Here is a 112,536-nt window from a genome sequence, read left to right as displayed (position 1 = left end):
TTCTATATCGAAAGGCATGTTCTTGTAGATGAACTTAACCATAAGTGCGCATAGCAGAGTGAAAACTATTGGTCCGATGATGCAAGAAAAGAGAAACCACAGAGGCAACCCCCAGTATAGATTAGGCAGTGTCTCATGCGGTTGGTTTGGGAAAATAACATAAGCAAATACATACCACCAAACAAAGTAGGCTAGAGCGAGGAACACCGCCCATTTAGCCTCTTTATTCGCTTGTTGATAGCGTTCAGGCAAGGTTTTCATTATTTAATCAAGTTGTGATAATTATTGAGTGGAGAGAAAGAATATAAAATACTCTAAAACCAAAGGCAGGCATTGTGGCAAAACTGAGACTAGAGTTCTATAGCCTAGTTAGAAAATAACAATAGGCAGCGGACGCTGCCTATTGGAAAGATAATAAGCTAGTTAGCTTATTGTAGGCCGAGTTTCTTCTCGAGGTAATGAATATTAGCACCTCCGTGTTGGAAGTTCTCATCGTTCATTATGCTTTCTTGAAGAGGAACATTAGTCTTAATGCCTTCGACAATCATCTCACCAAGCGCATTTTTCATACGGGCAATGGCAACGTCACGATTCTCACCAAAGGTGATAAGCTTACCAATCATCGAATCATAGTGAGGCGGCACAGTGTAGCCTGTGTATATGTGTGATTCCCAACGAACTCCCATGCCTCCCGGTGCATGGAAGCGTTCAATCTTACCTGGTGAAGGAAGGAAGCGTTCAGGATCTTCAGCATTAATACGGCACTCCACAGCATGGCCGCGGATTTTAATGTCATCTTGAGTAAATGACAGTGGTTGGCCTGCCGCAACACGCAGTTGTTCTTTGATAAGGTCAACACCAGTTACCATCTCGGTAACAGGGTGCTCTACCTGAATACGTGTGTTCATTTCAATGAAGTAGAACTCACCATTTTCATACAAGAACTCAAATGTACCCGCTCCGCGATAGCCGATTTCAAGACAAGCACGAGTACAACGTTCACCAATGTATTTACGCATTTCTGCAGTAATACCAGGCGCTGGCGCTTCTTCAACAACTTTTTGGTGGCGACGCTGCATAGAGCAATCACGTTCACCTAAGTGGATAGCGCCGCCTTGACCGTCCGCAATGACCTGAACTTCAACATGGCGAGGATTTTCAAGGAATTTCTCCATGTAAACCATATCATTGTTAAAAGCTGCTTTGGCTTCAGCGCGAGTCATGGCAATAGCTTCAACCAGTTCGCCTTCTGAGCGAACTACACGCATGCCGCGACCACCACCGCCACCAGAGGCTTTGATGATCACTGGATAACCAATGCGTTTTGCGTGTGCTTTGTTGGCTGATTCATCGTCATTTAGTGGACCATCAGAGCCAGGAACGCATGGAACGCCTGCTTTCTTCATTGCGTTAATAGCGGAAACCTTATCGCCCATGATGCGAATGGTTTCCGCTTTAGGACCAACGAAAATGAAGCCACTGCGTTCTACTTGCTCTGCAAAGTCTGCATTTTCAGATAGGAAGCCGTAACCTGGATGAATAGCGATGGCACCTGTGACTTCAGCTGCTGAAATAATACGTGGAATATTCAGGTAGCTGTCGATACCACGAGCTGGGCCTATACAAATTGCTTCATCTGCAAGAAGAACGTGTTTTAAGTCGCGATCAGCTGTCGAGTGTACGGCAACGGTTTTGATGCCGAGCTCTTTACATGCGCGAAGTATACGAAGGGCTATTTCGCCTCGATTCGCGATGACTAATTTATCTAACATAAGAGACAGCCTCTATTATTCGATAACAACAAGTGGTTGGTCGAATTCAACGGGTTGACCGTCTTCAACTAGGATAGCAGTGACAACACCTGACTTATCAGCTTCGATTTGGTTCATCATCTTCATTGCTTCGACGATACAAAGCGTTTCACCTGCTGATACAGATTGACCGACTTCAATAAACGATTTCGCATCAGGACTTGGAGCTCGGTAGAAAGTTCCGACCATTGGAGAAAGTACTTTGTGTCCCGCTGGTATTGAGTTGGTTTCAGCTGGTGCTGAAACTTCTGCAGGTGCAGCTACTGGAGCGGCTGCTGGAGCAGCAACAGGTGCAGGTGCTGCGTATTGTACAGGTGCAGGTGCCACACCGTTACGACTAATGCGTACCGACTCTTCACCTTCAGAGATTTCCAGCTCAGCAATGCCAGATTCTTCAACTAATTCGATAAGTTTTTTGATTTTACGGATATCCATCTTTTCTTTCTCTTTTATCTTGTGAGTAAGACAGCTCGGAAGAACTGCAGAGTATGTTCATGTGAGTTACTTGGTTTGCAGCGCGCTTATCGCGGCAGACAAAGCAAACTCATAGCCCTGTGCACCCAAGCCACAAATGACGCCTTGTGCTTTATCTGATAGATAAGAATGGTGGCGAAATGGCTCTCTCGCGTGCACATTGGACAAATGTACTTCAATGTATGGGATCGAAACGCCAAGTAGGGCATCCCTTAGTGCGACACTAGTATGTGTAAAAGCAGCAGGATTGATTATAATGAAATCCACTCTATCAGCAGACTCATGGATTTTCTCAATCAACTCGTATTCGCGGTTTGATTGTAGGTGATCTAGCTCGATGCCAGCGCTTTGAGCTTGCTTGGCTAATCTGTCGGTAATTTGTGCTAGAGTTTGAGAGCCATAGTGGTTTGGCTCGCGCAACCCCAATAGGTTCAAATTCGGACCATTTAAGACAAGTATGCATGATTTGGCTGTCATTGTGCTGCTATCTTCCTACTTCATGAGACAAACTGGAATTTTCCCATATTATTGTCGACTCAGCATGAGAAAATTGTAAAATTTTATACTTAGTCGCCAAAATAGACACAGATTATAGCTAATTCATTACATTTAGCAGCAAATTACTGGTCTAATCTCCTATTTCTCGTTTCCAAAACTGTTATTAAGCTAACATTTTTGACTATTTTGATTGAGATTATGATGGAATAGGTGGAATCGAAAGAACAAAAAGCCGCCACATTTGTGACGGCATTATCTTATTTAAATGTATTTTGATACAAATAGTTAAGCTATGTCTGTAGGGCGCTATAACCGGCGCTTTACTGACATATAACTAGCATGTTTATGAAAGTTTCGCCTTTTCGGCAATCAGTTTATCAACAACACTAGGGTCTGCTAGTGTCGACGTGTCACCTAAGTTACTTGTATCACCAGTGGCGATTTTTCTTAGGATGCGCCGCATAATTTTACCTGAGCGAGTCTTAGGTAAAGAATCGGTCCAGTGCAGCACATCTGGAGTGGCAATAGGTCCTATTTCTTTTCGTACCCAGTCTTTGACTTCTTTATGTAGTTCTGCGCTTGGAAACTCACCATCATTTAAAGTGATATAAGCGTATATAGCTTGGCCCTTGATGTCATGAGGAATACCTACAATAGCGGCTTCCGCAATTTTATCGAATGCGACAAGCGCTGATTCGATTTCTGCTGTTCCCATCCTATGACCAGACACGTTGAGGACATCATCCACACGGCCCGTAATCCAGTAGTACCCATCTTCATCGCGTCGAGCACCATCGCCGGTAAAATACATGCCTTTGAAAGTTGAGAAGTAGGTTTGTTCAAAGCGTTCATGATCTCCATAGACGGTACGCATTTGACCTGGCCATGAGTCAAGGATGACGAGATTTCCTTCTGCTGTGCCATCGACTAGATTACCCATATTATCGACTAGGGCTGGTTGTACGCCAAAGAATGGCCGAGTTGCGGAACCAGGTTTGAGTTCAGTCGCTCCAGGTAATGGTGTAATCAGAATGCCGCCAGTTTCGGTTTGCCACCAAGTGTCGACAATGGGAGACTGAGTATTACCAATAGTGCGGTAGTACCATTCCCATGCTTCAGGGTTTATCGGCTCACCGACTGATCCCATAATTCTCAGGCTAGTACGTGACGTATCTTTTATCGCTTCGTCGCCTTTAGCCATTAGTGCTCGTATTGCTGTTGGAGCTGTGTAAAGAATATTAACTTGATGCTTGTCGACGACTTGGCTCATTCGATTGGTATCTGGATAATTTGGGACCCCTTCAAATAAAATTGTTTTGGCCCCGTTGGCGAGTGGTCCGTATATAAGGTAGGTGTGGCCAGTGATCCAACCCACATCAGCGGTACACCAGAAGGTTTCTCCTGGCTGGTAATCAAATACATATTTAAATGTCATCGTGGCATAAACCAAATATCCCCCTGTTGTATGCAGTACACCTTTAGGTTTTCCTGTTGAACCTGAGGTGTAAAGAATAAACAAAGGATCTTCGGCGCTCATTTCTTCTGGCGGGCAATGATCAGACACAGATGCAATTGCTTCATGCCACCAAACATCACGTTGTGGATGCCAATCCACGTCTCCACCAGTTCTGTTTAGCACCAATACTTTTTCGATGGTTTTTACTTTCGGGTTGGCTAATGCTTGATCAACATTTTTCTTAAGTGGTACAGGTCTTCCACCACGTATACCCTCGTCAGCGGTAACTATGACCTTAGCGTCTGAATCAATGATCCGCCCAGACAATGCCTCTGGTGAGAAACCACCAAATACAACCGTATGAACTGCGCCAATTCGAGTACAAGCCAGCATAGCAATAGCAGCCTCAGGTACCATTGGCATATATAGGCAGACGACGTCCCCTTTCTTTACTCCTTGTGCTTTTAGAGCGTTAGAGAATCGGCATACTTGCTGGTGGAGTTGTTTGAATGTGAGGGATTGATCTTCAGCAGGGTTATCTCCTTCCCAAATAATAGCAACATCGTCACCTCGTTTAGTTAAATGTCGATCAATACAGTTGGCTGATACATTAAGAGTTCCATCCTCGAACCAGCGAATATCTACGTGGCCTGTATCAAAAGAAGTGCTTTTTACTTGGCTAAATGGTTTTATCCAATCAATGATTTTGCCATGCTCTGACCAAAAAGCTTCTGGGTTCGAGACGGACTGCTGATACATAGAAAGGTAAGTTTTGTTATCCGCATGGGTATTGTTTTTAATATTTTCTTTAACCGGATAAATGTGGGCTTCACTCATGATTTGTCTCCTTGTACTCATTTCGCTGAGAAGTGAGTCAATATCCTTTAAAATACTGCTACTTTATTTGCCAATCACTTTATCTATCACTTTCTAGCACTTGCGCTGATTCGACAATTAGACTTTAGGATGAGAAATTAAGACTCGTTTTTATAAGTTGAAGTCTTGTATTGTTATTTTGAATCTGAGTGGAGAAATTATCACCAGTATATGGTTTAGGTGCGCTGGGAGTGATTTTCCCCTCTGCTCGGAACGCTCAAGCTGGGTAAGCTGCCCCTTTTAAGTCGCACAAATACAATTGCTGCACATATCGCATCTTGCAGAGCATCATGTTTGTTGTCGGTGGGGATGTCTAGATGGTTACATATTGCTTCCAAGCTCAGGTCAAAATAGGCGTTAGGTAGATGTTTAACCAGCATATCGTAATAGAGCTCACTCACTTCAATGATGGGGTTAGGTATAGGGAAACCTAAGTGACGCTTGCAGGCTATATCGAGTATCTTTTTGTCATATCGAATGTGATAGCCCACTAGAGGCTTGTTACCAACAAACTCGAGTAACTGGGTAATGGCTTGTTTTTCATTAAGACCGTCTTCAAGATCTGAGTGGCGTATCTGGTGTATTTTTACTGAGTTTGCGTCTAATGATTTTGGCGCCTTGAGCTTAATATGAAATGATTGACTGGTGAGAATTTGGTTATCGATAATTTCAGCCGCAGCTATGGTGATAATCTCAGCGGTGTTTGGATTTAAGCCTGTAGTCTCACAATCTATTGCAACGTAACTTCCTTTATGTACATAAGAGAATAACGGCCGATAGGGTGAGCCTTTTAGTTTGTAGTACCAATAGCAACGTTGTAGCCAGTTCATATTCACTCTCTAATCTGATAATGTAAAACCAGAAACTGCTTAAATTTTTTAACTACATGGAGACTATGGCGCAGTAAATCACGTTCAGCTCTATCTAGGCCTTCACATGTTATGTGGTTATGAGTGTGCTGTTGGTCTAACTGTTGGTGCAAGCGCAGCTTGAACATCAATTTTAATGCTTCGGTTAAATTCTCAGCCGTATCAGGCTCTAAAATCTTTGTGTCGCTCAGTTGCCTAATACGTGCAAAGGTATTGTTTGAAGTCAGTCCATATTCGAGTGTCAGAGCTCTGATGCCATGAATGATAGGAAAAATGCCTCCCGCTTTTATGTCGATGCCTTGTTTGCCATACTTGACCTTGCCTAACAAAGTCAAAGGCAGAGAAAATTGTACAGCAGGTTGAGTAAAGCTCTGTAAAGAGAGCATGTTATTTTTCATTATCTGTTTTAGGTGGCTGCGAACTGGACTGAGGAGCTTAAGATTTCCAGCAATCGCATGAGCATCGGTAAATATGGCTAGGTTCATGATGTCATTGCCTGATCTTGCCAATGCCCAATTACTGAGGGTCTCTTGCCATTCGGCTTGGCTCTTAACCCAGTCAGAGTTATTCACCATTACCTTACCTGGACATAATGGGTAACCCAGTTGATGCAATGTATGTGTGAGTTTTTCCATAATTTGGCAGCATTCGGGCCAAATAACTCTGTCTCGAATAATCAGCGCATTATCTTGATCTGTTTTGAGTATTTGTTCCCCACGGCCCTCTGAACCTAGCACAACTAGGCAGCATCGTTTGTGCATTTTGGGTGGCACAACTAACTCAAAAGCTTTTTCAATAATTTGTTCATTGACCGCTGACATCAGTTCCATGATGAAGCGAATATGGATGCCGTGTGTGAACAGCCCATCGACTAATTGCCGCTGACGCAGTGAAGTGGCGGCCAGTTCGTCAATACTTGTAGCTCTTGCAATACCTAAGGTTAAGACGTGGGAATGGGTTGAAAATGCGCTGAGAATTTGAGTCATATCAAGCATGCCGATAGGCTCTTTTCCATCGACCACCATAATCCGTTTAAAGCGGTGTCTTGTCATCTTTATCATGGCATTAAACAAGAACTCCCCTTGATGTATTTGCAATACAGGATAGCTTGCTATGGAGGTAATTGGGGTTTTGTCGGAGAGCCCTTCTAGTATAACGGCGTGCAGCATGTCGGTTCTGGTTATAATGGCAAACGGCAGTGAATGCTCTTCACTTTCTAATCGGTGGTCATCGTCATTTAATCTTACCAATGCAGCATCACAGCCAGAGTCTTTGAGGATCAGGGTGGCCTCCTGAATCGAGCTGTCACAGCTAAGTATTAAAGGAGGGTGACATAAATTAGCATCGACCTTGTTGAGGATGAATTCAGCTAAGTTTTGTTGCTTGTGGGCTGTGTCTACCAGTTCTTGGCGTTTGGCTAAATTATTGTTGAAATAGGCAGCGAATTGACCATTCTGATCATACAGATCAATAAATACAGAGCGTGGTAGAAGGTAGACTAGGGTGTCTTCTAAAGAAACATAATCGTGGCGAACCTTTTGTTCGAATAATGCGCGCACATCAAAAAGGTCATCATGGGTATAATGAGCGAAAACTTCCTTGCCATCTTCATCTCTTTCTTCAACTATGCCCTTGATAATAATATGTAAGTATTGGCTGTCTTGGTTAGTTTTGAGTACATGTTGATTATGACGAAAGTAGGCGATATCTATACTGCTTAGTAATGTGTTTTTCTGACTTTCTTCCAGACAATCAAAGGGTGGCAATTTGAGATTGAAGTGAGCAGGCATAAAAACCCCAACTCAGAAAAGAAGACATGAATACAGTTTGACAAATTTGTTGTGTGTCGCCAGACGACTTTGGTCGAATACAACTGAATGGGCTTTAGGGTAAAAAACTTTCCTTTTATTGATTTGATAAATAAGGATAATATAGCATCAGTTTTCATATGCATTCGAGTTGGACATGTTAACCACTTCTCCCTTTCATTGGACATCTCAGTACTTCATTGGTTTTTTCTTTGCCTATGGTGTGTATTTGCCTTTTTGGGCATTGTGGTTTGAAGATCAAGGAATTTCAGCCACTGATATTGGTTTGTTAGTTGGCATTGGCTTTGCTACCCGCTGCGTCGCTAACATGGTCATTACGCCGAGGATTCACAAGGTGGAGCAGCTCATGCCTGCTTTGCGCTGGTTAAGTATTGCCGCGCTTCTATTTGTGATGTTTCATTTTCTCGCGACAACGAGCTTTTGGTTGATGGCCCTTGCGACTGTGCTATTCAATCTCTGTTTTGGCCCCATAGTGCCACTTTCCGATGCAATGGCGAATTACTACGCGCGGATAAAAATGATTGATTATGGCCGAACGCGTCTTTGGGGATCGGTGTCCTTTATTATTGGTTCGACAGTGGTGGGGTATCTGGCTGCTGAATTTGGCAGTGAGATGATTTTGTATACCGCTGCTGCAGGTATGTTATGCGCTATTTTGTTTTCTATGCGTCGTATCCAACCTATGCCGAAAACAGTAGAAAAAGAAGCAACCCATCGCCCTAAACTAGGAGACATGCTCAAAGATGTCTCAGTGATTAAATTTTTGACCTTAGTTGCTCTTATTCAAGGAAGTCATGCTGCTTATTATGGTTTTAGTGCTATTTACTGGAAAGAAGTGGGACATGCTGAAGATACAATAGGGTATCTTTGGAGCTTAGGTGTGATTGCTGAAGTTGCCGTATTTGCTTTTAGTAAGAGGTTGTTTACTGGTTGGTCACTGAGAACCCTCTTTGTATTAGCTTCAGTTGGTGTCACTGTTAGATGGGGGCTAACCGCTTCAACGACGGTGCTCTCAGCGCTTATTTTAATTCAGTTACTGCATGGGGTGACTTTTGGTGTTGCCCATATTGCTGCCATTCAATACATTCAACATTCTGATGTTAATAGAATTGTTGCCTTGCAAGCGCTCTATAATGCTATTCCTTTAGGAGCAGTTATTGCTTTGTTGACAGCCTTGTGTGGTTGGGGGTATGAGTCTTGGGGGGCGAATGTGTTTTGGATTATGGCGCTGATGGGGATTGCCGCGTTATTTATCCATGTAGAGCCTATTCGTAGTCAGCCCTCTATTATCGATACCGAAACGCAGAATTGAAAACAATAATTTGAGTTAAGTTGTGACTCGGCGTTAAATAAAACCTCTCTTTACCGGAGAGGTTTTTTAATTTGGCGATGAAATGAGTGGAATTGAATAGGGAGACTAGATGCAAGATTGGCAAGTGATTACAGTATCATTAATGTATTTGGTGTTGCTCTTTGTTATTGCTTGGTACGGTGATAGGGCTCCCAATTGGCTATCTCGCTGGCGTTCTGTGATTTACAGTATGTCGATCACTGTATATTGCACTTCTTGGATTTTTTATGGCACTGTCGGTCAAGCGAGCATAAATCCATGGTCATTTATACCTCTGTACCTTGCTCCAATTATTGTTTTTACCTTGTGTTGGCGAATATTAGCTCGACTTTTGGTTACTGCTAAGCGAGAAAATATTACCTCAATTGCCGATTTTATTGCCGCACGTTATGGCAAATCACAAGGACTCGCAGTGGCGGTGACATTAATCGCTGTTCTGGGCGTTTTACCTTATATCGCTTTACAGCTACGAGCCATCACCATGGGGCTAGAACTGGTATCGCCTGAGTTGTTTAGCGCTGTCACAACACAAGGGATTGATATCTCGTGGTTTGTCATGACAGCTTTAGCGGTCTTTACGATTTTGTTTGGCACTCGTTACGTTGATAGTACTGAGCATCATAGAGGGATGATGAAAGCGATTGCCTTTGAATCGGTGATAAAGTTATTTTCCTTCCTCATTGTGGGTGGCTTCATTGTCTACCTTACTCTTCAACGTGCAGATATTGAGTTGTTATCAATTGCACAGAGCACTTATCGCTCTCCCAATATTGCGACCCTTGTCATCCATACCTTGTTGACCATGCTCGCGATATTATGCCTACCGCGCCAGTTTCACACATTAGTGGTCGAAAATGAACATGCCAAAGATTTAAGAACTGTGCGCTGGATTTTTCCAATCTATTTACTTCTGATGGCGATGTTTGTCTTACCTATTGCTTGGGTCGGTCAGGAACTTTTAAGCGGTGTTAGCCCAGATACTTATATGATCAGTTTACCTATGGCACTAGGCGCTGAACAGATAGCTTTAATTGCTTTCTTGGGAGGGACTTCAGCCGCTTGTGGAATGGTGATTGTCTCAACCATTGCCCTGGCTATAATGATGTCGAATGATCTCGTTATGCCAATGTTATTGCGAGGGACTAAGCTGGCGCAACGCAAACACCGCCACTTTTCTAAGTTACTGTTGAGAATCCGCCGTTGCCTGATAGTGGTTCTTCTGATTGGTGCATGGGGCTTTTATCATGTACTCGGCAATGTTCACTCGCTGGCGACGATTGGTTTTTTGTCATTTGCTGCTGTCGCTCAGTTCGCCCCCGCAATATTAGGTGGCATGTACTGGAGAAAAGGGAATCGCAAGGGCGTATATAGTGGCCTTGGGGTGGGATTTTCCATTTGGTTTGTTACGCTTTTAAACCAGATGTTTCAACATGAGACCAATCAGTTTTTTGCATGGGTAATGACACCTCCTGAACTTCTTAAACCTTTAAATATCGAGAATGTTGATTGGGGCATGACATTGAGTTTGCTGCTAAATGCAGTTTGTTATTTGCTTGTGTCTTTATCTACCCGAACTAGTATCAGTGAGCGACTTCAATCTGGTTCTTTTATTGGTCTTCCAGCGACGGAAAGTGACAACTTAAGCCTTTATCAAAGTAGAGTGACGGTTGGTGAACTTGAAATGTTGGCGGCTCGTTTTGTAGGAATTGGGCGTGTTCGTGCCGCCTATGAACAATTTGCGCAAACCCACAACCAACATCTTATCTCTGGGCATCAGGCGTCACCCAGTATGATACGTCATACGGAGAGAGTTCTAGCTGGCGTGTTTGGTGCCGCCTCAGCTAAATTGGTGCTGACTTCTGCGTTGCAAGGTCGCAATATGCAGCTGGAAGAAGTGGCAACGATAGTCGATGAAGCATCGGAGCTTTATGATTTTAGTCGTGGTCTTCTCCAAGGCGCAATTGAACATATAGGTCAAGGTATTGCAGTGGTTGATAAGCAACTAAGGCTAGTTGCATGGAATAGACGTTATCTGGAACTTTTTAGTTTTCCTAAAGGTTTTATCCAAGTTGGTAGGCCAATCGCAGATGTCATTCGTCATAATGCCGAACAAGGCTTATGTGGCCCAGGTGATCCAGCAGATCATGTTCGTCGCCGTCTACATCATCTACATAGAGGAACCCAGCATACTTCCTCAAGAGTTCGACCTGATGGAAAAGTCATTCAGGTTCAAGGAAACCCAATGCCAGGTGGTGGGTTTGTGATGAGCTTTTCTGACATCACGGTTTTTCGTGATGCAGAACGATCGCTTAAGGAAGTAAATGAAAGCCTCGAAGAGCGTGTTTTGCATAGAACTCAAGAACTAGAACAATTAAATAAATGCTTGGTTACAGCAACAAAGCGTTCTGAACTTGAGTCTCAGTCTAAATCACGATTTCTTGCTGCCGTAAGTCATGATTTGATGCAACCACTTAATGCTGCACGCTTGTTTGCATCTTCGTTATCTGAAACAGCCCAAGAAAAGGAAACTCAGCGTTTATCTCAGCATATAGAAACCGCCTTAGAAGCTGCTGAAGATCTGATTGGTGATTTGCTTGATATCTCACGCTTGGAGTCTGGTAAGCTTGAAGTCTATCCTCATACGTTTGCAGTGAGTGATGTGTTGTCTAATCTCAATGCTGAATTTAGCGCCTTGGCCGGGCGTCAAGGCATCGATTTTCAAATGGTGCATAGTAAACTCGTGGTATTATCTGATCCAAAATTACTTCGTCGAGTCGTACAGAATTTCTTAACTAATGCTTTTCGATATAACCCCAAAGGTAAGGTCGTTTTGGGTGTTAGACGCGTTGGAGAAAAAGCCAGAATAGAAGTGTGGGACAATGGCGTTGGTATTGAACCAGAGAAACAGCAGGAGATATTCGAGGAATTCAATCGAGGCGACCAAGCACGCACAGATCATGGCCTTGGGCTTGGTTTAGCAATATCTAAAGGGATTGCACACGTTTTGGGGCATCAAATTTCTATGCGCTCTTGGCCTGGCAGAGGAAGTGTTTTCTCTATCACTCTTGAGCGTGGAAAACAAGCTGCCAAGTTGACGCCCTCAACTCAGACAGGGCTTGATGTTACCTTGGGTCGAATTAAAGTGCTTTGCGTTGATAATGAGCCAGATATTGTGCTAGGTATGGAGAGCTTGTTAGAGCGTTGGGGGTGTGATGTGCGCACGGCGACGGATATCTTCTCGAGCCTAAATTGTCTTGAGCAAGGCTGGACACCTGATGTGATCCTCTCCGATTATCGGCTTGATAATGATCGAACTGGGTTAGAGTTGTTGCAGCAATTCAGATTAAGATTAGGTCAGCGATTTGAGGGGATCATTATTAGTGCAGATAGAGCGGATGACATGATGGAAGGCGTTCGTTCTAATGGCTTTCACTTTATTCCCAAACCGGTTAAGCCGCTGAAACTCAGAAGTTTGTTAAATCGGATAGGTAAAAAAGAACAAGACATGGCTTGAGTATCGCGTTTTAATCGGTGAACAGCGTTTCGTATGTTACGAAAGCGGTTTGAGTTTCTCCGTAGTATAGGGAGCCACCAAATTGCACTACCACTCTTAACCAGCTCTGAGAAGAATTTGGTTTAGGCAAGCTGATGTGCCAGCTTTTCCCTGCTTGATCTAACGGTTTCATGTCTGTGGGAGGCGTATTTTGTGTTTGGCTATCTGCAATGGATAACTTTACGCCATTAATTGCATATTCAGTGCGTAATGAAAGTTCGAGCTGTTCATCTCCTATCTTCTCTGAGCGTATTTTAATTTTAAAATCACCATTTTCCATACTGCAAAGCCCGCTTGTATATCGGCAGTTAGACTGACTGACCATTTTGTAACTCTGTCCTTTAATCGCAGGGTGTGGTTTTTCACTCACTGCAATATCAGTAGCAAGGTAAGCAATAATAGACAAAATCGGCGCAATAAGTAGAGCAGCAATGAAATGCTTGTTTGTTAACATCTTAGTACCCAATTGATGCAGATAAACTCACAGTAACTGAAATTTTTGTAGGGGGAAAGCCTCTCTACAGTAGATGGTAGAGAGGCAAGTTACCGACTAATGATCGACAGCTTGTCCTGCGCCAGTTGGTACACGGACGTGTTCCACCAAGTCTTTTACTTCTTGTGGTGTTTCAGCCGTGACTTTGGAGACAATGAAAGCAACGACAAAATTAAACACAGCACCTATCGCACCAAAAGCGTTAGGTTCGATACCTAAGAACCAGTTGCTGCCCCAACTTTGCAAGTATTTCCAGTCAGCAATGAATAGAATGCCTTTGTGTTGGAAAACATAAAATAGGGTTATGGTTATACCCGCAATCATGCCTGCTATTGCACCCTCTTTATTAATATTTTTGCTGAAAATGCCCATCATGAGTGCCGGGAATATCGAAGAAGCGGCCAAACCAAAGGCCAGCGCTACGGTCCCTGCGGCAAAACCAGGTGGGTTGAGCCCCAAATACCCTGCAACTGCAATGGCGACAGCCATGGAAATCCGACTTGCCAATAGCTCTGTCTTTTCGGATATATTTGGGTTGATAACACCCTTGATTAAATCATGGGAAATGGCTGATGAGATTGCGAGCAGTAATCCTGCGGCAGTGGAGAGAGCAGCAGCAAGCCCGCCAGCTGCGACAAGTGCAATGACCCAATTAGGCAGCTTGGCGATTTCTGGGTTGGCGAGAACCATGATATCGCGATCTACTTTCAGTTCATTGGTTTCTGCACTCGGGGTATATTGTATTTTTCCATCCCCATTCTTGTCTTCAAAACCCAATAGTCCGGTTTTTTCCCAGTTTTTAAACCAATCCGGCCGCTCATCATAGGCAAGATTTTGTCCAGGTGCTGGGTTGACTGTATCCATTAAGTTTAGTCTTGCCATCGCTGATACTGCAGGGGCTGTGGTATATAAAATGGCGATAAATACTAATGCCCAGCCAGCCGATGAGCGGGCGTCTCTTACTTTAGGTACCGTAAAGAAGCGAATAATAACGTGCGGTAAACCAGCTGTCCCTATCATCAAAGACATGGTGTAGACGAACATATTCAAAGTGTCGCCTCTAACTTGGGTCGTGTACTCACTAAATCCCAATTCAGTCACCACTTGGTCAAGTCGATCAAGCAGGTACACATCACTACCAGCCATCGTACTGCCGAGCCCTATCTGAGGGATAGGGTTACCTGTCAATTGAAGTGAAATGAATATTGCTGGTATTGTATATGCAAGAATCAAAACGCAATATTGGGCAATTTGTGTGTAGGTGATACCTTTCATTCCACCCATAACAGCATAGATAAATACGATACACATACCAACGAACAATCCCGTTGAATAGTCCACCTCGAGAAATCGTCCGAAGGCAACACCTACCCCCTTCATCTGCCCAATAACATAAGTTACGGACGCTATGATGAGACAGATAACAGCAACAATACGTGCAGTATTTGAATAGAAGCGCTCACCTACAAACTCAGGGACGGTAAATTTACCAAATTTGCGTAAATAGGGTGCGAGTAAAAGTGCAAGTAAGACATAACCCCCTGTCCACCCCATTAAAAATACTGACCCGCCGTAACCCATAAATGCTATCAAGCCAGCCATTGAAATAAAGGAAGCTGCCGACATCCAGTCCGCTGCTGTTGCCATGCCGTTTGCGATTGGGTTGACACCGCCACCTGCGACATAGAACTCTTTTGTTGATCCTGCGCGTGCCCATATGGCTATTCCGATATAAAGAATAAAAGTGGCGCCAACGATCAAATAAGTCGTAGTTTTCAGATCCATTTCCGTCGCTCCCTACTCGTCGACATTAAATTCGCGATCGATTTGTCGCATTTTCCATGCATAGAAAAAGATAATAGCGAGGAACGAATAGATGGAGCCCTGTTGAGCAAACCAGAATCCCAACTTATACCCACCGATCTGAAATTGATTGAGTTGGTCGACAAATAAAATCCCGCAACCAAATGAAACAGAAAACCAGATAACCATTAAGGTAATCATGAGTTTTACGTTCTTATTCCAATAGGCTTTGGCTCTTTCCTGACTTTCAAATGCCATTGACGCCTCCTTAAGATTGGTTGTAAATAAAATGTTTCATTAATTACCTTACCAAGCGTCAGTTAGATAGAAGCGCTTTTCAACTTTAGTATTGTTGAGACATACAAAAAGCGCCTGTAAAACAGGCGCTTGTTCAGCGTTTGACTTAAATTCAAGCGTTTTTAACTAAAAAATTAGACTAAAGTCTAATGGCTGGTTAAAAACATTTTTGATAGCTAGCCAAGGTAAAAATCTTTTATTCCTAACAGCAAGTTGTTAAGTGCAACTGCTGCAAGGATTAATCCCATGACTCGGCTGATGATCGCCGCTCCAACATTTCCTATCCACTTTTGGATATGAGTTGCTCCTAGTAAGAGGATTAAAGTTATCAGTAATACGCCAATCATGACAGCGGCAGTGACTAACTGATCGGCTGCTGAGTATCTATGGTTATCGGTCAGCATCACTATGGCCATCATAGCGCCAGGGGATGCAATCGAGGGTATGGCTAGTGGGTAAACAGCGAGATCTGCCAGGTCTGAGTGACTGACTTCCTCTGATATTTTCGTTTCTTGTTCCGGTTTAGACTCGCCGAATATCATAGTCAACGCAAATAGCAGTAAAACGAGTCCTCCGGCAGCTTGGAAAGCTGGTAAAGGAATCTGCATTGCGTCGAGAAGCAGCTGTCCAACAAGCAAGAAAAAGAGTAGAACTCCAGCCGAAATACCTACCGCCTTCAATGCGACTAATCGACGTTGTTTTGCTGAAAGGTGCTGGGTTTGAGATAGATAAACAGGTACAGAGCCTACAGGGTCTATAACAGCCCAGAGCACAACAAATTGAGTGAATAATACGCTAAGCAATATTTTGACTCCCAGAGTTGGTTAAACAGAGGGATGAACACACCGATTCGTTAATCGATGAAAGTATCTTAGCAGATAAATCATATCAATAGTGAAAAAACGTTAAGAATATTCATATTCTCGTTGTTGGAGCAGAATAACGGCTTGAGTTCTATTTTTTACATCTAACTTTCGAAATATAGCCGTCATATGGGCTTTTATCGTTGCTTCAGAGACATTAAGCTCATAGGCTATTTGTTTGTTTAGAAGTCCGTCAGATAACATTGTAAGGACTCTATACTGTTGTGGAGTCAAAGCTGCTATTTTTTCAGTTAACTCGTCATTTGTCTGGTATGTGGTTACGTATTCAGGGAAAAAAGGCTCTCCGTTTAGTACTTGGGTTAAAGCCTTGATGAGTTCACGCATATCGCTCGATTTGGGGATGAAACCGAACGCGCCATGGCTTCTGACTTGTGTGACAACGGAAGGCTCTTCACTGGCAGAAATGACCACGATTGGCAAATCTGGGTATTCTGCGCGCAGTTGTATTAATCCTGATAGACCATTGGTGCCGGGCATCTTGAGATCTAATAGCAGTAAATCAGGCTCTTGTTCTTTGCTCAAAACTGTGAGTAAGCCGTTAAGCGAGTCAGCTTCGATCAAATTAGCACCACTTATTGCCATGTGTACTGACTGAAACAGTGCATTACGAAATAGCGGGTGATCGTCAGCGATAATAATGGTGTAAGTTGAATCCATGGTATTGAATCGTATCAATTAAAGGTTGGCTTAATAAGATTATTGTCGGCTTTAAGGACGTGAACAATCTCCATGCATAAAAACTCTGAACTATATCGGGTTTTCTGCTCAATCAAGAAGATACGTGGCTATGGCCGCCAGCTTAAGAACTGGCGGTGACTTTACTTTGGTCTAAAGGCGGTGTGTATTAAGATGTTGTAAAAAAGGCTCAGCTGCCATAAATCCAGTGATTCTTGCACTGGGGATATGCTGTCCGCTTGCATCCCAAAACTCTATGGTAGGTAGCCCGAGAACCTTCATTTTTTCCAGAAGCTCAATGTCTTGCGGCAAGCTTTTTGTCACATCAGCTTGGAGTAACACAAAGCCTTTCAGTTTGTTTTCCACATCGGCTTGATGGAACGTGTATTTCTCAAATTCCTTACAAGCCACGCACCAATCGGCATAAAAGTCGAGCATTACAGGTTTGCCAGCCAGTTTGGCGTTGGCAAGTTGTTGGTTAAGGTCTGCCACTGTCGTTATACGAGTAAATTTGATACTTGGTTGCGACTGTTCAATATGTCCACCACGCCAATAGGTTAAAACTGGCTGCGCCGACACGAATAACCCGAGTATGGCAATGACGCCGATAGTACTTTGTTTCCATCCAACTATTGGTAAGGAATTCTTGATGTGATACAGCCACGCAAATGCTGCTAGCCCGAGTAATGACCACAATCCTGTTGCCCAAACTTCAGGCAGGATACGTTCTAGTAGGAATATGGGCGCGGCTAGGAGAATAAACCCAAACAGTGTTTTGACTCTATCCATCCAGTTACCCGCTTTAGGCAGCAGTTTATTACCAAATACAGCAACCAGCATCAATGGGATCCCCATGCCTAAGGCCAGTGCATAGAGGGCGACGCCACCTGCGATCAGATCGCCACTTTGAGCCACATAAAGTAAGGCGCCGGAGAGCGGTGCAGTGGTGCATGGGGAACAAACAAGCCCTGATATGGCACCCATTGCAAATACACCGAATGAATTTCCACCTTTTTGCTTGTTGCTTAAGTTATTGAGCCAAGTTTGAACACTGCTAGGTAGCTGAATGGTATAGACACCAAACATCGATAAGGCTAAAGCGATAAACAGGGCGCTCAAACCAATTAGTACATACGGGTGCTGCATCGCTGCTTGAAATTGTAGTCCAGCAGAGGCGACGACCAAACCAAGTAGGGTATAGGTGAGGGCCATGCCTTGCACATAGATGAAGGCCAGTCCAAGTGCTCTGCTGTGATTAAGCTTACCGCTACCAAGCACAATACTAGTCAGAATGGGATACATGGGCAAAACGCATGGAGTAAAGGCAAGCCCTACCCCAAGCGCCAAGAAAAGTAGTGGCGTCCACCAGTTATCGCTTAGGCTGGTGGCTAGATTAGACTCCTGTGATGTTAATGGGGATGGGGCAGCATTCGTTTTCGCTAGCTTGGCTTGACTTGTTGGTTCTTGGTTGTTGTTACTTGTAGAGTTAAAAGGTGTTAAATCCACTATGCGAGTTTCTGGTGGGTAACAGAAACCAGCTTCAGCACAGCCCTGATACTGCACAATCAGCTTGGCTCCATTTTGGTAATCCGTTATTGGAACTTCAATAAATAAAGGTTCAGTATAAATATTAACTTCGCCAAAAAATTCGTCTTGATGTGGTGTGCCATCTTTTATGTCGACTGCATTTAGCGTAACGTTTTCACCATTAATGGATAACTTCTGTTGGTAGAGGTAATAGCCCTTTTTGACCTGCCAATCGAGAAAGACACGATCGTTTTGTTGAAACGCATTGAATGGGAAGGCTTCATCGACAGGGACAAAGGTATTAGCTTGGTTACCGAAACTGGGTGTCGATTTAGATTGCCCAAAAAGCGCCATACTAGGCGCTGAAAAAACGGTCAGAGAGAGCAAAAAAAGCGATAAAATGGCACGCATACAGAAGTCACTTAAGTCAAATTTTGTTCATTTTAACTCAATCAGACAGAGAAAAGTGGTATTAAGTTTCAACCTTAGTGAAATATATATTTTATCAGATAGTTAGGCTATTCCTAATCTAGCTCTAACTACCCTTTCTGTTTCATCAATTTGTCGTATGTCTTTGGGGATCACTAAGACAGTATCGTTTCCTCCAACCGTACCAAGAATATCAATATGTGGGTCAATATCGACCAGTCGAGCGACCAGTTGAGCACTGCCTGGGTGGGTTTTCACTACGACCATTGACTGGTTATGAGTAATAAGTTCAATTTGAGAGGAAATAGATGATTCAATACGTACAGGAGCCGTTTCTACAGTGATGCAGTAGACCTTTTTACCACAAGCGTTTTGGACTTTGACCACGCCAAGCTGTGATAATAAACGCGAGACAGTGGATTGACTAATACCAACAAAACCGACATCAACCAGTGCCTCTCTAAGATCATGCTGAGTAGCAAAGCTTTGTTGCTGGAGAAGCCTTTTACAGGCAGTAACTAGGGTTTTGTCTTCATTTTCTTCAACTGAGTGTGGGCTTAGAGTTTCACTCATGAGAACTCCTCAAAAAGAATGATGTAAAGTATTTTTCCCTATGGTTTATAGTGCTTCAGTCCTTTGAAGTACCTTAATTTTTCTATTGCCACTTCTATGGTGGCTTTGATATCTGCTCATAGTACCACCAAATATAGTGTGTCTTTTTGAAAGGGATCACCAAACAAACAACGGAATTTTATGATAGGTTTATTGGTAGCTGAGGGGATGCTTGAGGTGTAGCCAGTATCAATGGTTGAGCCGGGTTCTGGTAAAAAAGAGGCATGGCTCTAGCAGGACAATCCATACCTCTCATTGGGTTACAATCGTTAGATTAATCTCCTAAGGTTGCGACCATCACAGCTTTTATGGTGTGCATGCGGTTTTCTGCCTGATCAAAAACAATCGAGTAGTCCGATTCAATCACTTCGTCAGTGACTTCACAGCCTTGTTTTAATTCAGAGTATTCATCTGCCAGTTGTTTACCAATTTTGGTATCTTCGCCATGAAACGCCGGTAGGCAGTGCATAAATTTCACATTCTGGTTTTGAGTGGCTTTGAGGGTTTGTATATTAACTTGATAAGGCAGCATTAGAGCAATACGTTCTGCCCATGCCTCCTTCGCTTCCCCCATTGACACCCATACATCGGTATAAAGGAAGTCGCAACCAAGCACGCCTTCATTAATGTCTTCGGTTAAGGTTATTTTTGCGCCAGTTGATTGGGCTATTTCACGGCACTGCGCAACTAAACTCTCATGTGGCCAAAATTGTTTCGGCGCTACAAGACGGATGTCCATCCCCATTTTGGCTGCGCCGACCATGAGAGAGTTGCCCATATTGTTACGTGCATCTCCCAAATAGGCAAATGTCATTTGGTGAAGTTGCTTACCACGCCCATGTTCCATCATGGTTAAAAAGTCTGCCAGTATTTGGGTTGGGTGAAACTCATTCGTCAGTCCATTCCAGACAGGTACACCAGCATATGAGCCTAACTCTTCGACGATCTCTTGACCAAAACCTCTATATTCAATCCCGTCATACATGCGTCCTAGCACTCTGGCGGTGTCTTTCATCGACTCTTTGTGGCCAATCTGCGATCCTGTGGGGCCTAAATAAGAGACTTGTGCACCTTGGTCAAAAGCGGCAACTTCAAAAGCACATCGAGTGCGAGTTGAGGTTTTCTCAAAAATTAAGGCGATATTCTTTCCTTTCAATCTGGGCTGTTCATAGCCATTATATTTGGCCTTTTTCAGCTCTATCGAGAGATCGAGAAGGTGTTGTATCTCTCTCGGAGTGAAGTCGAGAAGCTTTAGGAAGTTGCGGTTACGAAGATTGAAAGCCATAGTGTATTCCTTATTGTTCGACGAGCGCTCTGTTAATAATCAGGCGCAGTGATTAACTTATTTGTTTACGACGATAGTGATACAACTTGAATTAATCTTGAGTGATAGAAGTCCCTGCGAGGCCCTGAAGAATACGTAAACCGTCTTCTAGAGCGCCAATACCCACCACTTTTCCTCCCTGTTTAATAAATTCGCATGATGCTTGAATTTTTGGTGCCATAGACCCTGATTCAAATTGATATTGGCTTAACTCGCTTGGTGTTGTGTTACGTATTGCTCGCTGGCTACTTTTACCCCAATCATGATAGACGGCATCTGCATCCGTTAAGATGAGCAAGGCATCAGCGTGCAACTGTTTTGCGAGCAAAGCCGCTGACATATCTTTATCAATTACCGCTTCGATGCCGACTAACTGCCCATTATCATATTGGACTGGAATTCCCCCGCCGCCAGTACATATCACCAGGTGGCCATGCTCAATCAGAGTGGTAATCGCTTGATGTTCGATGATCCCTGTTGGTTCTGGGCTTGGTACTACGCGGCGAAAGTGCTTACCGTCAGGTTTGATGGTCCAGTTATATCTCTCAGCCAGTTCTCGCGCCTCATCCTGAGTATAAATCGGCCCAATGGGTTTGGTGGGATTAAGAAAAGCAGGATCGTTTGGATCCACCGTCATTTGCGTTAGCATGCAGGTTGCATTGATGTCTGGCATCTGGTTCTTAAATTCTTGCATCAGCATATAGCCGATCATGCCTTGGGTTTCGCTCCCTAGTACATCAAGCGGATAAGGGGCAACTTGCTTATATTCTAAGCCTTGCAGCGCCAATAAACCTACTTGAGGGCCGTTTCCATGTACGAGCACAACTTTATAGTTTTGAGCGACTTCGCAGATCGCCTTAACAGCAATTTGTATGTTGTGACGCTGAACCCCTGCTTCTAAAGGTTCGCCGCGACGAAGAAGTGCGTTGCCACCAAGTGCAATGACGACAGTTTGTTTGTTCATGATGTAATCTCCCAATCTAGACATTAATAGGTGTTAGGACTTAAATGCCGTCACGCTCAATAGGACAACTCATACAACGAGCGCCACCACGGCCTCGTCCAAGCTCGTCACCAGGGATAGGTAATACGGTAATACCTGCTTTGTCGTATTTTTCATTGGTGTAGGTGTTGCTTTGGTAGCCAATCACAACCCCAGGTTTGACAGTCAGAACATTATTGGCGTCATTCCACTGCTCTCGTTCTGCATTGAAGTTGTCTCCCCCTGTTGTGATGAGGTTAATCTGACCAATACCAAGAGCCTTTTCTATTGCAAGGACAAAGTTGTTTTCTTGTCTGACATTGACCTTGCCTGACTCATCGCCGGTTAATTGCCAGCATTTTATATCGCTGCGCATCACTTCTGGATAGATTGAAAAAGTATCTTCGCGCATATGGGTCATGACAGTATCAAGGTGCATGCAAGAGCGATGTTTGGGTAACTCCATCGCAATGATTTGTTTGGCTTGATTATGTCTAAAAAGCTGTGAAGCTAAATGCTCGACGCCTTGAGGCGTTGTACGTTCAGACATTCCGATCAAAACCGCGCCTTTACCAATCACTAAAACATCCCCACCTTCTATGGTCGAATTGTCATATTGGATTTCTTTATCGCCGAGGTATTTGATGAAATCTTGCTGAGCGAATATCGGATGCCAGCGGTATATTGCTCTAAGATGGTTCGTTTCTCGTTGGCGTGCGGTTTTGGCCATTGGGTTTATCGATACGCCGCCATATACCCAGCAGGAGGTATCTCGGGTAAATAAGTGATTGGGTAGTGGCTCAATGATAAAGTCTATCGGTTGGTGGAGGCCTTGCATCATGGAAGAAGACTGAATGGGCATTTCAGCATAAGACAAGCCACCAGTGAGTATCTTAGCCAGTTCTATGTTGGGTAAGTCTCTTAGGTAACAGCGAACGTCGCCAGCAAATGTCTGTCCTAGTCGGTAATCGGATACCTGACGCGAGAGTAGCCAATCTTTTGCTTCTGGAACTTGAAGTGTTTCAGAGAGTAAATCGGTTAGAAACAGTACTTCAACATTTTGCTTAGATAAAGTCGTGGTAAACACATCGTGTTCTTCGCCAGCCCGCTCAACCGCAAGCACGTCATCAAACAGTAAATCATGACAGTTGGAAGGGGTCAGGTGGGTTAAAGCGCGTTTGGGGCGGTGAACGAGAACGCGACGCAACTGACCAATTTCGGAACCTACGTACAAGTTATTCATGCTCAAGTCTCTCTGGTTAAGTTCTGGCGTGTTGTGTGCTCAGAATGGAGAAATATTTGTTTGGTTGAAATTCATAATACGCCTGTTACTGGGGGCTTCTTAGAAGGGAATCACAGTTTATGTTTTATACATTATTGTCTTTAAGAAGAGAGCTTTAACAATATCTATGCATGTGTTTAATAGTTGTTAATGCTCTGAATATACATAGAGATGGGAAATTTATGCATCGATTTAAATATGATGATAATGGGAGGTGATTATTTGGGAATAATATTCAAGCGAATAAAAATTGAAAAGAAAAGTTTAAATTTAATCTATTCATAAGAATCTAATAGATAATTAATCATATGGACTTATTTAACTTTTATTAACATGAGTTTTTTCGATAAATATGACTTGGGTCACGTTCAAAAATAATGATTGAAGTGATGGTGATATTTGTAAATCTACCGGCTATTTATACTAAAAAAGCCGCTTGATTAAGCGGCTTGGTTGAGTGAGAGCTTTTTAGATCATGGCACCGATACTTATCATGATAACGCAGAAGATGGTAAGTATGCCCAGCAGTGGTGCGACCCACTTTATCCAGCGAATATATGGGATACGTGCAATTGCTAGTCCTCCCATAACAACAGCAGAAGTGGGTGTGATTAAGTTGACAAGTCCAGAGGCCGATTGGTATGCGGTAATGACAAGATCTCGTCCTACTCCTGCAAAGTCGGCCAGAGGCGCCATGATTGGCATGGTTAGCACTGCAAGTCCTGAGGTTGAGGGAACAAGGAAAGAAAGTAAAATTTCCAAAAAGAACATTACGTTGATGAACACAACAGAAGACAAACCTGTTACTGTCTGTTCAGCAGAGTTTAGAATCGTGTCTGTGATCATCCCGTTATCCATCACAACCACGATGCCACGAGCAATGCCAATAATAAGCGCTACGCCCAGTAAGTCACGCGCACCATCAATAAAGTTATGGATAAAATCTTCTTCGCTCATGCGGCCAACCAAGCCAACTAACATAGCAGCAGCAAGGAACATGGCTGATATTTCGGCCATCCACCACCCAGCGACTGAAACACCATAGATCATGACCGCAAAGGAAGCGCCAAATATGCATAGAATGGCCTTACGGCGGCTTGTAAACTCAAGAGACTCTTCACTGCGCTGAGCAAGAAACCTCTGTTTATTTTCCTCATATTTGTCATAGACAATGGACTTGCTTTGATCGCTACGTACTTGACGGGCATAACGCATGACATAGGCAACGCAGATACACCAGCCAATGACTAATATGGCTGCGCGCAGCAGTATGCCATCAGTGAACGGTATGCCTGATGCGTTAGCCGCTATGACAGTGGCAAAAGGGTTAATGGTTGAGCCAAGCACACCAATGCCTGCTCCGAGTAATATGGTAGCGGCAGCCACAACAGGATCAAAGCGTGCGGCCATCATTACCGGAACTAGCAGAGAATAGAAAGGCAATGACTCTTCGGCCATACCATAAACTGTGCCACCTGCAGCGAATAACGCCATCAATATAGGGATCATCATCTCTTCTCGGCCGTGCAAGGCATGAGTGACTCGCTCTATCCCAGCATCAATGGCACCGGTTGCTGTGACGAGACCAAGAAATCCACCCATGACAAGAATAAATAGAGAAACATCGATGGCAGCGGCCTGGTAACTTTGGTGATCGTAAAAGCCATCTATAGGTGCAAGAAAGACATCCACTATGCCTTGCGGATTGGCTTCGACGGTTTGGTATGTCCCAGTTATGGGTACCTCACGGCCTAAATCTTGGTTCATCTCGCGCTGATATTGACCTGCTGGGATCACCCATGTAAGCAGTGCGACGAAGGCAATTAATATAAAAAGTATGCTGTAGGCGGATGGAAACTTGAGTCTGGCAAAGAAGCCCGTTTTTTTGCCACTTGGATCAGTTTGTGCTGTCATGATGACCTCCTAACTTCTATTTGGTAAGCAGTAAATAGAAGCCAATTAAGAGTGGTATATTTTATATAGGTATAAAAATCTTATCCATTCTAATAATTATGACCGATATTAGTTTTGTTGTTCTTCACAAAAATATTATGTGATAAATTCAGCTAATAATATCTGATGATTAAAATTTTATTTTAATCGAATGACTATGCTCTAAAAATAGTTTTTATATTGAATATAATAGGTTCGATGATTTAAATAGAGAAAACTATTCATTATTTAGGCACTTTTGAGAGCAGTGATATATATGATCTAAGTCAAGAGGTTACTTGTCTAAAAAGAGGCATTTGTCATGGAGGCATTATAGTACCTCCATGTTTGACTTAAGCTAAATAAGGATTCCTCCCAAGGTGAAGCCCAGTGCAACAGCAGAAGTAATGGTCACAACGCCTGGGATAAAAAAGGGATGGTTAAAGACATAACTGCCGATCCGAGTGGAACCTGTATCATCCATTTCTACCGCAGCGAGCAAAGTTGGGTAGGTAGGTAGGACGAATAAAGCACTGACGGCAGCAAACGAAGCCACTGTAGTAAGTGGCGCAACACCTATTGCTAGTGCTGCTGGCATTAAAGCGACCGTTGTTGCCCCTTGAGAGTAAAGCAGCATGGAAGCAAAAAATAATACAATTGCTAGCATCCATGGATAGTCATTCAATAATACCCCGGCCACCTCTTTAATGCCTTCCACATGAGCGTTGACAAAAGTGGAGCCCAGCCATGCCACGCCAAGAACGCAAACACATGCGGTCATTCCTGATCGAAATGTCGACGCGCTGGGGATTTTTGAAGCATCAATCTTAGTGAAGAGCACAATTGCTGCTGCTGCGGTTAACATCACTGCCATAATGGCTTCGTTGCGCCCAAGAGCTGGGTCGGTAATCAGGCCTACTGACGTTGAGATTGCAGCTGCGTAGCACACAACAAATGCAATCGCGATGAGGAATATATACGTCGCCGTTTTAGCGGTTGGTAAAATGTCACGCTGCTTTTGTGACGCTAGCTTAACTAATCCTTGCTCTAAACGCTGCTGGTAGATGGGGTCATCTTTTAACTCGCAGCCCATGAAGTTGGCAACAAATGCACCTATCATACAAGCGATGAAAGTGGTTGGGATACACACAGCAAGTAAGGTTAGATAATCAACCCCTTTTGGCGCGAGCATGGATGAGAATGCAACCACAGCGGCAGATATGGGTGAAGCAGTAATTGCGATTTGTGATGCGACAACGGCAATTGACAATGGCCTAGATGGGCGAACGCCTTGACCTTTGGCCACTTCGGCTATAACCGGTAGGGTAGAGAATGCAGTGTGACCTGTACCTGCCATCAAGGTCATTAAAAAGGTTACAATGGGCGCATAAAAAGTTATCCGCTCTGGGTGCTTACGAAGAAAATTTTCCGCTAATTGAACCAGCCAATCCATACCACCTGCAACTTGCATTGCCGCTATGGCGGTAATGACTGACATTATGATCAAGATGACATCAACGGGTATGTAAGTCTGACTGGTAGGCACACCCAAAATAAATGACAGGGCTATAACGCCAGCGCCGCCAGCAAAACCAATTCCAATACCGCCAATGCGCGCTCCGAGGAAAATGAAGAGCAGGACGACAAATAGCTCAAGCATAATCATGGTAGATACCTCTTATATTTTTTAGCTTTCATATTTGTTTGTTAAAGGCCATTATTTCGAACTTTAGAAAGCGATTGATTTAATCCGCTAAACAATGTGGGATTGAATTTTCTGTGCAAAAAAGGGCCTGCTCCGGCCCTAGTCACGTTTTGTTATTGATAGCGCTTTGCTTTGTATTTGGGATGCATGAAGTTTTCGGCGTTTAGGATATCATCGAGTTCTTCTTCGCTGAGTAGGCCTCGCTCAAGCACGACTTCTCTCACGCTCTTGCCTGTTTCTGCACAGATTTTACCGACAATATCGCCTTCATGGTGGCCAATGTATGGATTAAGGTAAGTGACTATGCCAATGGAGTTGTAAACGTATCCCTCGCACACTTCTTTATTGACTGTGATGCCATCGATACACTTGTCGCGCAGATTAATACACGCATTGGCGAGTAAAGAAATGGACTCAAACATGCTCTGAGCAATCACAGGCTCCATGACATTAAGCTGCAATTGGCCACCTTCTGCTGCAAACGAAATCGTGTTGTCATTACCCAGCACTTTAAAACACACTTGGTTGACCACTTCAGGAACCACAGGGTTAACTTTAGCAGGCATAATTGACGAGCCAGCTTGCAGCTCTGGTAAGTTGAGCTCATTAATACCAGCGCGAGGTCCGGAAGATAGAAGGCGCAAGTCGTTACAGATTTTAGACAATTTAACTGCAAGGCGTTTTAGGGCGCCATGAGTCATTACATAAGCGCCGCAGTCTGAGGTCGCTTCAATAAGATCTTCTGCCGGTACCACATCCAACCCAGTAACCTGTGCTAAATGCTTCACTGCCAATTGCTGGTAGCCTTGCGCGGCATTGAGACCAGTACCAATTGCCGTCGCGCCTAAGTTAATTTCAAGCAAGAGTTTGGATGTATATTCAAGAGCACGGATCTCTTCATTTAACGTCACAGACCAGGCATGAAACTCTTGTCCAACTGTCATAGGCACAGCATCTTGAAGCTGAGTACGGCCCATTTTTAATACGCCTTTGAACTCTTTGCTCTTTAATGCAAATGCGCCTTTTAAGTATTCTATTGCTTCGATAAGCTTCTGGACACTGTTATAAACTGCGATGCGAAAACCCGTTGGGTAGGCGCAGTTGGTCGACTGGCTCTTGTTAACATGATCATTAGGATTAATAAACTGATATTGCCCTTTTTCTTTGCCCATGATCTCCAATGCAACATTGGCAATCACTTCATTGGTATTCATATTGACCGAGGTTCCAGCCCCACCTTGGAACACATCCGATGGGAACTGATCCATACATTTACCTGTGTCTAGGATCAAATCACACGCTTCAACTATGTATTGGGCGATTTCTTTTGGCAGAACACCAAGCTCGCTATTAGCAAGGGCGGCCGCTTTTTTGGTCATTACCATGCCACGAACAAATTCAGGCACATCGGAAATGGTCACGTTAGAAATATTGAAGTTCTCAATTGCGCGCAAGGTATGGATGCCGTAGTAAGCATCAGCGGGAACGTGTCGCTCACCGAGAAGGTCTTCTTCAATACGGGTTGCATTCGCTGGGTGTAGGGTATCATTTAGGCTAGCCATGATAGGATCCTTAGATAATTATTCTGATGTAAATGAAAATGCTCGCCATTCTGCAACTTAAGAATCCATTCGTCAGAGTTTTTTGGCTGTAAAATACGTCCTGACTTATGGGGCTCATGATACTTCACTCAGCGGATAAAAACGCTATCTTGATCACTTTTTTTATTTTTGCTTTGTTGAATGTTTTTAAACGCTAAACTGGGTTTAAATTGCCATAGCGCTGTGAATTTTTGTCGCTTTCGTTTGAGGTTTGGCAGGCTTTGATCTTACACTAGTGCCAACAAAGGAGGGCATGTGTTTGCTATCGTATTCTTAATATTTGTATTGGTTCCTGTTATCGAGATAAGTTTGTTTATCTCAGTAGGCGATTATCTTGGCTTATGGCCAACTATCGCTATGGTCTTTTTGACCGCATTTCTCGGTGCCTCTTTAGTGCGTAGTCAAGGATTACAAACATTACTCTCAGTGCAAAGCAGGCTCAAGCAAGGAGAACTGCCTGCACAGCAAATTCTAGAAGGTGTATTGCTCGCCGTCGCCGGGGTGCTGCTTTTTATTCCAGGCTTTTTAACTGATACGCTGGGTATGATAGTTCTATTGCCTGCGCCGCGCCGCGCTTTAGCTAAATATCTGATGACCAAAATGGTGGTAAAAGCCTCCGCAGGGTTTGGCTCTCATCAGTTCCGGCAAGATGGCTTTGGCCCCAACCAAGATAATGATGGCCATACGTTTGAAGGTGAATACGAGCGCAAAGAGGACGACAGCAATAACCACCTTAATAAGCCCTAACCTTGAGATGGACGCTATTGATTAGCGTCCGTTCCACCCTTGAGCCTTTATTCTAGTTGTGCTCGAAACTCTCTTCTTTCTTGATAGCTAGCTCGCAAATTTGTAACAAGTCTTTCAATTCAGTTTAAAGTTTGACGCTTATCCAAATATTCATTTTACCTATGGGATCGAAATCTCAATGTCATGGAATGTTGTTTTTAGTTTCATAAAAAACATCAACACTGGTCGAGCTTTATAAGTCTTTTCTCAACAGGAAAAGGGAATTGAAACGCGCTTCTATACCCTACATAACAAAGGAAGCGACGCAAGGTGGACAGAATGAAACAAAAACTCACTCCAACTTTACTTGCAGCAGTGGTCGCAAGTGTTCTCTCTACGCCAGCAATTTCTGAGATCATTATTTCTCAATACGTCGAAGGTAGCAGTAATAATAAAGCCATTGAAATTGCCAATACTGGCGAAGCTTCGGTCGAGCTTGATGGTTACAGTTTGGCTAAATCAGTTAATGGTGGTGGCAATTGGGATAGCAAGCTGTCATTAGATGGTAAAGTCATACAGGCAAAAAGCGTCTTAGTGATTGGCCATTCGCAGTCAAACGAGGACATTCAAAGCCTCAGTGATTTTCTAAACAATGATGTACTTGGCTTTAACGGTAATGATCCGATTGCTTTGCTTAAAGGTAATGATGTACATGATGTAATCGGTGATATGGGCGGAAATAATTTTGCCAAAGATGTCACCTTAACGCGCAGCCAAGATGATTTTTCTCCTTCTTCTCATTACCAAGCTTCAAATTGGCTAGAGTCAGATAAAAATGATATTCAAGGTTTGGGTGAGCTTAATGGTGGTCAAGCGCCAGAGCCGTTTGCATGCGAGCAAGACGGTCATGAGCCAGTCTTTACTTCAATTCAAGATATTCAAGGTGAGGGTAGTCGCTCTCCACTACTCAACAATGGTGACTTCATTTCAGATGATGAGGTGTATGTAAAAGGCATAGTGAGCGCGGTCACCAGCAGTTTGACCAAAGGCTTTTACCTGCAAGCGCTTAACGATGATGGCAACCCGAAAACATCGGAAGGTCTATTTGTTGAAACCAACCAATCTCAGTCTGAGCTTAAACCAGGCGATCTCGTATGTGTCAAAGGTAAAGTTCAGGAAAACTACCAGCAGACCCAGCTAAAAGCGGGCAAAAACACTTGGGTTAAGCAGGGAGAGCACACACAGCCAGTTGCAACAGAGATTGATATTTTGGCCGATGATGCCAGCTTTGAACAAACCCTTGAGCGCTATGAAGGTATGTTGATTAAAACAAGTGCCAATCTTGATATGCGAGTCACGCGCACTTTTGGCTACGATTATGCGGCGAGTCGTAACAACATGGTACTGGCGCAAGGGGGCATCAATATGCATCCTAACCAAGCTTTTGCCGCCGGTTCAGATAAGGCTAAGCAGCAAAGCAAGGACAATAGCGAGCGGCGTTTATTTATTGAATCTGACCAGAAAGCGCCCAATGGTGTTATTCCTTATTACCCAGAATTTGGGGTAACCGACGCTGACCAAGATGGCTCGACCGAAGATTATATTCGCATTGGCGATACTATCCTTGGGCTTGAAGGGGTGCTGAGTTACAGCTATGGCGACTATCGCTTAATTGCCACTAATACCTTAAGCAAAGACAATTTTATTCGCCGCTCCCCACGCACTCAGGAACCAGAAGTTGAACAAAAGGGCGATTTAAGAATCGCGACCTTTAATGTGCTCAATTATTTCAATTCTCCTTTTGGCGGAGATGAGAACCCCAATGGCGGCAATCGAGGCGCTAAGACCTATGCAGAATTTGAAATTCAGCAAGCCAAAATTGTTAATGCCATTTTGCGCCTGGATGCCGATATCATAGGTTTAATGGAAATTGAAAATAATGGCTTGGGTGAAAATGGCGCCATTGGTCAGCTTGTTGAGCAGTTAAACCAGCATATTAATAATAAAAAAGAACGTTATAAGTTTGTCGCCCTCGATACCAATGGTGACGGTATTAAGGATAAAAATGATTATATCGGCACGGATGCGATTACCACAGGGGTGCTGTATCGACCCAAAGTGGTCAAGCTCAAAACACCGCGTGTAATTGAGATGCCAAACCAACAAGCCCCAGAAGTACTCGATGACGATGGCAAGGTGATTGAAGATGGTAAGAATTACCAGCGCAATACACTCGCCCCTACTTTTAAAATCAAAGGCAAAAACAAACAAGGCCTACTTACGGTTGCGGTTAACCACTTTAAGTCCAAAGGCTCCAAATGTTGGGAAGACGCTGCGCCAATCGATGAGGGTGGTCAGGGTGGACAAGACGTTGATCAGCAAGGCTCGTGTGAGAACTTTCGCGTTGCCGCCGCAGTGGCACTAGGAGAGGCGCTTGAAGATATTCCTGGCCATAAAGTGATTTTGGGCGATTTAAATGCTTACGGTAAAGAAGATCCCATGCTGGTTTTAACCGATTACAGCCAAAAGCAATATGGCAAAGTGATTAAAGCGGCGCGCAATACCTATATTGGCGGCGTTGAGCAATTTGGTGATGAAGGCGAGGTTATTCATCACAGCTATGGTTACATTAATGCGGTCGCCGCTAAGCATCCAAATAATTGGAGCTTTTCATACAATGATGAAGTGGGCGCGCTAGACCACATCTTGATAAGCCCAAGTTTGAAGGAGTATATGGTCGATGCCACTGAGTGGCATATTAATGGCGGTGAATCGACTCTGTTTGAATACAGTGATAGATACACAGGAGACTTGCCAAAATATACCGATCACTTTCGCTCGTCAGATCACGACCCCGCAGTACTTGAGTTAAAAATGGCCGGCTCATTTGGCCTTGGCGCAATCGTATCTTTATTTGGTCTAGCCCTATGGCGCAGACGTAAATAAAGCTCGCTGTAAAATAAGCCCCGCCACTGGCGGTAGTGGCGGGGCTTATGAAAGGCATTTTATTTTTGTTAGCGGCGAAGACGGATAAAGTCGCCGGCTTTACTATCAAAAATCCTTCCATCACTAACGCCACATTTTTCAAATAGAGGGTGCCAACCTATATTGGCTTTTACGTGTATGGGAGAGCCCTGAGAGTAGGCCATATAAATCATAGAGGTAGATAGATTGTTTTCGTAGTCATTTGCCCCCCCATAGTAATCAGCCCAAATGCCAAACCATTGTCCATCAACTTTAAACTGTAATGACCGAAACCAGCTATTATTTGTTGTTTCACCAGTAGCGCAAATCTGGATTTCCTCAATCACCCCCTTGGCTTCTTGAGCAAAAGAAATAGGGGAAGTGAGAAGTAATAAAGTAAATAGAAGTTTTTTCATAACAGTTTTCTCAAAAATGTGTAGTAAGAGCTAGGGTTAAGTTATGCTACGCCACTGAAAGCAGTGGCGGTTGGTGTTAGGAATCGTAAAGATTGGTTGGCGTTTCGGTTTTGCAGCGCTCTAAATCGTAGTCATAGGTGACCGCACCTTTGCCTCTAAGTGCTGTTCTTGCAACCATGCCACGCTCTAGATACCAACGTAAGTCTTCACAGGATATGCGGTAACTGATTTCTTTTGAGCGAACGGGATCCCAGCGAAAGTTGCCTGAGAGATACTTAGTGTAATAAATCACACCATTATCTAGAACTTTATAGTTTTTCGCATTTTTGAAATTCTTTTTCGCTTCATCAATGGTTGCTTGTGAGGCTGTAGTTTGAATATTTTCAACTGAGGTAGTTTGACAGGCACTTAATGCAAATACAGTAAGGCCAGCCACTGCAATATTTTTTAATGTCATTTATAGTTCTCGTTTATTTACCACTTTTTGCTAAGTGGCAAATTATAGAGATAAGCATTATCAATGGGTAGTAATTATTCTATAAACGATCGAGTAATCATCGCCAAATTGGCGATGATTGTGCAGAGTCTCAAATCTAGAACCATTTCGCACCGGGATCTTGAGCGCTAAAGGAGCCCGGAAGTGCAAAGCCTAATCCCTTGCCTTTATAGTCCGGAAACAAACGAAATATTTCTGCGACCACTTGGGTAACATTGGTGGCTTTTTTACCATTAGGAAGCGGCTGCTTACCTTTTATTAGTGCCTGAGCAATAGACAAATAATGAATATTTTGATCAGCGAGAGCTTGGATATTATCGCTATAGCCATTGTGCCCAACAAATACATAGTCGTACTCGCTGTACTTGAGCTTTAGCTCTTGAAGGGTTTCTATCCAATTGGTCAGTTCATCTGTATCATCAAGCGGAGTGTACTCGCGAATATAGTTATAAGCGTCGACATAGAGTAAGTCACCCACGAAAAGCCCTTTCGCGCTTTCAATCGCAAAATAGCTATTATGATCGGTTTCAGTATTGTCTATGGTGTGAAAATCATAGATCAAACCATATAAGCTGGTTTTTCCTTTTAGAGCTGTAACAGGCATTTTGGCAATGGCCTGAAATTTTTTACTTTGGTTTAGATCTGCAGCCACATAGGCTTCGGCATAAATAACTTCAATCTTCTCAATTTTATCTAGGTTGCCGTAGTGATCCGAATGCTCATGAGTAATAATGGCGCTTACGGGCTTACCAATCAGTGTTAGGTAGGTGTTGATGTCTTCGCCAAACTGCGGATTTTTTAGTGTGCCCGTATCAACCAGCATGCTGCCAAGTGCGCTCTCAATGATGCTTGCCGTATAGCCACCTTTATCCTTCAATACATGAAACCTATAGTGATCACCAGTAATCACTTTGACCTCTCCCGAGTTTAAGGTCGCCTGATTGGGTGGCGGTGAAAAAAGTTGCCACTTTTGCGCTGCATGGCTCAGCGTTGGTATTGCTAAAGCGATAACCATTAAGATGACTTTCAACATTGGCATAAGACTGTTCCTCTGATTGTTTAATTTGTTAATACGGGAACAAAGCTAAAGGCTAAATGTGCACGCAGTGAGGAGCAAATGTGCAAGTAATGTGAAAGTTATCATTTGGTCCATATTCAATACTGGTGTTGATGTTTATATCGGGGTTAAGATAAGGGCATGAGTCAAGTAACCCAGAAAAAAGTCACCTTGGGCAAGTCTGCCAGTATCCGTTGGAAGCTGTATTGGTTTGTTGTGCTTATCGCAACGTCTGTTGCTCTGTCTATGTACGGTGTGATGCAGTGGAGTGTTGACCGAGGCTTTTTAAGCTATGTTAACCAGCGTGATATCAGCAAAATAGATAAGCTCATTCCTGAGTTAGCAGGTTTTTATCGCCATCATAGAAGCTGGCAGGACTTTGTGGATAAGCCCCAATTGTGGCAAAAGGTGCTTGATGACTTTCTGTCTGAATCCTCTGATGAGAAAGAAACCTCTAACTACTATAGTCACAGCGGTGAAATAACTCATCGCACCTTGTTATTTGATGCGCAAAAGCAGCAAATAGCGGGTATTGCCTATGATGAGCACGAGCCCTGTTTTAAACCAATTCAACTCGATAACAAAACAGTGGGTTATGTCGGTCTTTTACCAAGAGAGTCATTAACAGAATACAATGATGTGGCTTTTCTTCAGTCGCAGCAACATGGGTTATTTATTGTTACAGGCCTAGTAATTTTGGGCTTTGCTTCTTTGGTGTTACCCCTTGCGAGCTCTTTTGTTCGACCGATTGAAAAGTTGCGATTTGCGATGGAGAAACTGGCTAAAAACCAGTCGCAACTACCATTGGTGATCAAGCAAAAAGATGAACTTGGCCTTTTAGCACAGGACTTTAACCGTTTAAAAAACCTACTTGAACAGCAAGAGGAGCTGCGCAAGCAATGGCTAGCCGATATTGCCCATGAGCTGCGCACCCCAATTAGTGTCCTTCAAGCTGAACTTGAAGCGATGGAAGATGGTATCCGAGACTTTAACCAAGAGAGTATTCACTCGCTAAAATTAGATTTGCAGCGTTTGACCCATGTAGTGAAAGATCTTCACTATCTTGCTCTTGAAGATCTTGCGGCGCAGGAATACCAACTGTCGCCGCTTTGTTTGGCTTCAATTGTTGAGCAAGCCATCGCTCGCTATCAGCAGCCCTTCGGCGATAAAGGCATTCAAATATCACTCGATAATGGGCTCGGTGAAAACGATCTTATCTTGCTCGATTTAGAGCGTATCTATCAACTGATAAACAATCTTCTGTCAAATTCACTCAAATATACCCATAGCCCAGGCAAATTAAGGGTGAGATTAGAAGCTGTGGAAGATGTAGTAGAAATGATATGGCAGGACTCGGCGCCAGCAGTGCCTGATGAATCTTTACCCTTGCTCTTTGAGCGTCTGTATCGAGTTGATAGCTCAAGAGACAGAAGCAGCGGCGGCTCTGGACTTGGCTTATCGATTGTTAAAGCCATTGTTGAGCGTCATGGCGGTGTAATCAGTGCCAGTTACAGTGAATTAGGCGGACTAAAATTGGTGGTAAGGCTTCCTAAGGGAAAAGCATGAAGCAACAGGTTTTAATTGTTGAAGATGAAGTGAAACTTGCCGATCTGCTGGCAGATTATATTGAACATGCAGGCTATTGTCCGACCACTATGTACAGCGGCGATCAGGTAGTCACTTGGGTGCAAGACAACCAACCCGCTATGGTGCTATTGGACTTAATGCTGCCGGGTATAGATGGGCTTGAAATCTGCAAAGCCATACGTCAGTTTTCCAATGTGCCGATTATTATGTTAACCGCAAGAGTGGAAGAAATTGATCGCTTACTTGGCCTAGAGCTGGGCGCCGATGATTATATGTGTAAGCCCTACAGCCCAAGGGAGGTAGTGGCTCGGGTTAAAGCTGTGCTCAGACGCTCACAAGGATTGGAATCGCCCGCTACAGATGCCGCTTTGCTGCATTTGCAGCCCGATGCGTTCAAAGCCACATTTTGTGGCCAAGAAATCGCGCTGACGGCGATAGAGTTTAAGCTTGTTCATGCCATGGTGACCCAACCTGAACGAGTGTTTAATCGCCAGCAATTAATGGCTGAGATTTATGATGATCACCGCATCGTCAGCGATAGAACTGTGGACAGCCATATTAAGAAAATCCGCAAGAAGTTTGAGATTATTAATCAAGACTACCAGCCTATTCAGTCCATTTATGGGGTCGGATACTGCTACCGAGCATAAAATTGGCAGGCAAGTCATCCAAGTCGAGCTCGCTACGTGGTTAAATAAAAGAATCTAGTTTCAGTTAATCCTTGCCTTTCGGCTTTGGTAATGCACAATACCGCCTCATATATGCGATTTATCAAAACCATTTAAGAGCTATGCTGCTGATCATCGATAACTACGACTCTTTTACCTACAACTTGTATCAGTACTTTTGTGAGTTGGGCGCAGAGGTAAAGGTGGTGCGTAACGATCAAATTAGCCTTGAAGAGATTGAAGCGCTCAATCCCACTCATTTGGTGATATCACCAGGCCCATGCACGCCGAACGAAGCAGGTATCTCACTTAGCGCGATAGAGCATTTTGCAGGTAAATTGCCTATTTTGGGCGTGTGCCTAGGCCATCAAGCTATAGCGCAAGTGTTTGGCGGGCAAGTGGTGCGCGCACGTCAGGTGATGCACGGTAAAACATCCGCTATTCGCCATAATAACCGCAGCGTATTTACCCGACTCAATAACCCACTCACTGTCACTCGCTACCACTCGCTGGTGGTGAAAAATGACAGCTTACCTGATTGCTTCGAGCTGACCGCATGGACAACGCGAGAAGATGGTTCAATGGATGAAATCATGGGTTTTCAACACAGAACTCTGCCGATTGAAGCAGTTCAGTTTCACCCTGAATCAATCAAAACCGAGCAAGGCCACGAGCTATTGGCTAACTTTCTCGATTGCTCAGCCACTTTCTCTTCTCGCAAAATCTGATATCGATCACTTTTTTTAACATTTATTTCATATTTTATGCTGCGAATATGTTGTGAAAAACTATTCGTTGCCCCTTTGGGCTTTGATGCCTCAAGCCTGTAATCACCATGTTTAACGACAGCTTATGTTAGCTATAAGAATATATTGCTTCATAAAAGCAGTGACTTAGTGCATAAATACTCAATGAAAGTGAGGAGTTGCCTTTTCATGGTTGGATAAAAAGAATAATTCACTATTGAAATGGTTAATTAAATGTAAATACAATGCCGTAATTGCTCATATGCAAAACAAAATGTGCTTTCATTAATAAGAAGGCAAGGATGCAAAAATTGCCTGGCATGCGGTATTGAGAGGGAATGTGCAATGACAGTTGAAAGTAAAGTAGAACGCGGTTTGTTTGATGAGGTCATGGTACCTTGTTATAACCCGATGGAAATGGTGCCTGTTAAAGGTGAAGGTGCACGCGTTTGGGATCAGCAAGGCAAAGAGTACATCGACTTTGCAGGTGGTATTGCGGTGAGCTGTCTTGGACATTGTCATCCAGCTATGGTGAATGCGCTAACAGAGCAAGGTCAAAAGCTTTGGCATTTAAGTAATGTTATGACCAACGAACCAGCGCTGCGTTTGGCAAAAAAACTCACCCAAGTGAGCTTTGCCGACAAAGTGTTTTATGCCAACTCAGGCGCAGAAGCCAACGAAGCCGCTCTTAAGCTTGCGCGTCGCTATGCAGCAGATAAGTTTGGCCCGGAGAAATCTGAAATTATCGCCTTTAAACAAGGCTTTCATGGGCGAACTTTCTTTACCGTTACTGTCGGTGGACAAGCAGCATACTCTGATGGTTTTGGTCCCAAGCCCGGTGATGTGACTCATTTGCCGTACAACGATATCGAGACTTTACGGGCGCATATTTCAGATCGCACTTGCGCGATTATGATGGAGCCTCTTCAAGGAGAGGGGGGTATCATCGCGCCAACCGATGAGTTTGTACAAACGGTTCGTGAACTCTGTGATAAGCACAATGCGCTACTTATTTTTGATGAGGTACAAACGGGTAATGGCCGTACAGGGCACTTTTATGCCTACCAAGGCCTTGGTGTCACTCCAGATATTTTGAGTACAGCAAAATCACTTGGTGGCGGTTTCCCAATTGGCGCTATGCTCACCACTGCAGAGCTTGCTGAACATCTTAAAATCGGTACACACGGCTCAACCTATGGGGGTAACCCACTTGCTTGTGCAGTCGCTGAAGCTGTGGTCGATATTGTCAGCGACCCAGAAACACTCAAAGGTGTTGCAGAGCGCGAAACATGGTTTAGAGAAGGGTTAAACAAACTCAACGAAAAGTATCAAATGTTTGCTGAAGTTCGTGGTAAAGGTTTGTTACTCGGTGCCGCGCTCAATGACGAGTGGCAAGGTCGAGCGCGAGATGTGTTGGTTGCCGCTGGTAAAGAAGGCTTGATGGTGCTGGTCGCGGGTACTAATGTTGTTCGCTTTACACCATCCTTGGTCATCACTAAGCAGGAAGTTGAAGAGGGTTTATCAAGGCTTGATAAAGCTCTAGCAACACTCAGTAAATAATTAAGAAACACGGAAGATCGTCCTAGCGGGGCGATCTTCTTTTTTCAGTTCCACGCATTAGGTATTCCCAACACTAAGACGATCCTCGGCTCTTAAATCCTATAACCTGTTGTGAATGCTATTTGGCTAGATATGAGCCAAATCTTGATGAATGTGGCACTGACCTATGCATCAGGAGGGAATATCGATGCTAGTTGTTCGCCCGATAACAATGTCGGACTACGATGCTTTGCATACTTGCGCCGTCGAATCCGGACATGGATTTACATCACTTCCGGTCAACGAAGAGTTATTGACCAACCGTATTACACACTCTGAATACAGTTTTTCTAAACCCAATGTCAATGAGCCTGGTGATGAAGGCTATTTAATGGTTGGGTTTGATAGCAAGAGTGGTGAGGTAGCAGGGTGTACGGGTATCGAAGCTTCCATCGGTTGGGATGTGCCATTTTATTCTTATCATATCAGCACCATAGTTCACTCATCGCCAAAACTTGGGGTCAATAATGTTGTAAAGCTGCTGACTTTTGGTAACAACTACACAGGTTGCAGTGAGATTTGTACTTTATTCCTAAGACCTAGCTTTCGCGGCGGATTGAATGGTCGATTAATGTCAAAGTGTCGGTTTTTGATGATGGCCGAGCACCCACATCGTTTTTCTAAAACCGTATTTGCCGAAATGCGCGGGGTGTCTGACGATGAAGGTAACTCACCATTTTGGCAATGGTTACAAGAGCACTTTTTCTCCATCGACTTTACTATGGCAGATTACTTAACCGGTATTGGCAAAAAAGGCTTCATTGCCGATCTCATGCCTAAGCTGCCGATTTACATTAACTTGCTCAGTAAAGAGGCCCAAGAGGTCATAGGTCAAGTGCACGAAAATACCAAACCTGCTCTTCGCTTACTTGAAAAGGAAGGTTTCACTTGCCGCAACTATGTCGATATTTTCGATGGTGGCCCATCGGTTGAGTGTGATGTGCGCAATATCGAATCTGTACGCCACTCATTCCGAGCAAAAGTGTCTATTGCGCAGCACTCTAGCTCACAGGATTACCTAATCTCAAATACTTCTTTTGAGCATTTTAGAGCGGTAGCGACTAAGGCTGCATATGATCAGGCCTCTGAGTCTGTCATTTTATCCCCAGAAGCGGCTGAGGCTTTGCAAGTCAAGCAAGGTGACTATGTTCGCATGTTGGCCCAGTAATTGAGAGGAATAATCATATGACACATTGGATTGCAGGTGAGTGGCTAGATGGGCATGGTGCAGCAATAAATTCCATAAGCCCTTACAACAACGAAGTAATTTGGCAAGGACAGAGTGCTTCTCCCGAGCAGGTTGAGTCAGCGGTCAGTGCTGCTCGAAATGCTTTTGTGAGCTGGAAAAAATGCAGCTATACAGAGCGTGAATCAATCGTGCTTGCTTTTGCTGAGAAAGTGAAAGAAAACAGCGAGCAAATCGCAGAGATTATCGCTAAAGAAACCGGTAAGCCTTTGTGGGAGACCCGAACGGAAGCGGCCGCGATGGCGGGTAAAATCGCTATTTCAATTCGTGCTTATCATGACCGCACAGGTGAAGCGCAACGTGAAGCGGCAGGTAACCAGATTGTTTTGCGTCATCGTCCTTTGGGAGTCATGGCGGTATTTGGTCCTTATAACTTCCCTGGTCATTTGCCAAATGGCCATATAGTCCCAGCCCTACTTGCTGGTAACACTGTGGTATTTAAACCATCTGAGCAAACGCCACTAACAGGCGAGTTCGCAATGAAGTTATGGCAACAAGCTGGTCTACCTGCCGGCGTGATTAACTTGGTTCAAGGTGCTAAAGAAACAGGCGTTGCATTGGCTGAATCCAAAGGTATTGATGGTGTATTGTTTACGGGTAGTGCCAATACCGGTCATATCCTGCATCGTCAGTTTGCTGGTCAACCAGACAAAATGCTGGCTTTAGAAATGGGCGGCAACAACCCTATGGTGATTTCTGAGCAATATGGCGACTTAGATGCAACCGTATACACCATTATTCAGTCGGCATTTATTAGCGCAGGCCAGCGCTGTACTTGTGCACGTCGCCTTTATGTTCCTATGGGGGAAAAAGGGGATGCCTTAGTTGCTAAGTTGATTGAATCAACGCAAAAGATTCATGTTGATCAACCTTTTGCGCAGCCTGCACCCTTTATGGGGCCACAAATTTCAAAAGCGGCAGCCGACTTTATTATTCAGGCTCAATCGAATCTGATTAAGCTTGGAGGTCAAAGTTTGTTAGAGGCTAAAGCAGGCGAGGCTGCTTTTGTTACTCCAGGTATCATAGACGTCACGCCAATTGCGCAGCTGCCAGATGAAGAGTATTTTGGTCCTTTACTGCAAGTCGTTCGATACCAAGGTCTAGAGAAAGCGGTCGAGCTGGCTAATGATACTCGCTTTGGTTTATCCGCAGGGCTTGTTTCCACCGATGATAGTGAGTGGGAATATTTTGTCGACCATATCCGCGCAGGTATCGTTAATCGTAACCGCCAGTTAACAGGGGCTAGTGGTGATGCGCCATTTGGCGGCCCTGGCGCTTCAGGTAACCTTCGTCCAAGTGCGTATTATGCGGCTGATTATTGTGCCTATCCAATGGCTTCGATGGAAGGCGATCAAACCGTGTTACCTGAAACACTGAGTCCTGGTGTGGAGTTATAACTAGCACATATAGCACCTTTAGCGAAAAGGGGAGGCTCGCTGAGCCAGCGAGCTGACTCTCAACCCAATAAACTAGACAAGGAGGCGTTATGACGCCAGATGTTTTATTTCAGTCGTTATGGAATGACTATATTCAGCGCTTGTGCCCCTCAGCAGATAAAATTCATCAATTATTGCAAGAAAGCGAGCTCCTGATTAACGACCATATCGCGCTGCGAACTTTTAATTTAAGCCCCGTTGGTATGGAAGTGATAGCCAAGCCCTTTATTGATGTTGGTTACACCCCATGTGGAGATTACCAATTTGAGGCGAAAAAATTGGTGGCGAAACATTACGAACACCCAGATCCTAAGCAACCTAAAGTCTTTATTAGTGAGCTTAAAGTAGAAGAGTGCTCGCCTCAATTGCAGAACATAGTCAAGAAGTTAGTCGATCAGATTGATACCGATAAACTGACAAGCTTCGAATTTTTATCTTCTGGTCGTCTTTGGCAACTGAGCTTTGAAGATTACCAACAACTTGCCAAAGAAAGTGAATACGCTTCTTGGCTTGCTGCTCACGGTTATGGAGCCAACCACTTTACCGTGAGTGTCAATCAACTTACTGCGTTCGATGAAGCAAAACAGGTTAACGATCATTTGCGCCAAGCTGGATTCACAATTAATGAATCAGGCGGGGAGGTAAAAGGCTCACCAGACGTTTTACTTGAGCAATCCTCGACCATGGCAGATAAAGTGCCAGTATCTTTCACAGAAGGCTCCCAGATAGTCCCTGGCGGCTTTTATGAATTTGCTAAACGCTACCCTATGAGTAATGGTGAATTATATCCTGGGTTTGTCGCTGCATCGGCTGATAAGATATTTGAGAGCACAAATATTGGGTCTTGAGTGGGATACACAGACCTCTGAATAAAAAGGCGCCATTCAAGGCGCCTTTTTCTATTCTGTTACGCTAAGCCAATATTGGTCTGGGATCGAACGCGTTTGTTCGCTTAGGTGGGGATTATCTATACTAAAGGCTTTTCTGCTTTTAATGCCCGCTTGTTCAAAGGTTTTTTTCACTAGAGGTGCTTTTTCAAAGAACTCAACAAATGAACCATCTTGGTATGAAGCTTCAAATGCTTTTTTGAGCGTAGCTGCTACCTCAGGGTTCTTAGGGCTCACAAATAGCAGCATAGGAAAGCGGTAAATCAGCATCAGTTTGTCATCAACCACTAGATTAGCCAATTGACTGCGCTGGGCAACTTCGCTGTAGGGTTCGATAACGGCTCGTGGGAATAAATCGGTACGTTCGCTATCAACAATGCGAAAGATATTATCAAAGCTAGGCACTTCTCTCACTTTAAATCCGCCGGATTTTAAGACTTTTACATCTGCCCAGCCTTGCCCCTGTATCATACCAAGTTTACGCAATTCCTCTATGCTGTTTATGCTGCCTAGTTTGGCTGCAGTGGTTTTATTAGTGATAAAAATTCGGTGACCAAGGAGGCCTCTAAAAACTGGGTAGCGAATAGGAAGTAGCTCTTGTTCAAGGGTTTTATCGGCGCCTAGCCAATCTACCGTAATTTTGCCTTCTTTGAGCAGAGTGACTTTACGTGATTGTGAGTCAACAGGTGTTTTATAAGGTTGGAGCAAAATCCCTTCGCCTGATTTATCCACAAGAAACTGGATGAGGTCGATGGCGTACTGGTCTAGTTCAGAACCTTCCCGTGGGATAGGGTGAATAATGGTGGTTTGGGCAACTGAGATTGATGAAAAAACTAGGCTAAAAGCCAATACCAGCGAAGAAAGTAGCTTTAAAATCATGAGTCCATCCTGCCTGAAAGTTACGGTTGAAATTCAAACTAAGGTTAGGATAGAGCAGGCTAATTAACAAATAGGAAAAAAGCCGAGTACAATCATGAACTCGGCTTTATGTATAGAACAATGGTTATCGAGTGCCGTAGACTACGATCGTTTTACCATGTGCTGAAATCAGGTTTTGCTCTTCAAGCATCTTCAAGATACGGCCAACCGTTTCGCGTGAACAGCCAACAATCTGACCGATCTCTTGACGTGTGATCTTGATTTGCATGCCGTCAGGGTGCGTCATGGCATCTGGTTGTTTCGCAAGATTTAGTAGTGTCTGAGCGATACGGCCAGTTACGTCAAGGAAAGCAAGGTCTCCGACTTTTTGACTGGTTACCTGCAAACGACTTGCCATTTGAGCCGACAAGCGCATTAGGATATCAGGGTTGACTTGGATAAGCTGACGGAATTTCTTGAAAGAAATTTCTGCCACTTCACAAGGTGATTTTGCTCGAACCCACGCTGTGCGTTCTTGGTCTTCTTCGAACAAACCAAGCTCACCAATAAAGTCACCTTGGTTTAGGTACGACAGGATCATTTCCTTGCCTTCCTCGTCCTTAATAAGTACCGCAACTGAACCTTTGACTATGTAGTAAAGCGTTTCCGCTTTCTCACCAGCGTGGATCAGTGTGCTCTTAGATGGGTACTTATGAATATGACAGTGTGAAAGGAACCATTCTAATGTTGGATCAGTTTGAGGTTTACCTAGAACCATAATATCTCACTTCCTCTGCAGGGTACGCTTGCTTCTTTCCATGTTTTAGCTAAGCCTTGAATCAAGACTTATTAGGATAAGAGTACTTTTCAAATGCTGCAAGCCATCTTTGTTTCTGTTTCAAATAGTATCTTTTTTTTGAATTGATTTCTTGATTTTAATCGCCTTCACTTGGCTATTTTGTGCACAAAAGTGTGCGACTGATCACGCAATCAAAAGTAATCCTGTATACAAAGTAAGTCTTAACCAATTTTTCCCGTTTCTATCAACTGCTGAAGTATTGGCCTAACTATCAATTCGACGGCAAAACTCATCTTTCCACCGGGTACAACTATGGTGTTGTGACGTGACATAAATGAGCCATCTATCATTGCTAGTAGGTATGGGAAGTCGACATTTTTTATTCCCCGAAGGCGGATAACAACAAAACTCTCATCAAGGCTTGGGATGCCTTTGGCGTTTAGTGGGTTTGATGTATCGACGGTAGGTACTCGCTGGAAGTTAATATGAGTGCGAGAAAACTGCGGGGTGATGTAATTAAGATAATCATCCATTGAGCGAACAATCGAGTCCATCACAGCCTCTCGTGAATGTCCTCTGTCTCGGGTGTCGCGCACGAATTTTTGAATCCATTCAAGGTTGACGATAGGCACCATGCCTATCAAAAAATCCACATGCTGCGCAACGTTAACTTCACCGTCGACTACACCACCATGTAAGCCTTCATAAAACAGCACGTCGGAGCTTTCTGGTAGCTCTTGCCAAGGGGTAAAAGTACCGGGCATTTGATTGTAGGGAACCGCTTCGTCAAAGGTATGGAGATAACGTCGAACTTTTCCTGTACCTTCATTGCCATATTTGCGGAAAAATTCAGCTAAAGCAGGGAAGTCATTGGCTTGAGGTCCAAAATAGCTGATGTGCCGCCCCTGCTCGCGAGCTTTGCGAATTTCAACATCCATTTCGGGGCGAGTAAAGCGGTGAAAGCTATCTCCTTCAACCCAAGCTGGCTTGACCTTCATCATATTGAACATTTTACGAAAAGCTTCAGATGTGGTCGTAGTACCTGCACCTGAAGAGCCAGTAACGGCGATAACTGGATGTTTTGCTGACATGACAACCCTTGTCTATGAATAACTGTCCACTGTTGCAGTTCACTATAACATGCTTTGCAAAGACAGTACGGTATGTAGTGCTTTAAAAGGAAAATTTATGCTTAAGTTGAATATCTACACTTTCATGTAGTTCAGAGAAAACTATGACAGCATCACCAGATTCAAGTTTTTGTTTTATTTGATTTATCTTGTTTTGCAGTGAGGCTTCTACAGCGCCGTAGTCTGTGCCTTCTCGAAGGACAAACTCTTTGATTAAATTGTCTAAGGTGTCTGGGGCAATGTCTTGCCAAGGAACGATCATAAATACCTCTTTCTTTTATGTTCGGTATTAGTAAAAGCGCTAGCTAGATGGTACCAAGCTTTGATAGTAAGCGGGTAATGTCTCTTCAAGCCAAAATCTCGGTTTTATGGCACTTCCTGTCACAAAGCCAACGTGACCACCTTGCTCATAGAGTCGATAGTCTATATTGCTTGGTAGAGCGTATTTTGGGATGACCGCCTCTGTCATAAAGGGGTCGTCTTTCGCGTGTATGATCTGCAAAGGAAGACGAATATCTTTGAGTTTGTGAATAGCAGAGCAGCGCTGATAATAGTCATCAGCACCTTTAAATCCATGCAAAGGTGCTGTAATTAAGTCGTCAAATTGGTATAGCTTGGTCACTCGTTTGATACTTTGATAAGAAACATCTAACTCTCCCTTGATTAAGTGATGCTTTCGCAGCGCACTCTTTTTTAAAGAGGAAAGTAAGTAGGTTTTGTAGATTTTTGAAAAGCCTTGTTCGATACGCGTGGAGCATGCCGAGAGATCAAGTGGCGCTGAAACAATCGTGGCTGCTTCGAGTAGGGGATCCTGATTGTATTGTGCGAGGTAGTTCGCCAGCATGTTACCACCAAGCGATATGCCAACAGCAATCTTTCTTTGATTGGGAAACTGGCGGTCAATATGTTCGAGAAAAAAACGCGCATCTTCTATCTCACCGGAGTGATAACTGCGAGCATTATGGTTGGGCTCGCCGCTACAACCACGGAAATGCATCATTACCGCTAGCCAGCCATGCTGGGAAAAAGCGTGCATTAAGCCGTTGGCATAAGGGCTATAGAAACAGCCTTCTAGACCATGAAAGAGAATAAAAACAGGCTTTTTCTGAGCTTGTTCTGCGTGCCAGTTTTCACTCCATGCTAGGTCGAGAAAGTCGTTATCCTGGGTTTCTAGCCTTTGCCATATAGGCTCAAATAACGCTTTTTTACGGATAAAGCGCGGCGCTAATGTTTGCAGGTGCGGATTAGATAAACCTCTAGCAGCAGTAAAATGGGTCATAATACTTCCTATTTGGGCACCACTTCTTCAATTGGTTGAGCAAAAGCTTGATGTAAGTGCTCTCCTCCAAGTTGACGGCAGTATCTAAGGGTCAGAGGCTCATTTTGATTGTGCAATAACGTGATACTGTTGATGCAATCAACTAGATCAGACTGTTGTTGTTTTTCAAGTTGTAGCTCGAATTGAAGTGACTCTCGATATAAGGTTTCTGAAATGTGTGATTTGAGCTTACGGCGTAAATCTCGGTAGCTGTGGAGTAAGGCTTCAGAGCGTCCTAGACATTCTTCTACTCTATGCCAGTCTTCATCGAGAAAAGCTGCTTGCTGCTCGTCCAGCCACTTCAGGAGCAGCAAAAGGTTAACGTTACCTTTGAACTGATTTTGTAAATTAAGGCACGCATCTTTGACTTCTCGGACGCTATAATATTGCAAGCTAAATTGCCACAGGCGTTCTAAGGTGAGGGACACAGATACGTGCTTGGAATTCATGGGTGATTAAACTCCTGTTCCATTTGTTCAAGTTCTTCTTGGTGTGTCATCCATTCTAATTCTACTTCTTCAAGCTCAATTTTCGCTTGGGTTTGCGCTGCTAACACCCCGTTAAGTTTAGCTTTATTTTCTGGCTCATACAGTGAGTTATCAGACAATTGTAATTCTGCTTGGCTAAGTGTGGAGTTTAAATTGTCCATCTTAGTTTCCAGTTTGGCTATTGCTTTGCGAATCGGCGCGGTTTGTTTGCGTAACTCTGCTTCGCGGCGTTTTTGCTCTTTCTTAGCGGCGGCACTGTTTGTGGCGATTTTTTCAGATGGTGTAGGTTGGGCTTCACGGCGCTCTGCTTTTTGTTGTTCAGTGAGCCACTTATAGTACTGATCTAGGTCGCCATCAAAAGGTGCGACTTGCTTGTTGTGAACCAAGTAGAGATCATCAGTGGTGGCTCGCAGTAGATAGCGGTCATGCGAAACGATAACCATAGCGCCTTCAAAGGTTTGCAGGGCAAGTGTTAGCGCTTGTCTCATATCAAGGTCTAGGTGGTTAGTCGGCTCATCGAGTAGCAATAGGTTTGGCTTTTGCCAGACGATCAGCGCCAGAACAAGGCGTGCTTTTTCTCCGCCAGAAAAGGGCGCTACTTTCTCTAGTGCTTTTTCACCTTGAAAGCCAAAGCTGCCTAGATAGTTTCTTAGCTCCAGTTCATTTTTATCTGGTGCAATTTGCATCATATGCTGAAGCGGTGTTTCCTCTGGATGTAGAGTTTCCAACTGGTGCTGCGCGAAATAACCGATTTTGACGCCTTGGGAGTAGGTCAGCTCACCCGCTTGGCTTTTTAACTCGCCAGAGAGTAATTTAATCAGAGTTGATTTACCTGCACCATTTCGCCCGAGCAAACCAATACGACTGCCAGGTACAAGGTTGAGGCGAATTTTCTCTAAAATTAGATTGTCACCATAACCTGCCGATACTTGGTCCATCATAATAATCGGGTTTGGCAGAGCATCGGGTTGGCGAAACTCGAAGCTAAACGGATTGTCAAACTGCGCAGGTAATACTTTTTCCATTCGCTCCAGAGCTTTAATTCGGCTTTGTGCTTGGCGAGCTTTTGAGGCTTTATATCGGAATCGGTCGATATAGCTTTGCATGTGCGCCATTTGTTTTTGCTGTTTCTGGTACTGAGCTTGTTGAAGGAGCAACTTTTGCGCGCGCTGGTCTTCAAAGGATGAGTAGTTCCCCGTGTATTCGTTCATCTGCTGATTTTCAACATGTATGATACGCCCAACCACAGGATCGAGAAAATCACGGTCGTGAGAGATTAAGATCAGGGTGCCAGGGTAATTTTGTAGCCAACGCTCTAGCCACATCACAGCATCTAAGTCTAAGTGGTTGGTTGGCTCATCCAGGAGCAATAAGTCGGAGCGACAAAGTAGCGCTTGAGCGAGGTTTAAGCGCATCCGCCAACCACCAGAGAACTGAGTCAGGTTCCAGTTCATCTGCTGCTGGGAAAAGCCAAGACCATCAAGCAGCTCAGCGGCGCGAGCTTTTATACTGTAACCACCTATGGTTTCGATTTTTCCATGCAGCTCAGCAACCAAGGTGCCATTGTCTTTTTGCTCTGCAGCGCTTAGTTCAGCTTCAAGGCGGCGATACTCACGATCACCATCAATGACATAGTCCAATGCTTGGCGCTCTAATGCCGGTGTTTCCTGTGCAACCCACGCCATCTCCCAGTATGAAGGGCAGTTGAAGTTACCAGCATCGATAGAAAGTTCATTTTTGATTAAGGCAAATAGGGTGGATTTTCCGCAGCCATTTTTACCCACTAGGCCGACTTTATCGCCTGGGTGTATGGTTGCTGAGGTGTTATCCAGTAGAGCTTTGCCGCCACGAAGGAGCTGGATGTCAGAAAAGGTAATCATAGTTTATGCTTTATTATTTAATATTTCTCTTATCGCGTCGAATAGTAGGTGGAATGAGATAAAATGTCGATCATTGCGTTATGCTTAACAACAACGTATAACAAACTCATACAGATAAAAAATCTCTTATGTCTTGAAAACAGAAGGATGACTGCTTAAAACATGGCGGTAAATGATTTAACCAACGAACTTCCTAAAGTTGCAAAAGTACTGGTGATTTATGCACATCCAGAGTCACACAGTTCAGTTGCAAATCACGTCATGATCAAAAAGATCGCGTCGTTAGAACATGTGACGGTACGAGATCTCTATGCCTATTATCCTGACTTCTTTATTGATGTTGATGCCGAGCAGCGGCTTCTTCTCGAACATGATGTGATTGTATTTCAGCATCCACTTTATATGTATTCTTGCCCAGCGCTTCTCAAAGAATGGATGGATAGAGTGCTAGCCAAAGGGTTTGCTTATGGTAAGGGAGAAGCACTCAAAGGTAAGTATTGGCGCAGCATTATTACTACAGGGGGAAATGAGGAAGCTTTCTGTAGTGAAGGCTATAACCGATATCCTTTGTCAGAAATACTCCAGCCGTTTGAATTGTCAGCGGCCTTGTGCCAGATGCACTGGATAGAGCCTTTAGTTCTTTATTGGGCACGAAATATCACTGAAATGGATCGCTATCAACATGCGGAGAACTACCACCATTGGTTGCTTCATGTCACGACAGATTTTGCGACTAGCCTCAATGTAGAAGGAGATCCGTTTGGCACTTGAAAGTGATTTCTTACAAAGCAGTGTGATTTTTTTAACCGCAGCTGTCATTGCAGTGCCGCTTGCCCAGCGGCTCGGGCTTGGTTCTGTACTTGGCTACCTTCTGGCTGGTGTAGTGATTGGCCCTTGGGGGTTGAGCTTAATCAGTGATGTTGAAGCTATTTTGCATTTTGCCGAATTTGGCGTAGTACTGCTGCTGTTTTTGATTGGTTTAGAGCTTAACCCCAAAAAGCTATTGCAGATGAAGGGGCCTATTTTGGGACTGGGCGGGGCGCAAGTTGTCATCACTACAGCTGCGCTGGGTGTTGTGGCGTATTTTTGCGGTCTTAGTTGGCAAACAGGTTTGGTTATCGGAATGGGTTTGGCTCTGTCCTCCACGGCAATAGCTCTAAAAGTGATAGAAGAGCAAGGGCTTGCTGGCAGTGAAACGGGCCAATCTGGTTTCGCAGTTCTCTTGTTTCAAGATATTGCCGTGATTCCAATGCTTGCCCTTCTTCCGGTTTTGGCGGGTAACACCGCTGGTAACTGGTCCGATGCCATTTGGATGTTGTGCGGTGTTATAGGCTTACTGGTTGGAGGTCACTTCCTGCTACGGCCTTTATTTCGCTATGTGGTTTTAAGTGGTGTACGTGAGCTATTTACAGTCGCGGCATTATTACTAGTGATTGGTATTGCTTTGTTGATGAAGCATCTTGGCCTGTCGATGGCTTTGGGTACTTTCCTTGCTGGCGTGCTGCTGGCTGAAAGTGAGTATCGTCATGAATTAGAAATTGCTATTGAACCATTTAAAGGATTACTACTCGGTCTTTTTTTTATCGCAGTAGGCATGGCGGTAAATCTGGGCTTGCTGGCTCTTGAGCCTCTTAATGTATTGGGGGGGGTGATTGGTTTAGTTGTTATCAAGGGATTGATTCTTTACTTCTTGGCCAGATTGTCAGGCGGGCGGCCAAAAGTACGCAGCAAAATGGCGGCGATTTTAAGCCAAGGTGGTGAGTTTGCCTTTGTTATCTTCACCGCAGCGAGCAAAGAAGGACTCATTGCCCCTGAACAAAATGCCTTTTTGCTGGTGGTAGTGAGTTTATCTATGGTGACGACTCCGCTTCTTTTGATGGCGCAAAGCAAGTGGTATGCGCGAGGGTTAAACTTTGACGAGTCAGGATTAAAGCGTAGTGATGTTGTTAATCGTCAGCCAAGAGTAATAATTGCAGGTTTTGGCCGTTTTGGTCAGATCATTGGCCGTTTAATGTATGCCAACAAAATCCGCGTCACTGTATTAGAAAGTGATGCTAGCCAGATTCACTTATTGAGAAAATACGGGTATAAAGTGTTTTATGGCGATGCCACTCAACTTGACTTATTAAGGGCTGCTGGAGCCAGTAAAGCTGAAGCAATGGTGATATGTACTGACTCGCCAGAAGAGATCATGAAAATTGTCGAGTTATGTAAGTATCACTTTCCGCATCTTAAGCTGTTTGCCCGTGCACGAAGCCGTGTCGAAGCGTATCAGCTTATGAGTCACGGAGTAGAAAATTATTCCCGAGAAACCTTCTTGGGAGCCTTAGATCTTGGCCGCCAAGCATTGGTGGAGCTCGGAATGCACCCTTATCAAGCTAAACGAGCGGAAGCGCATTTCAAAAAACTCGATCACGGTATGTTGAAAGAGCTGCTTCCTCAGCATCACGAAGACAAACAGTTGGCGATGAGAGCCAAAGAAGCCCGCAAAGAGCTGGAAGAAATCTTTGGTCGGGAAATGGAAAAAGATCAACAATCAAAGAACTTTTGGGATTAACTCCAAACCCTGTTTACCTTCTATGCGTAAAAGTATTGTCAGAGGGATTCATGGTGATGTATTGGAATGAACACAATGAAAAAAAGATTTATCGCAGGTGCTAGCTGTCCTAAATGTTCTCAGCAAGATACTTTACGTTGGTGGATAGAAAATAACATTGAACTGGTTGAGTGTGTTGAGTGCGAATATCAAGAACAACGTAAGCCTCAAACTGTGGAAAAAACTGAACATGCGAAACAAGAGATGATCGGAATTTTTAAGCCGGATTAATTGAGTTTCTGTAATTGATCCCCATAATAGCGGCATAGAAAACAGTAAATCGGAGCAATAGTTTGCTCCGTTTCTTTATCTCCTTGGAGTCATTATGAAAATTGAAAAAAATGTAGTTGTCAGCCTAGCTTACCAAGTCAAGCTAGAGGATGGTGTGGTTGTTGATCAATCGACAACAGAAGCGCCACTTGATTACTTGCACGGCAACAACAACCTGATTACAGGTCTTGAAACGGCTCTAGAAGGTAAGGAAGCTGGCGCTCAGTTTTCAGTGACTGTCTCGCCTGAAGAAGCGTACGGCGATCATAATGATGCGCTTGTACAACGTGTTCCTGCCAACGTGTTCCAAGGTGTAGAGCAAATTGAAGTCGGCATGCGCTTTTTAGCTGATACTGACCAAGGTCCAATTCCAGTAGAAGTAACAGAAGTTGATGGTGACGAAGTTGTGGTGGATGGTAACCATATGCTCGCGGGTCAAACTCTTACGTTTGATGTGGAGGTGGTGTCTGTACGTGAAGCAACTGCGGAAGAAATTGAGCATGGTCACGTTCACCAAGCAGATGGTAGCTGCGGTAGTCACGATCACGGCGATGATCACGATGACTGTTGTGGTAGTGGTAGCTGCAGCTCGCACTAATTGAGTAAAGCCGCCCATTAAGGTTGTAATAAAGCGCAAGTTTAAGAGATTAACTTGCGCTTTTTGTTTGTCTAGGGAATTAATCCTATCAGCATGCAGGAGCAATACGTGAGTAAACCATTTTCAATTGCCATCCATGGCGGTGCAGGCACCATTTTACGCGAGCAAATGAGTAAGGCGCTAAATGAAGAAATTCGCCGTGATTTAGAAAAATCAGCTCGGGCAGGCCATGAGATACTAGCCCATGGTGGTGATGCAATGGACGCGGTAGTAGCAGCGGTTAAAGTGCTCGAAGATTCGGAGCATTTTAATGCAGGGCGCGGCTCTGTTTTGACTCATAAAGAAATGGTAGAGATGGATGCCTCTGTCATGCATGGTAAAGATGAGAAAGTTGGCGCAGTGGCAGGTGTGCGCCATATTCGAAACCCTGTGGAATTAGCTCGCGATGTCATGCAGCATAGTCCTCATGTGCTGTTGATTGGCGATGGAGCTGAAGAGTTTGCTTTTGGGCATCAACATACCTACACAGAACAAGATTATTTCGTCACCGATCGCCGCTACGATCAATTGCAATCAATGAAAGAGAAGGGATTGTTTGCGCTGTCAGAGTCTAAATACCCTGATGATAATAAGCATGGTACGGTTGGGGCAGTGGCCTTCGATCAGCAAGGCAATCTTGCAGCAGCGACCAGTACTGGCGGGATCACCAATAAGCAATATGGCCGCGTAGGAGATTCGGCGATTATTGGTGCAGGCACTTATGCACAAAATGGTAATCTGGCTGTCTCAGCCACAGGTATGGGTGAATATTTTATTCGCAAAACAGTGGCCAGTGACATTGCAGCGCGAATGCGCTATCTAAAAGAAAATGTTCAGCAAGCCTGTGAAGCAGTTATCCATGGTGAATTAAAAGCCATGGGTGGAGAAGGCGGCGTCATCGCTATTGATGGCGATGGGGAAATACATTTTTCTATGAATACCAGTGGTATGTATCGCGCCAGTATTGGCCTTGATGGGTGTTTAACGGTTAAGATTTACGCCGACGAGTAAGCCTTAAATTGAGTTTAAATTCAGAGTACACAGTCGCTTAGTCAAGGATGGCTTGCTCATGATTAAAAAATGACTGCAACAAATGTAATTCGGTGCTAGAATCCATTTTTAACTAGCAATCAGACTTGGATAGATGGGAAATAACGTAGTCGTTCTGGGCACCCAATGGGGTGACGAAGGTAAAGGTAAAATCGTAGACCTTTTAACTGAAGATGCAAAATACGTGGTTCGCTACCAAGGCGGTCACAACGCAGGTCACACTCTTGTCATTGACGGTGAAAAAACCGTTCTTCACTTAATTCCATCAGGTATTCTTCGCGATAACGTCAAATGTGTTATCGGTAATGGTGTTGTACTATCGCCAGAAGCACTGTTGAAAGAAATGAAACCTCTTGAAGAGCGCGGCATTCCAGTTCGTGAACGTCTTTTCGTTTCTGAAGCTTGTCCTCTAATTCTCCCTTACCATATTGCTATCGATAACGCGCGTGAAATTGCGCGTGGTAAAAAAGCAATTGGTACCACGGGCCGTGGTATCGGTCCTGCTTACGAAGACAAAGTCGCTCGTCGTGGTTTGCGTGTTGGCGATCTTTTCGATAAAGAAGTTTTCGCCGAGAAACTGAAAGAAGTCATGGAATTTCATAACTTCCAGCTTGAGCATTTCTACAAAGCAGAAACGGTTAGCTATGAAGCGGTTCTTGAGCAGTGCATGGGCTATGCTGAGCTTCTCACTTCGATGGTTATGGACGTGACTGATGAGCTGGATGCCGCTCGTAAGCGCGGTGACAAAATCATGTTCGAGGGTGCTCAAGGTACGCTTTTAGATATCGACCACGGTACATATCCATATGTAACCTCATCTAACACTACTGCTGGTGGTGTAGCCGCAGGTTCTGGTTTTGGTCCTCGCCATATTGGTTATATTCTAGGTATCACTAAAGCTTATTGTACTCGTGTTGGTTCAGGTCCATTCCCAACTGAGCTATACGATGGTCAAGACAAACAAGATCCTGTAGGCAAACACTTAGGTGATGTTGGTCATGAGTTTGGTGCTACGACAGGTCGTTTGCGTCGTACTGGCTGGTTTGATGCTGTGGCTATGCGCCGGGCTATCCAAATCAACTCGTTAACTGGTATGTGCTTAACCAAGTTAGATGTTCTTGATGGTCTAAAAGAGATCAAGATCTGTACTGGTTACAAGATGAAAGATGGTACTGTTCTAGAAGTCTCACCAATGGCGGCGGAATCTTTTGAAGAAGCTACGCCAATCTACGAAACCATGCCTGGTTGGTCTGAAACTACTTTTGGCGCTAAGTCTCTAGAAGCGCTACCACAAGCCGCTTTGGATTACATCAAACGCATCGAAGAGCTAACGGGTGTACCCGTAGATATCATCTCTACCGGTCCAGATCGTAACGAAACCATCATCAAGGTTCATCCTTACCAAGCGTAAGTTTGCTTTGTATGAAGAGTGAGAAAAACCAGCACTAGAGTGCTGGTTTTTTATGTCTGCTGGTTAAGCCTATACTTAACTCTTAAGGTGGCAATTTTTTGCCAGTCATCGGCAATTTTGATTAAAGACTTAGCTGCCGAGGTCGATAAAGAATTCAAGATGGTGAAATGCAGGCCAATCTTGAGTTCATAAGGCGTGATATTACGCCACTGCCTTGATTAGGCAGATAAACACATTATCGAAGTCAAAGAGTGCAGACGATGAAGCTAAGAAAGTTAGCTGCTTCGATGGTATTATTGTTTGGGGCTTCTGCGGCTGTTGCCGATGAGTTTACCGATATTGGTGAACCTATACCCATTTATACCGAAGCTGAACTAATAAAACTAATTAATGAAAATAAGCATCTAGAGCAAGTTAAGGCCGATAATTGTCAGATTGTTGAAGATATCGTTGCCCGGGCGACTCGGATCAGTTTGCCTTCGTACGAGTTCTTATATGGTGACATGCTGGCGTGGGGTGTTTGTGTCGAGCAGGACGTTGAGCTTGGGCTTTATTATATCGAAAACGCCGCTCATCAAGGTCTGCCTGCTGCACTAGAACAGCTTGGGCGTTATTACTCGCGGGGCACCTTGGTGCAACAAGATAAAGAGCGCGCCATACCTTACCTGAGGGAAGCCGCCGCCATGGGTAACTTAAAAGCCAGAATTCACTTAGCTGAATTGCTGCTGCGAGACTATGGCAGTCCGCTAGACTACGAAGATGCCTATCGATGGCTCTACGCATCTGTCACCGCTGATCAGCGTACCCACAAACGGATCTCGATTTTGCGCCAAGGACTCGAACGTCGTATGCCGCAAAATATTATTGCTAGAGCGAAGAAACGCGAAACCTCTTGGTAAAGTCCAGTTATATTTCATCCTGACTGCACTCAGGTTTGACTCAGATAAAAATCACCCACACGGGTGATTTTTTCATATGGTGTGCAGAATAGGCGGCAGACTATTTGTTATCTATACGTAAATCACGTATAATTTTTGTATGAAAAGTGTTTTTGTCGAATCCAGCATATTTGAAAAGTATCGCAGCCAATACCTCAGCGATGAAGAGTTTAGACTCTTTCAAGCAGAGATAATGTCTAACCCTAAACAAGGGGATGTCATTCAAGGAACGGGTGGTTTGCGAAAAATTAGAGTTGCAAGTAAATGTAAGGGGAAACGAGGCGGCTCTCGTATTATTTACTATTTTTTAGATGAACAACGACGCTTTTATTTGCTCACCATATATGGCAAAAATGAAGTGTCTGATTTGACAGCAGAGCAAAAGAAACAGCTTAAGGCTTTTATGGAGGCATGGCGCAATGAACAATCGTGATTTATTTGCAGAGTTAAGCTCTGCTCTTTCTGAAGCCAAACAACATTCAGAAGGTAAGCTAACCCTAAAGACCTATCAAGTTGATGATATTAATGAACTAAATATTTCACCTGAAGAGATTTTGAGTCTTCGAGAGCAGTTTAATATGTCTCGTGGTGTATTTGCTCGGCTCTTGCACACTTCATCTCGCACGCTAGAAAGCTGGGAACAAGGCCGAAGTGCACCAAATGGACAAGCGGTAACGCTGCTTAAACTGGTTCAACGTTATCCCGAAACTTTGTCGCAAATCGCTGAGCTTTAGTGGTTCTCCAATCGAGCTTTTATATTGCTTGAGCGTACAGTGAGTTTCTTTTCAATCTTATAAATTGTTATGCAGTCTATACTTACATGGATTTGGTAAGTTGGATATGTACATGAAAGATATTGAAAAGTTTTACAGGATGAAAGCGTTGCTTGAATATCAAATAAATGATGCAAGTGCAAAGACAAATACTGTTATTGCGTCGTTAATAGCTTGGTTTGCTCTATATCTTACTGAAGCGATTAAAGATGGAAGTAGCGTTTTCGCTATTTTTGCTTTTGTAGGCATAATTATTCTGACGTGTGTATCAATTTTTTATTACCTAAAAGGGCAAAAAAGAACAATAGAGCTTTCACGAATGAATGCAGCTATGCATTTCTTGAGGCAAGACAATGCTTAGTGATTTCGCATATATGCTAATCCCTTTTATAGGTGTATGTATTATAGGAATATATGCATACTTTGATGTTTGGTATAAAAAGTATGAGAAAGATTTAGAGCTTGAGAATGAAGTTACGGTCTTGATTAGTAATCTGCGCAAAGCACACTTAAAAAGTAATCAGTCAACTGATCACATGAAAGATACCAGTTTGAATGACAAGCCCCCCGAACAGAATGTAGACCTCGAAGGTAATGTTTTTTTAAGTGACGGAGAGCCTACTTCACGGCCTGAAGAGCGTCTAAAGTCTTTAATTCCGTTAATCAATAACATTAACTACGATGGAATCGTCGATATTATTATTGTGCTTAATGATATAAGCGAGCAAGCTAATCTATTAGCTCTAAATATGGCGATTGAACTTGCTCGTTCGGGAGAAAAGGGTAATAGTTTTTCGGCGGTGGCAGATGACGTAAGCTTTTTAGCACGAAAAGTAGAAAAGCTGTCTCTGGAAACTCGTTCAATAATGGATTCTATAAAGAATCATCAAAATAGTTTTGCAGATCAAGTCCAAGTGGCAAATCTAATTTATGAAGTGGCAGAAATTCTCAACTTTGTTTCTTGTTTGGCTAAATTAGGAGAAAAAGTTGCAAAAGACGTCGAGAAGAAAACGGAAGAAATACCTAGTATGGTCACTGGGGTTATATCTATTAGGCAGGATGCGAAACAGACTTTAACAAGGTTGAGTCAAACGGATAAGGAAAGCCGTAGTAATATTTATAACTACCTTCTATCTTGCTTAGAGTAGGTTTTACAACGAAGTGGGGGGCACTAAGAGTCAGTTTGCTTTTTGTTGATAGATTGTTAGATACTAGAATGATTATTTTTATATTATTGTTGTGCAAACCTGCATACTATCTCAGGCCCAGATATAGACAGTTCAAGAACCATCCAAAGATCATCTTGCTACCATCACTAAAAAAACCAGACCTACCCACCTTAAATAATGAAAATAGCCTAACAATTTGGCATTTTGACCTAACACTTCTGTAGCTTAGTAATTGAGTCGGATATACTAGCTTTAAATACCTTCCTTGTAGAATTAGGCCTGCCTATGTCAGAACACACCCCAAACGACCCTTTTGCTGAACGCGAATCCGAGAAATACGACAATCCTGTCCCCAGTCGTGAGTTTATTCTTGAGTTTCTTGAGCAAGCGGGTGTGCCGCTCAATCGCAATGACTTGTTTGAAGCCCTGCATTTAAAAGGTGAAGAGCAGTATGAAGGCTTACGTCGCAGACTAAGGGCGATGGAAAGAGATGGTCAGCTAGTGTTTACCCGCCGTCAGTGTTATGCCGTGCCTGAAAAGCTGGAGATGATTAAAGGTTATGTCATTGGCCACAAAGATGGTCATGGCTGGGTGCGTCCCGAAGGCAGTATAGGCAAAGAAGGGGATGTGTTACTGCCTCATCATCAAATGAAAAACCTGCTTCACGGTGATTTTGTTTTGGTGCAACCAACACAAAACTCGAAAAAAGGCAAAAAAGAAGGCCGTTTGGTGCGGGTGCTGGAAGAAAGGCAAGGACAAATCGTTGGTCGCTTCTTTATGGAATATGGGTACTCTTATGTGGTGCCAGATGATTCAAGGCTAAGCCAAGACATTCTTATTCCTAATGAGCTGCGTGCTGGAGCGAGAATGGGCAATGTGGTGGTGATTGAAATTACCGACCGCGATTCTCGTACGCGCGGCATGATGGGCAAAGTGGTGGAAGTACTAGGCGAGAATATGGCGCCTGGCATGGAAACGCAGATTGCCATTCGTACTCACCAAATCCCTCATGAATGGCCAGAAGAAGTCGATGCTCAAATCGAGGGCTTAGGTGAAGAGGTGCCTGAAGAAGCCAAACAAGGGCGGGTTGATTTGCGCGAATTGCCTTTAGTGACAATCGATGGTGAAGATGCACGAGATTTTGATGATGCCGTTTACTGTGAGGCGAAAAAAAGCGGCGGTTGGCGTCTTTGGGTCGCGATCGCTGATGTCAGCTACTACGTGCGTCCAGATTCTGCGCTAGACAAAGAAGCCATTAATCGTGGTAACTCAGTGTATTTCCCTTCTCAAGTTGTGCCCATGTTGCCCGAAGTGCTGTCTAATGGTCTTTGCTCGCTCAACCCTCAGGTGGATCGCCTGTGTATGGTGTGTGAGATGACAGTATCTGAATCGGGTAAGTTATCAGGTTATAAGCATTATGAAGCTGTGATGAATTCCCATGCGCGCCTAACGTATAATAAGGTCCATCATATTCTTGAAGGTGATGAGGAGCTGCGCCAGCGCTATGAGCCTTTGGTGCCTCACCTTGAAGAGCTGCACAAGATGTATAAGGTGCTTAAACGTGCACGCGATCATCGCGGTGCGATTGAATTTGAAACCGTTGAAACCAAATTTATCTTTAATGCTGAGCGCAAGATAGACAGTATCGAGCCTGTAGTGCGTAATGATGCGCACAAAGTCATTGAAGAGTGTATGATTTTGGCCAATATTGCCTCGGCATCTTTAGTTGAAAAAGCCAAGGAGCCGGCTTTATATCGGATCCACGAATCGCCCGGAGAAGAGCGTTTAATGGGCTTTCGCGACTTTTTAAGTGAACTAGGTCTTGATCTGAAAGGCGGCCTTGAGCCTTCACCAACTGATTATGCAGATCTTGTGCGCCAAATTGGTGAGCGTCAAGATAAAGAGCTTATCCAAACTATGTTGCTGCGTTCGATGAAGCAAGCCGTCTACAATGCCGATAATTGTGGCCACTTTGGTCTAGCGCTGAAGCGTTATGCGCACTTTACTTCGCCGATTCGTCGTTATCCTGATCTCTTGTTGCATCGCGCGATCAAATATCTTATCGCCAGAGAAAATGGCACATTGAAAGATCGCTGGACGCCAACGGGCGGTTATCATTATTCGTTCGATGATATGGATTTTTACGGTGAGCAGTGCTCAATGACAGAGCGCCGCGCGGATGATGCAACCCGAGAGGTGGCGGATTGGCTCAAATGTGAGTACATGCAAGATCATGTGGGTGAAGAGTTAGACGGTGTTATTGCTAATGTCACCGGATTTGGCTTCTTTGTTCGTTTGACCGAGCTGCATATTGATGGTTTGGTGCATATTTCAACGCTTGCTAATGATTACTACCAATTTGATCCAATAGGTCAAAGGCTTATCGGTGAGAGCTTTGGTGCGATTTATCGTCTTGGCGATGCGGTTAAAGTGAAAGTACTGTCAGTCAATCTAGATGATAGACAAATAGACTTTGAATTAGTCGAAACAAGTCGTAAGCTACGCGGCAAAGGAAAAACGGCGAAGAAGCGTGCAGCAGAAGCGCAGCAAAAGGCCAAAGCGAAAAAAAATGCCGCGGCAAACGGCAGGCGCAGTGTAGGAAAAGCCAAACCTTTGGTCGAAGCAACCAAGCGACCAGATGACGGTGAGTATCAAGGTAAAGGCAAAAAAGCGTCGAAGAAGCCTGCTAATCAGGCAGGTAAGAAAAAGCCACGTAAAAAAGCCAAGAAGGCACGGGCGAAGAAACACTAATCGGATAAGTTAATGAGTAATGAATTTATTTACGGCATTCATGCGGTAAAAGCAGTATTGGAAAAAGAACCAGAGCGTTTTGTTGAAGCCTTTGTGCTAAAAGGCCGTCAAGATGACCGCCTGATGCTGATTATCAATCAGCTACAAACATGCGGAGTGTCAATTCAGCAAATGGCGCGTAAAACACTTGATGACAAAGCACGTGGCGCAAATCATCAGGGTATTATGGCCAAGGTAAAGCCGGCCAAGCAGCTCAATGAGCATGACTTAGACGACATTATTGCCAAACAAGATGCGCCATTGTTATTGGTTTTGGACGGCGTGACGGACCCACACAATCTTGGTGCGTGCCTACGTAACGCTGATGCAGCAGGGGTTGCTGCTGTGATTGTACCAAAAGATAAGTCGGCCAATATTAACGCTACCGTGAGTAAAGTTGCCTGCGGCGCAGCGGAAACTGTGCCGCTTGTTCGCGTCACCAATCTAGCGCGCACTATGCGCACCTTACAAGAACAGGGGATTTGGTTTGTGGGCACTGCTGGCGAAGCCAAGCATGATATCTATCAAGCTAAGTTGACAGGTCCTCTGGCTATTGTAATGGGCGCTGAAGGTGATGGTATGCGCCGCTTAACTCGTGAAACTTGCGATGATTTAATCAAAATCCCTATGGCAGGCAGCGTATCTAGTTTGAACGTTTCCGTTGCATCCGGGGTTTGTCTATTTGAAGCGGTGCGTCAACGGCTATCCCAATAACCTAGTCTTTATCACACGACTTAAGCGCAGACGGGTTAGCCAGTCTGCGCTTTGTTTTTATTAGCAGATTAAAGCGAATGACTTATGGCTGGGTAATGCGTTTATTTTTCAAACAGTGCTTGCATGTCAAAGCGTGATCTGTATAATGCAGCGCACTGGTTAAGCCAGTTGTGAACCAATGAGTAACGAGGAGCTGAATTATCTATAAGATTTTTCAGGTAATGTAAACTCAGCTTATGTTCGCAGTTAATACAATTAGCTATCTTTTCTTCGGAAAAACTATCCCCAGAGGTGACTCTGGCATGTAGGGATAGTTAATCGAAAATTAACTGACAATGCGTCCTAATCTTGGATGCTACGGTTTCACATAAATCAATCGGCATTCTCTCGGCTATTCGAGTATGAGTGGCGATATTGTTTGTGTAATTTTTAATTTTGGAGCTCTGTCTCATGCAGAACCAACGTATCCGTATCCGCCTAAAAGCTTTCGATTACAAACTAATCGACGCTTCTACAGCGGAAATCGTTGAAACAGCTAAGCGCACTGGCGCACAGGTTCGTGGTCCAATCCCACTACCTACTCGTAAAGAGCGTTTCACAGTTCTTATCTCTCCACACGTTAACAAAGATGCTCGTGATCAGTACGAAATCCGTACTCACAAACGTCTAATCGACATTGTTGAGCCAACAGACAAAACTGTTGATGCTCTAATGCGTCTAGACCTTGCTGCGGGCGTTGACGTACAAATTAGCCTAGGTTAAGGGAGATTAGAAGAATGATTGGTCTAATCGGTCGTAAAGTGGGTATGACCCGCGTATTTACTGAAGAAGGCGTTTCTATCCCAGTAACTGTTGTTGAAGTTGAAGCTAACCGTGTTTCTCAAGTTCGTACACTTGAAACAGACGGCTACGCAGCAATTCAGGTAACGACTGGTGCTAAGAAAGCTAACCGTGTTACTAAGCCAGAAGCAGGTCACTTCGCGAAAGCAGGTGTTGAAGCTGGTCGCGGTCTTTGGGAATTCCGTTTGGAAAACGGTGAAGAGTTCGAAGTTGGTGCAGAACTAACGGTTGAGCTATTCAACGAAACTAAGAAAGTAGACGTTACTGGTACTTCTAAAGGTAAAGGCTTCCAAGGCGCTGTTAAGCGTTGGAACTTCTCTACTCAAGATATGACTCACGGTAACTCATTGTCTCACCGTGCTCCTGGTTCTATCGGTCAATGTCAGACTCCAGGTCGCGTATTTAAAGGCAAGAAAATGGCAGGTCACATGGGTGCTGAGCGTGTAACGACTCAAAACCTAGATATCGTACGTGTTGACGCTGAGCGCAACCTGCTTCTTATTAAAGGTGCAGTCCCTGGCGCAACTGGCGGTAACGTGATCGTTAAACCAGCTGTTAAAGCATAACGTCTCAGGAGTAAGTAATGGAACTAATGGTTAAAGGTGCTGATGCACTAACTGTTTCCGAAACTACTTTCGGACGTGAGTTTAACGAAGCTCTTGTACACCAAGTAGTTGTTGCGTATGCAGCAGGTGCTCGTCAAGGTACTCGTGCTCAAAAAACACGTTCAGAAGTTGCAGGCGGTGGCGCTAAGCCATGGCGTCAAAAAGGTACTGGCCGTGCACGTGCTGGTACAATCCGTAGCCCAATCTGGCGTACAGGTGGTGTTACTTTTGCTGCGAAACCACAAGATCACAGCCAAAAAGTTAACAAGAAAATGTACCGTGGTGCTATGAAGAGCATTCTTTCTGAGCTTGTTCGTCAAGAGCGTCTAATCGTTGTTGATAACTTCTCAGTAGAAGCGCCAAAGACAAAAGAGCTTGTCGCTAAGCTGAAAGAGCTTGAGCTAACTGATGCGCTTATCGTGACTAGCGAAGTAGATGAGAATCTATTCCTAGCTGCTCGTAACCTATACAAAATTGATGCACGTGATGCAGCTGGTATTGATCCAGTTTCACTAATCGCGTTCGACAAAGTTGTAATGACTGCAGAAGCAGTTAAGCAAGTTGAGGAGATGCTAGCATGATCACTGAAGAGCGTATCCTAAAAGTTCTACGTGCTCCACACATCTCTGAAAAAGCAACTATGGCTGCTGAGAAAGCGAACACTATCGTTTTCAAAGTTGCTAAAGATGCAACTAAAAATGAGATCAAAGCAGCTGTAGAAAAGCTATTTGAAGTTGAAGTTAAGTCTGTAAATACTCTTATCACTAAGGGTAAGACCAAACGTCAAGGTCTACGCCAAGGTCGCCGCAGCGACGTTAAAAAAGCGTACGTTACTTTGAAAGAAGGTCAAGATCTTGACTTTGTTGGCGGCGCGGAATAACAGGAGTAGTTGAGAAATGGCTATTGTTAAATGTAAGCCGACTTCCCCTGGTCGTCGTCACGTTGTTAAAGTTGTTAACGCTGACCTACACAAGGGTAAGCCATACGCACCTCTTCTAGAGAAAAACTCTAAGAACGGTGGTCGTAACAACAACGGTCGTATCACAGTACGTCACATCGGCGGTGGTCACAAGCACCATTACCGTGTAATTGACTTTAAACGTACTAAAGACGGTATCCCAGCGAAAGTTGAGCGTCTAGAATACGATCCAAACCGTAGCGCTAACATCGCTCTAGTTCTGTACGCAGATGGTGAGCGTCGTTACATCCTAGCACCTAAAGGTGTTCAAGCTGGTGATGCTATCCAGTCTGGTGCAGACGCACCAATCAAAGCTGGTAACGCACTTCCAATGCGTAACATCCCAGTAGGTTCAACTGTTCATAACGTTGAACTTAAGCCTGGTAAAGGTGGTCAGCTAGCTCGTTCGGCGGGTGCATATGCTCAAATCGTCGCTCGCGACGGTGCATACGTAACTCTTCGTCTACGTTCTGGCGAAATGCGCAAAGTACTTTCTGAAGGCCGTGCAACAATCGGTGAAGTTGGTAACTCTGAGCACATGCTACGTGAACTTGGTAAAGCTGGTGCTAGCCGCTGGCGCGGTGTTCGTCCAACCGTTCGTGGTGTTGTGATGAACCCAGTAGACCACCCACACGGTGGTGGTGAAGGCCGTACTTCTGGTGGTCGTCACCCAGTATCACCATGGGGTCAGCCAACTAAAGGCTTCAAGACTCGTAAGAACAAACGCACTGACAAGTACATCGTACGTCGTCGTAACAAGTAATCTATATAAAGAGGAATCGCCATGCCACGTTCTCTCAAGAAAGGTCCATTTATCGACCTACACTTGCTGAAGAAGGTAGAGAAAGCGGTGGAAAGCGGAGACAAAAAGCCTATTAAGACTTGGTCCCGTCGTTCAATGATCATCCCTACGATGATCGGTTTGACCATCGCTGTCCATAATGGTCGTCAGCACGTACCAGTATTCGTAACCGACGAAATGATAGGTCACAAACTGGGCGAATTTGCACCAACTCGTACTTACCGCGGCCACGTCGTGGATAAGAAAGCTAAGAAGCGTTAAGGAGTAGATGATGGAAGCACTAGCTAAACATAACTTTGCTCGCATTTCGCCTCAGAAAGCTCGCTTAGTTGCGGATCAAATCCGTGGTAAATCAGTTGACCAAGCTCTAGAAATCTTAACTTTCAGCAACAAAAAAGCTGCTGACTTAGTAAAGAAAGTTCTTGAGTCAGCTATCGCGAATGCGGAGCACAACGAAGGTGCAGATATTGACGACCTAAGTGTCGCAAAGATCTTCGTAGATGAAGGCCCTATCATGAAGCGTATTATGCCTCGTGCTAAAGGTCGTGCGGATCGTATCTTGAAGCGTTCAAGCCACATCACTGTTGTTGTTGCAGACGCTTGAGACTAGGAGAGTAAGCAATGGGTCAGAAAGTACATCCAAATGGTATTCGTCTTGGCATCGTTAAGCCTTGGAATGCTACATGGTTTGCTAACACCAAAGAATTCGCTGACAACCTAGACGGCGACTTCAAGGTACGTCAGTTCCTTACAAGTGAACTGAAAAAAGCGTCTCTTTCACGTATCGTTATCGAGCGTCCTGCTAAGAGCATCCGTGTGACTATTCACACTGCTCGTCCAGGCGTTGTAATCGGTAAGAAAGGTGAAGACGTTGAGAAGCTACGCGCAGCTGTAGCTAAAATTGCAGGTGTACCAGCGCAAATTAACATCGCTGAAGTACGTAAGCCTGAACTAGATGCACAACTTGTTGGTGACAGCATCGCGTCTCAACTAGAGCGTCGTGTTATGTTCCGTCGCGCTATGAAGCGTGCGGTACAAAACGCTATGCGTCTAGGTGCTAAAGGTATCAAAGTAGAAGTAAGTGGTCGTTTAGGCGGCGCTGAAATTGCACGTTCAGAGTGGTACCGTGAAGGTCGTGTGCCTCTACACACTCTACGTGCTGACATTGATTACGCAACTTCTTCGGCTCACACTCAATACGGTGTGATCGGCATTAAAGTTTGGATCTTCAAAGGTGAGATCCTAGGCGGAATGCCAGCAGCTAACGCTGTAGAGCCTAAAGGCGACAAGCCTAAGAAGCAGCGCAAAGGCCGTAAGTAAGGAGTCGACAGATGCTACAACCTAAACGTACTAAGTTCCGTAAGGTTCAGACAGGTCGTAACCGTGGTCTAGCTAAAGGTACTGAAGTAAGCTTCGGCGAATTCGGTCTTAAAGCAACTGGCCGTGGTCGTCTAACTGCTCGTCAGATCGAAGCGGCACGTCGTGCAATGACACGTCACGTTAAGCGTCAAGGTAAAATCTGGATCCGTGTGTTCCCAGACAAGCCTATCACAGAAAAACCACTAGAAGTTCGTCAGGGTAAGGGTAAAGGTAACGTTGAGTACTGGGTAGCCCAAATCCAACCTGGAAAGGTAATGTACGAAATGGGTGGTATACCTGAAGAATTGGCACGTGAAGCGTTCCGCCTAGCGGCTCGTAAGCTGCCTTTCAAGACGACATTTGTAACTAAGCAGGTGATGTGATGAAAGCACAAGATCTACGCGAAAAGAGCGTTGAAGAGCTTAACTCTGAGTTACTAGAGTTGCTACGCGAACAGTTCAACCTGCGCATGCAGGCGGCAACTGGTCAGCTACAGCAAACTCACACTCTGAAAGCTGTACGCCGTGATATCGCACGTGTGAAAACTGTTTTGACTGAGAAGGCAGGCGCATAATGAGCGAAGTAAAACGTACTCAACAAGGTCGTGTTGTTAGCGACAAGATGGACAAGTCTATCACTGTTTCTATCGAGCGCATGGTTAAACACCCAATTTACGGCAAGTTCGTAAAGCGCACGACTAAAGTACACGCACATGACGAGAACAACGAGTGTGGCCTAGGCGACACAGTTGAAATCGCAGAGTGTCGTCCTCTGTCTAAGACTAAGTCTTGGGCATTGGTAAAAGTTGTAGAAAAAGCGAAGGTTTAATTTCGTTGATTCTATGAAAAAAGCGGCTCCAAAAAATATTTTGGAGCCGTTTATTTTTTGACTACCCAATTACATAAAAGGGTGGTACAATTCGCGTCCCTTTTAAAGAGGCAGCCCGACCCGTGAGGGTCTAGTTTTTTTTATATTTAGCGGAGCACTAACATGATCCAAATGCAAAGTATGCTGGACGCAGCTGATAACTCAGGCGCACGCAGCGTAATGTGTATTAAGGTTCTGGGTGGCTCTCATCGCCGTTATGCACACATCGGTGACGTTATCAAAGTTACTGTTAAGGAAGCAATTCCTCGCGGTAAAGTTAAAAAAGGTGACGTTCTGAAGGCGGTGGTAGTTCGCACCCGTAAAGGCGTACGTCGTCCTGACGGTTCTGTCATTCGCTTCGACCGAAATGCTTGCGTATTGTTAAACGATAACACTGAGCAACCAATCGGTACACGTATCTTTGGTCCTGTGACACGCGAACTTCGTGGCGATAAGTTCATGAAGATCGTTTCACTGGCTCCAGAAGTTCTGTAAGGAGCACGTAGAAATGGCAGCTAAAATCCGTCGTAATGACGAAGTAATCGTTCTTGCTGGTAAAGATAAAGGCAAGAAAGGTAAAGTAACTAAGGTTCTAGCAACTGGTAAAGTTTTCGTTGAAGGCATTAACCTTGTTAAGAAGCATCAAAAACCTGTACCTGCAATGAATATCCAAGGTGGTATTGTTGAGCAGGAAGCAGCTATCGATGTATCTAACGTGGCTATTTTCAACGCAGCTACTGGTAAAGCTGACCGTATCGGTTTCCGTTTTGAAGACGGCAAGAAAGTTCGTTTCTTCAAGTCTAACGGCGAAACCGTTTCTAACTAATAGAGTAATTTGGAGTTCTACTATGGCGAAACTGCATGATTACTACAAGTCGTCTGTAGTCGCTGAACTGACCAAACAGTTTAGCTACACAAGCGTCATGCAAGTCCCTAGAATCGAGAAAATCACCCTAAACATGGGTGTTGGTGAAGCAATCAACGATAAGAAACTGCTAGAAAATGCAGCGTCTGATATGGCAACGATCTCTGGTCAGAAGCCACTTATCACAAAAGCGCGCAAATCTGTTGCAGGTTTCAAAATCCGCGAAGGCTACCCTATCGGTTGTAAAGTAACCTTGCGTGGCGAACGTATGTGGGATTTTCTTGAGCGTCTTATTTCGATCGCTCTTCCACGTGTACGTGACTTCCGTGGTGTTAGCGCTAAGTCTTTTGACGGACGCGGTAACTACAGCATGGGCGTTCGCGAGCAAATCATCTTCCCGGAAATCGACTTTGATAAAGTTGATCGAGTACGCGGTCTAGACATCACTATTACGACGTCTGCTGGTACTGATGAGGAAGGCCGTGCTCTGCTGGCTGCCTTTAACTTCCCATTCCGTAAGTAAGGTGAAGGGTTACTGTTATGGCTAAAAATTCAATGAAAGCACGTGAAGTAAAACGTGCAAAGCTAGTAGCTAAGTACGCTGAGAAGCGTGCAGCGCTTAAAGCTATCATCAGCGATGTAAACGCATCTGAAGAAGATCGTTGGAACGCAGTTCTTAAATTGCAAACTCTTCCACGTGATTCAAGTGCATCACGTCAGCGCAACCGTTGTAACCAAACTGGTCGTCCACACGGTTACCTACGTAAGTTCGGTCTAAGCCGTATCAAAGTCCGTGAAGCTTGCATGAAAGGCGAGATTCCTGGACTTCGTAAGGCTAGCTGGTAATTGCCACTTAATCATTTGGAGTAAATCATATGAGCATGCAAGATCCGATTTCGGATATGCTGACCCGCGTTCGTAACGGTCAGGCAGCAAACAAAGTTGCTGTTAAAATGCCTTCTTCAAAGCTTAAAGTTGCAATTGCTGCACTACTAAAAGCTGAAGGTTACATCACTGATTTCGCTGTTGAAGGCGAAGTAAAACCTGAGCTAGAAGTTACTCTTAAGTACTTCCAAGCTAAACCAGTAATCGAGCAACTTAAGCGTGTTTCTCGTCCAGGTCTACGTGTTTACAAGAAGAAAGGTGACCTTCCTTCTGTAATGGGCGGTCTTGGTGTTGCTATCGTTTCAACTTCCAAGGGTCTGATGTCAGACCGTGCTGCACGTAAAGCAGGTCTTGGCGGTGAAATCATCTGCTACGTAGCGTAATAGGAGTAGAATATGTCTCGTGTTGCTAAGGCACCTGTCGCTATTCCAGCTGGCGTAGAGGTGAAACTAAACGGCCAAGAAATCACTGTAAAAAGTGCAAAGGGCGAACTATCTCGCATTGTTAATGATGCAGTAGTTGTGGCTCAGGAAGAAAACAACCTAACTTTCGGTCCTAAAGAAGGTGTTGTTAATGCATGGGCTCAAGCAGGTACTGCTCGTGCTCTCGTAAACAACATGGTTGTTGGTGTTACTGAAGGCTTTACTAAGAAGCTAACTCTTAAAGGTGTTGGTTACCGTGCTGCTATTAAAGGCAAAGCTGTATCTCTAACACTAGGCTTCTCACACCCTGTTGAGCACGAGTTGCCAGAGGGTATTAAAGCTGAATGTCCTAGCCAAACTGAAATTATTATCTCTGGTTGCGATAAGCAGCTAGTAGGTCAAGTTGCGGCTGACATTCGTTCTTACCGTGAGCCTGAACCTTATAAAGGTAAAGGTGTTCGTTACGCAGATGAAAATGTGCGTACTAAAGAAGCTAAGAAGAAGTAAGGTAACACTATGGATAAGAAAGCATCTCGCATCCGTCGTGCTACACGCGCACGTCGTAAGATTGCAGAACTGGGTGCAACTCGCCTAGTAGTACACCGTACTCCTCGTCACGTGTACGCTCAGGTTATCGCATCAAACGGCTCTGAGGTTATCGCAGCAGCTTCTACTGTAGAAAAAGCGATCCGTGAGCAAGTAAAGAACACTGGTAACATCGATGCAGCTAAAGCAGTAGGTAAAGCTGTTGCTGAGCGCGCGCTAGAAAAAGGCGTAGCGTCAGTTGCATTTGATCGTTCTGGTTTCCAATACCACGGTCGAGTAGCGGCGCTAGCAGAATCTGCTCGCGAAGCTGGTCTGAAATTCTAAGGTAGGGTTGGAAGATGGCTAAAGAACAACAAGTTCAAGCGAATGATTTGCAAGAAAAGCTAATCGCAGTTAACCGTGTATCAAAAACGGTTAAAGGTGGTCGAATCATGAGCTTTACTGCACTAACTGTAGTTGGTGACGGTAACGGTCGCGTAGGTTTCGGTTACGGCAAAGCTCGTGAAGTACCTGCAGCGATTCAAAAAGCAATGGAAAAAGCGCGTCGTAATATGACTACTATCGCGCTTAACGAAGGCACACTTTTCCACCCGGTAAAAGGTCGCCACTCGGGCTCTAAAGTTTACATGCAGCCAGCTGCAGAAGGTACAGGTGTAATCGCAGGTGGTGCGATGCGTGCAGTACTAGAAGTAGCAGGTGTACATAACGTACTATCTAAAGCATACGGTTCTACGAACCCTATCAACATCGTTCGTGCTACGATCGATGCACTAGATAGCATGAAGTCGCCAGAAATGGTTGCTGCTAAACGTGGTCTAACTGTTGAATCTATTTCGGAGTAAGAACACCATGGCAACTATTAAAGTTACTCAAACTAAAAGCTCAATCGGTCGTCTACCTAAGCACAAATTGTGTTTAAAGGGTCTAGGCCTTCGTAAAATCAACCATACTGTAGAACTTGAAGATACTCCGTGTGTACGCGGAATGATCAACAAGGTTTTCTACATGGTTAAAGTTGAGGAGTAATCAGAATGCGTTTGAATACTCTATCACCGGCTGCGGGTTCTAAGCCTTCTGCGAAGCGCGTAGGTCGTGGTATCGGTTCTGGCCTTGGTAAAACCGGTGGTCGTGGCCACAAAGGTCAAAAGTCACGTTCTGGCGGCAGTGTTCGTCCAGGCTTCGAAGGCGGTCAAATGCCTTTGAAACAGCGTCTACCTAAGTTCGGCTTCACTTCTCGTAAGAGTCTAGTGTCTGCTGAAGTTCGTCTAGCTGAGCTAGCGAAAGTAACAGGTGACGTCGTCGACCTAAACAGCCTTAAAGCTGCTAACGTCATCACTAAGAACATCGAATTTGTTAAAGTTGTTCTTTCTGGTGAAATTAACAAAGCAGTGACTGTTAAAGGTCTACGTGTGACTAAAGGCGCTAAAGCTGCTATCGAAGCTGCTGGCGGTAAAATCGAGGAATAATCTCGAGGAACGAGGTACAGATGGCTAAGAAACCAGGACAAGATTTTCGTAGTGCTCAGAGCGGCTTAAGTGAACTAAAGTCGCGCTTGTTATTCGTAATTGGTGCACTTTTAGTATTCCGAGCCGGCTCTTTTGTGCCGATTCCTGGTATTGACGCTGCTGTACTTGCCGATTTGTTCGAACAGCAAAAAGGTACCATCGTTGAAATGTTTAACATGTTCTCCGGTGGTGCTCTTGAGCGTGCATCTATATTAGCGTTGGGCATCATGCCGTATATTTCGGCATCGATTGTTGTCCAACTGCTAACCGTAGTTCACCCTGCGTTAGCTGAACTCAAGAAAGAGGGTGAAGCAGGCCGTCGTAAGATAAGCCAATATACGCGCTACGGCACGCTTGTACTTGCAACATTCCAAGCTATTGGTATTGCAACAGGCTTACCAAACATGGTCGATAATCTGGTTGTTATCAACCAAACCATGTTTACGCTAATTGCTACCGTAAGTTTAGTAACTGGTACCATGTTCCTGATGTGGTTAGGTGAACAAATTACAGAGCGTGGAATTGGTAACGGTATATCGTTACTTATTTTTGCAGGTATTGTTGCTGGATTGCCTTCTGCAATCGGTCAAACAATCGAGCAAGCGCGTCAAGGTGAATTGCATGTACTTCTTCTGCTGTTGATTGTTGTACTTGCTTTTGCAGTGATCTACTTCGTTGTTTTCATGGAGCGTGGTCAACGTCGAATCGTCGTTAACTATGCGAAACGTCAACAAGGTCGTAAGGTCTTTGCTGCACAAAGCACACACTTGCCACTTAAAATTAATATGGCAGGTGTTATTCCAGCAATCTTTGCATCTAGTATTATACTGTTTCCAGGAACACTGGCGCAGTGGTTTGGTCAAAATGGTGAGAGCAGCACGCTTGGTTGGTTAACTGACGTGTCTTTGGCTCTTAGCCCAGGTCAGCCTTTATACGTAATGCTATATGCAGCGGCGATTATTTTCTTCTGTTTCTTCTACACGGCGTTGGTATTCAACCCTAGAGAAACAGCAGATAACCTGAAGAAGTCTGGTGCATTCGTACCCGGCATCCGCCCAGGTGAGCAGACAGCTAAATATATAGATAAAGTGATGACGCGTTTAACCCTAGCGGGTGCGTTATACATTACCTTTATCTGTCTGATTCCAGAGTTCATGATGGTCGCGTGGAACGTACGTTTCTACTTCGGCGGAACATCACTACTGATTGTAGTAGTGGTTATTATGGACTTTATGGCACAGGTACAGACTCATCTGATGTCTCAACAGTATGATTCTGTGTTGAAAAAGGCAAACCTGAAAGGCTACGGCCGATAAATCGGGTTTTAATTGCGGAGTTTAGCAATGAAAGTTCGTGCTTCCGTTAAAAAAATCTGCCGTAACTGTAAAGTTATCAAGCGTAACGGTGTCGTTCGCGTGATTTGCAGTGAGCCAAAGCACAAACAGCGCCAAGGCTAATAAGCAGAAATTTTTACTTGAAATATAAGGTAGCGTTGAGTATATTGCTCGGCCTACCTTTTGCGTGCAAAAGAAGTAGTATCCCGCAGCGTATCCATAACGGGCTTTGCTGCGGCTAATTCTTTTATAGAAACACTTAGGAGTGAATAATGGCCCGTATAGCAGGCATTAACATTCCTGATCAAAAGCATGCTGTAATCGCACTAACAGCGATCTACGGCATCGGTAAGACTCGTTCTCAAGCTATTCTAGCTGAGGTGGGTATTGCTGAGCATGTTAAGATCAGTGAACTAACTGAAGAGCAGATCGATCAACTGCGTGATGGTGTAGCTAAGTACACTGTAGAAGGTGATCTACGTCGTGAAGTATCCATGAACATCAAGCGTCTAATGGACCTTGGCTGTTACCGTGGTCTTCGTCATCGTCGCAGTCTACCACTACGTGGACAGCGTACTAAAACCAACGCTCGCACCCGTAAGGGTCCGCGTAAGCCGATCAAGAAATAATCGGGAAGGTAGAGTACAATGGCTAAACAACCAACTCGCGCTCGTAAGCGCGTACGCAAGCAAGTTGCAGATGGCGTTGCGCACATCCATGCGTCTTTTAACAACACAATCGTAACTATTACTGACCGTCAAGGTAATGCTCTAGCATGGGCTACTGCAGGTGGTTCAGGTTTCCGTGGTTCTCGTAAATCTACTCCGTTCGCGGCACAGGTAGCTGCTGAGCGTTGTGCTGAAATGGCGAAAGAATACGGACTAAAGAACTTGGAAGTTATGGTTAAGGGTCCAGGTCCAGGTCGTGAATCTACTGTTCGCGCACTGAACGCTGCTGGTTTCCGCATCACAAACATCGTTGATGCTACACCAATCCCTCATAACGGTTGTCGTCCACCTAAGAAACGTCGTGTATAACGTTTTTTAGATTACTGGAGAAAGATCATGGCAAGATATTTGGGTCCTAAGCTGAAGCTTAGCCGTCGTGAAGGCACTGACTTATTCCTTAAGTCTGGTGTTCGCGCGATCGATACCAAGTGTAAAATTGATAACGCACCAGGTGTACACGGCGCTCGTCGCGGTCGTCTATCTGAGTATGGCGTTCAGCTTCGTGAGAAGCAAAAAGTACGTCGTATGTACGGCGTTCTAGAAAAACAATTCCGTAACTACTACAAAGAAGCAGCGCGCCTTAAAGGCAACACTGGTGAAAACCTACTTCAGCTTCTTGAAGGTCGTCTTGATAACGTAGTTTACCGCATGGGCTTTGGCGCAACTCGCGCAGAAGCACGTCAGCTAGTTAGCCACAAAGCTATCCTAGTTAACGGTAAAGTTGTAAACGTTCCTTCTTTCAAAGTTGCGGCTAATGACGTTGTTACTATCCGTGAGAAAGCAAAACAGCAGTCTCGCATCAAAGCAGCTCTAGAAGTTGCTGAACAACGCGAAAAACCAACTTGGATTGAAGTAGATGGTGGTAAGATGGAAGGTACGTTTAAGCGTCTGCCTGAACGTTCAGATCTATCTGCTGACATCAACGAACAACTGATCGTCGAGCTTTACTCTAAGTAAGGTTTAAACTAAAGAGAGGACACAATGCAGGGTTCTGTAACAGAATTTCTTAAGCCACGTCTTGTTGACATCGAACAAGTTAGCACGACACACGCAAAAGTAACTCTTGAGCCATTGGAGCGTGGCTTTGGTCACACTCTAGGTAATGCACTTCGCCGTATTCTTCTATCTTCTATGCCAGGTTGTGCTGTGACAGAAGTAGAGATTGAAGGCGTTCTACACGAATACAGCACTAAAGAAGGTGTTCAGGAAGATATTCTTGAAATTCTTCTAAACCTAAAAGGTTTGGCTGTACGCGTTGCCGAAGGCAAAGATGAAGTGTTTATTACGCTGAACAAATCAGGCTCGGGCCCTGTGGTTGCAGGTGACATCACCCATGATGGTGATGTAGAGATCACTAACCCAGAACACGTTATCTGTCACTTGACAGATGCCAATGCCGAGATCGCAATGCGTATCAAGGTAGAACGTGGTCGTGGTTACGTTCCAGCTTCAGCTCGTATCCATACTGAAGAAGATGAGCGTCCAATTGGTCGCCTACTGGTTGACGCTACGTACAGCCCAGTAGACAAAATTGCTTATTCTGTAGAAGCAGCTCGTGTAGAGCAGCGTACAGACTTAGACAAGCTTGTCATCGATATGGAAACGAACGGTACTCTAGACCCAGAGGAAGCAATCCGTCGTGCAGCTACTATTCTAGCTGAGCAATTGGATGCCTTCGTAGATCTACGTGATGTACGAGTTCCTGAGGAGAAAGAAGAGAAGCCAGAATTCGATCCGATCCTACTGCGTCCTGTAGACGATCTTGAACTAACAGTTCGCTCTGCTAACTGTCTGAAAGCAGAAGCGATTCACTACATCGGTGATCTTGTACAGCGCACTGAGGTTGAGCTACTTAAAACGCCTAACCTTGGTAAAAAATCTCTTACAGAGATCAAAGACGTACTTGCATCACGTGGTCTGTCTCTAGGTATGCGCCTAGAAAACTGGCCACCAGCGTCTATCGCTGAAGATTAATCGATACTAGTTAGAAGGATTAGGTCATGCGCCATCGTAAGAGTGGTCGTCAACTCAACCGCAACAGCTCACATCGCAAAGCGATGTTCAGCAACATGGCTAGCTCTCTAGTACGTCATGAAGTTATCAAGACTACTTTGCCAAAAGCAAAAGAGCTACGTCGCGTCGTTGAGCCTTTGATTACACTAGCTAAGACTGACAGCGTTGCTAACCGTCGTCTAGCATTTGCACGTACTCGTGACAACGAAGTAGTTGCAAAACTATTTAACGAACTAGGTCCACGTTTTGCTGCTCGTCAGGGCGGTTACACTCGTATCCTAAAAGCTGGTTTCCGTGCTGGTGACAAAGCTCCAATGGCTTACATTGAGCTTGTAGATCGCCCAGCTGCTGAAGAAGCTGCTGAGTAATCAGTTCGTAGTAACGAAAAAGCCGAGCACATGCTCGGCTTTTTTGTATCTGGAATAATTTAAGTATAAAGAAGGCGGCTATACAGCCGCCTTCTTTATTGAGTCATATGGCTATTACAGAATATCCAGTAGCTCAACTTCAAATACTAGTGCTGCAAATGGAGGGATAGATGCACCAGCACCACGCTCACCATAAGCAAGATCTTGAGGGATGTAGAGTTTCCACTTTGAGCCAACAGGCATTAGTTGAAGCGCTTCAACCCAGCCTTTGATAACGCCAGTTACTGGGAACTCAGCAGGTTGGCCGCGAGAAACAGAGCTGTCAAATACAGTACCGTCAGTTAACTCACCATGATAGTGAACACGAACTTGCTTGTCTGAAGTAGGGATTTCACCAGTACCTTCAGTTAGGATTTCGTATTGTAGACCTGACTCAAGCACAGTGATTTCTGGGCGAAGAGCATTATCTTTTAGGAAGGCTTCACCATCAGCAGCAGCAGCTTTAGCAGCTTCTTGGCGAGCAGACTCAGCGCGCTGATGCATGTCTTGAAGCGCAGAGTTAATGTCGTCAATTTCAATTGCTGGCATATCACCAACGAGTGCGGTGGCGATGCCCGCTGCGATAGCGTCAACGCTAAGACCTTCCAGACCAGAGCCTGCGAGTTGCTGGCCCATTTGCAGACCAATACCGTAGCTGGCTTTTTGCTCTACTGTTTCAAATTTAACTTCAGACATGATGTCTCTCTATGTTTAGTGTATTTACGGCGCACAGGATACCAGTAATGAGAGCTGGATGAAATGGCGCCAGGGTTCGATAACAATAATGCTCCCAATGTGGGAGTTAAGTCTGATTTTTTTGCCTCAAATAGCAATTTTGACCTCTACATTACCTAACAGATTCAAAATCCCTATACTAGAGTGCGCTTCGTTTTTATACTTAGAGTCGTGGACCATAGGGAGAGCCCGCTTAATGAACCGCAGAAAGAAAAAGCCTAAACAGATCGATTATATAGAGCTAATTCAACAAAAGATCGCGCAGATTGATTGGAAGGCTATGGTTCGCTATGTCAAAGATCTTTGGTGGATACTGCCAAAACTTCATCGAAGAGTATTAATCATACTTGTACCGCTTTTTCTTCTATTACTTTTGCTCCCAGCGCCACAAACCACCCCAGATTCAGAGCAAAACAGCGCTCCCTCTGAGTCAAAGCAGCGTGTTTCGGTTAACATTAATACTACTGGACTTAGCCAGCAGCGCTCTGACGAGCAGCAAAGTTTAAAGTCTGAGGTATGGCAAGAATATACCGTAGAAAAGGGTGATACTCTTGCTCAAGTGTTTCGCAATAATGATTTAGCCATGTCTGATCTCAACGCTCTCGTTAAGGTTGAAGGAAGTGATCGGCCTTTAAGCCGGATAAAGGCAGGGCAGTTAGTGCGCTTTAAACTCGCTGAAGATGGTAAACTCGATATTCTTCAACTGGAGAAAAGCTCAAAATCTGTCATGTTCTTCCGCTTATCAGATGGTGCCTTTGGTCGTAGCAAATAAGATAGTTTTGGTTGTATGTCGATCATTGCTGCGTTGAGCTATACCGCAAGCCACGCTTTATTGGCAGTAAAGGGACTATGATACATAGGATCCCTATCGCAGTCAGCCAATCAGGGATTTCGTTAAACCACCATACTCCGAATAAAGTGACAAACACTAAGCCAGAGTATTCTGCGACGCCAATTTCGCCTGCGGGCGCTTTTCGATAGGCTAAGACCGCGAGGCCGTTATATAGCAAGACAAAAACAGCACTAGCAGCGATAAGGCTGAGTTGAACAAAGCTGATTGGCTGCCAATAGGCCAAGGCTAGCACAGCGGATAAAGGCACTGAGAGTACCGAGGTCCAGAATAGCGTGTTTATCATGGTCTGTTTTTGCGGTAGTTTACGGGCAGAAACATTAAATAACGCCAGTGTTGTTGCCGTGGAAAGGGCAAATAGAGCAGCCCAGTGAAACTGAGAAGGTCTGAGGACGATCAGAACGCCGATAAAGCCGAGTATCGTTGCTAATATTTTGCTTCGAGGGGGCGTTTCTTTCAACATCAAGACCGATATTGGCAACATAAGTAATGGGGCGGCGTAAAATACTGCATTAGCACTGGCTAATGCCAGATGTGTGATAGCAACCACCATACAGCCACTGCCGATAATGACTAAATGGGCACGAAACAAGTTTAACCATGGCGCGTGAAGTTGTCTGGACTCCACACACTCCTTTCTCCAAAATGGATATATTACAATCACAGATATTAGCTGCCGGATAAAAATATATTGGTTTGGATGGATGCTGCCATCAAGTAATTTCACCATTACATCTGACAGCGATGCACTTAGGTTACCTGCAATTAACAGCCATAAAGCTAGAGTGTGTAACGAAAGCTTGCTCACGATTTGCGGCTGAATTTCATGTCAATATGAGCAATATCATCCTCAAGGTATGGTGATGAGGTAGGTATAAATCCGTGCTGACGGTAAAAGCTTTCTAAATGTGCTTGAGCACCTATTTCAATATCTTCTGTTGGCCAAAGTTTTTCACATTCTATCAGTGCTCGTTTTAATAGCGTATGACCTAATCCACCCCCTCGGTGAGAGTTTGCAGTCGCTACTCTGCTTATGCTCACATTAGGGTAGCTAATATTCTTAGGTAGTAACCGTGAATAGGCAATCAACTCATCATATTTATAACCCAGTAGATGATGAACACCGTAAATACAGTCTTTTCCATCTAGTTCAGGATAAGGGCAAGCCTGCTCAACAACGAACACATCTACTCTTAATTTCAGCACTTGATACAACTGGTGAGTGGTTAATTGTTCGAAAGTGAGGAGTTGCCATGTGATCATAATCTGCCTTATTGCATATGTGTTTAGATACGGAGCTTAAAGGAATCGATTACCTACCGCATTAACCATTGTTAATTTTTCTGACGTTTCTTGATACGACTTAAGCTAATTGGCGTAATACCCAGATAGGCCGCAATATGGTAGTCAGTCAGCCTCTGGCATAGGTGAGGGTAATGTTGGGAAAACAACTCATAGCGCTCTTCAGGTGTATAGAGCAGCATAAAGCGTTCCTTACTCTCCTTGTTCATAAGCTGAGTTTCCAACAGCTTTATATAAATCGGATGTTTGTCATCCCGCCAGTTGCGAAGGGTGGTAATAGGCAGAGAAAACAAAACACATGCAGTAAGAGATTCCAGTAAGTAAGGGGAGGCCTGTTGCTTGATTAAGCCTTCAAAACCAATGATCCAATCGTCTTCCCAGTAAAACTCTTTACTGAACTCTTTTCCTTTATCGGTTAAATAGGCAGAGTGACAAACGCCTTCAATCAAGAAAAAAATATCTTCAGCGACTTGGCCTTGATTGAGCATTATGTGCCGTGTAGGTAACTCCACCAGCCTAGCGCAATCGACGAGCTGGTTTATGTCTTGCTGGTTAAACCCCGCATTGGAAAGTTGTTGTTTAAAATGTGCGATTGGATCCATATTGCTGACTGACTAGATGTGTTTTCTACAATTTTACCCCAATAAGAACAATTTATTGTGAATCTTGGGGATTAAAAACGCCGCGATTAAAGCCGCGGCGTTGGAAAGATGGAATTTAGTTTGGCATCTCTATTTGGTAAACAGCAAAACCAACATCGTCGGTGGCCACTTTTTTCATCGGATATTGGCCATTACTTTTGATAAAGTCCGCCGCTTTGTCACTTGGTGAAGTTTCAAAGCGGATATCGAGCGCTTTATCGGAGTTAATCGGCGCAAATCGCCAGTTATTGTCCGCATTTGGTTTAAATTCACCTTGCTCTTTACTCACGCGAGTAATGTAGTTGGCAATAATGGAACGGTTTTCATCTGGCGAGTCAAAGGCGATAAACTCGCTGCCTGTACCCGGGAACTTATTGCTGTATGCGCGGTAGTTATTGGTTGCGATTAGGAAGTCTTGCTTCATGTCCAGAGGCTTACCTTGGAAGGTTAGACTTGTAATACGCTGCGCATCAGGGTTGATGAGTTTACATTCTCCGTCGTATTTAGCAGGTTGAGTCACGTCAATTTGATACTCGACACCATCAATCACATCAAAGTTATAGGTACGGAACTCATCCCAGTTAATCAACTGCTGAGGCTGGGTACTATTTGGGTCAATTTGATTAAATTGACCCGCACTACATTCAAGCCAGTCTTTTACTTGCTGGCCCTTAACTTTCATTGCAACCAAGGTGTTTGGATAGAGGTAAAGGTCGGCGGCGTTGCGGAAAGTCAGTTGTCCAGATTCAACCTCGGTGAAGTTAGCCGGATCATTTTTACGGCCACCGACTTTAAATGGAGCGGCGGCAGAAAGAACCGGAATATCAGCTAAGTCAGGGTCTCCTTGAATAAAACGCTCGACATAATCCTTTTGAGCCAAGTTGACAATTTGTATGGTTGGATCATCTTGGACTAAGGCCAAATAGCTGTACATCACACCACTGGCTTTACCAATTGGCTGATTAACAAAGTCGCGCGTGCCTTTGTGATCGAATGTCAGTGCTTTGACCATATCTGGGTCTGCTTGCGCAAGTGACGTGTTATTGTTCTGGTCGAAAATTGGTCGAGCTTGCGCTTCTCCTTTGACAACTTTCCACTCGCCTTTATCTTGTTTGAGCTCAAGGTCGATGACTCCTACATGGCTGCCCCAACGGCCAGGCATCACAGAGGCCACACCATTAATTGTGCCTTTTATGTTGTCCACACCAGGAATATTATCAAAGCCTTTACCCGGGAATACTGCGTGAGAATGTCCAAAAGCGATAGCATCAATCCCTTCGACTTCTGCTAGATAGTAGGTTGAGTTCTCTGAGCCAAGTTTGTATGGGTCTGAGGAAACACCAGAGTGGGGGATAGCGACAATGACATCCGCACCTTGTTTCTTCATTTCTGGAATGAGAGCTTGGGCTGTTTGTTTAATGTCTTTAGCAAACACTTTCCCTTCTAAATTTTTCTTATCCCAAACCATGATTTGTGGGGGAACAAAGCCAATATAACCAACCTTGATTTGATGTTCTTCACCATTAACGTCTTTAAATGTGTGTGGCTCTATGATGTAGGGCTTGAAGTAATGTTGCCCTGTTTCTTTATCGAATACGTTGGCATTGATATAGGGAAAGTTGGCGTCATTGATGGTTTCTTTTAGAAACCCTAAGCCATAGTTAAACTCATGGTTACCTATATTACCCACATCATAGCTAAGCAAGTTCATCGCTTTATAAACAGGATGAATTTCACCCGGTTTTATTCCTTTTGCAGCCATATAATCACCCATAGGACTGCCTTGAATTAAGTCGCCATTATCAACCAGAACACTATTTTCAACTTCAGCCTGAGCTTGTTTCACTATAGTCGCAGCGCGAGTTAGACCAATTTTTTGGCTCGGTTTGTCTTTGTAGTAATCGTAGTCCATCAAGTTGGTGTGAATGTCGGTGGTCTCGACAATACGTAACTTGATAGTTTCGGCCATGGCCGGTCCTGCAATAGTCAGCATGCCGCTTAAGACGGCTACCGCAAGAGGGGTGACTGCGACTTTCATGGTATTAGCTCCAGTAGCGTTGATTTTAAACCAAGCATAATTTAGCAAAAGCTTGTGCAATGAATATTTCACTCACTAACGAAATGTGATTTGGAGTCAGGGTTTTTACTCGGTTCTGTCTGCGAGATCGCATCTAGATTCTGTTGCTAGGACAAAGCTAGTCCTTGCATATCACCAAAAGGTATAAAAAATAAAATTTTAGAATTTCAAGTAATATGTATGTGGCGCCATAATGCGTTCAAAGACAGGCAAGGAACAGCATGATGACGGACAAGGATACGATTTCTCAATTTCCCAAAAACAACATAAGAAAGTTGAATCCATCAGTTTCGGCTCTAAATAGCACTGGGCAAAGTGTTTTGCATGCTGGAGACGTTGCCCTGATCGGTGCAGGCCCCGGAGACGCTGAACTACTGACACTTAAAGCGCTGCGTTTTATCCAACAGGCTGATGTGGTTTTGTATGACTATTTGGTTTCCGATGACATTCTTGCTTTGATCCCAAGCGATACCATCTTGGTGTGTGTTGGCAAGCGCGCAGGCCATCACAGTGTTCCTCAGGAAAAAACCAATCAGTTGTTGGTCGATTTTGCTCTACAAGGCCACCGCGTTGCACGCATAAAAGGGGGCGATCCTTTCGTTTTTGGTCGTGGAGGGGAAGAGCTAGAAGTATTGGCTGACGCAGGGATTAAGTTTCAAGTCGTGCCCGGAATTACCGCCGCCTCTGGCGCCACAGCGTATGCGGGAATTCCGCTCACTCATCGAGATTATGCACAAAGCGCGATGTTTATTACCGGTCATCTTAAAGCAGACAGAGATGGTATGGATTGGTCTACCTTGGCAAGAGGTAATCAAACCTTGGTCATCTATATGGGGTTACTCAAGTCAGATTATATCCAAGAACAGCTGATACTACATGGACGCGCATCTGACACACCGATAGCCATTATTGAACGTGGTACCCAAGCTTGTCAGAAAGTATTCATTGGTCAATTGTCCGAGTTAGCGACACTAGCTCAGGATGCTAAGTCACCGTCTTTGATCGTGGTTGGAGAAGTGGTCACGTTATCAAGCAAACTTGCTTGGTTTGGAGAGCCCCAGAGCGCCTTACCCCAGCAGCAATTCGCCTAACGTCTTTTAACCTCAATAAGCTGCTCATTGCGAGCGTATAGGAAGCACTAACATGGATCAACAAGGTTTAACCCATCTACAGCAGCTCGAAGCCGAGAGTATCCACATCATAAGAGAAGTGGCAGCTGAGTTTGATAATCCGGTGATGATGTACTCGATTGGTAAAGACTCATCCGTGATGCTACATCTAGCTCGCAAGGCGTTTTATCCGGGCAAAATTCCTTTTCCACTGCTGCATGTCGACACTGACTGGAAGTTTAAGGAAATGATTGAATTTCGCGACAAAACAGCAGAGAAATATGGCTTTGAGCTTTTGGTTCATAAGAACCCAGAAGGTTTGGCTATGGGGATCAACCCTTTTGAGCATGGCTCCTCTAAGCACACAGATATTATGAAAACTCAAGGTCTCAAGCAGGCACTAAATCAATATGGTTTTGATGCAGCCTTTGGTGGGGCAAGGCGAGATGAGGAGAAATCACGAGCAAAAGAACGAGTCTATTCCTTCCGTGATAAGAACCATACTTGGGACCCTAAAAATCAGCGCCCAGAGCTGTGGCATACCTATAACGGCCAAATCAATAAAGGGGAAAGTATACGTGTTTTTCCACTTTCAAATTGGACTGAATTAGATATCTGGCAATACATCTATCTAGAAAATATCGACATCGTTCCTTTGTACTTTGCGGAAAAACGGCCTGTTGTTGAGCGTGATGGCATGTTGATCATGGTTGATGATGAACGAATGAAACTTGGTTCTGGTGAAATCGTTGAAGAGAAAAAGGTTCGCTTTCGCACCCTAGGCTGCTATCCGCTTACAGGGGCGATTGAATCTCAAGCAAACACATTGACTGGCATCATAGAAGAGATGTTAGTTGCCACCTCTAGTGAGAGGCAAGGTCGTGCGATCGACCACGATCAATCAGGATCGATGGAACTTAAAAAGCGTCAAGGCTATTTCTAACAGGATCGAGGAAGCATTATGAACACGGCAGTGGAAACTCAATTAGCAGAGCTGGGTATAGAAGGCTACCTAACTCAGCATCAACACAAATCATTACTCCGATTTCTAACTTGTGGCTCGGTCGATGATGGCAAAAGTACTCTGATTGGACGATTGCTTCATGATTCAAAGCAAATCTATGAAGATCAGTTAGCTGCTGTTCACGCCGATAGCCAAAGGGTTGGTACTACGGGTGAGCGTCCTGACTTAGCTTTGTTGGTTGATGGATTGCAGGCTGAACGCGAGCAAGGTATCACCATTGATGTCGCTTATCGCTATTTCTCTACCCAAAAGCGTAAATTTATCATCGCCGATACACCTGGACACGAGCAGTACACGCGAAATATGGCCACTGGCGCTTCTACTTGCGATCTGGCGGTGATATTGATTGATGCGCGCAAAGGTGTATTGGATCAAACTCGTCGACACTCCTTTATCGCGAATCTACTTGGCTTGAAACACTTTATTGTCGCAGTCAATAAAATGGACTTGGTTGATTACTCACAGCAGCGCTTTGAGGAGATCCGTGACGATTACCTGGCTTTTGCTAATAAGCTGCAAGGTAAAACAGATATCCATATCGTTCCACTTTCGGCGCTTGAAGGAGACAATGTGGTTGAGACTAGTGAGCGCCTTAAATGGTTTGATGGTCCAGCTTTATTAGATCTATTACAGAGTGTTGATGTTACTAAAACCAAAGAAAATGGTGAGTTTCGTTTCCCTATTCAATATGTTAATCGGCCTAATCTCGATTTTCGAGGCTTCTCTGGCACCATCGCCTCTGGCTCGATTAAGGTTGGTGATGTCATCAAGGCGTTACCATCAGGAAAAACATCTCGCGTAGCCAGTATTGTTACTTTCGATGGGAACTTGTCACAGGCTCAGGCTGGATTAGCCGTCACCCTGACATTGGAAGATGAGATAGACATTAGTCGTGGTGATTTGATTGTCCATGAGGGAGATGCTGTTGCTCTTAGCTCGCATTTATCAGCAGATGTTGTGTGGATGACTGAGCAGCCTTTGGTCACTGGACGAGAGTATGACATCAAAATTGCTGGCAAGAAGACCATAGGACGTGTGACGTCTATTCAGCATCAATACGACATTAACAATTTATCTAAGCATGATGCTAAGGAGCTGCCTTTAAACGGTATTGGTCTTTGTGATTGGACCTTGAATGAATCCGTGGCACTAGACCGTTATGACCAGGTACAAGATAGTGGCGGTTTTATCATTATCGATCGCTTAACTAACGTGACTGTGGGGGCTGGACTAGTTCGTCAAGCACTAAGTGAGCGGACACCGTCACCAAGCGAGCGAATGGGGGCATTTGAAAATGAGCTGAAAGCCCTGATCCTCAAACATTTTCCCGAGTGGGACGCCAAAATCTAACTAATTGAGGGTGTGCACGATGTGGCAACAAGGATTTGTGCTAGCGGTATTATTAGGTATTGTTATTAGCCTTATTGCCACGCGCGTTAAGCCAAGTTTTATTTTTGCTGGGGCAGCATTTGTTGCCTTTCTCGCTGGCAGGATAGAGCTAGGTGATGTCGCAACAAATTTTACTAACTCTTCTTTACTGACTTTAGTTTTGTTGATACTTGCATCGAGCGCATTGGAAAAGACACGTTTGGTGAGTTGGGTTAGTCGCTCTTTGTCCTCTGGGAGATTGGCGACCGTGATTGCCAAGTTAGGATTATCAACCGCGTTACTTTCTTCCTTCACCAATAATACCGCTGTGGTGGTGGCCTTAATTGGTGCGATAAAACGTAACCAAACCCATGCGCCTTCCAAATTGCTGATCCCTTTATCTTACGCAGCGATTCTTGGTGGCACACTGACTTTGATCGGTACTTCAACCAATCTTATTATTAACAGTTTTGTTGAAGATGCAGGACTTCCTAGCCTTGGTTTTTTCACCCCGACCGCCATTGGGCTGGTGGTATTGGTTGCAGGGCTTTTGATTCTGATCCCACTTAGTTATTTTTTGCCATCCAATGACCAGCAGCAAGAAGAAGAGTTACCTTATTTTCTTGAGGCCATTGTCGAGCCTAATTCTCATTTGGTGGGGAATAGTATTAGCGATAACAAGCTGCGTGATTTGCGTAAATTGTTTCTCGCAGAAGTGATAAGAGAGGGTGAAGTTATGCCATCTGTTGAGCCGGACTTTGTGTTGCAGGCAAACGACAGGTTATTGTTTTGTGGTGATATCGAAAGTGTTACCACCTTACAGGAGATCCAAGGGTTAAGATTGTTTGGTCAGCACCATCTAAATGGTCAAAGCTTAGTAGAGGTGGTGGTCAGCTCTTCGGCCAGTTTATGCACCAAAACATTGAAATCAAGCGAGTTTAGAGAGCGATTTGACGCGGTTGTAGTGGCGATTCGACGTGGTCACGAACGGCTTCGTGGTGGCCTTGGTAATATCGAGCTTAATGCGGGTGACACTCTAGTTCTTGTGCCGGGTAAACGGTTCGAACAGGAAAGGCAAACCCAGAGTAAAGAATTTGTATTGGTTAACGCTCTCGACTCTAGCGCTCGTCTTGATAGCCGGAAGTCTCGCATAGTCTTAATTGGGTTTATTAGTGTCATTGTGGCCGCTTTGATTGGTGAACTTTCGCTTATCAAAGGTTTGTCTTTATTTTTACTTGTCTCACTGTTTAGTGGCGTGGTTCAGCTAGGAGAGCTTAGACGCCGGTTTCCTGTCGATATTGTGGTTATTGTGGGATCGGCCCTTTCCATTGCACAGTTGATGCTCTCTTCTGGCCTTTCGGCCTCATTAGGCAATGCGTTTATTGAAACATTTAATGGCTGGGGGGCTTTTGGGGCTCTGGTCGCCACCTATTTTTTTACTCTGATATTAACAGAGCTTGTTACTAACAATGCGGCGGCGGCACTTGCCTTTCCATTGGGCTATAGCATGGCTTTAGGTTACGGCGTCGATCCCATGCCATTCATTATGGCAGTGTTGTTTGGCGCCAGTGCAAGCTTTGTTTCTCCCTACGGTTATCAGACTAATCTACTCGTATACAGCTTAGGCCAGTATAAATTGGCGGATTACATTAGAGTTGGGCTTCCTGTCTCTTTGGTGTATTCGTTGCTGGTGCTTGCTCTTATTCCAAGATTTTTTCCATTTTAAAGGATGCGCTCATGACATCTCAGGTACAAGTCCAAGACAGTCACATTACTTGGCATCAACACAGTATTGATAAAGCTTTTCGATCTCAGATAAAGCGGCAAAAGCCAGTTGTAGTTTGGTTTACAGGCTTATCTGGGGCAGGAAAGTCGACCATCGCTGGCGCACTAGAAAATGCTTTGGCTGAACGTGGCTATCATACCTACCTTTTAGATGGTGATAACGTCCGACACGGTTTGTGTAGCGATCTTGGGTTTTCGGAGCTAGATAGACGTGAAAACATTCGCCGTATTGGGGAATTAGCTAAACTGATGGCTGATGCTGGCTTAATCGTTCTCTCAGCTTTTATCTCGCCGTATAGGGAAGAGCGCCAGCTGGTTAAAGACTTGCTTCCTGAAGGGGAGTTTGTAGAAGTGTATGTCAATACCTCCTTGCAAGTGTGTGAGCAGCGAGACCCCAAGGGGCTGTATAGAAAAGCGCGTTCGGGCCAGCTTGCCAATTTCACCGGTATTGACTCTGATTATCAGCCACCTCTTGCGCCCGATCTAGATTTACAGGCAGGAGAAAAGCCGATTGATCGTTTGTTGGAAGAGTGCTTACAAACCCTGAGAAGCCGCCATATTATTGCTTAAAACAAAAAAGCTTCCACATTGTGGAAGCTTTTTTGTCAGAGTAAGTTACTCGAAACAAATTTCGATAAAGGCGTTACCCCATTCTGAGGTGAAGGGCATGATGATGATGGCGCCCTCGCATTTATGGCGGATCGTGTGTCCTTTGCCAGAAACGACTATCGGCGTTGCCATATCAAAATCAAAGCCACTTTCAGAGAGGATTCGTTTAGCGCCTCCTGCTACCATGTTGGTGATCTCGCCCACCATGTCAGTCACTTCATCATTCAGGCCATTGGGGCGCTCACCTAGCATGTTTTGCATAATTTCTAGTGCAAGCGTTTCATCAAATGTGATCGACATTGACCCACGAGTTGGTTGACCAACCATACCAATTAAGCCGGATACATCACCGCGAGCAATCTCGTCTTTTTTGACTCGAGGCTTCTGCGGCTTCAATTCTAGAGAAGCCATCGTTTTCAGCACATTCATTAAGGAGGCTAAAAACGGGTTTATAAATTCGGCGCGCATTATCATGGTGTAATATTATTCCGTCTGTCCGGTTGTACATGACTGACAAATTCCATGGGACTCTATCACATGATTTGTGATTTTAAATCCATGTTTTTTAGCGTTATTTGTCAGTAAAGCTATCAAACTATCCTCTTGAAGTTCAATAACATTGCTGCATTTATCACATATTAACAAATGTGAGTAATGCTTGTGTGCGTTACATGAATTGCACTGGATAAAGCTATTGGTCGACTCAACACGGTGGATGAATCCTTGCTCTAGGAGAAAGTCGAGTGCGCGATATACTGTGGGTGGTTTCGCTTGCGGTTCACTCGTCTTTAGCTGTTCCAGTAACTCATATGCACTTGACGCTTTTGGGCTAGCACAGATTAACTCGAAAACCCTTTTTCGCTGAGGAGTCAGTCTCACTCCTCGCACTGCACACATTTCTTCAATTTGTTCTATTAACTTGTGGTCCAAATTTTTCACCAATCACCATTGGACATAGTAATAATATACCATTTCTAGATGAATATCGTTTATCAAACAGTATTTCTGATAGAGCAGTCAGTGAATTGATCAAGTTTTTGATTCCTATGACTGCTGTTAACACTATACGTTACCTTATTCGCAAGCAAAACGATACCGCTAGAAGCGGAAGGGAGTCCTAACTTTGTGGACTTAATTGAGTTACATGTCATGTTATGGGCTAAAAACCTTGGTCGGGCTATTTTTATTCACCAATATATTCTTGGCTGCCAATCCTCTTCTCATGATTTTAATCACACTTTTTTGGGTGAAATTTCTCAAGTTTACCTTAAAGGATGCGGTAAGAAGCAAATCCCATCGATAGATAGAATTAGAACAAAATATGCATTGAATTTTGTATTGTGTCATTTAGGATAGTGGCTCCTATGGGTAATTTTTGAACACTCTTATTTGCTTCATGGAACTATGCTGACTCCAACTCACACTTTTGGGTCAGCATTTTTTTTACCTACCATCACACATTTTATCCCTCTGCTTACAGTGGTTAACACAAGAAGGACCACTTTATGCCAAGGCTTGCAAGTCTGCTAAACCAGCCCGGCAGGCGATGGAGTCTCACCTAGTTACTTCTGTCCCCCGACGTTGGGTGTATGGCTTCTTATTGTTCAATACCCCATCTTAGTTGGATTGAAAAAACATTTAAAAAGTGTGCTTATTCTGGATTTGAATAGAAGTTGGTTTTCTGATGAAACTTTATGAAAAAATCAAATAATAAATATTATAAATCAATCATTTATATTAATTTTCTTTGTGCGGAAGATAAAGTAATGAACAAACGAGATATAGAATGGGTAAATTCAACAAGTATGAACTTGATTGCTTATTTATTTTGTCGTATTTTATCCCCATCCTTAATCGGGATATATGCACTATATGCATTCATGTTTGTCTTTTTAACTATGTACAACTTTGCTGGTGGTCTTGATGGCTACCAGCTTTTTTATTTGTGCGTTTTATGTCTGAATTTTCTCCTTAAACCTCATTGTCGATATCAGTCACATAAACTTGTTACTTGTCTTTTAGTATTTACTCTATGGCGGGAAGTAATACACAAAACCCTGATATAAAGGCAAAAATAAGCGACACATTGTTATGCATTAAGAAGTTTTGTCTATGCTTAAAGAGCCTCAAGGTAATTAGTATGTAATGGGTTGTTAATGAGACTTTAGCTGGCTTCTCCGTGCCAGCTTTTTTTTACCTGAAATTTATCATTTCACTCAAACTAATCATCCCCTACTAACAGCTCTACCTAGATTAGAAATACGCCAAAGATAGGAAATTTAAACTTATAAATAATCAGGGTATCCATCACGATATGTTATGCAACCTATTGTAATTAATAGTTAAACCCAAATAGTAATGGGATTTATTATCATTTATATTGTTCATCCCCATGCATTGGGGAGGTGTAAGCTTAATGCTTATAAAATAAAAACAATCAATATAAAGGTTAAACAATGTTATCAGCTGTAAAACCCTCCCAAGAAACACCACTCGAAACGTCAGCACCTAAAAAATCTGCCAGTAATATTATTTCTATTGCCAAGGTGAAAAATACCAGCCAAGAGCGTGTTCACAGTAGCCCTTTTAATCGAGGTAAGCCCAATGACAATGGTCAGATCATACGTTTAGATGGTCAAGCTTCCCTGAACGATGAGTTAGCATCCTTACGTGAAGAGTTTGATGTGCAAATATCGCGGCGCGGGTTTTCTTCTTGGGAGCTATCCAGTGAGCTATATAGCAAACCAAAGATATTTGACTCTCTGAAATCACTGAAAAGCTACTTACAGGATAATTATTCTAGTGATAAAGCTTTGGCAGCAGATATAGAGAAAACATGGGAAGTAGACATTGCCCCTTCATCTAATAAAAAGCACCCATGGAAGGTGAGTGGCGGCGCATTGGAGCAGAGTTTTCGTTTCCCATCCCTGGAAAAAATGAAGCAAGCGCTGCAAGGTGGTTTTTTAAAACACAGAGCTAAACATATGGTAGCAATGGAGAGGATGATAAGAGGCCGTGATGTCAATAATGTCACTTCTTTTACGCCAAACCAGTCGGGGCCAGTGCTTGTCATTGATGGTGGAGATGATCTTGCGGTAAGTTTGGAGAACTCAGGTCTTCCGCGCTCTTTAGTTTTAGCTGCGCAAAGTACCTTACTTTACCCTGCATTTGCTGGTGTGGTATTTACAGGTTGGAAAGGTGCCAAAGAGGAATCTGACGAGACACGTGAAGCCTTTTCTAAGCTAAAAGCTGAGCAAAAATCGCTAAGAGAAGATATTGGCGGCGTAGTCATGAAAGCGCTCAGTGATGAATTGGTGCTAAAAGAGAAATTGATTAATGCAACCGATGATGCGCAAATTCAAAACCTTCAAAGTGCGCTGCTTGAACAGCTCAAATTTAAGACCAATGTTCTGGAGTTGGTCAAACCCATCTTACAATCAGGTAAGCAAGCTGACGATGAGCTTAAAACACTCACAGATAATATCGCGAAGCTCAAGCAGCTTAAAGAAGAGGTCTCTGGCCATAATCAGATGATGAGTACCAAAGCCGATCTTGATGTCAGTGTTCTTCCCGAGCAAGTGCAAAAACTGTTAACGGCTGGTAATCAGAGTGAGGTGTTTGATCCATCCTCTGCTAAGTGTCATGACCTTCTTCAGCAAATTGCGAAATTCCAAGCCAACCAAGATGACAAGGTAGCCAAGTTTGCCGATGCCTATGTGGCAGCAGCATTTACTGAGTCTGGTTTAAGTGGCATGTATTGGGGCATGATTTCCTTTGAAGCCAGAGCAACAGCAGAAGCCTTGGCAGGAACATCGGTACAAAGCCTGACGAGTGTACTGTCTCAAGTGGGTGATGCGTTCAATGTGGTTGGACAGGCGCAAATGGTGGTTGCTGGCCTAACCAAAATGGGTCTTGGCATCCAAGAAGCACGCTCTTTGAATGAGTGGCTACAACAGATCCGCGACTCAAAAGTGTTAGACAGCTCAGATAAAGATCTTACCGAAGTTAAAGGTATTCTTAGCCAATTTAACCGCCATCAGCGTAATGTGGTGATTGCAGAAACCATTGGTAATAGCGTCCTTACGGCCGGCCAGCTTGGCATGATACTCGGTGGACCACTTGGAACAGGTATAGCTCCTGTGCTGTATGCTGGTGTTGGCGCAACAATTGGTGGCGTCGGATTAAGTCAAATTGCGGTTCAGTACTCCAACAAGATATTTGAAGTGTCGGATGATATGTCAGACAAAGAGAAGGAAATCAGTCGCTGGTCAGAGCCTGGAAAAACGCCATTTGAAGTCATTCAACGCAGGATAAAAATGCTCTATGAACTGAGCCAAGATCAAGCGACGCCAAAAGTGTGGTTAAACATCTTCCAAACAGCAGTTAAGAATCCAGATAAAAGCGCCAGTGAGATTTTACAAGCAGCAGGCAAGCCGCTACTTAAATATGGTCAAGAGCACTCCGGGCATTACAGAAAGCTGTATCGCGAAGCCTTTGATAAGATTAAGGCCGATAGTTCCACGCTAGATGTAATAGGCAAAGCACAAAAAGCGCTTGGCAAGAAAGATAACTACACGGCTTTTTCTGCCTTTGTAGCGCAGCATATTGCCAAGCAGCAAAGCATTGATCTCGAGCCGCAAAATAAAAACGAGCGATTTGATCAGATTGATTCTTTGTTTAAGTTCGCTGAAGAGCAAGGCTTTGTCAACGACTTTGAGCGCCGTATTGTCAAACGATTGACCAGCCGAAATGGTTACCTTGGCAATAGAGAAAACAAACTTGATTCAAGCGATTACATCAGTGTGATTGAAGCCAACAAGTCGAAAAAACCTTGGCAGATCCCCAACCCTGTTGCTCCTGCGGTAAACTTATATCGCTTGGCCAAACAGTTGATTAAGCCAATGGTTGGTCGAGAGTATATGTCTTCAGCGCTGACGATTCCGGGTAACTGGGGCCATAAAGACACCTCGGTTTACGTGTTTAATCGCGATAAGTTTTTAGCAGACTTAGCCAACCCAAGTGATAACAGTGCTCACCTCGATGAGATATGCCGCGCTATCTTTACCCCACAAATGACCAGCGAAGTCAAAAACTGGGTCGGTAAAGACAACCGTCATGTGTTTGAGGAATCGATGCGCAAGATAGGCAAGCAAACTTTGCGTGATAATGTGCTGCGCCCAATCGTTCACGGCGCATCTGAGCAAATCAAACTCGCCGATCAAATCGAAAGCCTTCAGTAATCTAGACCCATAAAGAAAAACCCACCTAGCCTTGAGAGAGGTTAGGTGGGTTATTCTTATCTCACCAAGAATTAGTGCTTCGTGTTTCTCTATATCAAACTTAACCCTCAAACTGTATTGATCACCCTGCTTTTTTAAGTTTTACCTTCTCCGTGTATAATACGCACATCTTGTTTGCAATTACCCTAGTGTTAAACCTGAGTTCACCATTCGATAAAATGCGTGTCTCGATGTTGTAACTTGCCTTTGGCCAACTCTTTGAGGGGGACTGAAAGGGCGAAATTGAGCAATGTTTTAGCTAATTCGTGGTGATATTGATTTTTATAAGTTGAGGTTTTACGGTGTCTAAGCCTGATTCTATAAAGGATTTCGGACCTAACCGATTTTCTATTGCGCCTATGCTCGATTGGATTGCTTTTCATACCAGATAAGGGCTTTGCAACGCTTAGGGGTACTAAAGGGGGATTTTTTATCCTGTCAAAATTCAAAGGGGTACTGAAACCATGTGCCTATATCTAATATTCTCATTTCCAGTTTGATATTTTTAAAATGAATCAATACAGTGTGCGGACTGGTAAAACCAGTCCTCCCACGAGTAAGCCTTTCAATTCCTATCGTGGTAATAACAATATAGTCAATAACGTTAAGTTGAATAGGGAAGATGTATGAAAGGAATATGCGAGGCTTTGGCTTTAATTCATGAAACTAATGAAAAAATACACGTTCTTGCTGATTCATTGTCGGCATGGGATAGTGATAGAGTTGAGCTAACTGATGAGCATATCTCTACGATTGGTAATATTCTTTACGATTATTATCAGGAAATAGAAAAATCAACACAAAAAATAAAAGACGCAAGTCAGTAAATAAGGGGGCTTTATGCCCCCTTTTTTACATTCGTTGCCCTGACCAGACAACCTCACCAATTATCTGAAAGTCGTTGCTTTGGACCTCTTCCTTTGTTAGTTCCCAAGGTTGGTAGTTGTCATTGTCACTCACTACGTTTAAACCGTATTTAGAAAACTGCAAGCGCTTGACCATAAGTTGACCATCAAATCTGAACACATAAACACCATCACCTGTGAATTGGTCAATTTTATTTACCATAACAAGTGAGCCATTTTTTAGAGTTGGTTGCATGCTGTCGCCTTTTACAGGCATTAGGAATACATTGTTAGCATTTACACCAATATCAAGCGCTACATAAGCTTCGCTAAAAACGATAGCTTTTGCTTTTTCCTCACTTATAACGAGAGTCCCAGCTCCTGCGCTGACTTCTACGTCGTAAAGTGGCAGTTGTAGATAGCCTTTAGGTGGTGGCGCTATCCCGCCATTTTGTGATATTTCTCTCGCTCTAGAAAAAATCTTTGGAGGGATTTTTTCCCGATTCCTCCATGTTTGGATAGTGCTGCGAGTTGTGCCGAGAACCCTTGCTAACTCTACGTTTGTGTATGTTCCAGTAAGAACTTTTAATTCCTCAATTTGATCGTCAACAGTCTTCATTTGCATTTCGCCTAGTCTCATATGCTTGAAAAGTAATTCAGTCTGTGTATTAATTGCCATGAATTACATTGAATCATTTTGAGGTCGTTCCGTGTAATTCAAACTGACTGAGGTGTATTTGAATAGTGTTAGATTACCACAAAGGATAGTGTATGAATGTCTCATTTGCGTTACTAGCCCTTCATGGGCCAACAATTGCTCTTAATGAAATATGTGTAGATTACTTGGGAATCACTCCCAAGACGGCCAACCAACGTGCAAAGGCTGCTAATTTGCCTTTCCCAACGTTCAAACTTCGCGATAGTGAGCGAGCGCCTTACATGGTTGATACCTCAGAATTAGCCTCCTATTTGGAGTCGCAAATGAAAGCGGCTAAAGATGAATGGCTAATGGTTCATGGGAGGGGGTAAGTATGCAGGTTTCCGACCCAATCCATCTGCCCTGTCCCGATATGGCGGGCATGGTTGACCCAGACCCAGAGAAGGTCAAACGTTCTCTACTTCAAATTCAAAAAATACGCGAAAAGTATGGCTGGAATAAACGCAAGCCAAAGCGTCAATTAAACGTAAACACGCTTGAGTGGAGAAATCGATAATGGACGCATCAATTTTTAAAGGAAAATCAACAATGAAAGATACCTACCAAACACTAAGAGCCGCCCGTCGCATAAATAAAATGGGTGTTATTGCTACCGCTTGGATTTGTGCCGTTCGTGAGGTTGGCACTTCCAAAGCAGCGGAAATGACTGACCAAATAGACCAAACCATTCTTGCAGATTTTGACCGTCGGTGGGCAATGGAGGATGGCATAAAGTGCCTGACTTCATTTGAGTACCTTACGACTGCCAAAACCCCCTTGAGAGCGTTTCGCTTGTGGAAAGCTATTCAGCGTAATAATGCGCTAATCGCTGAACGAAATAGCAAGTAACACTATGAATCATTTATACGAACCGCAACCAGAGCGAGAAATCACCAATACTTTGAGTGTTGGTGATGTGGCCTACATAACGGCCTTGGCGCAAGACGTGTCCATCACCGAAAAAAATATAGCCGCTATCGAGAGCGGTTTTTTTGACGCTCCACCTTCTGATTGGATGGAGAGTGAACTCAAAAAGCTGCATTTTGCAGAGCAAATTCATTTTAATACCACTAAAGAAAGTGCTCGATTGGGTGAAATCGAGAAACGGTTTTATGAAGGGAAATGCTCAAAAATTCCGGCTGATTATTTCAGTCACTCTCGGCGCGGAGCGCACGGCGGAGCCGTGGAGACACTAGGCTTGTCAAAGGGCGGCAAAGTCCGACACGAAAAACACAAGCACATAGACCGCTTTATGACCCGCTCTCGCCGCATGCCGCCGCGTACAAAGAGCCAAAGCTTTTATGTTGAGCCGCAGTGCTACGGCGTGGAACAAACCGCCATGAAGACTGGATGGGTGCGAGATGTTGAGCGCAAATGCCTTGATTATGTGCCAAGCAAAGGCATGAGTCGCGCCTACCTTCTTAAACGCGATTGGTCCAAACAAATCAAATTGCAAGTGAAGTATCACCCAAGTCCAAGCGATGCGCCGCAAGCGCAAGTGGGTGAGCGATACACACACCAATTATCACCCAATGCTGTTAAGAAAATATTTGAATCAGGTGCCTATTTAGCGGCGTGTCATGGCGGGTTTTCTACGTTTTTGACGCTGACGTTTGATGATTTTCAGCGCGCTAAGCTGTTTGCTACTGATTCCAATGTTCATTTGACCTCTGAAGGGTGCGAATTCTCGCCGCTTTCGGAAGATATGGCCCCTTACTCCCCTTTGCAAATGACCATAGGTCAAGAGGTGACCCGTTTTCTGGATGCGGCAAAGCGTATGTACCACCGAGGGTTTAGCTATAAGCAAAGCCATTTGTCTGGGCAAGCAAACCTTGCGTTTGAGGGGGATGAGGTCAGAGTCTCGGGCCATTACAAAGCGGTGCCTCTGATGGGGCGTAAAAGCAAGGTAGAGCTACATGGGCCAGCTCGCGGCAAAGCCGATTTTCATTACCTCTGGGTGGCAGAATGCCCGACCAATGAACACGGACAACCTAACCCTCATGTGCACCTTTTACTGAATTGGCAAGTAGCCCCTGAACATTTTCAAGCATGGGCAAAACGTATCGAACGCCTTTGGGGGCATGGATTGGCGCATCTTGAGCGCATCAAATACAAAGATGCGGCGGCGGGTTATCTCATCAAGGCGGTGGGGTATGCCGCGAAGGGTGGAAACGCCGACCAAGGGGTCATTAAAGGCAATCGCTATAACATTGCTCGTTGCAGTCGCGCCCCCGATTGGAGCGCGCTAGTCAGTTTCGACGTGCACAACATGACCGGAATCATTAAAGAATGTGGCTATCGGCTTGAGCAGTGGAAAGCGCCAATTCAGCGAACAATTAGGCGAAAGCAAATTAAAAAGGCTGAGGCTAAAAAGGCCATCGATATCAATAAGAAAACACAGAAAGTTAGTGCTGTCGTCAAGTTAAACAAACTTATTAACCAGCTTGATAAAGAGATTCAAGCCGAGAAAGAGCGCTTGCACAGTCGTGGTGTGCATGCCAGTTCAGACAATCAATTTTCCATCACATTTGAAGGGGAGGATTTTGAACAAAAAACTAATGCCTTTTTGGAGTGGGCAGCAGGGGCGCGCGGCTGGACGATGAACACCGATGATGTATATCTCGATGATATCCGGCTTGAGGCCCAGTGTCGTTATGAGCGCCATTTTGAAGCATGGCAATTTAGGCAAGCGAACTGGAAAAACCAACTCACGCAAGAATTGCCGCCAATGATACCAGAGGAGGTGCAGGAAGAATTACGAAGCCAAGCGCTCAGTGAATTAGAGCAATATCGCTTAATGCATTGAGTGAGTCACGAAACCAAACACGCCAACGATGGGAATCAGAGGCCAACTTTTCACTAACGTCGAGAGACAGGGGATTTTATCCATGAACTTAAACAACATTACTGCACGTCATAAAGCGCTAGAAATCAACATAAACAATGCATTCGAAAAGCTTAAAAACAAAGGAGGCTTTAACCCTATGTCACTGATGAAAGTCATTAGCGGCGGAGAGATTAATTTAGAGGCCCTTGGCTTGCCTGAAAGCCTATTCAGTGATTTGGCCGAATACCAAGCGTTAAGCGCAACACTGCGAGAGGTGGCGGAGAAAGTAGCGGCTAAAATGGGAGAAGCCACTCATGCTTAAAGTCTCCAGCCAAAAGCCTATCGTTGGGTATGCCCCATGCCCTGAGTGTCAGACCTTGGCCGCTGTCCATTTCCCAAGCGGCGGCAGACGTGAAAATACGCCTTATCTCTCTTGCGGGGGCTGCAATAAAACCATTCAGGCCAGCACCACCAAGGCGCACATTAAAGCGAATTACGCGCCGACTCTGGACGCCTACGCTGAGCGCTTTGATGTCGATGTCAGCGCTGAACAAGAGCAAGTAGAAGCGAACAAGTGGCCAGAAAACCCCGCCTTGTACGATGTCAAAATGAATGGATTGGTGGACGAGTCGCCAGAGCCATTACTGACTGAGAAAACGCCACTCCCAGAGCAAGAAAATGTCACGATGTCAGGGGAAGACTCTGTGATTATCGACAATGACACTCAGCAAGTGGTGGATGAAACAGAAACGCCTAAAAAGCCGCAAGACGGTGGTAACGGGTTGTGGCTTGTCTTATTGCTGGCTGTGTTGGTTATGGTCTCTGTGGGCGGGTATTTGCTGATTAAGCGCCGCAAGCGTAAAGCGCTCGCCTCTGAGCCAAAACAAGAGAGTCAAGCCGATGAGTGAGACCTTACTTGATCAAGAATTTAATCTTGACGGGCTGGATTTCAGCCCTGACTTACTGAGCGACCTTGAAGCTATCGAGCCTACCCCGCAACCAGAGGCAGAAGAGGCCAAAGAGGAAGACAAACCCGACTTTTCGGGCGCGAAAGGGGAAATGACCGCCGAGTGGATGATTGAAATGATAGAGGCGGGGTTTAAGAGCTTCATCAATGAAGATTACGCCATCCCCGAAAAGAAAAAAGCCGTGATTGTGGGTAACTTTACGCCTGTGCTCAATAAGTATGACGGCGGTATTATCGCCCTGCTGGGTGAGTACAAAGAAGAGGGTCAGGCGCTCTTTGCGGTGGGTTTACTGGCGTTTTCCATGTGGATGTCGATTAAGGAAATGAAGCGCAAGCCAACGCCGACATCAGAGCCAGAGGAGGAGCCAGAAAGTGGCAAAAAATAGCAGAGAGCTAGAGGCGAAACACACGCTGTATTCTGCGACCACGGGCGGCGGTAAAACCACCGCCATTCAAAAGTCGGAGGTATTGCGCAAAGCGAACCGTATCGCCATTTATGACCCCTACAACGCTTATGACAAACTCGGTCGTAAACACGTCATTAAAACCTATTCCCTGAAAGAGTTTGCCGTCACCTTGCATAAGCTGATGAACCAGAAAAAGCCGTTTGTCGTGTCGCTGTGCGGGGTGTATGGCAAGCGTCAGTTATGTGTGTTTGCGGAGATTATTTGGCAGTTAGCCGACGGCTTGAAAGAGCTGCACGTTGTGATTGAAGAATTGGCCGCATCGGTGACGCCAAGGGCCATTGATGGGCGCGTGGGTGAGCTGTGGCGCGGTGGTCGTCAGTTTGGCCTTGTCATGCACCCCTTGTTTCAGCGTCCGCAAGATGTGCCTAAGGTAGTGACTAACCTATCTCGCTATAAATGGATAGGCAAAGTAGACAATTCCTCAGAGGCGCAGTGGTGGAGCAAACAGATTGATGTGCCTGTTGAGGACATTAAAAACCTCAAAGGCTGGCACTATTATTTTAAGGAGACGGGACAACCTGCCATTTATGGGAAATTACACGGCGCAAGGGGCTAAAAACTTGCGTTAACCAAATCACAATTTAGACGCCACTTTAACCTATAGGTCATAAGCCTATAGGTTTTTTTGTGCCCTTTTTTTACTCGCTGACTCGTGATTATCTAAAAAGCACGTAAGCCAATCATGGCGGGGGATGAATGACTCACATTGCATTCAATTTATTAGTCAGTAAGGGGTTAGAAAATATGTTTGGAGTTACCAAAAAACAGTGGATGTTGGTCGCTGTAACGGTAGTAGTGATGCTTGGCGTTATGTATGCGCTGGCAAACGTTGATGCACTTGAAAAGCCGCGTAAAGCACTCGGCTTAGATACAGGTCTGCTTTAAGCGCTTTTGCGTTTAAGCGTTTCTTTTTAACTGATTTGAGAGCAAAACACATGGCTACTTCAACAGCACAACAAGCGGCAGTGATTGCCGCAACAAAAGGCGCATTTAACGTGCGTCCTATGGACCTAGACCCGTTTCGCTCGGGTTCACCTTACGGTAAGCACGCGATTTTAGAGATTAAAGAGCTAAACGCTTTTGCCTCTATTGAGGTCGTCACAGATTTACCGATTAAACGCCTAGGCCGCGTGTCTCTAGAGCGCAACAACAAAGAAATCATTGGTATTGATGCCGATTTCTTTCACAAACGCGACATCAAAAAGGGCTTGCCTGTTCAGGCGAAAGGGGTGGCCAGTGCGTCTAAGACGCGTCTAATCATCCCGTTTGCAGACGAAACCCTACGCACACTGGCGGGCATTCGTCGCGGTGAGCTGGTTCACCAAGCGGGTGAGCTGTTAATGCTTAAGATTGGTGTTAAAGCCAAAGCGTCTGGAGACCCTGATATACCAGAGTTTAGCGCGCAAGCTCGCGTGGTTGACTATCAGGGTGAGCGTTACTTTCAGCAGCGTTACACACAGACATCGATTAACCACACGCAAACGGGTGAGCAGCGCCATGAATTCCCGCTCGTGGGTTCAAATTTGCGCCTTCGTTCGATGTTGCTTGAGTGCGAAAACGACGACATCACTCGGGTATCGATTCGCCGCGACAATGAAACCATTTGGGAACATGACGTTGAAGACATCAAATTTGCGATGGCCCGTTACAGCGACATGATAGCCCCACCTAAAGGCGTTTGGATTGACTTTGTAAGCTGCGGCTTTGCTAACGAGCAGTCGTTTACCCCTGCGGCCATGACAAGTCTAAAGCTGGTCATTGAAAAGCGCACCACGGGCACGATTGATGTGTTCAATGACTTTATCGAAATCGAGCGCTTGCCCGATTAACAAGGGGGAGTTATGTCTCAAGAGTCGAATTGGTGGGATGGGTTTATGGATGGTGCTAGCGAGCTGGCCAGTGACCTAGCCGATAGTGGCAAATCCTATTTTAACAGCCGTGAGGCAGAGGCAAACGCAAACCGAGCCGCGAATGAAAATGCCACTGTCTCACAACAGGCGCGTATTGCTGAGCAAAACCGCCAAGACCGAGAAGCCGCAAGAGAGAGTCAAAAACAGCAAATGCAGATTTACCTATTTGTTGGTGTCGCTGTGCTGGTTGTCTTGGTGCTTCTGTTCAAAAAGTAAGGGGGTGAGTATGCCTATGTTACTTCCTTTTTTAATCGGTGGTGTGGGCGGCGCTTGGTGGACAAAGGAGACGGTTGAAGCTGTTACGGGCGGTGAAGAGGGCCGCCCTCCTTATCTGCTTATCGCTGTGGTCTTGGTGGGGCTGTTTATCGCTTGGCGTAAGGGGTGGCTGAAATGATACCGGGTATTGGTGGCAGTGTTTCAGGAGGAGCAGGCGGCATATCGGGCGGGCCATCCTCAGCAAAAAATGGCGATTTTAGCGGCGGGCGCAGTGGCGGCACGGTGACGTTTAACAACAACCAAGGCTCTAGCGGCAGTAATTACACCGTCTATGCCATCTTAGCGGTCTTGCTCATTTTGGGGGTGCTATGGCTGAAAAAATAACCCCTCAAAACGTGGCTTGGTCTTCGGGGCTGGTTGCCAAGTTCGAAAAGGCGGGGTTTACCCCTGCCATTATCAAAGAGCTGACGGCGCTCGGTCAGGTATGGCGCTTTGACTCGCTGGATGTCGTGATTCGCGCTGATGGGTTGGAGCTGGTCTGGATGGCAACGCTAGGCGCGGGCATTCATGCCCATGTCAACACCATCTTAATGATAGCCAAACGTGCGGGAGCCAAAACCATGCGCTTTCACGTAGCTGAGGATGAACGGGCCGTTTTGCGATTCTGGCGCAAGTATCAGCCAACATCGATAGAGGGTGAGGGTTTTGCTAAAGGGGCGTATCGCGTCGATTTGGGGGTGTTAGATGAGTCGGTCACGTAGTTCCCAAGCCAGTAGCGTTACCACTCACAACATCAACAATGTGCTGGATGGCGGCGCAATCAAAAACAGCTTTGATTTTGCCAGTGGGATTGCTGATGAAGCCTTTGACAGTGTGGATAACGCGGTTGATGTGAGCAGAGATGTCGCCAATAACGCGCTGGACAAAAACACCGATTTAGCGCGATTGGCACTCGATGCGAACGCCAATGTGATAGGCGAGGCGTTAGATAACTTTGCAACACAAAACAATCGCTCATTGGATGCGCTGGCAGGGCTGCAAGGCACGCAAGCGACCAATAACTTTAAGTTGTTGGAGGGTATCCAGAAAACGATTCGTAACGACAACTCAGGCGGCGCAACCGAGGTGCTAGAGAATCAAAAATACCTCTACTTGGTTTTGGCGGCGCTGCTTATTGTCTTTTTATTCTTAATCAATAGGGGGAAATAATGCTTGTAGGGACACGGCTGCGATACGGCCAAGTGCAAGAGCTTCAAGCGGTCGGTCGCTACCTGATGCTCAAAGAGGGTGAGCTGGTTTCGATTGTGGCCGACGATAAAGCGGTTGAAGCGCCTCGGGGTTACGTTTTTGACATGCAAAGCGAATTTACAAAGCTGCGCGTGACTAACCTGTCAAACATGGAAGACATCGAGATATTGACCTCAGACATTCCTTTTACGGCAGGGGTAGACGGCTCACGTCTTGGCATTGCAGCAAATCTTGAAGTCAGTGACTTTAATGTGCAGTTCAATGGACGTCAGCCTGTCTCATTGCCAGATAACCAAAAGGTGACGGCTGAGCTTGCTAACTTTCCGGATGTGTTGCCCGTTAAAGTTGAAAACCCCCTTATTTTGCCCGAGGTGCAAAAGGTGCACATCGTAGAGCAAAGTGAGCCCAACCTTCGTTATGTGCCACACGAAACCATGACCGCCACGGGGACGATTACGGGGAACGTCAACCGTAAAGAGTTAATTCTAAAAGCAGGAGATGGCAATCAATCGTCGGTATGGCTTGGGGGTGTGGCTGACCGTGGCTATGAAATGCGCGCGGGGGAAGGGTTTATTCTCTCCAATGGCGCACAGCTTGAAGTGCTCATCCCGTCAAACTGCAAATTGTATGTCAGTGAGGTGACGGTATGAGCTACATCATTCCCCCGCCAATAAAGATTGAGTTTCCCGAGCAGCTTGCTCTCAGTGATTCAATTGGCGGCAGTCGCAGTGATGTGGCCGCGTCTGAGTTGGCGGTTAAGTTACTGGCTGACCAAATGCGCACTCTTGGCACCACCAATCTACTCATCAACCCACGCGGCAAAATCAACCAAGCGAGTGAAACAGACGGCGAGATTGAGGCGGGTGAGTATTTTTGTGATGGGTGGAAAGCCGGACCCAATGGCGCGCACGTTTACCGCCTTGATGATGGGGGCTTTGATTTACGCGGTGGCTCGATTGTTCAGCTTATTCCCAATGACTTAGAGGTCTCTCGCCTTGTGCGCACGAATCTTGATGTGGTGTCAGGCTCGCCAATGATGAAAGTGAACGGCATTGCAGAAAAGGCGGCGGCGGGAGATGGGGAGTACATCGAGATTGAGATTAGCGGTGATAACTCGACGTTTAATCGGCTGATAGCGGCAAGCAGTCAAACCAAGCCTGTTTATCAGCACGACACGAACGAGTTAGGCAAGTGTCAACGCTTCTATTTTGATACAGGTCGGGTTCACGGCGGGACGTTTGGGAGTGTTTACACGACTTCCCATACCTACGCCAATTTTATGCATGCGGTTGTGCCTCAAAATATGACATCAGCATCGCTTTGGTTTGAGGTGGTTGTTGGTCCGGTGATGGCAAGTGTTTCGCATATCTGGAGCGTGCAAAGTATTTCAAATGGTTATGCCTCAATGCGTAACTCAGGCGGCCCTATAAGCGTTTCAGGAGACCATTACTACCGCCTGATACTCGATGCCAGACCATAAGGAAATGAAAACCATGAAATACGCAAACCCAGATAAAAGCGCTGTCATTGCGACCAACCCAAAAGACGGTCACGAATGGACAGTGCCAAGAGGACATCGTTTTTGGAGTCAATGGGGCATTGACCAAACCGAGAAAAACGGCGACATCGAGGCCGCCGACCCAACACCAGAGTTAGAGGCGCAGTGATATGTCTCATGCGCGCCTTGCTTTTGCAATTGCCATCGTAGGAGGGATGATAGTTATGGCAAACCAAGTCAGAGAGCCACGGGGCTTTCGCAACAATAACCCACTCAATATTGATTACAACAAAGCCAATGATTGGGAGGGGCAAGTAGGAATGGAAAGAGGGGTGTTAGCCCCGCGTTTTGCTCGATTTTCGTCAATGGAATACGGCGTAAGGGCAGCGGCGAAGCTGGTCAAAACCTACATGAACCGCTATGGACTGCGCAGCGTTTACGGCATTGTTAATCGATGGGCGCCGAGTGTGGAAAATGACACCAATGCTTATGCTGAGCATGTGGCTTATAAGTTGGGCGTTAGCCCCTATGAACCCATTCAAGAGCTGGACATCCCCGAGCTGCTTTACCATATGATTAAGCACGAAAACGGCCAATATCTTGACATGGCAACGGTTAAAAAAGGCTCACAAATGGCGGGGGTAGCGTTTGTATGATATCGGCTATCGTTGCGGGTTTCTCATTGGTCAAATCCTATTTTCAGATGAGCACAGAAGAGAAAAAAGCCAAAAGCCTCGAAAAGCGAGAGGCAGCACAGGCCAAACGCGCCGAGAATCAACAGCGTGAGCGCAATCTCGCGGCGGGTGAAGCCTCGGTATCAGCGCTAGACGCTATCACACTAAAACAAATCGGCTGGTTAGATGATTTTGTGATTGTCTCAATTTGGGCGGTGGTCTGGTCTTGCTTTATTCCTGTTTTGCAGCCCTATGCCGTGGCGGGGATTGATAATTTGGCGGGCATGCCACCATGGTTTCAGTATGTGCTTGCGGCGTCCATTGTTTACACGCTTGGCTTTAAGTCCTTGGTGTACTGCCTACTTGTTAAGCGGGGTGCTTAATGGAAGTCATACAAGCACTCGGCTTAGATGGTAATACAATTTTAATCTTGGTGGGCCTGTTCAAACTGCATACACGAGTGACGATTTTAGAAGCCAAAAGCCCACAATGATGTGGGCCTATTTTAATTAAATTTTTCATGCAACTTATGCGGAAATAGTTGTGTATAGACTTGCCATAAAATATTTAGGTTTCTATGACCTGTAACCTGTGCAACTTCTTCGATTGAATAACCTTTCTCAAATAAACGGCTAGCCCCTTCGCGTCTCAGGTCGTGATATCTTAAATCTGATATGCCTAAATCATTTCTAACTCTTTGAAAACCTGCGCTAACGCTTCTTGGGTTGTAAGGGAAAATCAAATCACTTGATTTATTCTGTCTACTGATAATGTCAAAAGATTCACCCAATAGGGGTACTATCATGTGATTGCCTTCTTTCTTTCGGGGGTCCTTTCTGTCCCTTACTAGTATGGTTTTGTGTTCTTCGTTTAGGTCATCCCAACGTAATGCACATACTTCACCAATTCGCATACATGTCAAAATACTAAAGTCTAAGATATCGATAAATGGTATTCTCGTTTTTCCGTTTGGGCGGTAATTTTGACGTGCGGTAAGGCCCTCTCTAAGCTTGTCCAATTCGTTTTCTGTTGGGCGTCGGGTTCTACGTTGACTCTTACCTACCAGTTTCATGTCTATGAGTATCGGCACCGCCTCATCAAAAATGTTGTAATTTGCATCAATGCCAAAGACTGGTTTTGATTTTTTCATGACCGACCGTAAATAAGCGATGTCATGATAGGTTGTCGCTGGTGTTGCTCCTGCCCCTCTTCTATTTCGGCAATGTTGAATAAGGTCTTTGGTTTGGAGTCTATTGCTTTCTACCTTTGAAATGTCGCAATCCCGAAGCATTTGAATAACATATTTCTTTGTTCTTCCAGTGGTTTCCCATAGGTCACGGTCATTCATGTACATGCCTAAAAGCTCACCAAGCGAAGCCGTAGTGCGTTTTGATGGCGCACCGTCTAACTCTATTTCGGCGACTCTTTTTACACCAAAAGTTTTAGCGAGTGCTTTCTTTTTAAAAGTTTTGTTTTCTCGGTGTATAATCTTGCCGTTCTCTTTTTCTATTACTGTGGTTCTGTACCTGAGTTCACCACTGGAAAGGGTACGTGTCTCGATAAAGTAACTAGCCATTTGTCCTACTCTTTGAGGGGTACTGTGAGGGGTACTATAGGGCGAAATTAGGCAAAATTCTAGGTAATTCGAGGTGATTTTAATTTTTGAAAAGTTGAGGTTTTACGGTGTCTAAGCCTGATTCTATAAGGGATTTCGGACCTAACCGATTTTCTATTGCGCCTATGCTCGATTGGACAGATCGCCATTGTCGCTACTTCCATCGTTTGCTGACCAGTGAGTCTTTGCTTTATACCGAGATGGTCACGACTGGCGCGATCATTCACGGCAAAGGTGACTTTTTGGCTTATAACCAAGAAGAGCATCCGGTGGCGCTGCAACTTGGTGGTTCAAACCCGAAGGATTTGGCGACATGTGCCAAGCTCGCGCAGCAAAGAGGCTATGATGAGGTGAACCTTAATGTTGGTTGCCCGTCAGATCGAGTGCAAAATGGCCGCTTTGGCGCATGCTTAATGGCAGAGCCTCAGCTGGTGGCAGATTGTATCGAAGCAATGCGTGAGGTGGTGGATATTCCCGTCACAGTGAAAACACGTATTGGCATTGATGAGCAGGACTCGTATGAGTTTTTGACAGATTTTGTCTCCATTGTGTCTGAAAAAGGTGGCTGTGAGCAGTTTACCATTCATGCGCGCAAAGCTTGGCTATCTGGACTGAGCCCAAAGCAAAACAGAGAGATCCCGCCACTCGACTATCCGCGTGCTTATCAACTCAAGCAAGATTTCGCTCATCTCAATATTGCCATTAATGGTGGTGTAAAGAGTCTCGAAGAGAGTAAAGAGCACCTAGTGCATTTAGATGGTGTTATGGTTGGGCGTGAAGCCTATCAAAACCCATATCTACTCGCTAAGGTTGACCAAGATATATTTGGCTTGGATAAGCCAGTCAAAAAGCGTACTCAAGTGGTAGAAGAGATGTACCCTTACATTGAGCAACAGCTTGCGAATGGCGCTTACCTTGGTCACATCACCCGTCATATGTTAGGTCTATTTCAAAATATGCCAGGCGCACGCCAGTGGCGCCGTTACATTAGTGAAAATGCACACAAGCCAGGTTCAGGGGTAGAAGTGGTTGAAACTGCACTGGGTAAGATTCCTCAAGAACTCAATGTGTAAATATTACCAAATCCTGTTCATCACTTGGTAAATTTCGCCAATTGTTACTATGTATAATTAGCTTACCCTATAAGCTGGGATTTTTTATCGTTTAAAAATCAAAAGTTTATAGATTTTTAGAACTTGGCGTAGTTTCTGCTATGTAATAATCAACAAAGGAGAAAACTATGCTAGAACTCATCTTTATACTGGTTTTTATCGCGACCTTACTCGTCACTGGATTGACCATGATGACGGTCTTTGCCGCGACTGGTTTCGCTTTATTGGTGATGGCGCTATTTGGAATGATTGGCGCGGCCTTTAAGCTTATTCCGTATCTTATTGTAATTGCAGTCGGTATTTGGCTTTTTAAAAATTACGTATATAGCCATCGTTAAATCGAGCAGGAAATTGACAATTCCCCAGCTACAGAATGTGTTACTATCGCTGCAAGACTTTACGATAGATAGGTTCAGGAGTTCAAGCGATGAACAATTCCGCACTGGCAGCGATGGCTGCAGTTGCAATGTCAATGGCAAGTTCTGCAGTGATGGCAGAGGATTCAGATTCGGTTGTCGTAAAAGTGGGGGCTGATGCCTGGTGGATAGAAACAGAAGTGAATGAAATTGATCGTGATAAAGAAGTCACGCCATCGGCTTATTTATCCATCGAGCACGATCTCAAATATGTCCCAAACGCTAGGTTAAAGACCACGGGTGTTGAAAATGATTATATGGCCTTCGACAAGCTTGATTTAACCCTGTACTACTCGCTGATGGATCATGACCTATTGCATTTTGATGCTGGTGTGACTTTAAGCGATCTCAGCAATACCAAGTATAAAAATGCCGATAACGGCCAAATTAAAGACTTTGATGGATTTATTTGGGCGTTTTATGGCTATGCAGAAATCACGGTACCAGACACTAACTTTGATATCATTGGTGAAATGAACTTTGGCGATAGCAGTGGTATTAAAAGTACCGATCTTACTGCAGGTGTACAGTATCGTATGCCGCTGAAAGAGTCGACCATTACCTTCCGTGGCGGCTATCGCGCGATTGACCTTGAGTCTGACGAATTTAAAGCAACCACCACGAGTACCATATTGGGTAAACCTTTTATTATGGCTGATGGCTTCTTTGTAGGAGCTGAATACAGTTTCTAGTATTGTCCAACGTATATAAAACGCTGCGTAATATCGCGGCGTTTTTTTATGCTTATAAGTTATACCAAGACAGTTTTTTTAGCAGTTTTCTGCTCAGTAGACCATGCTTAAAAGTGATAATTGTCATTATAAGTGTAAAGGATTGTTATGACGATAAATGAGCTCAGAAGTCTTTACCGAGAAAACCAGCTTGTTGAGGCGATTATTGAGCCTTCTGCAGAGGAAGGTACTTGGATAGTTGAATTTCGTCATACTCGTGGTGGATTTGTTTTGCTCACAGATGTTCATGGCGAAGAATGTCACTATCCTGACTTGGATATGGCGTCCAAATCAGCGATGGCGGTGGGTTTTTCTCAGGTCCGTGTCGAGGTAGATTGACCGATTCTGATGAAATAATAGTCTTTATTTAATCCAAAAAGTTATAAAACATTCATTTCTATTCTTTATTGTTATTAGTCTGAGTGGTTAATCTAACATCATGCAATGAATAGGGATGTCGAGACCATGTCTTCAAATAACAAGGTATCACCTTCGGGACAGATACCATCAGCACTACCGTCAATCGCTTCCCCCTTAAATGATCAGCAGTTGAATAGCCTTCAGCAAACGACCTCAGAGCTGTCACCGCAGCAATTGGCTTGGGTCAGTGGTTATTTTTGGGGATTATCTCAAGCCCAATCGCCAGCTTTAACTCAAGGGGCGTCAAGTGCGCAAATGGCATTGGCTGATAAACCTGCGGGTAAACTAAGTATTATTTTTGCCTCTCAAACCGGCAATGCTAAGGGAGTAGCAGAAACTCTAGAGCAAGAAGCAAGGGATCAAGGCATTGCGGTCGAGCTTTTCGATGCCAGTGATTACAAGGGGAAACAGCTAGCAAAAGAAACCCATGTCATTATTGTTGCTTCGACCAATGGTGAAGGTGAGGCGCCAGATAACGCTATTGAGCTGCATGAATTTCTTCAATCTAAGAAAGCGCCCAAGTTACCGAACTTACAATATGGTGTGATAGCTTTGGGTGACTCGAGCTACGAGTTTTTCTGTCAGACAGGAAAAGATTTTGACGCTTACCTCTCCAAGCTAGGTGCTACAGCATTTATAGAACGCCTTGATTGTGATGTCGATTATGAATCTGATGCGGCGAGCTGGCGTAAACAAGCGCTTGATAAAGTAAAACAAGACTTAGCAACGACGAACAGTGAAGCCGAAGTCGTGCAATTGCCATTGGGTCAAACTACATCGCCATCCCCTTATAATAAGAATCACCCCTTCGCAGCCACCTTGCTGGCCAATCAAAAAATTACAGGTCGCGATTCTGGTAAAGATGTGCGCCATATTGAGATTGATTTGGAAGGGTCAGGGCTAAGTTATCAGCCGGGTGATGCACTTGGTGTCTGGTATGAAAACAGTTCGGAACTTGCGAGTGCCATCTTGAACAAGGTGGGACTTTCTGGCGTTGAAAGCATAGAACTTGACGGAGAAAGTCTCTCTATCCATAGCGCGCTAGTCAGTCAGTTCGAAATCACAGCCGCTAACCCCCAGTTTGTCACCAAATTTGCTCAAGCTTCGGCAAGTCAAAAACTACTCAAGCTAATAAAAGATAAAGATAAGTTGCGCGAATACGCTAATCAAACTCAGATTCTTGATGTACTTAACGAGAAGAAAACACAAATGTCCGTGTCAGAGTTAGCCAGTTTACTGCGCCGACTTACACCGCGTTTGTACTCGATTGCATCCAGCCAAAGTGAAGTTGAACAAGAAGTCCACCTAACGGTTGGTCTCCTTGAGTATCAGCAAGGCGATGAGCAGCGCTTTGGCGGCGCCTCAAGTTTTCTTAGCCGCCGCCTTGATGAAGGCTCGCAGGTCAAGGTGTTTGTTGAGCACAACAACAGCTTCAAACTCCCAGCCGATGACAATACACCGATCATTATGATTGGCCCAGGTACAGGAATTGCGCCGTTTCGTAGTTTTATTCAAGAGCGTGATGCTCGTGAAGCATCGGGCAAGAACTGGTTGTTTTTTGGTGATCGCACTTTTACTCAAGACTTCCTCTATCAAGCAGAATGGCAGAAATACTTAAAAGCCGGCAAGCTCAATCGCCTCGATGTGGCCTTTAGTCGTGATCAAGGGGAAAAGGTCTACGTTCAACATCGAATTTTGGAAAAAGGTGATGAAGTGTGGCGCTGGCTTGAGCAAGGCGCTTATATCTATGTCTGCGGAGATGCGACGCGAATGGCAAAAGATGTTCATCAAGCTCTGATCCATGTGGTCGAGCAACATGGTAAGCAATCGCGTGATGATGCAGAAGAGTTTATCAATCAATTGCGTAAAGAAAAACGTTATCAAAGGGATGTATATTAATGAGCACTTCAACGACCACTCATACTCAGTCCGTATTGGGCGAAGAGCTTGGCCCATTGGCAGATAATGAACGTCTAAAAAGAGAGAGCAACTTTCTGCGCGGCACGATCGAGCAAGATCTGCAAGATCCTATCACGGGGGGATTTACCGCTGATAACTTCCAATTGATTCGGTTTCATGGAATGTATCAGCAAGACGATCGTGATATACGTAACGAAAGGGTGAAACAAAAACTCGAACCTTTACATAATGTAATGCTCAGGGCGCGAATGCCTGGCGGTATTATTTCACCAGAGCAGTGGTTAGCGATTGATAAGTTTGCTACTGAGCATTCCTTGTATGGCAGCATTCGATTGACCACGCGTCAAACTTTTCAATTTCATGGTGTGTTGAAACCGAACATTAAACTGATGCATCAGACCCTCAATAGTATTGGTATTGATTCGATAGCGACAGCGGGTGATGTTAATCGTAATGTACTTTGTACCACCAATCCGGTTGAGTCTGAACTTCATCAGCAAGCCTATCAATGGGCGAAAAAGATCAGTGAACATCTGCTACCTAAAACCAAAGCCTATGCTGAAATTTGGCTTGATGGGGATAAGGTAGAGACCACACAAGGTGATGAGCCAATTTTAGGTAACCATTATTTACCCCGAAAATTTAAGACAACGGTAGTCATACCACCGCAAAATGACGTTGATGTTCATGCCAATGATCTTAATTTTGTTGCCATTGCTGAGCAAGGCAAGCTGGTGGGCTTTAACGTCCTCGTTGGTGGTGGTTTGGCGATGACGCACGGTGACACATCTACTTATCCAAGACGCGCGGATGACTTTGGCTACATTCCACTAGATAAAACACTTGATATTGCAGCTGCAGTTGTTACCACTCAGCGTGACTGGGGGAATCGCTCAAATCGTAAAAACGCCAAAACTAAGTACACATTAGATCGTGTAGGCAGTGATGTATTCAAAGCGGAAGTAGAAAAGCGGGCTGGTGTGTTATTTGAAAAGAGTCGCCCCTATGAGTTTACCGAGCGCGGAGACCGAATTGGTTGGGTAGAGGGTATTGATGGCAAGCATCATTTGACGCTCTTTATCGAAAATGGACGTTTACTTGATTATCCCGATAAACTGCTGAAATCAGGTGTCGCTATGATAGCTAGGATCCACCAAGGTGATTTTCGCATGACAGCTAATCAAAATCTTATTGTGGCTGGTGTGCCGAGCGAAGAAAAAGCGCAAATCGAACGTATTGCTATTGAGCACGGTTTGATGGATGAAACTGTCAGTGAGCAACGAAAGAATTCGATGGCTTGTGTGGCGTTTCCAACCTGTCCATTAGCAATGGCTGAAGCTGAACGCTTTTTACCTCAATTTGTCACTGATGTGGAAGAAATACTGCGCAAGCATGAATTACCTGAGCAAGACAACATCATATTACGTGTGACGGGTTGTCCAAACGGGTGTGGCCGCGCCATGTTGGCAGAGATTGGTCTAGTGGGTAAAGCGCCAGGTCGCTACAACCTGCATTTGGGCGGGAATCGTGGCGGTACTCGTGTACCTAAGATGTATAAAGAGAATATTAGCGACAAACAGATTTTACAAGAGATAGATCATCTTGTTGAACGCTGGTCAAAAGAGCGCCTTGAGGGAGAGTGCTTCGGCGATTTTACTATTCGTACCGGTATTATTGATGAAGTGGTGGTGTCAAAGAGGGACTTTTATGCATGATATTGTGATTGAAAAACCGAATCTAGCGGATCTTCTCAAGGCGACAAAAACCGAGCAAACCTTGAGGCTTGCGCAAATCAATGCTGAGTTAGAAAAGAAAACGGCTCAAGAACGAGTAATATGGGCGGCAGAAAATCTTGAAGGGGAACAGGTCGTTTCATCAAGCTTCGGTGTGCAAGCCGCAGTGATGCTACATCTTATTACTCAAGTACAACCCAGTATTCCAGTCATACTGACAGATACAGGTTATCTATTCCCTGAGACTTATCTATTTATCGATGAGTTAACGGAGACATTGAATCTCAATCTAAAGGTATATCGCGCAGAGCTAAGTAGTGCGTGGCAAGAATCTCGCTACGGTAAATTGTGGGAACAAGGGGTTGATGGTATTGAAACCTATAACCGTCTTAATAAAGTTGAACCTATGCGCCGAGCACTGAAAGAGTTAAATAGCAAAGTTTGGTTTTCTGGCCTGCGACGGGAGCAATCTAGTTCACGAGCGCATTTACCAATATTATCTGTCCAAAATGGCGTGTTGAAGTTCCTTCCTATTATTGATTGGACAAACAAAGATGTTCATTACTACCTTGAGAGACATGGTTTAAAATATCACCCACTGCGTGACCAAGGATACTTATCTGTTGGAGACGTACATACAACTCAGAAATGGCAGCCAGGTATGAGTGAGGAGCAAACGCGTTTCTTCGGTTTAAAGCGAGAGTGTGGCCTTCATGATGACTAAGAACAAGACGGTTCAGGTATCTAGTGAGCATTTTTCTTCAATGAAAGGCCATGATACTTGCCTTTTCTTTATATCTTAAAATGCAGCTTGTGGGTAACTCTGTTAATATTTTCTTTAAATGCTATGGGTAAACGTGAATAAATAAAGGCTTGAGTGAATATTGGGCGTTTAAGCTTTATTTTTCTAATTTTTTCAAATTTCTGCTTGCCAACGTAATAACGATCTCTATAATGCTCCCTCGTCGACAGGGCAAGGGCTTAAAGCTCAAACAGCCATGATGACAGGCCAAGTAAAAAAATAAATAATTAGTAAAAAGTGTTTGACTCTTTATTTTATATCGCTAGAATGGCCGACTCTTCTTTAGGTAGTAAATAAATCTAAAGCAAGAACGCTCTTTAACAAACTAAACCTATCAATCTGTGTGGGCACTCGTTGATGATAATCCAAAAAGATTTATCAATGAACTGAGTGACCAATCGGTAGTAATACCGGCACAGTCAATTCAACATTACACAGTAATGTTATCAGTATTCATTGAGCCGCATCTTAGATGCACAAAACTTTAATTGAAGAGTTTGATCATGGCTCAGATTGAACGCTGGCGGCAGGCCTAACACATGCAAGTCGAGCGGAAACGAGCTATCTGACCCTTCGGGTGACGATAACGGCGTCGAGCGGCGGACGGGTGA

At 44.5% G+C, this 112,536-nt stretch carries 126 protein-coding genes and 1 rRNA gene (1 of these 127 only partly in view); 88 read left to right on the top strand and 39 right to left on the bottom strand.

The window, feature by feature from the left end:
- The 7 genes from DPF90_RS16440 to DPF90_RS16410 form a co-directional block, all read right to left on the bottom strand.
- On the bottom strand, positions 1-261 hold the 5' portion of the coding sequence (locus DPF90_RS16440; RefSeq protein ID WP_114787418.1) for a YhdT family protein. 24 nt of this gene lie to the left of the window's left edge; the window shows 261 of its 285 coding nt (coding positions 1-261); its start codon is at positions 259-261; its stop codon lies off the left edge, out of view.
- Positions 262-428: 167 nt separating this feature from the next.
- On the bottom strand, positions 429-1,772 hold the full coding sequence (gene accC / locus DPF90_RS16435; RefSeq protein ID WP_114787417.1) for an acetyl-CoA carboxylase biotin carboxylase subunit: 1,344 nt from the start codon (positions 1,770-1,772) through the stop codon (positions 429-431).
- A gap of 15 nt (positions 1,773-1,787) precedes the next feature.
- Positions 1,788-2,246 carry an acetyl-CoA carboxylase biotin carboxyl carrier protein gene (gene accB / locus DPF90_RS16430; protein ID WP_114787416.1) on the bottom strand — a complete coding sequence of 153 codons (459 nt, stop codon included), beginning with the start codon at positions 2,244-2,246 and terminating at the stop codon, positions 1,788-1,790.
- A gap of 66 nt (positions 2,247-2,312) precedes the next feature.
- The gene (gene aroQ / locus DPF90_RS16425) at positions 2,313-2,762 is read right to left on the bottom strand and encodes a type II 3-dehydroquinate dehydratase (RefSeq protein ID WP_114787415.1); all 450 of its coding nucleotides are present in this window, start codon (positions 2,760-2,762) and stop codon (positions 2,313-2,315) included.
- Between the two features lie 364 nt (positions 2,763-3,126).
- Positions 3,127-5,076, bottom strand: a complete 1,950-nt coding sequence (gene acs, locus DPF90_RS16420) for an acetate--CoA ligase (protein ID WP_114787414.1) — start codon at positions 5,074-5,076, stop codon at positions 3,127-3,129.
- Between the two features lie 215 nt (positions 5,077-5,291).
- Positions 5,292-5,945 (bottom strand): 3'-5' exonuclease, encoded by a 654-nt coding sequence (locus tag DPF90_RS16415; protein WP_114787413.1) that lies wholly within the window; start codon positions 5,943-5,945, stop codon positions 5,292-5,294.
- 2 nt (positions 5,946-5,947) lie between these two features.
- Positions 5,948-7,774 (bottom strand): DUF294 nucleotidyltransferase-like domain-containing protein, encoded by a 1,827-nt coding sequence (locus tag DPF90_RS16410; protein ID WP_114787412.1) that lies wholly within the window; start codon positions 7,772-7,774, stop codon positions 5,948-5,950.
- Positions 7,775-7,949: 175 nt separating this feature from the next.
- On the opposite strand from DPF90_RS16410, the gene DPF90_RS16405 reads away from it, so the two are divergent.
- Both DPF90_RS16405 and DPF90_RS16400 read left to right on the top strand, forming a co-directional pair.
- Complete coding sequence (locus DPF90_RS16405) at positions 7,950-9,125, top strand: 3-phenylpropionate MFS transporter (protein ID WP_114787411.1); 1,176 nt, start codon at positions 7,950-7,952, stop codon at positions 9,123-9,125.
- Between the two features lie 109 nt (positions 9,126-9,234).
- Positions 9,235-12,678: a PAS domain-containing hybrid sensor histidine kinase/response regulator gene (locus DPF90_RS16400; RefSeq protein WP_114787410.1), complete on the top strand. Its 3,444-nt coding sequence runs from the start codon at positions 9,235-9,237 to the stop codon at positions 12,676-12,678.
- Between the two features lie 10 nt (positions 12,679-12,688).
- Here the strand turns inward: DPF90_RS16400 and DPF90_RS16395 are convergent, their stop codons facing one another.
- From DPF90_RS16395 to aspA, 13 genes are all read right to left on the bottom strand, one after another.
- Entirely contained in the window at positions 12,689-13,171 is a 483-nt protein-coding gene (locus DPF90_RS16395; RefSeq protein WP_114787409.1) for a hypothetical protein, read from the bottom strand.
- 96 nt (positions 13,172-13,267) lie between these two features.
- Positions 13,268-14,995 carry a sodium:solute symporter family protein gene (locus tag DPF90_RS16390; protein WP_114787408.1) on the bottom strand — a complete coding sequence of 576 codons (1,728 nt, stop codon included), beginning with the start codon at positions 14,993-14,995 and terminating at the stop codon, positions 13,268-13,270.
- A 12-nt stretch (positions 14,996-15,007) separates the two neighbouring features.
- Positions 15,008-15,271, bottom strand: coding sequence for a DUF4212 domain-containing protein (locus DPF90_RS16385; protein ID WP_114787407.1), 264 nt, complete (start codon positions 15,269-15,271; stop codon positions 15,008-15,010).
- Positions 15,272-15,486: 215 nt separating this feature from the next.
- On the bottom strand, positions 15,487-16,113 hold the full coding sequence (locus tag DPF90_RS16380; protein ID WP_114787406.1) for a MarC family protein: 627 nt from the start codon (positions 16,111-16,113) through the stop codon (positions 15,487-15,489).
- 102 nt (positions 16,114-16,215) lie between these two features.
- A complete protein-coding gene (locus tag DPF90_RS16375; protein WP_114787405.1) occupies positions 16,216-16,851 on the bottom strand; it encodes a response regulator in 636 nt (211 codons plus the stop codon).
- Positions 16,852-17,022: 171 nt separating this feature from the next.
- A complete protein-coding gene (locus tag DPF90_RS16370) occupies positions 17,023-18,807 on the bottom strand; it encodes a protein-disulfide reductase DsbD (RefSeq protein ID WP_114787404.1) in 1,785 nt (594 codons plus the stop codon).
- A 102-nt stretch (positions 18,808-18,909) separates the two neighbouring features.
- Positions 18,910-19,398: an arginine repressor gene (locus DPF90_RS16365; RefSeq protein WP_114787403.1), complete on the bottom strand. Its 489-nt coding sequence runs from the start codon at positions 19,396-19,398 to the stop codon at positions 18,910-18,912.
- Between the two features lie 313 nt (positions 19,399-19,711).
- Positions 19,712-20,722: an ornithine carbamoyltransferase gene (gene argF, locus DPF90_RS16360; protein WP_114787402.1), complete on the bottom strand. Its 1,011-nt coding sequence runs from the start codon at positions 20,720-20,722 to the stop codon at positions 19,712-19,714.
- Between the two features lie 91 nt (positions 20,723-20,813).
- Positions 20,814-21,725: a carbamate kinase gene (arcC, locus tag DPF90_RS16355; RefSeq protein WP_114787401.1), complete on the bottom strand. Its 912-nt coding sequence runs from the start codon at positions 21,723-21,725 to the stop codon at positions 20,814-20,816.
- Positions 21,726-21,765: 40 nt separating this feature from the next.
- The gene (gene arcA / locus DPF90_RS16350) at positions 21,766-22,986 is read right to left on the bottom strand and encodes an arginine deiminase (RefSeq protein WP_114787400.1); all 1,221 of its coding nucleotides are present in this window, start codon (positions 22,984-22,986) and stop codon (positions 21,766-21,768) included.
- Positions 22,987-23,493: 507 nt separating this feature from the next.
- A complete protein-coding gene (locus DPF90_RS16345) occupies positions 23,494-24,939 on the bottom strand; it encodes a YfcC family protein (protein ID WP_114787399.1) in 1,446 nt (481 codons plus the stop codon).
- Between the two features lie 376 nt (positions 24,940-25,315).
- On the bottom strand, positions 25,316-26,623 hold the full coding sequence (locus tag DPF90_RS16340; RefSeq protein ID WP_114787398.1) for an anaerobic C4-dicarboxylate transporter: 1,308 nt from the start codon (positions 26,621-26,623) through the stop codon (positions 25,316-25,318).
- A 152-nt stretch (positions 26,624-26,775) separates the two neighbouring features.
- Entirely contained in the window at positions 26,776-28,224 is a 1,449-nt protein-coding gene (aspA, locus tag DPF90_RS16335) for an aspartate ammonia-lyase (RefSeq protein WP_114787397.1), read from the bottom strand.
- Between the two features lie 294 nt (positions 28,225-28,518).
- On the opposite strand from aspA, the gene DPF90_RS16330 reads away from it, so the two are divergent.
- Positions 28,519-29,010, top strand: coding sequence for an FxsA family protein (locus tag DPF90_RS16330; RefSeq protein ID WP_114787396.1), 492 nt, complete (start codon positions 28,519-28,521; stop codon positions 29,008-29,010).
- Between the two features lie 318 nt (positions 29,011-29,328).
- The gene (locus DPF90_RS16325; protein WP_114787395.1) at positions 29,329-31,935 is read left to right on the top strand and encodes an ExeM/NucH family extracellular endonuclease; all 2,607 of its coding nucleotides are present in this window, start codon (positions 29,329-29,331) and stop codon (positions 31,933-31,935) included.
- Positions 31,936-32,003: 68 nt separating this feature from the next.
- Here DPF90_RS16325 and DPF90_RS16320 read toward each other — a convergent pair whose 3' ends face one another.
- The 3 genes from DPF90_RS16320 to DPF90_RS16310 form a co-directional block, all read right to left on the bottom strand.
- On the bottom strand, positions 32,004-32,369 hold the full coding sequence (locus DPF90_RS16320; protein WP_114787394.1) for a hypothetical protein: 366 nt from the start codon (positions 32,367-32,369) through the stop codon (positions 32,004-32,006).
- A gap of 76 nt (positions 32,370-32,445) precedes the next feature.
- Complete coding sequence (locus tag DPF90_RS16315; RefSeq protein ID WP_114787393.1) at positions 32,446-32,826, bottom strand: peptidylprolyl isomerase; 381 nt, start codon at positions 32,824-32,826, stop codon at positions 32,446-32,448.
- A 136-nt stretch (positions 32,827-32,962) separates the two neighbouring features.
- Positions 32,963-33,904: an MBL fold metallo-hydrolase gene (locus DPF90_RS16310; RefSeq protein WP_114787392.1), complete on the bottom strand. Its 942-nt coding sequence runs from the start codon at positions 33,902-33,904 to the stop codon at positions 32,963-32,965.
- A gap of 159 nt (positions 33,905-34,063) precedes the next feature.
- On the opposite strand from DPF90_RS16310, the gene DPF90_RS16305 reads away from it, so the two are divergent.
- The 7 genes from DPF90_RS16305 (at position 34,064) to DPF90_RS16275 (ending at position 42,052) form a co-directional block, all read left to right on the top strand.
- Positions 34,064-35,488 carry an ATP-binding protein gene (locus DPF90_RS16305; RefSeq protein ID WP_114787391.1) on the top strand — a complete coding sequence of 475 codons (1,425 nt, stop codon included), beginning with the start codon at positions 34,064-34,066 and terminating at the stop codon, positions 35,486-35,488.
- Positions 35,485-36,159, top strand: coding sequence for a response regulator (locus DPF90_RS16300; RefSeq protein WP_114787390.1), 675 nt, complete (start codon positions 35,485-35,487; stop codon positions 36,157-36,159). The genes DPF90_RS16305 and DPF90_RS16300 overlap by 4 nt, the downstream gene beginning before the upstream one ends.
- 140 nt (positions 36,160-36,299) lie before the next feature.
- Positions 36,300-36,905: an aminodeoxychorismate/anthranilate synthase component II gene (locus DPF90_RS16295; protein ID WP_114787433.1), complete on the top strand. Its 606-nt coding sequence runs from the start codon at positions 36,300-36,302 to the stop codon at positions 36,903-36,905.
- Between the two features lie 363 nt (positions 36,906-37,268).
- A complete protein-coding gene (locus DPF90_RS16290; protein WP_114787389.1) occupies positions 37,269-38,483 on the top strand; it encodes an aspartate aminotransferase family protein in 1,215 nt (404 codons plus the stop codon).
- Between the two features lie 187 nt (positions 38,484-38,670).
- Positions 38,671-39,690: an arginine N-succinyltransferase gene (gene astA, locus DPF90_RS16285; protein WP_114787388.1), complete on the top strand. Its 1,020-nt coding sequence runs from the start codon at positions 38,671-38,673 to the stop codon at positions 39,688-39,690.
- A 17-nt stretch (positions 39,691-39,707) separates the two neighbouring features.
- Positions 39,708-41,165, top strand: a complete 1,458-nt coding sequence (gene astD / locus DPF90_RS16280) for a succinylglutamate-semialdehyde dehydrogenase (RefSeq protein ID WP_114787387.1) — start codon at positions 39,708-39,710, stop codon at positions 41,163-41,165.
- A gap of 89 nt (positions 41,166-41,254) precedes the next feature.
- Entirely contained in the window at positions 41,255-42,052 is a 798-nt protein-coding gene (locus tag DPF90_RS16275; protein WP_114787386.1) for a DUF1338 domain-containing protein, read from the top strand.
- Between the two features lie 51 nt (positions 42,053-42,103).
- On the opposite strand, the gene DPF90_RS16270 is transcribed toward DPF90_RS16275, so the two are convergent.
- From DPF90_RS16270 to DPF90_RS16240, 7 genes are all read right to left on the bottom strand, one after another.
- On the bottom strand, positions 42,104-42,970 hold the full coding sequence (locus DPF90_RS16270) for a type 2 periplasmic-binding domain-containing protein (protein WP_114787385.1): 867 nt from the start codon (positions 42,968-42,970) through the stop codon (positions 42,104-42,106).
- Positions 42,971-43,094: 124 nt separating this feature from the next.
- Entirely contained in the window at positions 43,095-43,727 is a 633-nt protein-coding gene (crp, locus tag DPF90_RS16265) for a cAMP-activated global transcriptional regulator CRP (protein ID WP_004410522.1), read from the bottom strand.
- Positions 43,728-43,969: 242 nt separating this feature from the next.
- Positions 43,970-44,839 carry a phosphoribulokinase gene (locus DPF90_RS16260; protein ID WP_114787384.1) on the bottom strand — a complete coding sequence of 290 codons (870 nt, stop codon included), beginning with the start codon at positions 44,837-44,839 and terminating at the stop codon, positions 43,970-43,972.
- A gap of 82 nt (positions 44,840-44,921) precedes the next feature.
- Positions 44,922-45,140, bottom strand: a complete 219-nt coding sequence (locus tag DPF90_RS16255) for a YheU family protein (protein WP_114787383.1) — start codon at positions 45,138-45,140, stop codon at positions 44,922-44,924.
- Between the two features lie 39 nt (positions 45,141-45,179).
- Positions 45,180-46,157, bottom strand: coding sequence for a hydrolase (locus DPF90_RS16250; RefSeq protein ID WP_114787382.1), 978 nt, complete (start codon positions 46,155-46,157; stop codon positions 45,180-45,182).
- An 8-nt stretch (positions 46,158-46,165) separates the two neighbouring features.
- The gene (locus DPF90_RS16245) at positions 46,166-46,645 is read right to left on the bottom strand and encodes a TIGR02444 family protein (RefSeq protein WP_114787381.1); all 480 of its coding nucleotides are present in this window, start codon (positions 46,643-46,645) and stop codon (positions 46,166-46,168) included.
- On the bottom strand, positions 46,642-48,564 hold the full coding sequence (locus tag DPF90_RS16240; protein ID WP_114787380.1) for an ABC transporter ATP-binding protein: 1,923 nt from the start codon (positions 48,562-48,564) through the stop codon (positions 46,642-46,644). The genes DPF90_RS16245 and DPF90_RS16240 overlap by 4 nt, the downstream gene beginning before the upstream one ends.
- Before the next feature lie 162 nt (positions 48,565-48,726).
- Between DPF90_RS16240 and kefG the strand changes: the two genes are divergently transcribed.
- The 41 genes from kefG (at position 48,727) to rplQ (ending at position 75,009) form a co-directional block, all read left to right on the top strand.
- Positions 48,727-49,335, top strand: coding sequence for a glutathione-regulated potassium-efflux system ancillary protein KefG (kefG, locus tag DPF90_RS16235; RefSeq protein WP_114787379.1), 609 nt, complete (start codon positions 48,727-48,729; stop codon positions 49,333-49,335).
- Positions 49,325-51,121 (top strand): glutathione-regulated potassium-efflux system protein KefB, encoded by a 1,797-nt coding sequence (kefB, locus tag DPF90_RS16230; protein WP_114787378.1) that lies wholly within the window; start codon positions 49,325-49,327, stop codon positions 51,119-51,121. Before kefG ends, kefB begins: the two co-directional genes overlap by 11 nt.
- A 75-nt stretch (positions 51,122-51,196) precedes the next feature.
- Complete coding sequence (locus DPF90_RS16225; RefSeq protein ID WP_114787377.1) at positions 51,197-51,391, top strand: YheV family putative zinc ribbon protein; 195 nt, start codon at positions 51,197-51,199, stop codon at positions 51,389-51,391.
- A gap of 94 nt (positions 51,392-51,485) precedes the next feature.
- On the top strand, positions 51,486-52,028 hold the full coding sequence (gene slyD, locus DPF90_RS16220) for a peptidylprolyl isomerase (protein ID WP_114787376.1): 543 nt from the start codon (positions 51,486-51,488) through the stop codon (positions 52,026-52,028).
- A 108-nt stretch (positions 52,029-52,136) separates the two neighbouring features.
- Positions 52,137-53,078 (top strand): isoaspartyl peptidase/L-asparaginase family protein, encoded by a 942-nt coding sequence (locus DPF90_RS16215; protein WP_114787375.1) that lies wholly within the window; start codon positions 52,137-52,139, stop codon positions 53,076-53,078.
- Positions 53,079-53,211: 133 nt separating this feature from the next.
- On the top strand, positions 53,212-54,528 hold the full coding sequence (locus DPF90_RS16210) for an adenylosuccinate synthase (RefSeq protein ID WP_114787374.1): 1,317 nt from the start codon (positions 53,212-53,214) through the stop codon (positions 54,526-54,528).
- Positions 54,529-54,788: 260 nt separating this feature from the next.
- Positions 54,789-55,427 carry a flagellar protein MotX gene (gene motX / locus DPF90_RS16205; protein ID WP_114787373.1) on the top strand — a complete coding sequence of 213 codons (639 nt, stop codon included), beginning with the start codon at positions 54,789-54,791 and terminating at the stop codon, positions 55,425-55,427.
- A 139-nt stretch (positions 55,428-55,566) separates the two neighbouring features.
- Positions 55,567-55,899: a type II toxin-antitoxin system RelE/ParE family toxin gene (locus DPF90_RS16200; protein WP_114787372.1), complete on the top strand. Its 333-nt coding sequence runs from the start codon at positions 55,567-55,569 to the stop codon at positions 55,897-55,899.
- Positions 55,886-56,200: a helix-turn-helix domain-containing protein gene (locus DPF90_RS16195; RefSeq protein ID WP_114787371.1), complete on the top strand. Its 315-nt coding sequence runs from the start codon at positions 55,886-55,888 to the stop codon at positions 56,198-56,200. The genes DPF90_RS16200 and DPF90_RS16195 overlap by 14 nt, the downstream gene beginning before the upstream one ends.
- Positions 56,201-56,312: 112 nt before the next feature.
- Positions 56,313-56,600, top strand: coding sequence for a hypothetical protein (locus DPF90_RS16190; protein ID WP_114787370.1), 288 nt, complete (start codon positions 56,313-56,315; stop codon positions 56,598-56,600).
- Complete coding sequence (locus DPF90_RS16185; RefSeq protein WP_114787369.1) at positions 56,593-57,387, top strand: methyl-accepting chemotaxis protein; 795 nt, start codon at positions 56,593-56,595, stop codon at positions 57,385-57,387. Before DPF90_RS16190 ends, DPF90_RS16185 begins: the two co-directional genes overlap by 8 nt.
- 306 nt (positions 57,388-57,693) lie before the next feature.
- Positions 57,694-60,159 (top strand): ribonuclease R, encoded by a 2,466-nt coding sequence (gene rnr / locus DPF90_RS16180; protein WP_114787368.1) that lies wholly within the window; start codon positions 57,694-57,696, stop codon positions 60,157-60,159.
- Between the two features lie 12 nt (positions 60,160-60,171).
- Positions 60,172-60,912, top strand: coding sequence for a 23S rRNA (guanosine(2251)-2'-O)-methyltransferase RlmB (gene rlmB, locus DPF90_RS16175; protein ID WP_114787367.1), 741 nt, complete (start codon positions 60,172-60,174; stop codon positions 60,910-60,912).
- Positions 60,913-61,362: 450 nt separating this feature from the next.
- Positions 61,363-61,674 carry a 30S ribosomal protein S10 gene (gene rpsJ / locus DPF90_RS16170; protein WP_001181007.1) on the top strand — a complete coding sequence of 104 codons (312 nt, stop codon included), beginning with the start codon at positions 61,363-61,365 and terminating at the stop codon, positions 61,672-61,674.
- Between the two features lie 14 nt (positions 61,675-61,688).
- Positions 61,689-62,318, top strand: coding sequence for a 50S ribosomal protein L3 (rplC, locus tag DPF90_RS16165; RefSeq protein ID WP_114787366.1), 630 nt, complete (start codon positions 61,689-61,691; stop codon positions 62,316-62,318).
- Between the two features lie 17 nt (positions 62,319-62,335).
- On the top strand, positions 62,336-62,938 hold the full coding sequence (gene rplD / locus DPF90_RS16160; protein ID WP_114787365.1) for a 50S ribosomal protein L4: 603 nt from the start codon (positions 62,336-62,338) through the stop codon (positions 62,936-62,938).
- Positions 62,935-63,237, top strand: a complete 303-nt coding sequence (rplW, locus tag DPF90_RS16155) for a 50S ribosomal protein L23 (protein WP_114787364.1) — start codon at positions 62,935-62,937, stop codon at positions 63,235-63,237. Before rplD ends, rplW begins: the two co-directional genes overlap by 4 nt.
- Positions 63,238-63,253: 16 nt before the next feature.
- Entirely contained in the window at positions 63,254-64,078 is an 825-nt protein-coding gene (rplB, locus tag DPF90_RS16150) for a 50S ribosomal protein L2 (protein WP_114787363.1), read from the top strand.
- A 21-nt stretch (positions 64,079-64,099) separates the two neighbouring features.
- A complete protein-coding gene (rpsS, locus tag DPF90_RS16145; protein ID WP_042485188.1) occupies positions 64,100-64,378 on the top strand; it encodes a 30S ribosomal protein S19 in 279 nt (92 codons plus the stop codon).
- A 10-nt stretch (positions 64,379-64,388) separates the two neighbouring features.
- Positions 64,389-64,721, top strand: coding sequence for a 50S ribosomal protein L22 (gene rplV / locus DPF90_RS16140; protein ID WP_114787362.1), 333 nt, complete (start codon positions 64,389-64,391; stop codon positions 64,719-64,721).
- 17 nt (positions 64,722-64,738) lie between these two features.
- A complete protein-coding gene (gene rpsC, locus DPF90_RS16135) occupies positions 64,739-65,437 on the top strand; it encodes a 30S ribosomal protein S3 (protein WP_114787361.1) in 699 nt (232 codons plus the stop codon).
- Between the two features lie 11 nt (positions 65,438-65,448).
- Entirely contained in the window at positions 65,449-65,859 is a 411-nt protein-coding gene (rplP, locus tag DPF90_RS16130; RefSeq protein WP_114787360.1) for a 50S ribosomal protein L16, read from the top strand.
- Entirely contained in the window at positions 65,859-66,050 is a 192-nt protein-coding gene (gene rpmC, locus DPF90_RS16125; protein WP_114787359.1) for a 50S ribosomal protein L29, read from the top strand. The genes rplP and rpmC overlap by 1 nt, the downstream gene beginning before the upstream one ends.
- Positions 66,050-66,304, top strand: a complete 255-nt coding sequence (gene rpsQ / locus DPF90_RS16120; RefSeq protein ID WP_114787358.1) for a 30S ribosomal protein S17 — start codon at positions 66,050-66,052, stop codon at positions 66,302-66,304. Before rpmC ends, rpsQ begins: the two co-directional genes overlap by 1 nt.
- A gap of 162 nt (positions 66,305-66,466) precedes the next feature.
- Positions 66,467-66,838, top strand: coding sequence for a 50S ribosomal protein L14 (gene rplN / locus DPF90_RS16115; protein WP_004410450.1), 372 nt, complete (start codon positions 66,467-66,469; stop codon positions 66,836-66,838).
- Between the two features lie 13 nt (positions 66,839-66,851).
- Positions 66,852-67,169, top strand: coding sequence for a 50S ribosomal protein L24 (gene rplX / locus DPF90_RS16110; protein ID WP_114787357.1), 318 nt, complete (start codon positions 66,852-66,854; stop codon positions 67,167-67,169).
- A 22-nt stretch (positions 67,170-67,191) separates the two neighbouring features.
- Entirely contained in the window at positions 67,192-67,731 is a 540-nt protein-coding gene (gene rplE / locus DPF90_RS16105; RefSeq protein ID WP_114787356.1) for a 50S ribosomal protein L5, read from the top strand.
- 17 nt (positions 67,732-67,748) lie between these two features.
- Positions 67,749-68,054, top strand: coding sequence for a 30S ribosomal protein S14 (gene rpsN, locus DPF90_RS16100; protein WP_114787355.1), 306 nt, complete (start codon positions 67,749-67,751; stop codon positions 68,052-68,054).
- A 29-nt stretch (positions 68,055-68,083) separates the two neighbouring features.
- Positions 68,084-68,476: a 30S ribosomal protein S8 gene (rpsH, locus tag DPF90_RS16095; protein ID WP_114787354.1), complete on the top strand. Its 393-nt coding sequence runs from the start codon at positions 68,084-68,086 to the stop codon at positions 68,474-68,476.
- Between the two features lie 12 nt (positions 68,477-68,488).
- Entirely contained in the window at positions 68,489-69,022 is a 534-nt protein-coding gene (gene rplF, locus DPF90_RS16090; RefSeq protein WP_114787353.1) for a 50S ribosomal protein L6, read from the top strand.
- 9 nt (positions 69,023-69,031) lie between these two features.
- Positions 69,032-69,385, top strand: a complete 354-nt coding sequence (rplR, locus tag DPF90_RS16085; RefSeq protein ID WP_114787352.1) for a 50S ribosomal protein L18 — start codon at positions 69,032-69,034, stop codon at positions 69,383-69,385.
- A 14-nt stretch (positions 69,386-69,399) separates the two neighbouring features.
- Entirely contained in the window at positions 69,400-69,903 is a 504-nt protein-coding gene (rpsE, locus tag DPF90_RS16080) for a 30S ribosomal protein S5 (protein WP_114787351.1), read from the top strand.
- A gap of 7 nt (positions 69,904-69,910) precedes the next feature.
- Positions 69,911-70,087, top strand: a complete 177-nt coding sequence (gene rpmD, locus DPF90_RS16075; protein WP_114787350.1) for a 50S ribosomal protein L30 — start codon at positions 69,911-69,913, stop codon at positions 70,085-70,087.
- 5 nt (positions 70,088-70,092) lie between these two features.
- Positions 70,093-70,527 (top strand): 50S ribosomal protein L15, encoded by a 435-nt coding sequence (gene rplO / locus DPF90_RS16070; protein WP_006963206.1) that lies wholly within the window; start codon positions 70,093-70,095, stop codon positions 70,525-70,527.
- Positions 70,528-70,547: 20 nt separating this feature from the next.
- A complete protein-coding gene (gene secY / locus DPF90_RS16065; RefSeq protein WP_045974705.1) occupies positions 70,548-71,882 on the top strand; it encodes a preprotein translocase subunit SecY in 1,335 nt (444 codons plus the stop codon).
- A gap of 27 nt (positions 71,883-71,909) precedes the next feature.
- Entirely contained in the window at positions 71,910-72,023 is a 114-nt protein-coding gene (gene rpmJ / locus DPF90_RS16060; RefSeq protein ID WP_000868186.1) for a 50S ribosomal protein L36, read from the top strand.
- Positions 72,024-72,172: 149 nt separating this feature from the next.
- Positions 72,173-72,529 carry a 30S ribosomal protein S13 gene (gene rpsM, locus DPF90_RS16055; protein WP_114787349.1) on the top strand — a complete coding sequence of 119 codons (357 nt, stop codon included), beginning with the start codon at positions 72,173-72,175 and terminating at the stop codon, positions 72,527-72,529.
- A gap of 18 nt (positions 72,530-72,547) precedes the next feature.
- Positions 72,548-72,937 (top strand): 30S ribosomal protein S11, encoded by a 390-nt coding sequence (gene rpsK, locus DPF90_RS16050; RefSeq protein WP_001118870.1) that lies wholly within the window; start codon positions 72,548-72,550, stop codon positions 72,935-72,937.
- Positions 72,938-72,964: 27 nt separating this feature from the next.
- Entirely contained in the window at positions 72,965-73,585 is a 621-nt protein-coding gene (rpsD, locus tag DPF90_RS16045; protein WP_114787348.1) for a 30S ribosomal protein S4, read from the top strand.
- A 24-nt stretch (positions 73,586-73,609) separates the two neighbouring features.
- Positions 73,610-74,602 carry a DNA-directed RNA polymerase subunit alpha gene (locus DPF90_RS16040; protein ID WP_114787347.1) on the top strand — a complete coding sequence of 331 codons (993 nt, stop codon included), beginning with the start codon at positions 73,610-73,612 and terminating at the stop codon, positions 74,600-74,602.
- 26 nt (positions 74,603-74,628) lie between these two features.
- The gene (gene rplQ / locus DPF90_RS16035; protein WP_005383141.1) at positions 74,629-75,009 is read left to right on the top strand and encodes a 50S ribosomal protein L17; all 381 of its coding nucleotides are present in this window, start codon (positions 74,629-74,631) and stop codon (positions 75,007-75,009) included.
- A gap of 114 nt (positions 75,010-75,123) precedes the next feature.
- Here rplQ and DPF90_RS16030 read toward each other — a convergent pair whose 3' ends face one another.
- On the bottom strand, positions 75,124-75,744 hold the full coding sequence (locus tag DPF90_RS16030) for a BamJ family beta-barrel-assembly machinery protein (RefSeq protein WP_114787346.1): 621 nt from the start codon (positions 75,742-75,744) through the stop codon (positions 75,124-75,126).
- A 235-nt stretch (positions 75,745-75,979) separates the two neighbouring features.
- On the opposite strand from DPF90_RS16030, the gene DPF90_RS16025 reads away from it, so the two are divergent.
- Entirely contained in the window at positions 75,980-76,555 is a 576-nt protein-coding gene (locus tag DPF90_RS16025) for a LysM-like peptidoglycan-binding domain-containing protein (protein ID WP_114787345.1), read from the top strand.
- Positions 76,556-76,577: 22 nt separating this feature from the next.
- On the opposite strand, the gene DPF90_RS16020 is transcribed toward DPF90_RS16025, so the two are convergent.
- From DPF90_RS16020 to cpdB, 4 genes are all read right to left on the bottom strand, one after another.
- On the bottom strand, positions 76,578-77,441 hold the full coding sequence (locus DPF90_RS16020; RefSeq protein ID WP_114787344.1) for a DMT family transporter: 864 nt from the start codon (positions 77,439-77,441) through the stop codon (positions 76,578-76,580).
- A complete protein-coding gene (locus tag DPF90_RS16015) occupies positions 77,438-77,896 on the bottom strand; it encodes a GNAT family N-acetyltransferase (RefSeq protein WP_114787343.1) in 459 nt (152 codons plus the stop codon). The genes DPF90_RS16020 and DPF90_RS16015 overlap by 4 nt, the downstream gene beginning before the upstream one ends.
- Before the next feature lie 71 nt (positions 77,897-77,967).
- Positions 77,968-78,537, bottom strand: a complete 570-nt coding sequence (locus DPF90_RS16010; RefSeq protein WP_114787342.1) for a Crp/Fnr family transcriptional regulator — start codon at positions 78,535-78,537, stop codon at positions 77,968-77,970.
- A 115-nt stretch (positions 78,538-78,652) separates the two neighbouring features.
- A complete protein-coding gene (cpdB, locus tag DPF90_RS16005) occupies positions 78,653-80,614 on the bottom strand; it encodes a 2',3'-cyclic-nucleotide 2'-phosphodiesterase (protein WP_114787341.1) in 1,962 nt (653 codons plus the stop codon).
- 263 nt (positions 80,615-80,877) lie between these two features.
- Here cpdB and cobA point away from each other — a divergent pair, with 263 nt between their 5' ends.
- Genes cobA through cysC form a run of 5 tightly spaced genes read left to right on the top strand, consistent with a single transcriptional unit; the run spans position 80,878 to position 86,509 of the window.
- Positions 80,878-81,744, top strand: coding sequence for a uroporphyrinogen-III C-methyltransferase (cobA, locus tag DPF90_RS16000; protein WP_114787340.1), 867 nt, complete (start codon positions 80,878-80,880; stop codon positions 81,742-81,744).
- A 52-nt stretch (positions 81,745-81,796) separates the two neighbouring features.
- Positions 81,797-82,705: a sulfate adenylyltransferase subunit CysD gene (gene cysD, locus DPF90_RS15995; protein ID WP_114787339.1), complete on the top strand. Its 909-nt coding sequence runs from the start codon at positions 81,797-81,799 to the stop codon at positions 82,703-82,705.
- An 18-nt stretch (positions 82,706-82,723) separates the two neighbouring features.
- Complete coding sequence (cysN, locus tag DPF90_RS15990; RefSeq protein ID WP_114787338.1) at positions 82,724-84,136, top strand: sulfate adenylyltransferase subunit CysN; 1,413 nt, start codon at positions 82,724-82,726, stop codon at positions 84,134-84,136.
- A gap of 19 nt (positions 84,137-84,155) precedes the next feature.
- On the top strand, positions 84,156-85,880 hold the full coding sequence (locus tag DPF90_RS15985) for an SLC13 family permease (RefSeq protein ID WP_114787337.1): 1,725 nt from the start codon (positions 84,156-84,158) through the stop codon (positions 85,878-85,880).
- An 11-nt stretch (positions 85,881-85,891) separates the two neighbouring features.
- A complete protein-coding gene (gene cysC / locus DPF90_RS15980; protein ID WP_114787336.1) occupies positions 85,892-86,509 on the top strand; it encodes an adenylyl-sulfate kinase in 618 nt (205 codons plus the stop codon).
- Positions 86,510-86,554: 45 nt separating this feature from the next.
- Here the strand turns inward: cysC and DPF90_RS15975 are convergent, their stop codons facing one another.
- Together DPF90_RS15975 and zur are read right to left on the bottom strand one after the other, a co-directional pair.
- Positions 86,555-87,016, bottom strand: a complete 462-nt coding sequence (locus DPF90_RS15975) for a chemotaxis protein CheX (RefSeq protein ID WP_114787432.1) — start codon at positions 87,014-87,016, stop codon at positions 86,555-86,557.
- 15 nt (positions 87,017-87,031) lie between these two features.
- Positions 87,032-87,490, bottom strand: a complete 459-nt coding sequence (zur, locus tag DPF90_RS15970; RefSeq protein WP_114787335.1) for a zinc uptake transcriptional repressor Zur — start codon at positions 87,488-87,490, stop codon at positions 87,032-87,034.
- 1,514 nt (positions 87,491-89,004) lie between these two features.
- On the opposite strand from zur, the gene DPF90_RS15965 reads away from it, so the two are divergent.
- On the top strand, positions 89,005-91,788 hold the full coding sequence (locus DPF90_RS15965; RefSeq protein ID WP_114787334.1) for a coiled-coil domain-containing protein: 2,784 nt from the start codon (positions 89,005-89,007) through the stop codon (positions 91,786-91,788).
- A 665-nt stretch (positions 91,789-92,453) separates the two neighbouring features.
- Positions 92,454-92,654 (top strand): hypothetical protein, encoded by a 201-nt coding sequence (locus tag DPF90_RS15960; RefSeq protein WP_114787333.1) that lies wholly within the window; start codon positions 92,454-92,456, stop codon positions 92,652-92,654.
- Positions 92,655-92,679: 25 nt separating this feature from the next.
- Here DPF90_RS15960 and DPF90_RS15955 read toward each other — a convergent pair whose 3' ends face one another.
- Positions 92,680-93,291, bottom strand: coding sequence for a S24 family peptidase (locus DPF90_RS15955; RefSeq protein ID WP_114787431.1), 612 nt, complete (start codon positions 93,289-93,291; stop codon positions 92,680-92,682).
- 152 nt (positions 93,292-93,443) lie between these two features.
- Between DPF90_RS15955 and DPF90_RS15950 the strand changes: the two genes are divergently transcribed.
- The 20 genes from DPF90_RS15950 to DPF90_RS15860 all read left to right on the top strand — a co-directional run bounded on the left by DPF90_RS15950 (position 93,444) and on the right by DPF90_RS15860 (position 103,559).
- Complete coding sequence (locus DPF90_RS15950; RefSeq protein WP_114787332.1) at positions 93,444-93,701, top strand: pyocin activator PrtN family protein; 258 nt, start codon at positions 93,444-93,446, stop codon at positions 93,699-93,701.
- Between the two features lie 2 nt (positions 93,702-93,703).
- On the top strand, positions 93,704-93,886 hold the full coding sequence (locus tag DPF90_RS15945; protein WP_114787331.1) for a hypothetical protein: 183 nt from the start codon (positions 93,704-93,706) through the stop codon (positions 93,884-93,886).
- A complete protein-coding gene (locus DPF90_RS15940; RefSeq protein ID WP_114787330.1) occupies positions 93,886-94,218 on the top strand; it encodes a hypothetical protein in 333 nt (110 codons plus the stop codon). The genes DPF90_RS15945 and DPF90_RS15940 overlap by 1 nt, the downstream gene beginning before the upstream one ends.
- Before the next feature lie 4 nt (positions 94,219-94,222).
- Positions 94,223-96,175 carry a rolling circle replication-associated protein gene (locus tag DPF90_RS15935; RefSeq protein WP_114787329.1) on the top strand — a complete coding sequence of 651 codons (1,953 nt, stop codon included), beginning with the start codon at positions 94,223-94,225 and terminating at the stop codon, positions 96,173-96,175.
- 82 nt (positions 96,176-96,257) lie between these two features.
- Entirely contained in the window at positions 96,258-96,518 is a 261-nt protein-coding gene (locus DPF90_RS15930; protein WP_114787328.1) for a hypothetical protein, read from the top strand.
- On the top strand, positions 96,511-97,104 hold the full coding sequence (locus DPF90_RS15925) for a hypothetical protein (RefSeq protein ID WP_114787327.1): 594 nt from the start codon (positions 96,511-96,513) through the stop codon (positions 97,102-97,104). The genes DPF90_RS15930 and DPF90_RS15925 overlap by 8 nt, the downstream gene beginning before the upstream one ends.
- Positions 97,097-97,549: a hypothetical protein gene (locus tag DPF90_RS15920; RefSeq protein ID WP_114787326.1), complete on the top strand. Its 453-nt coding sequence runs from the start codon at positions 97,097-97,099 to the stop codon at positions 97,547-97,549. Before DPF90_RS15925 ends, DPF90_RS15920 begins: the two co-directional genes overlap by 8 nt.
- The gene (locus DPF90_RS15915) at positions 97,536-98,186 is read left to right on the top strand and encodes a hypothetical protein (protein WP_114787325.1); all 651 of its coding nucleotides are present in this window, start codon (positions 97,536-97,538) and stop codon (positions 98,184-98,186) included. Before DPF90_RS15920 ends, DPF90_RS15915 begins: the two co-directional genes overlap by 14 nt.
- A 140-nt stretch (positions 98,187-98,326) precedes the next feature.
- Positions 98,327-98,515 (top strand): hypothetical protein, encoded by a 189-nt coding sequence (locus tag DPF90_RS15910; RefSeq protein ID WP_114787324.1) that lies wholly within the window; start codon positions 98,327-98,329, stop codon positions 98,513-98,515.
- Positions 98,516-98,565: 50 nt separating this feature from the next.
- Entirely contained in the window at positions 98,566-99,459 is an 894-nt protein-coding gene (locus tag DPF90_RS15905; protein WP_114787323.1) for a major capsid protein P2, read from the top strand.
- A 12-nt stretch (positions 99,460-99,471) separates the two neighbouring features.
- Positions 99,472-99,756 carry a hypothetical protein gene (locus DPF90_RS15900; protein WP_114787322.1) on the top strand — a complete coding sequence of 95 codons (285 nt, stop codon included), beginning with the start codon at positions 99,472-99,474 and terminating at the stop codon, positions 99,754-99,756.
- A 10-nt stretch (positions 99,757-99,766) separates the two neighbouring features.
- Complete coding sequence (locus DPF90_RS20290; protein WP_162814052.1) at positions 99,767-99,934, top strand: hypothetical protein; 168 nt, start codon at positions 99,767-99,769, stop codon at positions 99,932-99,934.
- Positions 99,931-100,140 carry a hypothetical protein gene (locus DPF90_RS15895; protein WP_114787321.1) on the top strand — a complete coding sequence of 70 codons (210 nt, stop codon included), beginning with the start codon at positions 99,931-99,933 and terminating at the stop codon, positions 100,138-100,140. Before DPF90_RS20290 ends, DPF90_RS15895 begins: the two co-directional genes overlap by 4 nt.
- On the top strand, positions 100,125-100,517 hold the full coding sequence (locus DPF90_RS15890; protein WP_114787320.1) for a hypothetical protein: 393 nt from the start codon (positions 100,125-100,127) through the stop codon (positions 100,515-100,517). Before DPF90_RS15895 ends, DPF90_RS15890 begins: the two co-directional genes overlap by 16 nt.
- Positions 100,501-100,965, top strand: coding sequence for a hypothetical protein (locus DPF90_RS15885; protein ID WP_114787319.1), 465 nt, complete (start codon positions 100,501-100,503; stop codon positions 100,963-100,965). The genes DPF90_RS15890 and DPF90_RS15885 overlap by 17 nt, the downstream gene beginning before the upstream one ends.
- Positions 100,965-101,654, top strand: coding sequence for a hypothetical protein (locus tag DPF90_RS15880; protein WP_114787318.1), 690 nt, complete (start codon positions 100,965-100,967; stop codon positions 101,652-101,654). Before DPF90_RS15885 ends, DPF90_RS15880 begins: the two co-directional genes overlap by 1 nt.
- Positions 101,651-102,484, top strand: a complete 834-nt coding sequence (locus tag DPF90_RS15875; RefSeq protein WP_114787317.1) for a hypothetical protein — start codon at positions 101,651-101,653, stop codon at positions 102,482-102,484. Before DPF90_RS15880 ends, DPF90_RS15875 begins: the two co-directional genes overlap by 4 nt.
- A 13-nt stretch (positions 102,485-102,497) precedes the next feature.
- Positions 102,498-102,671, top strand: a complete 174-nt coding sequence (locus tag DPF90_RS20365; RefSeq protein WP_205395199.1) for a hypothetical protein — start codon at positions 102,498-102,500, stop codon at positions 102,669-102,671.
- 1 nt (position 102,672) lies between these two features.
- On the top strand, positions 102,673-103,158 hold the full coding sequence (locus DPF90_RS15865) for a structural protein P5 (protein ID WP_240314535.1): 486 nt from the start codon (positions 102,673-102,675) through the stop codon (positions 103,156-103,158).
- Positions 103,155-103,559 (top strand): hypothetical protein, encoded by a 405-nt coding sequence (locus DPF90_RS15860; protein WP_114787315.1) that lies wholly within the window; start codon positions 103,155-103,157, stop codon positions 103,557-103,559. Before DPF90_RS15865 ends, DPF90_RS15860 begins: the two co-directional genes overlap by 4 nt.
- Positions 103,560-103,681: 122 nt before the next feature.
- On the opposite strand, the gene DPF90_RS15855 is transcribed toward DPF90_RS15860, so the two are convergent.
- Positions 103,682-104,752 (bottom strand): site-specific integrase, encoded by a 1,071-nt coding sequence (locus tag DPF90_RS15855; RefSeq protein ID WP_114787314.1) that lies wholly within the window; start codon positions 104,750-104,752, stop codon positions 103,682-103,684.
- A 107-nt stretch (positions 104,753-104,859) separates the two neighbouring features.
- Between DPF90_RS15855 and dusA the strand changes: the two genes are divergently transcribed.
- The 8 genes from dusA to DPF90_RS15815 all read left to right on the top strand — a co-directional run.
- Complete coding sequence (gene dusA, locus DPF90_RS15850) at positions 104,860-105,864, top strand: tRNA dihydrouridine(20/20a) synthase DusA (RefSeq protein WP_275895338.1); 1,005 nt, start codon at positions 104,860-104,862, stop codon at positions 105,862-105,864.
- Between the two features lie 167 nt (positions 105,865-106,031).
- Complete coding sequence (gene pspG, locus DPF90_RS15845) at positions 106,032-106,241, top strand: envelope stress response protein PspG (protein WP_114787312.1); 210 nt, start codon at positions 106,032-106,034, stop codon at positions 106,239-106,241.
- Between the two features lie 89 nt (positions 106,242-106,330).
- Positions 106,331-107,011 (top strand): TIGR04219 family outer membrane beta-barrel protein, encoded by a 681-nt coding sequence (locus DPF90_RS15840; RefSeq protein WP_114787311.1) that lies wholly within the window; start codon positions 106,331-106,333, stop codon positions 107,009-107,011.
- A gap of 147 nt (positions 107,012-107,158) precedes the next feature.
- Positions 107,159-107,389, top strand: coding sequence for a hypothetical protein (locus DPF90_RS15835; protein WP_114787310.1), 231 nt, complete (start codon positions 107,159-107,161; stop codon positions 107,387-107,389).
- Between the two features lie 126 nt (positions 107,390-107,515).
- The gene (locus DPF90_RS15830; RefSeq protein ID WP_240314534.1) at positions 107,516-109,369 is read left to right on the top strand and encodes an assimilatory sulfite reductase (NADPH) flavoprotein subunit; all 1,854 of its coding nucleotides are present in this window, start codon (positions 107,516-107,518) and stop codon (positions 109,367-109,369) included.
- On the top strand, positions 109,369-111,105 hold the full coding sequence (gene cysI, locus DPF90_RS15825; RefSeq protein ID WP_114787308.1) for an assimilatory sulfite reductase (NADPH) hemoprotein subunit: 1,737 nt from the start codon (positions 109,369-109,371) through the stop codon (positions 111,103-111,105). Before DPF90_RS15830 ends, cysI begins: the two co-directional genes overlap by 1 nt.
- Positions 111,098-111,847: a phosphoadenylyl-sulfate reductase gene (locus DPF90_RS15820; RefSeq protein ID WP_114787307.1), complete on the top strand. Its 750-nt coding sequence runs from the start codon at positions 111,098-111,100 to the stop codon at positions 111,845-111,847. The genes cysI and DPF90_RS15820 overlap by 8 nt, the downstream gene beginning before the upstream one ends.
- Before the next feature lie 563 nt (positions 111,848-112,410).
- Positions 112,411-112,536, top strand: a 16S ribosomal RNA gene (locus tag DPF90_RS15815); the annotation flags it as partial.

Origin of the sequence: Vibrio tetraodonis (assembly GCF_003350295.1) — a bacterium.
In the GTDB taxonomy this organism is placed as follows: Bacteria; Pseudomonadota; Gammaproteobacteria; order Enterobacterales; family Vibrionaceae; genus Vibrio; species Vibrio tetraodonis.
This window is presented reverse-complemented; position numbering and strand designations above follow the sequence as displayed.

Excerpts from the sequence above, each read along its gene's own strand:
- DPF90_RS20365 (WP_205395199.1), top strand. The coding sequence starts at position 102,498 with ATGAAATACGCAAACCCAGATAAAAGCGCTGTCATTGCGACCAACCCA.
- DPF90_RS15975 (WP_114787432.1), bottom strand. The coding sequence starts at position 87,016 with ATGCGCGCCGAATTTATAAACCCGTTTTTAGCCTCCTTAATGAATGTG.
- DPF90_RS16030 (WP_114787346.1), bottom strand. The coding sequence starts at position 75,744 with ATGTCTGAAGTTAAATTTGAAACAGTAGAGCAAAAAGCCAGCTACGGT.
- rpsE (WP_114787351.1), top strand. The coding sequence starts at position 69,400 with ATGGCTAAAGAACAACAAGTTCAAGCGAATGATTTGCAAGAAAAGCTA.
- DPF90_RS15930 (WP_114787328.1), top strand. The coding sequence starts at position 96,258 with ATGAACTTAAACAACATTACTGCACGTCATAAAGCGCTAGAAATCAAC.
- DPF90_RS16375 (WP_114787405.1), bottom strand. The coding sequence starts at position 16,851 with ATGGATTCAACTTACACCATTATTATCGCTGACGATCACCCGCTATTT.
- aspA (WP_114787397.1), bottom strand. The coding sequence starts at position 28,224 with ATGGCTAGCCTAAATGATACCCTACACCCAGCGAATGCAACCCGTATT.
- DPF90_RS16260 (WP_114787384.1), bottom strand. The coding sequence starts at position 44,839 with ATGTCAGCAAAACATCCAGTTATCGCCGTTACTGGCTCTTCAGGTGCA.
- DPF90_RS15855 (WP_114787314.1), bottom strand. The coding sequence starts at position 104,752 with ATGGCTAGTTACTTTATCGAGACACGTACCCTTTCCAGTGGTGAACTC.
- pspG (WP_114787312.1), top strand. The coding sequence starts at position 106,032 with ATGCTAGAACTCATCTTTATACTGGTTTTTATCGCGACCTTACTCGTC.
- DPF90_RS16310 (WP_114787392.1), bottom strand. The coding sequence starts at position 33,904 with ATGCCAATGTTGAAAGTCATCTTAATGGTTATCGCTTTAGCAATACCA.
- acs (WP_114787414.1), bottom strand. The coding sequence starts at position 5,076 with ATGAGTGAAGCCCACATTTATCCGGTTAAAGAAAATATTAAAAACAAT.
- DPF90_RS16195 (WP_114787371.1), top strand. The coding sequence starts at position 55,886 with ATGAACAATCGTGATTTATTTGCAGAGTTAAGCTCTGCTCTTTCTGAA.
- DPF90_RS16395 (WP_114787409.1), bottom strand. The coding sequence starts at position 13,171 with ATGTTAACAAACAAGCATTTCATTGCTGCTCTACTTATTGCGCCGATT.
- arcA (WP_114787400.1), bottom strand. The coding sequence starts at position 22,986 with ATGAATAACTTGTACGTAGGTTCCGAAATTGGTCAGTTGCGTCGCGTT.
- rnr (WP_114787368.1), top strand. The coding sequence starts at position 57,694 with ATGTCAGAACACACCCCAAACGACCCTTTTGCTGAACGCGAATCCGAG.
- DPF90_RS15905 (WP_114787323.1), top strand. The coding sequence starts at position 98,566 with ATGGCTACTTCAACAGCACAACAAGCGGCAGTGATTGCCGCAACAAAA.
- DPF90_RS16190 (WP_114787370.1), top strand. The coding sequence starts at position 56,313 with ATGAAAGATATTGAAAAGTTTTACAGGATGAAAGCGTTGCTTGAATAT.
- astD (WP_114787387.1), top strand. The coding sequence starts at position 39,708 with ATGACACATTGGATTGCAGGTGAGTGGCTAGATGGGCATGGTGCAGCA.
- rpsQ (WP_114787358.1), top strand. The coding sequence starts at position 66,050 with ATGAGCGAAGTAAAACGTACTCAACAAGGTCGTGTTGTTAGCGACAAG.
- DPF90_RS16390 (WP_114787408.1), bottom strand. The coding sequence starts at position 14,995 with ATGGATCTGAAAACTACGACTTATTTGATCGTTGGCGCCACTTTTATT.
- DPF90_RS16245 (WP_114787381.1), bottom strand. The coding sequence starts at position 46,645 with ATGAATTCCAAGCACGTATCTGTGTCCCTCACCTTAGAACGCCTGTGG.
- rpmD (WP_114787350.1), top strand. The coding sequence starts at position 69,911 with ATGGCAACTATTAAAGTTACTCAAACTAAAAGCTCAATCGGTCGTCTA.
- arcC (WP_114787401.1), bottom strand. The coding sequence starts at position 21,725 with ATGAACAAACAAACTGTCGTCATTGCACTTGGTGGCAACGCACTTCTT.
- DPF90_RS15865 (WP_240314535.1), top strand. The coding sequence starts at position 102,673 with ATGTCTCATGCGCGCCTTGCTTTTGCAATTGCCATCGTAGGAGGGATG.
- DPF90_RS15895 (WP_114787321.1), top strand. The coding sequence starts at position 99,931 with ATGATACCGGGTATTGGTGGCAGTGTTTCAGGAGGAGCAGGCGGCATA.
- DPF90_RS16015 (WP_114787343.1), bottom strand. The coding sequence starts at position 77,896 with ATGATCACATGGCAACTCCTCACTTTCGAACAATTAACCACTCACCAG.
- rplF (WP_114787353.1), top strand. The coding sequence starts at position 68,489 with ATGTCTCGTGTTGCTAAGGCACCTGTCGCTATTCCAGCTGGCGTAGAG.
- slyD (WP_114787376.1), top strand. The coding sequence starts at position 51,486 with ATGAAAATTGAAAAAAATGTAGTTGTCAGCCTAGCTTACCAAGTCAAG.
- DPF90_RS16325 (WP_114787395.1), top strand. The coding sequence starts at position 29,329 with ATGAAACAAAAACTCACTCCAACTTTACTTGCAGCAGTGGTCGCAAGT.
- DPF90_RS15955 (WP_114787431.1), bottom strand. The coding sequence starts at position 93,291 with ATGAAGACTGTTGACGATCAAATTGAGGAATTAAAAGTTCTTACTGGA.
- DPF90_RS15835 (WP_114787310.1), top strand. The coding sequence starts at position 107,159 with ATGACGATAAATGAGCTCAGAAGTCTTTACCGAGAAAACCAGCTTGTT.
- cysI (WP_114787308.1), top strand. The coding sequence starts at position 109,369 with ATGAGCACTTCAACGACCACTCATACTCAGTCCGTATTGGGCGAAGAG.
- rplP (WP_114787360.1), top strand. The coding sequence starts at position 65,449 with ATGCTACAACCTAAACGTACTAAGTTCCGTAAGGTTCAGACAGGTCGT.
- DPF90_RS16410 (WP_114787412.1), bottom strand. The coding sequence starts at position 7,774 with ATGCCTGCTCACTTCAATCTCAAATTGCCACCCTTTGATTGTCTGGAA.
- DPF90_RS16340 (WP_114787398.1), bottom strand. The coding sequence starts at position 26,623 with ATGATTATGCTTGAGCTATTTGTCGTCCTGCTCTTCATTTTCCTCGGA.
- rplC (WP_114787366.1), top strand. The coding sequence starts at position 61,689 with ATGATTGGTCTAATCGGTCGTAAAGTGGGTATGACCCGCGTATTTACT.
- cysC (WP_114787336.1), top strand. The coding sequence starts at position 85,892 with ATGACATCTCAGGTACAAGTCCAAGACAGTCACATTACTTGGCATCAA.
- secY (WP_045974705.1), top strand. The coding sequence starts at position 70,548 with ATGGCTAAGAAACCAGGACAAGATTTTCGTAGTGCTCAGAGCGGCTTA.
- DPF90_RS16250 (WP_114787382.1), bottom strand. The coding sequence starts at position 46,157 with ATGACCCATTTTACTGCTGCTAGAGGTTTATCTAATCCGCACCTGCAA.
- rplN (WP_004410450.1), top strand. The coding sequence starts at position 66,467 with ATGATCCAAATGCAAAGTATGCTGGACGCAGCTGATAACTCAGGCGCA.
- rplQ (WP_005383141.1), top strand. The coding sequence starts at position 74,629 with ATGCGCCATCGTAAGAGTGGTCGTCAACTCAACCGCAACAGCTCACAT.
- DPF90_RS16185 (WP_114787369.1), top strand. The coding sequence starts at position 56,593 with ATGCTTAGTGATTTCGCATATATGCTAATCCCTTTTATAGGTGTATGT.
- DPF90_RS16275 (WP_114787386.1), top strand. The coding sequence starts at position 41,255 with ATGACGCCAGATGTTTTATTTCAGTCGTTATGGAATGACTATATTCAG.
- rplO (WP_006963206.1), top strand. The coding sequence starts at position 70,093 with ATGCGTTTGAATACTCTATCACCGGCTGCGGGTTCTAAGCCTTCTGCG.
- DPF90_RS15945 (WP_114787331.1), top strand. The coding sequence starts at position 93,704 with ATGCAGGTTTCCGACCCAATCCATCTGCCCTGTCCCGATATGGCGGGC.
- DPF90_RS16290 (WP_114787389.1), top strand. The coding sequence starts at position 37,269 with ATGACAGTTGAAAGTAAAGTAGAACGCGGTTTGTTTGATGAGGTCATG.
- accC (WP_114787417.1), bottom strand. The coding sequence starts at position 1,772 with ATGTTAGATAAATTAGTCATCGCGAATCGAGGCGAAATAGCCCTTCGT.
- rpsH (WP_114787354.1), top strand. The coding sequence starts at position 68,084 with ATGAGCATGCAAGATCCGATTTCGGATATGCTGACCCGCGTTCGTAAC.
- aroQ (WP_114787415.1), bottom strand. The coding sequence starts at position 2,762 with ATGACAGCCAAATCATGCATACTTGTCTTAAATGGTCCGAATTTGAAC.
- astA (WP_114787388.1), top strand. The coding sequence starts at position 38,671 with ATGCTAGTTGTTCGCCCGATAACAATGTCGGACTACGATGCTTTGCAT.
- DPF90_RS15830 (WP_240314534.1), top strand. The coding sequence starts at position 107,516 with ATGTCTTCAAATAACAAGGTATCACCTTCGGGACAGATACCATCAGCA.
- rpsK (WP_001118870.1), top strand. The coding sequence starts at position 72,548 with ATGGCTAAACAACCAACTCGCGCTCGTAAGCGCGTACGCAAGCAAGTT.
- rplX (WP_114787357.1), top strand. The coding sequence starts at position 66,852 with ATGGCAGCTAAAATCCGTCGTAATGACGAAGTAATCGTTCTTGCTGGT.
- DPF90_RS15940 (WP_114787330.1), top strand. The coding sequence starts at position 93,886 with ATGGACGCATCAATTTTTAAAGGAAAATCAACAATGAAAGATACCTAC.
- DPF90_RS16240 (WP_114787380.1), bottom strand. The coding sequence starts at position 48,564 with ATGATTACCTTTTCTGACATCCAGCTCCTTCGTGGCGGCAAAGCTCTA.
- rpsJ (WP_001181007.1), top strand. The coding sequence starts at position 61,363 with ATGCAGAACCAACGTATCCGTATCCGCCTAAAAGCTTTCGATTACAAA.
- DPF90_RS16225 (WP_114787377.1), top strand. The coding sequence starts at position 51,197 with ATGAAAAAAAGATTTATCGCAGGTGCTAGCTGTCCTAAATGTTCTCAG.
- DPF90_RS16370 (WP_114787404.1), bottom strand. The coding sequence starts at position 18,807 with ATGCGTGCCATTTTATCGCTTTTTTTGCTCTCTCTGACCGTTTTTTCA.
- DPF90_RS16385 (WP_114787407.1), bottom strand. The coding sequence starts at position 15,271 with ATGGCATTTGAAAGTCAGGAAAGAGCCAAAGCCTATTGGAATAAGAAC.
- DPF90_RS15985 (WP_114787337.1), top strand. The coding sequence starts at position 84,156 with ATGTGGCAACAAGGATTTGTGCTAGCGGTATTATTAGGTATTGTTATT.
- DPF90_RS15910 (WP_114787324.1), top strand. The coding sequence starts at position 98,327 with ATGACTCACATTGCATTCAATTTATTAGTCAGTAAGGGGTTAGAAAAT.
- rlmB (WP_114787367.1), top strand. The coding sequence starts at position 60,172 with ATGAGTAATGAATTTATTTACGGCATTCATGCGGTAAAAGCAGTATTG.
- rpsN (WP_114787355.1), top strand. The coding sequence starts at position 67,749 with ATGGCTAAAAATTCAATGAAAGCACGTGAAGTAAAACGTGCAAAGCTA.
- DPF90_RS16210 (WP_114787374.1), top strand. The coding sequence starts at position 53,212 with ATGGGAAATAACGTAGTCGTTCTGGGCACCCAATGGGGTGACGAAGGT.
- rpmJ (WP_000868186.1), top strand. The coding sequence starts at position 71,910 with ATGAAAGTTCGTGCTTCCGTTAAAAAAATCTGCCGTAACTGTAAAGTT.
- DPF90_RS16295 (WP_114787433.1), top strand. The coding sequence starts at position 36,300 with ATGCTGCTGATCATCGATAACTACGACTCTTTTACCTACAACTTGTAT.
- kefG (WP_114787379.1), top strand. The coding sequence starts at position 48,727 with ATGGCGGTAAATGATTTAACCAACGAACTTCCTAAAGTTGCAAAAGTA.
- DPF90_RS16345 (WP_114787399.1), bottom strand. The coding sequence starts at position 24,939 with ATGACAGCACAAACTGATCCAAGTGGCAAAAAAACGGGCTTCTTTGCC.
- accB (WP_114787416.1), bottom strand. The coding sequence starts at position 2,246 with ATGGATATCCGTAAAATCAAAAAACTTATCGAATTAGTTGAAGAATCT.
- motX (WP_114787373.1), top strand. The coding sequence starts at position 54,789 with ATGAAGCTAAGAAAGTTAGCTGCTTCGATGGTATTATTGTTTGGGGCT.
- DPF90_RS15935 (WP_114787329.1), top strand. The coding sequence starts at position 94,223 with ATGAATCATTTATACGAACCGCAACCAGAGCGAGAAATCACCAATACT.
- DPF90_RS15920 (WP_114787326.1), top strand. The coding sequence starts at position 97,097 with ATGAGTGAGACCTTACTTGATCAAGAATTTAATCTTGACGGGCTGGAT.
- argF (WP_114787402.1), bottom strand. The coding sequence starts at position 20,722 with ATGGCTTTCAATCTTCGTAACCGCAACTTCCTAAAGCTTCTCGACTTC.
- DPF90_RS16025 (WP_114787345.1), top strand. The coding sequence starts at position 75,980 with ATGAACCGCAGAAAGAAAAAGCCTAAACAGATCGATTATATAGAGCTA.
- DPF90_RS15925 (WP_114787327.1), top strand. The coding sequence starts at position 96,511 with ATGCTTAAAGTCTCCAGCCAAAAGCCTATCGTTGGGTATGCCCCATGC.
- DPF90_RS15860 (WP_114787315.1), top strand. The coding sequence starts at position 103,155 with ATGATATCGGCTATCGTTGCGGGTTTCTCATTGGTCAAATCCTATTTT.
- DPF90_RS15890 (WP_114787320.1), top strand. The coding sequence starts at position 100,125 with ATGGCTGAAAAAATAACCCCTCAAAACGTGGCTTGGTCTTCGGGGCTG.
- cobA (WP_114787340.1), top strand. The coding sequence starts at position 80,878 with ATGACGGACAAGGATACGATTTCTCAATTTCCCAAAAACAACATAAGA.
- DPF90_RS16010 (WP_114787342.1), bottom strand. The coding sequence starts at position 78,537 with ATGGATCCAATCGCACATTTTAAACAACAACTTTCCAATGCGGGGTTT.
- DPF90_RS16415 (WP_114787413.1), bottom strand. The coding sequence starts at position 5,945 with ATGAACTGGCTACAACGTTGCTATTGGTACTACAAACTAAAAGGCTCA.
- DPF90_RS16365 (WP_114787403.1), bottom strand. The coding sequence starts at position 19,398 with ATGAGTGAAACTCTAAGCCCACACTCAGTTGAAGAAAATGAAGACAAA.
- DPF90_RS20290 (WP_162814052.1), top strand. The coding sequence starts at position 99,767 with ATGCCTATGTTACTTCCTTTTTTAATCGGTGGTGTGGGCGGCGCTTGG.
- DPF90_RS15820 (WP_114787307.1), top strand. The coding sequence starts at position 111,098 with ATGCATGATATTGTGATTGAAAAACCGAATCTAGCGGATCTTCTCAAG.
- DPF90_RS16320 (WP_114787394.1), bottom strand. The coding sequence starts at position 32,369 with ATGAAAAAACTTCTATTTACTTTATTACTTCTCACTTCCCCTATTTCT.
- DPF90_RS16255 (WP_114787383.1), bottom strand. The coding sequence starts at position 45,140 with ATGATCGTTCCTTGGCAAGACATTGCCCCAGACACCTTAGACAATTTA.
- rplD (WP_114787365.1), top strand. The coding sequence starts at position 62,336 with ATGGAACTAATGGTTAAAGGTGCTGATGCACTAACTGTTTCCGAAACT.
- DPF90_RS16315 (WP_114787393.1), bottom strand. The coding sequence starts at position 32,826 with ATGACATTAAAAAATATTGCAGTGGCTGGCCTTACTGTATTTGCATTA.
- rplB (WP_114787363.1), top strand. The coding sequence starts at position 63,254 with ATGGCTATTGTTAAATGTAAGCCGACTTCCCCTGGTCGTCGTCACGTT.
- DPF90_RS15880 (WP_114787318.1), top strand. The coding sequence starts at position 100,965 with ATGCTTGTAGGGACACGGCTGCGATACGGCCAAGTGCAAGAGCTTCAA.
- DPF90_RS15965 (WP_114787334.1), top strand. The coding sequence starts at position 89,005 with ATGTTATCAGCTGTAAAACCCTCCCAAGAAACACCACTCGAAACGTCA.
- DPF90_RS15840 (WP_114787311.1), top strand. The coding sequence starts at position 106,331 with ATGAACAATTCCGCACTGGCAGCGATGGCTGCAGTTGCAATGTCAATG.
- DPF90_RS16400 (WP_114787410.1), top strand. The coding sequence starts at position 9,235 with ATGCAAGATTGGCAAGTGATTACAGTATCATTAATGTATTTGGTGTTG.
- DPF90_RS16200 (WP_114787372.1), top strand. The coding sequence starts at position 55,567 with ATGAAAAGTGTTTTTGTCGAATCCAGCATATTTGAAAAGTATCGCAGC.
- DPF90_RS16405 (WP_114787411.1), top strand. The coding sequence starts at position 7,950 with ATGTTAACCACTTCTCCCTTTCATTGGACATCTCAGTACTTCATTGGT.
- DPF90_RS16270 (WP_114787385.1), bottom strand. The coding sequence starts at position 42,970 with ATGATTTTAAAGCTACTTTCTTCGCTGGTATTGGCTTTTAGCCTAGTT.
- rpsM (WP_114787349.1), top strand. The coding sequence starts at position 72,173 with ATGGCCCGTATAGCAGGCATTAACATTCCTGATCAAAAGCATGCTGTA.
- cysD (WP_114787339.1), top strand. The coding sequence starts at position 81,797 with ATGGATCAACAAGGTTTAACCCATCTACAGCAGCTCGAAGCCGAGAGT.
- rplW (WP_114787364.1), top strand. The coding sequence starts at position 62,935 with ATGATCACTGAAGAGCGTATCCTAAAAGTTCTACGTGCTCCACACATC.
- DPF90_RS15950 (WP_114787332.1), top strand. The coding sequence starts at position 93,444 with ATGAATGTCTCATTTGCGTTACTAGCCCTTCATGGGCCAACAATTGCT.
- rplE (WP_114787356.1), top strand. The coding sequence starts at position 67,192 with ATGGCGAAACTGCATGATTACTACAAGTCGTCTGTAGTCGCTGAACTG.
- rpmC (WP_114787359.1), top strand. The coding sequence starts at position 65,859 with ATGAAAGCACAAGATCTACGCGAAAAGAGCGTTGAAGAGCTTAACTCT.
- DPF90_RS16040 (WP_114787347.1), top strand. The coding sequence starts at position 73,610 with ATGCAGGGTTCTGTAACAGAATTTCTTAAGCCACGTCTTGTTGACATC.
- DPF90_RS15960 (WP_114787333.1), top strand. The coding sequence starts at position 92,454 with ATGAAAGGAATATGCGAGGCTTTGGCTTTAATTCATGAAACTAATGAA.
- DPF90_RS16305 (WP_114787391.1), top strand. The coding sequence starts at position 34,064 with ATGAGTCAAGTAACCCAGAAAAAAGTCACCTTGGGCAAGTCTGCCAGT.
- crp (WP_004410522.1), bottom strand. The coding sequence starts at position 43,727 with ATGGTTCTAGGTAAACCTCAAACTGATCCAACATTAGAATGGTTCCTT.
- rplR (WP_114787352.1), top strand. The coding sequence starts at position 69,032 with ATGGATAAGAAAGCATCTCGCATCCGTCGTGCTACACGCGCACGTCGT.
- rplV (WP_114787362.1), top strand. The coding sequence starts at position 64,389 with ATGGAAGCACTAGCTAAACATAACTTTGCTCGCATTTCGCCTCAGAAA.
- DPF90_RS16300 (WP_114787390.1), top strand. The coding sequence starts at position 35,485 with ATGAAGCAACAGGTTTTAATTGTTGAAGATGAAGTGAAACTTGCCGAT.
- DPF90_RS15885 (WP_114787319.1), top strand. The coding sequence starts at position 100,501 with ATGAGTCGGTCACGTAGTTCCCAAGCCAGTAGCGTTACCACTCACAAC.
- rpsC (WP_114787361.1), top strand. The coding sequence starts at position 64,739 with ATGGGTCAGAAAGTACATCCAAATGGTATTCGTCTTGGCATCGTTAAG.
- rpsD (WP_114787348.1), top strand. The coding sequence starts at position 72,965 with ATGGCAAGATATTTGGGTCCTAAGCTGAAGCTTAGCCGTCGTGAAGGC.
- cysN (WP_114787338.1), top strand. The coding sequence starts at position 82,724 with ATGAACACGGCAGTGGAAACTCAATTAGCAGAGCTGGGTATAGAAGGC.
- DPF90_RS15900 (WP_114787322.1), top strand. The coding sequence starts at position 99,472 with ATGTCTCAAGAGTCGAATTGGTGGGATGGGTTTATGGATGGTGCTAGC.
- cpdB (WP_114787341.1), bottom strand. The coding sequence starts at position 80,614 with ATGAAAGTCGCAGTCACCCCTCTTGCGGTAGCCGTCTTAAGCGGCATG.
- rpsS (WP_042485188.1), top strand. The coding sequence starts at position 64,100 with ATGCCACGTTCTCTCAAGAAAGGTCCATTTATCGACCTACACTTGCTG.
- DPF90_RS15875 (WP_114787317.1), top strand. The coding sequence starts at position 101,651 with ATGAGCTACATCATTCCCCCGCCAATAAAGATTGAGTTTCCCGAGCAG.